Raw genomic sequence first — 115343 nt, 5'->3', positions numbered from 1 at the left:
GCGGATCGCGAACACCTGGGTGTAGGCGTCCATCACCGTGTGGTCGGCGGCGAACACGACGAGGAAACCCTCGTCGTCGCCGGGCGACTCGACCGTCACCGCGATGCAGTGCGGCCACGCCAGCGGCGTGACGGTGGTGTTGAAGTACTCGGTGACGAGTTCGGAGACCTCGGCCGGTTCCAGGTCGGATCCGAAGGCCCGCTCGCGCACCGAGACCGCGTCGGCGGCGACGGTGATGCGCGTCAGGTCGCCCTGTGGGTTGCCGGAGCCGTGGACGCGGACCGAGGTCCGGAACGCCTCGTGCCGGCGGTACCACGCGACGAGCGTGCGCGAGAACGCTTCCCGGTCGAGCGGACGCTGGATGCGGAAGGCCGTCCCGATCCACTGGCTGTACCAGTCGTCACTCTCGCGAACCGCACGACGGGCGTGCTCGAGGTGCATGTACGACAGCTGCCGCGAATCGGTCTGCCATTCCGATGCCTCGACCGTCGGCTCCCAAGCGGTGACCGTACCGCCGGGCATCGAATAGTCATCGAGTTCGGTGTATTCCATCGAAACCTCCCGTGTTGACACGTGTCGGCCCCCGATTGTTGGTCTTCTCCGGCCCCTCCCCGGGCCATAGCGCTGCCGCGCGCTAGCGATGTTGTCGATCGAGACCGACGGGGGCACACCTCCCCGAAGTCGAGAAGAGTTGTGCCCTGGTTCGTGTCGACTGGCAGCGCGATGACCGCGATGTATCGCCCCACTCTGACGTTGTTCCGGAGCGGTTCCGGGCAATCCGACCGGCCGCGATCAAGCCGCGACGATCGGCAATGCGGCGGGCGATACCCGTCATGTCGTCGCGTCCTCCGAGTTCTCACCACCGGTGTTCAAACAAAAAGTCCAGGACCGCCCATCAGGCGGTCCTGCACATTGGTCACGACAGTAACCCGAATTCGTCCGGTTGGATAGTTCGGCGTACGAAATAGGCGTTAACAAGGTAACCCTTAAAGATCCATGACATTGCCGGTTTCGAGACGTCACCCGCACGCCGTTCGCCCACCCGTTCGAGGCGGGCGCGACGGGCCCCTCGGGTAGGGTTTGCACGTCCCCGGCGCCGGCGAGGCGGGCCTGGTGTGGTCGAGGCCGATGACGGAGCACCGAATCCGCAGGTTCGCGCCACCATCCACCGGCCCCGCCGACGGCAGCGGGCCCACGCCGATCAGTCGGGCATGCTCACACCGGCCGACCACACCACCGGTCCGGTGATCGTAGGAAGACATTCGGGAGTCGCTCACATGGTAAATCTCTGTGACACAACGCACATGGCATCAGCGTGCGACCAAGGACCCCGCGGCCGACCGACTGTGGAAAGTATCACTCTCGACGAAAGGCAGGCTCGGTCATGAATTTCGCATCCCTGGTCGGCAACACTCCCGGCGTGAATCAGAGCCCGACCGTCGATCGGCTCACCGCCGACGACGACCTCTTCGTCCGCATGGATACGATCCTCGGCCTTCCCGTCGTGAACCAGACGCTGTGGCGGTTCCCCGGCACGGTCGACGTCGACGCCATCGCCTCGTTGGCAGAAAAGCTACGTCGAGGTCGTTTGAGCCGGCTCGTCGCCACCCACCGGGGTCCGGGGCGCGCCTACTGGCGGTACACCCCCGACGCCGGCCACTTCTCCGTGCAAGCCGAGCCGGTCGCGGTCGGTGAGGAAGAGCAGTGGGGCCGGGCACAGGCCGACGCCGACCTCGACATCGAGAACGGACCCGCGTGGCGGCTCGTCGTCGCACGGACCGCCGACGACGCCTCGGTGCTCGTGTCCCTGGTCATCTCCCATGTCATCGCCGACGGCGGGACGGGCGCGGTCGCGGTCCTCGAGGCCGTCCACGGCCTGGACTACACGCCCGGCACCGCTCCGGGCCTGGTGTCCAACGTCGTCGACGCCGGCGACCTGCTCTGGACCGCGGGGAAGACCGCGATCCGGATGGCGCGCGCGAGTAGGTCCGGACCGCCCGCCTCGCCGGCGCGCGTGACCGGCCGGCCGGCACCCGACACCGACGTCGCCACCGCCGAGATCGCACCGAACGTGACCGTCCTGATCCCGGCCGCCGACTTCACCGCCGCGGCCGAATCCCGGGGCGGCACCGACAACAGCCTTTTCGCGGCGCTCATGGTGGGTGTACTGGAGCGGTGCGGCCGGGTCTCCCCCGGCGACGTCGTCCCGGTGTCGCTGCCCGTCTCGTCACGCACCCTCGACGACCGCCGCGCCAACGCGACGTCGGGCGCCACCGCCTTCGTCGAGGTCTCCCCGGACCGCTACGAGGACCTGTCCGCGGTCCGGACGGCGTGCAAGGACGCCTACAACCGGTTGGCCGCCAACTCGGGCAGTGTCGCCCAGCGAGCAGTCGTACTGCAGGCGCTGAGCGCCGCCCTCACCCGACGCCTCGCCGCCAACGTCACCACACCGCTGTGCCTCGCCTCCAATGTCGGACCGGTTCCCGACGAGTTCGCGACGCTGGGCACCGGCGAACGCGCCGCACTCTCCATCCGAGCCGTCACCGCGACCGACGATCCCCGCAATCTGCGTGACCGCAAGGGCGGCATCAGCGGCTGGCTCGCGCTCGGCGCCGACGACGTCATGTTCAGCGTGAGTTCGCTCGACCCGGTGCGCATCCCGGACGTGGCCACCCTGCGCGAACTGGTGACCACCGAGCTCGCCGCGTGGGGTCTGCACGGAAACAGCTGGGGCGCATGAGGATCGCGTTCACCGTCCACGGCAGCCGGGGAGACGTCCAGCCCGCGGTGGCGATCGGCACCGAACTCGCGCGTCGCGGCCACGAGGTCCGCCTCGCCGTGCCCGAGGATCTCGTCGAACTGACCGCGGCGTCCGGGTTGCCGACGCGGATGCTGGCGCCGTCGACGGCCGAGCTGCTGGCCGGTCCACTGGTCAAGGAGCGCCTGAAGTCCAAGAACCCACGGGTCCGGCTGAAGGCGCTGAGCGAGGTCGCCGACCACGGTCGCGCGACCTCGGAACAGGTCATGGCCGAACTCGCCGACGTCTCCGATCTCCTGGTGACCGGGCCGCTGGCGCAGGACCGGGCCGACGCGATCGCCCAGAGCCGTGGCATCGGATTCGTTCCGCTGCACTACTGTCCGCTACGTCCGAGCGCCAGCCTCGCCGTCCGCTACCGCGAGTACCCGCGTCCGGTCTCGCGCGCGATGTGGCGTCTCGCCGACCAGACCTACTGGCTGACGCTGCGCGGTGCCGACCGGAGGCTGCGCACCGAACTCGGCCTCCCGCCCGCGAAAGACCCACTGGGGAGCCGACTTCGGCGGCGCGGGGTACCCGAGATCCAGGCCTACGATGCCGCCCTGTTCCCCGGACTCGCGAACGACTGGGGACCACAGCGGCCGCTGGTCGGATTCCTTCTGCCGGACAAGGAAACTCGCGCCGCACTCGCCAACGGCGACGATGCGACGTCACGCGCGGTCGAGTGGGCGTCGGGCGGTGAGGCACCCGTCTACGTCGGTTTCGGCAGCATGAAGATCACCGCCGAGCAGATCGGCGGGATCGTGAGCTCGCTCCTCGATCGCGGGCTTCGGGTCATCGGACACACCGATCACGAACTCCCCCAGCATGATCGGCTCCTGCACCTCCAACAGCCGGTCGACCACGAGACCCTGCTCCCGGAATGTCGAGGCGCGGTGCACCACGGCGGCGCCGGCACCACGGCAGCGGCAGCACGCGCGGGCATCCCGTCGGTGATCGCGTGGCTCAGCGCGGATCAGCCGATGTGGGCGGCAGCTCTTCGACGGAAAGGTGCGGGTTCCGGCAACAAGCTGGCCCGGTTCGAGCCATCCGATCTCGACCCGCTCACCGATCCGGCGGTGGCGGCTGCGGCCGCGCGTCTGGGGAGGGACCTCACCCCACCGGCCGACGCCGTCGACCGCGCCTGCGAGATCCTGCTGGACGCCGCCGCGCGCTGACCCGGGCGTCGTCGAGCCGCGGTCACGCGTCGTCGAGCAGGGCGGTGGCGACCGCCGCGATCCCCTCGCCGCGTCCGGTCATGCCCAGACCGTCGGTGGTCGTCGCCGACACCGACACCGGTCCGCCGACCGCCGCGGACAGCACTTCCTGAGCTTCGGCACGACGGGGTCCGATCTTGGGACGATTGCCGATGACCTGCACGGCGGCGTTGACGACGCGGAGTCCCTCGGCAGCGATCAGCTCGGCCACATGGGTGAGCATCGCGATGCCGGAGACGCCCTCCCACTCGGGTCGACCGGTGCCGAACACCGACCCGACGTCGCCGAGTCCGGCGGCCGAGAGCACCGCGTCGCACAGGGCGTGCGCACCGACGTCGCCGTCGGAGTGGCCCTCACAGCCGGGCTCGTCGGGAAAGTGCAGGCCGACCATCCAGCAGTCGGCGGATGCGTCGATACGGTGCGCATCGGTGCCGATCCCGACCCTCATGACCGGGCCTCGGCGTCGGCCGCGGTCTCACGGACGACGTCTCGGATGATGCGGAGGTCCCACGGGGTGGTGATCTTCATGGCGAGAGGGTCTCCCGGGACGATGTGGACGGGGATTCCGCAGCGTTCGGCGAGGCCGGCGTCGTCGGTCGCCAGACCGGAATCGTCGGCATGCGCTCGCAGCAGGGCCTCGCGGGTGAAGCCCTGTGGGGTCTGCACCGCGCGGAGTTCTTCGCGGTCGACGGTGCGGGTCACGAGTTCGTGTCCGCTCGCATCCGGTGCGACCTGCTTGAGAGTGTCGACAACCGGCACCCCGGGCACCACGGCCGGATGCCCGGCCGCGACGGCGTCGACCACTCTCGTGAAGACATGAGCGGGCGTCAGGGGACGTGCCGCGTCGTGCACGAGAAGGATCCGGGCATCGCCGGCCGCGGCTATTCCCGCGCGCACCGAATCGGACCGGTGAGCACCGCCGGGAACGACGGCGACCCCGGGGAGCAGCTCTCGAGCATGCTCCACGAGGTCGGCCGGCACCACGACGACAATCGACGCCCCGAGCGATTCGGGGATGTTGTCGACGCAGCGCTCGATGATCGTTGCGCCACCGAGGTCGACGAACGCCTTCGGTACCGGCTCGCCGAGTCGGGTTCCCGACCCGGCGGCCGGGATGATGACGCAGACTGCCGCGCCGGAATCCTCCGGCGTAGTGGTCAATGTTCTACCTGATCAGGTACGAACCGATGTCAGGAAGCCGCCGCGAGGACCTCGTCCAGGATGATGGTGGCCTTCTCGTCATCGGTGTTCTGCGCGAGCGACAGTTCGTCCACGAGGACTCGGCGGGCACGGGTCAGCATGCGCTTCTCACCGGCCGAGAGTCCACGGTCCTGCTCGCGGCGCCAGAGGTCGCGCACGATCTCGGCGACCTTGATGATGTCGCCGGAGATGAGCTTCTCCTGGTTCGCCTTGAATCGCCGCGCCCAGTTGGTCGGCTCTTCGGTGTGCGGGGCCCGCAGCACCTGGAAAACCTGGTCGAGACCCTCTTGCCCGACCACGTCGCGGACGCCCACGTATTCCAACTTCGTCGAGGGAATCTGAACGGTCATGTCACCGTCGGCAACCTTGAGAACAAGGTATTCGATCTGCTCACCCTTGATGGTCCGGGTAACGATGTCTTCGACCCGAGCAGCACCGTGATGGGGGTAAACGACGGTGTCGCCAACTTTGAAATTCAATGTTCCTTGCCCCTTTCGAGTGAACCCAGTCTAGCACGGGCGTTCCGAGGGCCCCACCCAACGGTGCAGGTCAACGCGGTGAACCGGTTCCAGTGCAGGCTCTTCCGAGGTGGCAGGGGGTGCCGTAGCAGCGTGTTCGACGTCACGCAACACCTCTCCGGCGAGCCCCGTGGAGACCCCCTCCCGAGCCCCGGAACATGCCCTCGCGGACACGAATCGGGCACCCGGGCGGACTTTTCCGGACGACGCCCACTACGCTGCGTAGTGCAGGGTTTCGCGCGCTGCAATTCGACTTCGTTTGACCTGGGAGGATCGGGTGTCAGTGCTTCCACTATCCGCACGGCGGTCGGCGGTTCGGCCGTCTCGTCTGGCCACCGCTGCAGCCACGATCGGCATCGCCGTTGCCCTGGGCACCACCGGTTGCGGTGCGGGACAGATCTCGCAGACCGCCAACCAGCTGCCCGCGGTGAACGGTGCGAACGTCAACATCGACACGCTGCAGCTGCGGGACGTGCAGATCCTCTACCCGGAGAAGGACGCACCGACCGTCTTCGGCAACGGCGGACCGTTCGAGCTCGCGTTCGTCGTCGCGAACTCCGACCAGACCGCGTACTACCGCCTTAAGGAGATCAAGCCCGAGAAGGGTTCGGTCGAGTTCGTCGAGGGCAGCGACTCCGCGGCTCGCGTCATCGCGCCGGGGCAGGCCCTCAGCAGCGGCACGCCCGTCGGCTCCGTCCGGGACAGCGAGAAGAAGGTCACCGCCGAGCTCACCAACGCGGGCGACACCGTCGCCGCCGGCCTGACCACCGACCTGACCTTCGTCTTCGAGAAGCGCGAGGGCAACGGCTCGTGGGTCCCCGCCGGTGAGACCACCGTGCAGACCCCGGTAGACGCCGGCGCGGAACTCGAGCGCCAGGACGTCGCGCGCAACGCGGAGCCGACGTTCTACAACCAGCATCACGGAGCGGTCGGCCCCGGGGACTCCGAGGGCGGCACACCCGAGACCGGACACGAAGAGGGCGGCGGGCACTGACCCCTCCCCTGAAGACGCACGACGAGGCCCGGCATCCGCCGGGCCTCGTCTGTTCTGTCGGTCCGCCCGCTTAGGCTGACCGGGTGGCAAAACCCAAATCCTCGTATCGCTGCACCGGCTGCGGTCATCAGGTCGCCAAGTGGGTCGGACGCTGCCCCGAATGCAGCGAGTGGGGATCGATCGACGAGGTCGCCGGCGCACCCACGTCCTCCCGGACGACCGCCGCGGTGGCGCCGTCGAGCCCGGCCCTGCGCATCACCGAGGTCGACGCCCAGTCCACCGCGGCGGTGCCGACCGGCATCGGGGAACTCGACCGCGTCCTCGGGCGCGGCGTCGTCCCGGGGTCGGTCATCCTGCTCGCCGGAGAACCCGGCGTCGGCAAGTCGACGCTGCTGCTGGAGACCGTCAAACACTGGGCGGCCCAGGATCGCGTCGCGCTCTACATCACCGGCGAGGAATCGGCCGGTCAGGTCCGTATGCGCGCCGAGCGCACCGGCGCGGTGCACGCCAACGTCTACCTCGCCGCCGAAACCGATCTCGCGACCATCCTCGGCCACGTCGACACCGTGCGGCCGTCGCTGATGATCATCGACTCGGTGCAGACCGTCGTCGCGTCCGGCGCCGACGGCGTGACCGGTGGCGTGACGCAGATCCGCGCCGTCACCACCGCACTGGTCTCGCTGGCCAAGAACCGGGGCATCGCGGTGATCCTGGTCGGCCACGTGACCAAGGAGGGCGCGGTCGCGGGTCCTCGTTCACTCGAGCACCTCGTCGACGTCGTACTCGCCTTCGAGGGCGACAAGCACTCGACGCTGCGGATGGTCCGCGGCGTGAAGAACCGTTTCGGCGCCGCCGACGAGGTCGGCTGTTTCGAACAGCGCGACGACGGCATCCACCAGGTGCCCGATCCGTCGGGAATCTTCCTGCACCAACGGGATTCGGACGTCAGTGGCAGCGTCACGATGGTGACGATGGACGGCAAGCGGGCGCTCGTCGGCGAGGTACAGGCGCTCGCCAACGGGACCGAGATGTCCAACCCCCGTCGTGCGGTGTCGGGCCTCGACTTCAACCGGGTGGCGATGGTCCTCGCCGTGCTGCAGGCGCGCGCCGGCCGCAAGGAACTGGGTAAGTCGGAGGTCTACCTGTCGACGGTCGGCGGCATGCGCGTGACCGAACCCGCCGCCGACCTCGCCATCGCGCTCTCGGTCTATTCGACCCTGACCCAACGCCCCGTCCCCCAGTCGACCGTCGTCATCGGCGAAGTCGGACTCGGCGGCGAGATCCGTCGGGTGTCGGCGGTGGCGCGACGCCTGGCGGAGGCCAAGCGGCTCGGCTTCCGCGAGGCCATCATCCCCGCGGCCACCGACGAGGAACTCCCGAAGGGCATCCGCATCCTCCGGGTCGCCAACCTCGGCGACGCCGTCCACCTCCGCGACTCCGACCCGGTGGACGCGCCGTTCTGAGCCGGCCTCAGAGCTGAGGCTTACCGCCCAGGTACTCCGCCGCCTTGGCGCTGTTCTCGACGTGATCGGCGAAGTGCGCCCGGACGTCGATCTGGACGAACAGGCCGTTCGCCCGCGCCACCGGCCGCTCCGGATCACCGAGGTGCGCAACACCTTCGACGTAGATCTTGCGTCGCTGCTTGCCCAGGATCTCGGCATGCAGGTGCAGGGTCTTGCCCACCGGGATGGGCTGCAGGAAGTCGACCTGGAGGTGCGCGGTCACCGCCGCCGGACCGATCAGCCGCGGCGTCATACCCATGACGTCGTCGAACGCACTGGAGAGGATGCCGCCGTGGATCACGCCGGGCCCGCCCTCCATCCACTGCTGGACGGGCATCTTCGCGTCGACGCTGAAGCCCTCGCCCGCATACATCTCGAGGTGTAGGCCGTGTGGGGACTCTGGGCCACAACCGAAGCACGTCATGTTGTGCGGACGCATGAGTTCGCCCGGTTCGGACGTCTTCGGGTGACGCTCGAGCACGTCGAGTTCGTCGGGCACCACAAAACTGCTGCTCTTCACATCCCGGTACCCTAGTCACCGTTGTGACGACCTGCTTCGACGGGCGTCGTCCGCCCGGGGTGTCCCGGTGCCGAAGGGGAGACATGGTTGCCGAAGTGGTGAAGTCCGAGCTCACGCGTGAGACGTTGGCGCGCGTCGCCCCGGGCACCCCGCTGCGCGACGGCCTGGAGCGAATCCTGCGCGGCGGTACCGGCGCCCTGATCGTGCTCGGTCACGACTCCGACGTGGAGAAGATCTGCGACGGTGGCTTCCACCTCGACGTCGAATTCGCCCCCACGCGGCTGCGCGAGCTCGCCAAGATGGACGGCGCGGTGGTCTTGTCGACCGACGGCAAGCGCATCGTGCGCGCCAACGTCCAGCTCGTGCCGGACCCGTCGATCCCCACCGAGGAATCGGGCACCCGGCATCGCAACGCCGAGCGCACCGCGATCCAGACCGGCCACCCGGTCATCTCGGTCAGCGCTTCGATGTCGATCGTCAGCATCTACGTCGACGGTGCTCGTCGTGTCGTGGAGAGCCCTGACCCCATCCTGTCGCGCGCGAACGTCGCCCTGGCGACCCTGGAGCGCTACAAGGCACGCCTCGACGAGGTCATCGCCGCGCTCTCGCGCGCCGAGATCGAGGACTACGTGCTGCTGCGCGACGCCATGTCGACCGCACAGCGCATGGAGATGGTGCGCCGGGTGTCGGTGGAAATCGAGGAGTACGTCCTCGAACTGGGCACCAACGGCCGGCAGGTGAGCCTGCAGCTCGAGGAGCTCATCAGCGACAACGACACCATGCGCGAACTCCTCGTCCGCGACTACTACGCCAGTCCCGAACCCGCCACCGCCGAGGACGTGCGGCAGGCGCTCGAGGTGATCGAGGGACTCAGCGATGCCGATCTCCTCGACCTCACGCAGCTCGCGGGCGCCTTCGGCTACCCGACGACGATCGATGCCCAGGACAACGCCATGAGTCCGCGCGGCTACCGGCTGCTCGCTCGCATCTCCCGTCTGCAGTTCGCGCACGTGGACCGGCTCGTCCGCAGCTTCGGCACCCTGCAGGCGCTGCTCGCCAGCACCTCGGCCGACCTCCAGGCCGTCGAGGGCATCGGCAGCATCTGGGCGCGGCACATCCGCGAAGGCCTTTCCCGGCTCGCGGAGACAAGCATCGAGCGATACGACTAGAGCCCCGACGAATCGGGGCTCCAGACGATCAGGGTTTTCTGACGATCAGGGTTCTTGCGCCGGGGCGACCACGTTGAAGGTGATCGGGAACGACTCGCGCTCCCCGATCTTGCCGATCGCCGAGTAGGAACCGGCGGGCACCTGCGTCCGCGGACGCTCACAGCCGGGGCTGCTGGTGGTACCCGACCAGGTGATCGTGTCCTTGACCTGCTGTGCGGGCTTGAGGACGACGTTGTTCACGGTTTCGATCGGCGAACAGTCACGCGCCGACCACAGGGTGCGCGACCCGTCGAGCGTCCGCACGATCACGTTCTGAGCGGCCTTGCCCACATCGCGTGTGCAGTCGGACAGACCGGCGTTCGTGGTGACGATCGTGAAGACCGGCTGCTGGCCGATCGTGTACGTCGGCTTGTCGGTGTAGAGGACCACCGAGATCGCCTGGTCCGGGCAGAGGTTGGGGCCGGCGGGGCCACCGGGGACTCCTGCGGGGCTCGCCGATTCCGGAGGTGAGGACGCCGACGCGGACGCACCACCCGGGGCTCCGGCACCGGCAGCATTGCCGCCCGGAGCGCCACCGGCGCCGGCGTCTCCGGCGGCGGGCGGTTCGGACGACGGCGGCGCCGACTCCGAGGACGGAGCCGCACTGCTGGGAACGGATGAGGTGGCCGCGGTGTTCTGCGGCGCGTCACCACCCGACGTCATCCACACGATGAGAGCCACGACCAACCCCACGACGACCAGTGCAGCACCCCCGGCGACAACGCGTCGTCGCCAGTAGATCTCGGGGGGCAGCGGGCCCTGGGGTTCGATCACGACCACAACGCTAACGGCCGGATCTTGACTTCCGGTTGATCACGTGCGGCGTGTCGCGGCCGAAAAACAGTCCCCAACAGGCAAAGTCTAGAGTTCGCCTTCAGGTTCCGGGTCGTCCGGAGCGATTCAGGCGGTCTCCGCCACCACGTGGGCCTGCGGCTGCTCGCCGATGTCGCCGTACACGCCCTGCAGGCTCACCCGGCCCTCGCTCAGCTTGTAGGTCAGGCCGACGATCGCGAGTCTCCCGGTGCTGATGCGGTCGGCGATGATCCGGCTGCGCTGCATGAGCAGGCGCCCGGTCTCGACGACGTGGCGGGCCTCGAACTCGTCGACCCGGGTGAGGCCCTCGCTGCGTCCGGCGAGAATGCTCGGGGTGACTCGTTCGACGACGTCGCGGATGTAGCCGCCGGGGATCTGCAGATCGTCGAGGGCGTCGAGGGTCGCCTTCACCGCGCCGCAGCTGTCATGGCCGAGAAGCACGATCAGCGGCACGTCGAGGACCTCGACCGCGTACTCGAGCGAACCCATGACCGCGGAGTCGATGACGTGGCCGGCCGTGCGGACCACGAACATGTCGCCGAGACCCTGATCGAAGATGATCTCGGCGGCCAGACGGGAATCGGCGCAGCCGAAGAGGACCACATGCGGGTGCTGCCCGTCGGCGAGCCGCGCCCGATCCTCGATACCCTGGCTCGGATGTTGAGATTCTCCGGCCACAAATCGGTCGTTTCCGTTGCGCAGGACGCGCCAGGCTTCGCGGGGTGTCTTTCCGATCATGACCAATAGTGTGCCACCGGAGCGATTGATCGGTTGGTTCGGCACCCATGAGCGCGACCTGCCGTGGCGGGACCCGGCATGTACCGGATGGCAGATCCTCGTCAGCGAGATCATGCTGCAACAGACCCCGGTCTCCCGGGTGCTGGAGCCGTGGCGGATGTGGGTCGAGCGCTGGCCGGTGCCGTCGGCGATGGCCGTCGAGCCTGCCGGTGAGGTCCTACGTGCCTGGGGCAAGCTCGGGTACCCCCGGCGCGCCCTGCGCCTCCACGAGTGCTCCAAGGTCCTCGCACGTGATCACGGCGACCGAGTGCCCGACGACGTCGAGACGATGCTCACGCTACCCGGCATCGGCGACTACACCGCGCGGGCGGTCGCGTGCTTCGCCTACGGCCAGGCGGTACCCGTCGTCGACACCAACGTCCGCCGCGTCATCGCGCGCGCGGTGCACGGTCGCGAGCAGCCCGGTAACCCGTCACGCCGCGACCTCGACGACGCCGAGGCGCTGCTCCCCCGGTCCGGCGCGCCGCGGTTCTCGGCGGCCCTGATGGAACTGGGCGCACTGGTGTGCACAGCACGAAACCCCAAGTGCGACAACTGCCCTCTCGTCGACTGCACCTGGGTCCGGCGCGGCCGTCCCGCGCACACCGGCCCACCGCGGAAGGCCCAGAAGTTCGCCGGCACCGACCGGCAGGTCCGCGGCCTGCTGCTCGACGTCCTGCGCGGCACCACCGGTTCGGTGGATCGGGCGAAGCTCGACGTGGTGTGGACGAGCGACACCGCCCAGCGCGACCGTGCCCTCGACTCCCTGCTCGTCGACGGGCTCGTGGAGATCACCACCGACGGGCGCTACTGCCTTGCGGGCGAGGGCTGAAGCCGTCCGACCGACGGGCGACACCGCAGGTCATAATTCGTGCCAAGGTCGATGACCAGTCATTTGATCGTTCGGACATAGTCTCCCGCCGGACCCGGATCGTTGCTAATGTCCCGATCCATGAGTCAGCCGCCGTATCCTCCTGTCCCGCCGTCGGACCCGAACCAGCCGGGTGGACAACCAGGGCAGCAGCCGCCCCAGTACGGGCAGCAGCCGCCGCCCCCGCCCCAGTACGGCCAACAGCCCGGGTTCGGGCAGCAGCCACCGCAGTACGGCCAGCAGCCCGAGTACGGGCAACCGCAATACGGCCAGGCACCGCCTCCGCCGCCCCCGGGTGCACCGCAGTACGGCGATGTCGGCGCATATCCCGGCGGGCAGGGCGCCCCCGGCACCAAGGTCGATGTGGGCGAGGCGTTCTCCTGGGCCTTCAACAAGTTCAAGAACAACGTCGGCGCCATGATCCTGCCGGGTCTCGTGGTGTTGCTGCTCGGCGCTGCGCTCATCGCCGTCGGATTCTCGGCCGTCGCACTCTTCGGTACCACCGAACGGGTCGACTACGGCAATGGCTACTACTACGAGGAGACGTCGCTGGGCTTCGGCGGCTCGGTCCTCTTCGGCCTCGTGTACCTCGTGTTCATCCTGGGACTGCTCTACATCCAGGCGAGCATCATCTCGGGCGCGGTCCGCGTCGCCAACGGCGAACCGGTGACGGCGAAGTCGTTCCTGACCCCGATCCGCTTCGGACCGGTCGTCGGCACCGCGATCCTGGTCGGCATCATCACCGGAATCGGCTACGCCCTGTGCATCATCCCCGGCATCATCGCGATGTTCTTCCTGATGTTCTCGGTGGTCGCCACCATCGACAAGAGCCTCTCGCCGATCAACGCGATGAAGAACTCCTTCGAGCTGACGAAGTCGAAGGTCGGTGACTCGATCATCACCCTGCTGGTCACCTACGCCATCAACCTGGTCGGCGTACTGGTCTGCTATGTCGGGCTGATCGTCGCCGCCCCGGTCGCCCAGTTGTTCCTGGTGCACTGCTGGCGTCGACTCAACGGCGCACCGATCGCACCCGCCGATCCCGCCTGATCCACAGTCCACCCATTCGGGGCGCGCACGAGACATCGTGTGCGCCCCGATCTATCCGGGTCAGGTGTCCAGCCCGGACAGAAAAGCCTCCACCGCACCGCGATACACGTGCGGCGCGTCGTCGTGGACGAGGTGCCCGGCCCCCTCGACCCGTAGATACTGCGCATGCTCGTTGACCTCGTACATGCGGCGCATCTGCCCGGGCGGGGTGACCGTGTACTCGGCTTCGATCACCAGCGACGGCACCGCGACCTCTTCCCACTCCGCCCAGAAGTCGCGAACGCCCCACTCGTCGGCGATCGCGCCCCACAACGGAATCCGGCCATGGAGCCGACCGTCGTCGAATGCCTCGTAGAAGTACCGGCCGGCCACCGGACCGAACATCGCGACCGCGTCGTCGACGGAATCGAAACGCTCGGGCCAGGACTCGAACCAGGGCGTCCAGTTGGTGGTGGTCCGACCGCGGAAGTCCGGTGCCATGTCCTCGACCACGAGCGCCGCCACGAGCTCCGGATAGGCGGCGGCGGTGCACCAGGCGTGCAGGGCCCCCATCGAGTGCCCGATGAGTACCGCCGGTCCGCGGTCGATCCAGGTGAGGATCTCGGCGAGGTCGGCGACGAACCGCTCGGTCGCGAGTTCTGTTGCGCTGTCCGGCTCCTCGACATCGGCGCCGGTGTGAAAGGCCGCGTCGTAGGTGAACACCCGGCCGTACCGGCGCAACCACGGCACCTGTCGCCGCCACGTGCGCCCACGCCCCATCAGCCCGTGCAGCAGGACGATCGGCCGCGTCGTCGTGCCGTCGTCGAGCGGACCGCGGGCGTCGTCGACGATCACCGGACCCCCGTGGTCACGGAACCCGATCTCGCCGATCGCGTGGCTGTCGAACATGGCCGAAACTGTAGCCGCCCGACCGGTGCCTCGAGCCCGGCAACACCGTCACGACCGCACTCGCAACGCCTATGGTGGACGCATGGCTGTTGTGAAGATCAATGCAATCACCGTTCCCGAGGGCGCCGGACCCGAACTGGAGAAGCGGTTCGCCAACCGCGCCCACTCGGTCGACGGTTCCAAGGGATTCCTCGGGTTCCAGCTCCTGCGTCCGGTGAAGGGCGACGACCGCTACTTCGTCGTGACGCAGTGGGAGTCCGAAGAGGACTTCCAGGCGTGGGCATCCGGCCCGGCACGCGAAGCGCACGCCGGAGAGCGGGCCAAGCCGGTCGCCTCGGGTGCCGATCTGCTCGAGTTCGAGGTCGTCCTCGACGCGCGCCCCAGGGCCTGACGGAGCAGCCCTGAGTTCGTCGATCCCCGCCGGCGAGCAGTTCGTCTCGCCGATGTTCCCGCTCGGCACCGCCCTGCTGCCGGGTGGCGAGTTGCCGCTGCGTGTCTTCGAACCGCGCTACCGGCAGATGGTCGGCGACCACATCGAGGAGTCCGACGGACGATCGACCGTGCGCTTCGGCGTCGTGTTGATCGCCCGCGGCTCCGAGGTCGGCGGCGGCGAGGTGCGATGCGAGGTCGGCACGATGACACTCGCCGACGTCACCGATCGATTCCCGGACGGTCGGGCGCTGTTGTCCGGCACCGGCACTCATCGCTTCCGGATCGTCGAATGGCTTCCCGACGATCCGTATCCCCTCGCCCGCATCGAGGTGCTCTCCGAACCGGCCCCTTCCGAGGTCGACCTCGAGCGGTTGCACTCGATCGACCAGCGCCTCCGCGTCATCATGCGGCAGACTCTCGAGGCCGCCGGCAAGGACGTCGACACGATCTTCGCCGCACTCGACATCATCGACGCCGATCCCGCGATGGCAGACATCTCGCCCATCTACCGCTGGGCCAACCGACTCCAGGTCGAGCCCCACGATCAGCAACGCCTCCTCGAGGCCGCCGACCCGTCCGGACAGCTCGATGTGCTCGACGACGTCATGGAAGGACTGGAGGCCCGAGCGGCGTTCGGCCGGGGCTGATTCGCGCCGCCCCTGGCGGCGAAGTTAGAACGTGTTCTAGTATTGCGTGTGCCGTAGTTCACACTTGCCCGCGTGCGGAGAGAAACCCGCCGCTGACCGGCAAGAACCCGTCCTCCTGAGGAGCACACGCGTAATGACCGAGACCGTGGAGTCCCACACCGCAACAGTCACCGGCGGCGGGGATCAACCCCAGTTGCTCATCGGCGGCCGATGGGTCGACCCCCATTCCAGTGAGACCCTCGAGGTCTTCTCCCCCGCCACCGGGGAGCGTGTCGGATCCGTGCCGCACGCCGACGCCACCGACGTCGACACCGCGGTCAAGGCCGCACGCGCGGCCTTCGACTCCGGCGTCTGGAGTTCGACGCCCCCGGCTCAGCGCGCCGACATCATCGCCAAGGTCGCCGACCTCATCGACGAGCGCGGCGACGAGATCACCGCGCTGGTCTCGGCCGAGATGGGCGCCCCGCCGAGTGCGATCGCCACCCTGCAGCAGCTGCCCGGCACCGGTGTCCTGCGCGCCTACGCCAACGCCGCCCGCGACTACCAGTGGGAGGAGTACCGGACCGGCCTGTTCGGCACCACCCGCATCACCCGCGAGCCGGTCGGCGTCGTCGGCGCGATCTGCGCCTGGAACGTTCCGCTGTTCATCACCTGCAACAAGATGGGCGCGGCCCTCGCCGCCGGCTGCTCGGTGGTCCTCAAGCCCGCCCCGGAGACCCCGCTCACCGGTAACTACGTGGCCCAGCTGTTCATCGAGGCCGGCGTGCCCGCCGAGGCGATCTCGGTGGTCACCGGCGGCACCGAGACCGGCCAGGCCCTCGTCGCCCATCCCGACGTCGACAAGATCACCTTCACCGGTTCGACCGCCGCGGGCAAGGCCATCGGCGCCGCCTGCGCCGAGACCCTGAAGCGCTGCTCGCTCGAGCTGGGCGGCAAGTCGGCGGCGATCGTCCTCGACGACGTCGACATCGCCGCGAACGCCTTCATGCTGACGTTCCTCGGCCTGTTCAACACCGGCCAGGCCTGCGTCGCGCAGACCCGAATCCTGGTGCCGCGCAGCCGCCAGGACGAGATCGTCGCGGCGATGGTCGAGGCGGCGAAGGCCATGAAGGTCGGCCTGCCGTCGGATCCGGAGGCCCAGCTCGGGCCGCTGATCACCGAAAAGCAGCGCCAGAAGGTCGAGGAGTACATCGAACTCGGCAAGAAGGCCGGTGCCACACCGGTTCTCGAGAGCGAACGTCCCGCCGGTCTCGACTCGGGCCACTTCCTCACCCCGACCATCTTCACCGGCGTCACCAACGACATGGCCATCGCCCAGGAGGAGATCTTCGGCCCCGTCCTGTCGGTCATCGCCTACGACGACGTCGACGAGGCCATCGCCATCGCCAACGACTCCGACTACGGACTCGCCGGCACGGTGTGGACCAACGACGTCGAGCGCGGCATCGAGATCTCCACCAAGATCCGCACGGGCACCTTCGGGATCAACTGGTACGCAATCGATCCCGAGTCCCCCTTCGGCGGCTACAAGAACTCCGGCATCGGCCGCGAGAACGGCCGCGAAGGCCTGGAGTCCTTCCTCGAGCACAAGTCGACGATGCTGCCGATGGGCTACGAGGTCTCCAGCAACTAGACCCTCACCTCTCACAGGGGGAAATACCGGGGCCGGACGCCGGGCGTCCGGCCCCGATTCCGTTGTCCCACTGCTGCCTGAGGTGCGAGGAGCGATGGGGTACCCCCGTCAGTGGGCGGCGACCGGCGCCAGTTCCACCACCCGCGCGTCGCCGACGTCCGCGGGGAGCTGGTGGGTCACGACCACGACGATGCGATCGGGTCCGAAGAGGTCGTCCTCGACGCCGAGGAGGCGTCTAAGCAGGCCGGCGGCATCGTCGGCGGAGAGGTGTTCGGTCGGTTCGTCGAGCAGGACCATCGGTGCCGGGTGGAGTAGTGCACGAGCGAGGAGCAGGCGTCGGCGCTCGCCGCCGCTGACGGCGTCGGCACCGCCGGTCAGGGTGGTGTCCAGACCGTCGGGAAGCCTTGCGGCCCAACCGTCGAGGCCGACGGTCGTCAGGGCCGCGAGGATCTCCTCGTCGGTGGCGTCACCGCGCGCGACGCGCATGTTCTCGCGGACCGATGTCGAGAAGAGATGTGCCTCCTCGGCGAAGTAGCAACCGGCCGAACGGAGTTCGACGGGCCCACGGCTCGACGTGTCGACACAGGTGATGTCCCCGTCGACGGGATCGAGCAGGCCGGCGAGGGTGAGCAGCAGCGTGGACTTGCCGACTCCGCTGGGTCCGACGACCGCCAGCCTCGATCCCGGCCGCAGGTCGAGGTCGAGGCCGTCCTCGGGTCCGAGGACGTTCCGTTCCGCGCGCCCCCATCGCAGTCCGTCGGTCGACACCTCGACCATCCCACGGTGGACCGCCACATCCGCACCGGACGGCCCGGTGCCGTCGGCGGCGTGCGCACCGTCGACGAGAGCCATGACCCGAACGGCACTCTGGCGACTGCGCTCGATCTGCAATCCGGCCTCGGTCAGCGGCGCGGTCGACTCGAAGGCCGACAGCGGCAGGAGGACCAGCACGCCGAGGATCATCGGGGTGAGCCCCTCGCCGGAGGCGATCCCGGCGAGGGAACCGGTTGTCTGCGATGCCAACTGGATGGCGATCACACATGCCGCGACGAGTGACGCACCCATCGCGAGTGGGGTGGCCGCAGCGGCTGCCGCCTCCAGCTGACGCCCCCGATCGGTGGCCGCGAGATGCCGGCGGTCGGCGTCTGCAGCGGTCTCGAGCAGCTCTCCACGCCGACGCGCGACGACGAGTTCGGAGGCGTGCCACAGTGTGGTCGTCGTCGCCTCGGCGGATTCGGTGGCCGCGCGCGACCCGTCCCGGAGGGTGGAGGCGCCACCGCGCGCCGCGAGCCACGGGGCGACGCCACCGCTGATGACGAGCGCGACGGCGAGCACTGCGGCGGCGGGCAGCGAGACCAGTGCCATCACGACGACCGCGGCCACGGCCGTCGTCACCCCGACGCCGATGGGGATGAGTCCGCGGATGAGCGCGTTGCCGATCTCGTCGATGTCATCGCCCGTGCGGGTCAACAGATCTCCGCGCCGGAGAGTGACCGAGTAGGCGGGCGAACCGGTTGCGAGGGCCGTGTACACCCGTTCGCGGGCGGTCGTCATCGCACGCAGGGCGAGATCATGGGTGGCGAGCCGTTCGAGGTAGCGGAACAGGCCGCGCGAGATGCCGAGTGCCCGAACGGCGGTGATCGCCACCGACAGGTACAGCACCGGCGGCATCTGCCACGCGCGGGTGATCAGCCACGCGGACAGCGCCGCGAGGCCGAGCGCCGACAGCGAACCGCCGACGCCGAGCAGCAGGGCCTTGGCGACCGCGCCACGGCGCAGGCCGAGGAATCCGAGCGCCCGGATCAGTGGGTCGTCGCGCATGGCACACCTCCGTCGAATTCGACGACCTGATCGGCGAATTCACGCGCGATCCCCCGATGGGCCACCACGATGACCGTGTCACCGGCGCGTGCGCGCTCGCGGAGCGCGGTGAGCACCGCACGTTCGGAGTCCTCGTCGAGGTGGGCGGTCGGCTCGTCGAGGAGCAGCAGCGGAGCCGGGGATGCAAGCACTCGTGTCAGCGCGAGTCGCTGGCGCTGGCCGGCGGACAGTCCGACGCCGCCCGCGCCGAGCCGGGTGTCGAGACGGTTCGGCAGCTCGAGCACCACGGAGTCGAATCCACTGGCCGTCGCGGCCCGGTCGGCGGCGTCGCGGTCGAGGGCGCCGAACAGTTCCACGTTCTCGCCGACCGTGCCCGGCACGACGACCGGTTGCTGCGGCAGCCAGGCGATCTGTTCGTACAGGGACTCGGGATCGGCATGGGTGACCGGGATGGACCCGATGAGCACCGACCCGTCGTCCGGTGTCACCAAACCCATGATGGCGGCCAGGGTCGTGGATTTCCCCGACCCGTTCGGGCCGGTGAAGAGCGTGAGCGAGCCGGGCGCGATGGTCGCGCGCAGGGACTCCGGCGCCCAGCCGTCACGACCGTGCACCCCGAGGTCGAGGATGGTGATCGGCGCGCCCGCAACGGTGATGCCCCGGCCACCGCTGACCGGCATCGGCGCCGCGTCCTCGGGAGAGTCGATCAGCTCGAAGACCTCCCCGGCGGCGGTGACGCCGTCGGCGGAGTTGTGGAACTGTGCGCCGACGCGTCGGAGAGGCAGATACGCCTCGGGCGCCAGGATCAACGCGAAAACACCTGCGTAGAGCGACATCTCGCCGAACACCAGGCGCAGACCGATGCCCACGGCGACCAGTGCGACGCACAGGGTGGCGAGCAGCTCGAGGACGGCCCCGGACAGGAACGCCACCCGTAGCGAACTCATCGTGGAACGCCGGTGTGCCTCACCGAGTTCGGCCACCTGGGCGGCCGGGGCCTCGGCCCGGTTCAGTGCCCGCAGCGTCGGCAGGCCGGCGATCAGATCCAGCAGCTGCGCGGTCAGCCTGCTCATCGTCGCCAGCTTGCGGCTGGTGCGATCCCGGGTCATGAGCCCGACCAGGACCATGAAGATCGGGATGAGCGGCAACGTGATCAGGATGATCAGCGCCGACGGCCAGTCGGCGAAGGCGATCACCACGGTCACCGTAGGCGTGAGGATCACCGCGGCCACGAGCGCCGGCAGGTATCCGGACAGATACGGCCCGAGCGCGTCGAGTCCCCGCAACAGCACGGTCGCCGCATGCTCACGCAGCGTCAGCAGCGTTCGCGGTGCGGTCCGACGCGGATCGGTGAGCACATCGAGTGCCTCGGACCGCAATTCCGCGATCGCCTGTTCGGCCGCGCGGTGCGCATATCGGTCGTGCCCATAAGCCATCGCGGCACGGGCCGCCATCGCGACCGCGAGGACGACCAGGTGCGCCCACTGCGCGTCGAAGGACCGCTTCTCCGGGAAGACGATCAGCTCCGACAGGATCGAGGCGGCCGTACCCGCGGCCACGATGATCGCGATCACCTGCGCGACGGCGAACGCCGCGGTGACCGCGACGTAGCGCCGGGTCGTCGGTGAATACCGCAGCAGGCGCGGATCGACCGGCGGCCGGGCCGCACCCCGCCGCGTGGCCGCCGACCGTTCCAGCGGCGTCACTCGCCGAAGGCGCGCAGGGATCGCAGCCCCGCCGGCTTGGGCATGATCTCCACGGACAGGCGCTTGCGGAACACCCAATAGGTCCAGGCCTGGTAGGCGATCACGACGGGTGTGACCAGAACGGCGGCCCAGGTCATGACGACGAGGGTGTAGTGACTCGACGAGGTGTTGTCGATGGTGAGGTCATACGCCGGATTGATCGTCGACGGCAGCACGTCGGGGTACAGCGACCCGAACAGGGCCGCCACGGTGCCCACGATGGCGATCGAGGTCGCGGCGAACGCCAGGCCCTCCTTGCGCACCTGGGTGGCACCCACCATCACCAGGGCGGCGACCGCGGCGGTCAGCACCGGAATCCAGGTCCACGCACTGCCGTAGGCGAACTGCGTCCACAACAGGAACGCCCCCGCGACGACCAGCGTCGGGATCGACAGCCGCGATGCGTAGCGCATCGAGTCCTCGCGAAGCGCGCCGTCGGTCTTCAACGACAGGAAGACGGCGCCGTGGGTCAGGAAGGCCAGCAACGTGGTCAGGCCGCCCAACAGCGCATACGGGTTGAACAGGTCGAAGAATCCGCCCGTGTACTGCGCGTCGGCGTCGATCGGCAGACCGCGTACGACATTGGCAAAGGCGATGCCCCACACGATGGCCGGAATCCAGGAGCCGAGTCCGATCCCGACGTCGCACCACATCCGCCATCGCGGGTTGTCGATCTTGCCGCGCCACTCGATGGCGCAGACCCGCGTGATGAGGCCGATCAGGATCAGGAACAGCGCGAAGTAGAAGGCGGAGAACATGGTTGCATACCAGCCGCCGAAGGCGGCGAACAACGCTCCACCCGCGGTGATCAACCACACCTCGTTGCCGTCCCAGACCGGTCCGATCGTGTTGAGCAGCACCCGCCGACGGGTATCGGGGTCGGCGGCCGGCTCATCGGACGCCACCCGTGCATCGCCGCCGGTGTGGCTGCGGCCGAGGAAGGGCATCAGCATCCCGACGCCGTAGTCGAACCCCTCGAGGACGAAGTAGCCGACGAACAGCACCGCGATGATCAGGAACCAGACTTCCGGAAGTCCCACTGGTCTCTCCTATGGTTGGGTCGGCCGTCAGTACGCGAACGAGAGCTGTTTGGGCTCACCGCTGTCCGCGTCGGGGTCGGAATGTCCCGGCGGTCTGGAGTCATAGGTCGCCGGCCCCTCGATGACATATCGCCGCTGGAGCATGAACCACACGACACCCAGCGCGCCGTAGAGCAGGGTGAAGCCGATCAGCGTCACCCACACCGTCGCCGCCGAGTGGTTCGAAACCCCGTTCTGGACGAGCATGTTGATCCGCATCGGGTCGAGGTCGTTCTCCCAGTTGGGCGCAACGACCCACGGCTGACGTCCCATCTCGGTGAAGATCCAGCCAGAGCTGTTGGCCAGGAACGGTGTCGGGATCATCCACAGCGCGAGAGTGCCGAACTTGCGGGATTCGACGACTCGCTTGCGACGCGTGAGCCAGAGTCCCCCGAGCGCCACCACGACCGACCCGAGAGCCCAGGTGATCATCGCCCGGAAACTCCAGTAGGTGACGAACAGGTTCGGGGCGAAGTTCTGCCCTGCGGGCACACCTGGTTGTCCCGCGAGCGCCTCGGTGTACTGCTGCTGCAGTTCCTCGACGCCCTGCAGGGTGCTGTCGAAACTGTGGTCGGCCAGGAACGAGAGGATCTTCGGGATCTCGATGACGTGCTCGATGTTGTCGCAGTTGTTCTGCCGCCCGATGGCCAGCACGGAGAAGCCGGCGCCGGTCTGGGTCTCGCACAGAGATTCCGCCGCAGCCATTTTCATCGGTTGCTGGTTGAACATGATCTGCGACTGGATGTCGCCGGTGATGAACAACCCCACACCGGAGGCGATCACGATCCAGAGAGCCAACCGGGTGACCGGCCGCCAGAAGCGTCGGGCGTCGAGCTCGAGATCCTCGGGGGTGGCGTCGATGTGGCTCGGCGAGGTCGTCTTGGGCATTTCCGAGGTGTCACCGGTGTCGATGGCCACACGGAGTTTCTTGGCGCGCCACATGTTCCGGGCCATCCACCAACAACCGATGGCGGCGACGAAGGTGCCTGCGGTGAGGAAGGCACCGGCGATCACGTGCGGGAACGCCGCCAGTGTCGTGCTGTTCGTGATCACCGCCCAGAAGTCGTTCATCCTCGGCCGGTCTCGCGTGTCGTCCCACACCACGCCCACCGGGTGTTGCATCCACGAGTTCGCCGCGATGATGAAGTACGCCGAGGCGATGACGCCTATCGAGGCGAGCCAGATGCACGCCAGGTGCACCCTGCGCGGCAGCCGATCCCAGCCGAAGATCCAGAGTCCGATGAAGGTGGACTCGAGGAAGAACGCAACGAGCCCTTCCATCGCGAGCGGGGCGCCGAACACGTCCGCGACGAATCGGCTGTACTCGCTCCAGTTCATGCCGAACTGGAACTCCTGGACGATGCCGGTCGCGACACCCAACGCGAAGTTGATCAGGAAGAGTTTGCCGAAGAACTTCGTCGCGCGCAGCCACTGCTCGTTGCCGGTGACGTGCCACACCGTCTGCATCACCGCGATCATCGGTGCGAGACCGATGGTCAGCGGCACCAGGATGAAGTGATAGACGGTCGTGATACCGAATTGCCATCTGGAGACGTCCAGAGCGTCCATGTATGCCTCGAATCAGGTCACCGGCTGAGCCGGCGGGTGCCGACGTCGCCTACTACTTTTAGTAGTAGGCCCTGGGCGCGACGTTACGCCTGGCCACCGACCCTGTTCAAGCGCCAAAAGTCCCATCACTGCACTGTCGCTGGTGCATTCGCTCTCACCCGCGAACAGGTGTGACGCGGGCCCGGGATCATGTGTGAGTGACCGGGATCAATTGTCTTCCGCGGCGATGGCTCGGTCCACCAAATCGGAAAACCGGTCGGCGTCGGCCGGCACCGGCATCACGTACCGGTTGAGATGGGTGACCCGGGCCGCGAGCGTCACGCTGCTGACGAGCCAGACCGAGTCGGCCGCCACGAGATCCTCCGGGCGCAGGATCTCGGCCTTGGTCTTCCAGCCCTCCGCATCGGCGAGATCGAAGACGGCCTGGGCAGTCGTCGAGGCGAGGATGCCGATCTCCGTCGGCGGGGTGACCAGCGTGTTCCCGTACACCGCGACCACCGTCGATCGCGGCCCCTCGAGCACCGCCCCCTCGCTGCTGACGAAGATGACGTCGTCGTAGCCCTCGGATGCGGCGTGACGGAGCGCGGCCATGTTGGTGGCATAGCTCAGCGTCTTCGCACCGAGCAGCTGCCATGGCGCCCTGGCGGCCAGGTCGATGGAGAAGCCGCGATCGAGGGTGACCACCGAGACGCCGTCGGCACGCGCGGAGGCGACGCGTTCGGGCACCCGCTCCACGGTCAGGTAGGCCGTCGGGGCGTACCCGTGTTCGCGCCCACGGGTGTAGACCAGACGCAGCAACGCCTCGTCCGACGTGCCGTGCTCGGCAGTCCACAGCTTGACCGCGTTCTCGACGGCCGCGCGCCACTCGTCGGGATCCGGTGCCGGCAGCTCCATCGCGGTCGCGCTACGGGCGAGGCGCTCGAGGTGCAGGCGCACCCCACGCGCCCGGCCGGCGCGGACGAGCAGGGTCTCGAAGACGCCGTCGCCGCGCACCGCCGCGAGGTCGTCGGCGTGCAGGAACGGTGCATCGGCATCGTGTTGGGTGCCGTCGAGGGTGAGCAGGATCGAATCCGACATGGATAAGAGGCTCCCACGACCGGCCGGCCCCGGCTCAACACCCCTGGTGCGCGAGCGACCCGTAGAATCGACCCGTGAGCCGTTCACCCATCCTGACCAGGCATTCCGAGGGCGGGGCGGTCCCCGGCCCCGGTGAGTTCCACTCATCGGAGACCCCGTGGCACTTCGGTGATCCACTCGGGGAACAGAGAGCCGCCTCCACCGGGGTCATCGTCGTCGACCGCTCCGACCGCGCCGTCGTCGAGATCCCCGGCGATGAACGCCTGAGCTGGCTGCACACCATCTCGAGCCAGCACATCGCCGCGCTCCCCGACCGCCGGAGCGCGGAGAATCTGTCTCTCGACGCCAACGGTCGCGTCGAGGAACACTTCGTCCTGACCGACATCGACGGCGTCACCTGGGTCGACACCGAGGGCGTACGCGGCGAGGCCCTCGCCGGGTTCCTCGCCAAGATGGTGTTCTGGGCCAAGGCGCAGCCGGCCCCGCGAACAGATATGAAGGTACTCACCCTCGTCGGCCCCGGTGCGGTGACCGGACCGGTCGCCGAGCTGCTCGAGATCCCCGCCGACGCGGACGTCTACCAGGCGGGCAACCTGCCGGAGACGCATCACGAGGACGAGCCGCTGGGATTCTGGCGACGGATGCCACCCCTCGGCGAGAACCGCGACCTGCCGGTCGTCGACGTCGTCCTGCCCGAGTTCGTCCTGCTGCGCTGGTGGGACGCACTCGTCGAGGCCGGCGCCCGGATGGCGGGCAGCTGGGCATACGACGCGCTGCGCGTCGCCGCCCGCCGCCCCCGGCTGGGTGCCGACACCGACGAACGGACGATCCCGCACGAGGTCGACTGGATCGGTGGTCCGGCCGAGCAGGGCGCCGTCCATCTCGACAAGGGCTGCTACCGCGGCCAGGAGACGGTCGCCCGTGTTCACAACCTCGGTAAGTCGCCGCGACGCCTGGTACTTCTGCATCTCGACGGCAGCTCGGATCAGCGTCCGACGACCGGCGACCCCGTCACCGCGGGCGGCCGCACCGTCGGCCGTCTCGGCACCGTCATCGACCACTACGAGTGGGGCCCCATCGCGCTCGCGCTCGTCAAACGCAACGTCGGTGCGGACGTCGAACTGACGATCGGTGCCGAGGAACCGGTGAGCGCACGCATCGATCCGGACTCCATCCGCGAGGACGATCACGTCCAGGCCGGTCGCGCCGCCGTCGAGCGGCTGCGCAGCGGCTCGGCCACCCCGGGTACCTGACGCGTGGACACCGGAACCGTGCTGGCCGTCTGCGCGGCCGGCCGTGACGTCGTCCTCGACAAGATCGGCCCGTCCGCGATCGACAAGCGCCCTCTGGCCGGCCGCGCCGACGTGCACGAGCTCGGACTGGCGGCCGATCACCAGCGCAACCGCAGGCATCACGGCGGCGTCGATCAGGCGGTGTACGCCTACGCCGAACCCGACGCACGACGCTGGTCCGAGGAACTCGGACGTGAGCTTCCTTACGGCTGGTTCGGCGAGAACCTCCGGATAGACGGGGTCGACGTCACCGACGCCTTCGTGGGTGAGCGGTGGCAGGTCGGTGACGACGGACTCCTCCTGGAGACCACCATCCCTCGTGTACCGTGCCGGACCTTCGCGGTGTGGGCGGATGAGCCCAGGTGGGTGAAGAGATTCATGGACCAGGCCGATTTCGGCGCCTACCTGCGCGTTCTGCAGCCCGGTACGGTGGCCGCGGGCGATTCGGTGACAGTGATCCACCGTCCCGATCACGGTGTGCGGGTCCGGCAACTGCTCGTCGACGCCGACCCCGAGTCGATCGCCACGCTGCTCGCCGCCGACGATCTGCCGGTCAAGGTCCGACGCGAGGCGCAGCGAATCATGAGCAAGGTGAAGAGATCGGGCGGCGCGGCGAGGCAGGGCGCGGCACACAAGTCCTGAAGGCGCGCTAGACTGGTCAGCACGACAGAATTACTTCAAGAGAACGGGGCCGCCAAATCGTTGGCCGCCCCGTCATTTTGCGAGGGGGTCCCGTATGGGCCGCGGCCGGGCAAAGGCAAAGCAGACGAAGGTTGCTCGTCAGCTGAAGTACTCCACTCCGAACACCGATCTCGAAAGCCTGCAGCGTGAGCTGTCCGGGCAGACCAGCTCGGTAGATCGTCCGGATCCGGTGGATGAGTGGTTGGACGAGGACGAGTGGCGACGCGCCTGAGGCGCACCGCTCGTGGGTGCCGACCTCATCGGCGACACCAGATCTCACCCCGCCACGACCTCTCCGCTCAGCGGACCCGCGGTAACGCGGGTTGATGTTTTCGTAGGTATCAGACGGCCGCAGGTGACTGCGGCCGTCTGATGCGTGCGTGGTCGTTTCTCGACATCGGGCGATGCTCGCCGCGGCGACAACCGGCGATGAGCATCGCTGCTCTGTGGTGTCCAGCGGTAGGGTGCGATCGACGCGTCTGACAACGAGAAAGCGGCGGGAACCGGAAGGTCCCCGCCGCTTTGGCGTCGGTGTGAGAGGCGCTGTGCGCCCGTGACTTTCAGAAGCGCGGGTGCTCGCCGACCAGGGAGACGCGCGAGCCTGCTTCGGTGTTCTTGGGGTCGGTGGACCGCTTGATCGTGCCGAGCACCCAGTTGTCGACGTGCCGGGCCGTCAGGACCGCCTGTGCGCGGTCGGTGTCCTCGGGCGCGACGACCGCGACCATGCCGACACCCATGTTGAAGGTGCGCTCCATCTCGAGCTGCTCGACGCGTCCGCGCTGCCCGATGAGGGCGAAGATCGGGGCCGGGGTCCAGGTGTTGCGTTCCAGCTCGGCCACGAGGCCCTGCGGGATGACGCGGGCCAGGTTCTCCGCGAGTCCGCCGCCGGTGATGTGCGCGAACGTCCGCACGTCCGCCTCGGCGATGAGCGCCAGGCAGTCGCGGGCGTAGATGCGGGTCGGCTCGAGCAGTTCCTCGCCGAGCGAGCGGCCGAACTCCTCGACGTGGCCGAAGAGATCCATGTGGCCCCACTCGAGCAGCACCTTGCGGGCGAGCGAGTAGCCGTTGGAGTGCAGGCCCGACGATCCCATGGCGATGACGACGTCACCGGCACGGACACGGTCGGGGGTGAGGACCTTGTCGGCCTCCACGACACCGACGGCGGTGGCCGACAGGTCGTAGTGGTTGTCCTGCATGAGTCCGGGGTGTTCGGCGGTCTCGCCGCCGAGCAGCGCACATCCGGCCTCGACGCAGCCGTCGGCGATGCCGGCGACGATCTGCGCGACGGTCTCGGGGACGACCTTCCCCACGGCGATGTAGTCCTGGAGAAAGAGCGGCTCGGCGCCGCAGACGACGAGGTCGTCGACGCACATGGCGACGAGGTCGCGCCCGACGGTGTCGTGCTTGTCGATGGCCTGCGCGACCGCGAGCTTGGTACCGACGCCGTCGCTGGCCGCAGCGAGGACCGGCTCGCGGTAATTGCCCTTCAGTGCGAAGAGACCCGAGAAACCGCCGAGGCCACCGAGGACCTCGGGACGCGAGGCACGTTTCGCGTGCGGGGTGATCAGCTCTACGGCTCGTTCACCGGCGTCGATGTCGACCCCGGCCGCCGCGTACGAAGCCGGCGGCGTAACGCCCGTCGTCTCGTCGGCCGCCGCATCCCGCTCCGTCATCTCCGCAAGCACCCCTTGTCAAAAGTTGTTCTCGGCGTGTTCGCCGACGATCACACGGTACCGGAGTGCCCTGCGCCCTGATTCAGGGACGCATCACTGCGCTGACGTTGTCGTTGGGCTTGGTCAGCGGGTCGACGGTCCCGTCGTGGGCAGCGGAGGCCAGCATCTGTTCCAGAACCGCCTTGCCCATGGAGGTCTCCTTGGGCAGTTCGATCGGGTACTTGCCGTCGAAGCACGCCGCGCACAGGTTCGATGCGGACTGCTCGGTGGCACCGATCATCTCGTCGATGCTGATGTAACCGAGCGAGTCGGCGCCGATGGCCTGGCGCACGCCCTCGACCATGCCCTCCTCGGACTCCATGCCGTTGGCGATGAGTTCCGCCGGGGAGGCGAAGTCGATGCCGTAGAAGCAGGGCCAGCGGACGGGGCTGGAGGCGATCCGCACGTGTACCTCGGCGGCGCCGGCCTCGCGCAGCATGCGGATGAGGGCGCGCTGGGTGTTGCCGCGCACGATCGAGTCGTCGACGACGACGAGACGTTTGCCGCGGATGACCTCGCGCAGCGGGTTCAGCTTGAGTCGGATGCCGAGCTGACGGATCGTCTGCGACGGCTGGATGAAGGTGCGGCCCACGTAGGCGTTCTTCATCAGACCCTGCCCGTACGGGATGCCCGAGCCCTGGGCGAAGCCGACGGCCGCGGGCACACCCGACTCCGGCACGGGGATCACCAGGTCGCCCTCGGCGGGGTGTTCCTTGGCCAGGCGCCGACCGATCTCGACGCGGGTGGAGTGCACCGACCGGCCGTGGATGTTGGAGTCCGGGCGGGCCAGGTAGACGTACTCGAAAACACAGCCCTTCGGCGTCGGCTCGGCGAAGCGCTTGGTCCGCACGCCGTCGGCATCGATGGCCAGCAGCTCGCCGGGCTCGATGTCGCGGACGAAGGACGCGCCGACGATGTCGAGGGCGGCGGTCTCCGAGGCGACGACCCAGCCGCGGTCGAGGCGTCCGAGCGAGAGCGGACGCACACCGTGCGGGTCACGTGCCGCGTAGAGGGTGTGCTCGTCCATGAAGGTCAGGCAGAAGGCGCCCTTGAGAGTCGGCAGCAGTTCCATCGCGGCCTGCTCGATCGAGCTGTCGGCGGCGCCGTGCGCCAGGAGCGCACCCACGACATCCGAGTCCGACGTCGCCGCGGAGCTCTTGATGCCCTTCTCCCGAGCGCGGGCGGCGAGATCGGCGGTGTTGACGAGATTGCCGTTGTGACCGAGCGCGACGCCGGTGCCGGCATCGGTGGTGCGGAAGATCGGCTGCGAGTTCTCCCAGGTGGTCGAACCGGTGGTGGAATAGCGGCAGTGCCCGATGGCGACGTGGCCGCTCATCGCGCCCAGTGTCTGCTCGTCGAACACCTGGCTGACGAGGCCCAGATCCTTGAAGACGACGACCTGGCTGCCGTCGCCGACGGCGATGCCCGCCGCCTCCTGTCCGCGATGCTGCAGCGCGTAGAGGCCGTAGTAGGTGAGTTTGGCGACGTCCTCGCCGGGTGCCCAGACCCCGAATACCCCGCACTCCTCGCGCGGTTCGTTCTCGGGCTGGTCCAGCGGAGCGGGTTCGGGCGCGCACCCACCGGCTGCGGAGCATCCACCGGCCGGCGTGGGAGCGAGCAGGTTCACGTTGGCGATCGAGCGATCAGTCATCGACTAGCTCCCCTGGGCTGCGAATCGGTTAACACGTCAATGTGCTGGGAGACAGTTTCGGAGTTTACGTGCCCGTTGCCTCACAGAGCGAATCTTCCAGCGGTGTCCGAAGCGCCGTAATTCCACGTGAACACCGGGAGTGACGGATCACACTCGTCGGATCACTCGGTTCTCGACGCGCCCGGGCCCAGCGGAACCAGCGGCAGCAGCCCCGCCACCAGGTCCGCGCGGTGGCCCGATGCGTCGAGTTCACCGGCGCCGAGCGCGGCGTCGTAGGTCAGCAGACCGGTCACCATCAGCAACCACGTGCGCGGCGAGGTCTCGACGACGTTGGGCGGCGTCCCGCGCGTGTGGCGCGGGCCCTCGATGCACTGCACCGCGACGAACGGTGGGACGCGAACCTCGACCGAGTTGCCCGGGGCGAGGTGTTCGAGCGTGCGGGCGGTGAGGCGGACGGCGGCGGCGAGAGCCGGCCGCGACGGCGCGGGGGCCGATTCGTCGCCGAGCCAGTCCGCGACCGCGAGGACTGCGGCGCGGACCTCTGCCGGGTCGGGTCTCTTACGCGGGGGCACGTCAGTCATCTTGCAACGGCGGTTGACGCCGCCCGAATTGGGGCAGTATGTGACGCATGGGCGCGGAAGTGACCAAACAGGAGTTCACCGGCGAGGATCGCGTGAGGTTCCGCCGGCAGGTCAGTCGTGGTACCGACGCGATCGCGCGGATGCTCGCCGACGGGCTGTTCACCGATCAGGGGCGGCCACCCAAACCCCTCCTCGGCATGGAGGTGGAACTCAACCTCGTCGACGAGCAGATGCGTCCGGCCATGGCCAACGCCGCCGTCCTCGAGGCGATCGCCGACCCCGACTATCAGACCGAACTCGGGCAGTTCAACATCGAGATCAACGTCTCGCCGCGGCCCTTCACCACCGACGACACGATCTCGCTGGAACAGGCGCTGCGGACGTCGTTGAACCGCGCGGAGGAACGCGCCGCCCGCACGGACAACCACCTGGTCATGATCGGGATGCTCCCGACCCTGAAGGCCGAACACTTTGCCCATCAGTGGATCTCGGCCAACCCCCGCTACGACCTGCTGAACGAGCAGATCTTCAACGCCCGCGGCGAGGACCTCGAGATCGACATCAGCGGTGTGCCGCTGGGCGACGGCCATGACACCGAACGCCTCCACACGTCCACCGACTCGATCCTCCCCGAAGCCGCCTGTACCTCGCTGCAGCTGCACCTGAGGGTGGCCCCGGAAGACTTTGCCGCGCATTGGAATGCCGCCCAGGTGATCTCCGGGATACAGGTGGCGCTGGCCGGCAACTCCCCGTTCCTCGCCGAGACCGCCCTGTGGCACGAGAGTCGCATCCCGGTCTTCGAGCAGGCCACCGACACCCGGCCGCTGGAGCTGAAGAACCAGGGCGTCCGGCCACGCGTCTGGTTCGGCGAACGCTGGATCAACACCATCTTCGACCTGTTCGAGGAGAACACCCGCTACTTCCCTGCTCTCCTACCCGTCTCGACCGACGTCGATCCGCTGGCCGAACTCGATGCCGGACGTATCCCGACGCTCGACGAGCTGCGGCTGCACAACGGCACGGTCTACCGCTGGAACCGGCCCGTGTACGACATCCACGAGGGGCAGGCACATCTGCGCGTCGAGAACCGGGTGCTGCCCGCCGGACCGACGGTCGTGGACACGATGGCCAACGCCGCCTTCTACTACGGGGTGGTCCGCGGGCTCGTCGAGGCCGACCGGCCGCTGTGGTCGCAGATGTCGTTCAACGCGGCCGCGGAGAACCTACAGTCCGGTGCGCATTTCGGCATGGAGTCGCAGCTCTACTGGCCCGACGTCGGCTGGGTCCGACCGGACGAACTCGTACTCCGGCGCCTGCTGACCCTCGCCGAGAAAGGCCTTCGCGCATACGGCGTCTCGGACAAGGCCCGCAAGCGGTATCTGTCGGTGATCGAGGGACGCTGCGTCACCCGCCGGACCGGGTCGGTGTGGCAGCGCGAGGCCGTCGCCGCCCGCGAGAAGGCCGGCGAGAGCCGGTCGGCGGCGCTGAGCGGCATGCTCGCCGATTACGTGACTCTCATGCACGAGGGCGAACCCGTGCACACGTGGGACATGTGAGGGGTCAGCCCCGCGTCACCAGACCCCGCCCGGTGATGAGCGGTAGATCCAGGGCGGTCACCAGGCCCGGCTTCGCATCGACCACGGCGGCAACCGAATTCACCAGCCGCATCGCCGTGACGATCATCCCGGAGACGTTGTGGTCGCCGTTCTCCCCGTGATGACCGAACTCGACGGTCATCTCCGGCTCGCCGGAGATCGCGATCCGGTAGCAACCGTCACCCTCGTGCGGGGTCGGCCACTCCGGGCACTGGTCGGCGTGCGTGCGCGTGTAGTGCTCCAGCACAACACGATCCACTCCGTCGACCTGACCGGCGACCTCGAATCGCAACGCCGCCATGGTTCCCTTCGGGATCTCCACCGACACCGTCGAATAGTCACGGTCGGCCTCGACGCGTTCCACCCGTTCGACGAGCGGCTCGTCGAGGGTGAGGTCGAGTCCGGCGGCGATCTGCCGCACCACGCTGCCCCAGCCCATCGACAGGATGCCCGGCGACAGCAGCAACGGCGTCGTGTCCATCGGCTGCCCGAAGCCGAACAGGTCCCGCATGACAACCGGCTGGTAGTAGGTCGAGTAGTCCGCGATCTCCTGGCACCGCACCTCGTCGATCCGCTGGGAGAGACTCGTCAACGACAGCGGCAGAACGTCATTGGCGAAACCGGGGTCGATGCCGTTGACGTGCAGACTGGCACCGCTGGACTCGCCGGCCGCGGCGATCCGGTCCAGCAGTCTGTCCGGCAGGATTCCCTTCGGGAACTGCAACACGACCGGACCACTGGAGACCACGTTGATCCCGTTCTCCACGAAGAAGATCAGATCCTCGATCGACTCCATCACCCGGTCGTCGGTCATCGCGGTGTGCACGATGCAGTCGGGCTTCAGGGCGATCAGTGCGTCGCGGTCGTCGGTCGCGGCGACGCCGAGGTCACGATCGAGGCCCGCCAGTGCGCCGGCGTCTTTCCCGACCTTGTCCGGACTCGACACCCAGACCCCGACGAGTTCGAGGTCGGGATGGGCGTCGATCCCGGCGATCGCATGTCTTCCGACGGTTCCGGTCGACCACTCGACCACACGCAGAGTCATGCCCCTCAAACTAGAACACGTTTCAACTCTGCAGGGCCGGTTCGGCGAGAACAGGTCGCGACCGCAACCAGAGTCCGGTGACCACCGCGACGGTCGCGGCCATACAGATGCCGGCCAGGACGAAGGCGACCGCCATCGTGATACCGGGGGTGGACTCGTCGATGAACGGACCGGGCAGGAAGGTGAAGACCAGTCCCACCGTCCAGGCGGCCGCGTTCACCGGTATCCACTGCCATGCGTGGGGGATTCGGTTCCGCAGAACGACGTACTGCGCCGAGGGAATGCTGATCAGCAGCGCCACCGCACCCGCGCCGGCCACGATCCAGGTGAGGGGATTCCCGAAGTCGATGTCCGCCCCCAGGTCGACAAGACTCGACGGCGCCATCCCCAACGACCAGGCGATCATCGCGCCGACCGCGGTCGCCGGAACCCATCGCGCGGTCGGGACCTGCCACGACGTCCCGCGGAGGGCGACTGCCTGACCGAGACCGAGCAGCGCGCGCTCGCCGGCCCCACACACAACCATGAGCAGCCAGGCCCATCCGACCGGTAACCCGGTGATGGCGGAGATCGCGAACCCGGCGACCGGGATGAGGAATCCGGCCGACTCGGCCATCGTCACCGCACCGACCCACCTGGGCATCGAGAACGCCGCCATCTGCCAGACCCTACCGGGACTAGTCTCGGAAGACGATGTCCCAGACGAGCACACCATCAGCGCCCGATCCGGCACGTCCGCCGCTGTACGTCGACTTCGACGGGCACCGGACCATGCTCAAGTGGCACCGGGGTCGTCGGCGCGCCGACGACCCGGCCTTCACCGCTTCTCGCATCATCGAGGGGATGCGGCTGGGCGCGAGCATCGAGGTGGACCTGGTCATCCACGCCGACCGCGGTTTCGCGGTCCTGCACGACCGCGTCGTCGATCACGCCACCACCGGCACCGGGGCGATCTCGGCGCTACCCGCGGCCTACCTCCGCGGACTGTCCCTGCGCGACAACCACGGCAAGGCGCTCGACGAGCCGGTCCTGTTACTCGAGGACCTCACCGAGCTGTTCTCGACGGTCGACATCGCACCGTCGTCGATCCTCCAGCTCGACTTCAAGGAGGACGACGCCGCCCTCGATCCACGTGCGGTGCACACCTTCGCGCGCAGCGTCGAGCCGCTGGCGTCGCACTACATCCTGTCCTGCGGCGATGCGGCGGCCGTGGCGCGCCTGACGTCGGCGGCCCCCGGGATTCGCGTCGGTTACGACCCCTGCCATCACGGTGCCGCCGACGCCGCGATCCGGTCCGGGGACTTCGAGGGTTTCGTCGCGCGTGCGCTGGCCGCGTCGCCGAACGCGGAGATGGTCTATCTGGAGAACCGCTTGATCCTCGCCGCGGACCGGCGCGGTGTCGATCTCGTCGACGCCTTCCATCGCCACGATCGACTCGTCGACGGCTACACGGTGACCCGTGTCGGACCTCGTTCGGTCCCGGATATCAGGCGGCTCTTGGAGTTACGGGTCGACCAGATCACCACCGACGACCCGGATGGACTTGCCGCGCTCGATCTCGACGCGGCTGCCGACGCCGGCGGGTCACGACTGGTCCGATGGGTCCGGCGCACCGGACGCCGCGGCCCGTCAGACGTGTAGGGACCAGAGCGGTTCCACCGGGATGTTCCGGACCACGAACCAGCCGAGCACGGCGACGAGCAACACGACGGCGGAATAGCGCATGTTCTGCCAGCCGCGAATCCGCCGCCCGGTCCACAGCCGCAGGCAGTAGGCGCCGAATGCGAAGAGCAGCAACCCGAGCGCGAGGACAAAGGCCGCGTTGTAGTGCAGGGACGCGAACAGATCACCGTGCAGGAGTGAGTAGAGCGCACGCTGCGACCCGCAGCCCGGACAGGTCACACCGAGGATCAACTTGGTGGGACACATCGGGAGTACCCCGCCGGGCGTGGTGGGATCTCCCAGCAACACTGCGGCACAACAGATCCCGGCCCCGACGACCACGGTCGCCGGGCCGAGGACCCGATGGTTCGAGAGGACCGACACCCGCTCCAGGACGGCCCGTTCGAACCGTTCAGTACGTGGACGTGGTGGCGCTTGCACCGATGATCAACGCCGCGAAGATGAAATAGACGACCACGATGAGGATCGAGCCGACGATCCCGATGATCGCGCCCCACATCGCCCACTTCTTGGCGTCGTCGGCCGCCTTCTGAGCACCGGCGAAATCACCGGCGGCCCACAGCTTGCTGACCGAGGTGGACTTGACGATCGCCACGATCCCCAGGGGCAGGCAGCACAGCACCGTCGTCAGGATCGCCCACACGAGGTTGTTGTCCGGTTCGGGACCGGGCGCGTATGCGCCGTACGGCTGCTGTCCGTAGCCGGGCGCCGCGCCGTAGTTCGGCGGCTGGTTCGGATCGTGGGGATAGCTCATCTGCGCCCTTTCGACTCTCGCTGAGAACCCACGGAGCGTATCCGACCCTGACCGGATTCGTCGGGTCGGTGAATCAGATTGCTTTCAACGGTATACGCGCACCGTTCCCGCAGGAGGGAACGGTGCGCGCTACAACGATTCGGCTCGCTACGCGGTGTCGCCGAAGAGACGCGGCAGCGTCGCCTCGTGCACCTCGCGCAGCTCGGCGAGCGGCACCGAGAAGTAGTCCTGGACCTCGACCTCGTCGCTGCCCTGGTCGACCACGCCGATGCGCGTCCACGGCATGCCGCGGGCGTCGAGCATGGCGGAGAAGCGGGACTCCTCGGTGCGCGGCACGGCGACCAGCACGCGTCCGGCGGATTCGGAGAACAGCCAGACGAAGGGGTCGGCATCCTCGGGCAGCAGCAGCCGGCAACCGGTCTCGCCGGCCAGCGCCGCCTCGACGACGGTCTGGATGAGCCCGCCCTCGCTGAGATCGTGTGCGGCCGAGATCAATCCGTCGCGCGACGCCGCGGTCAGGATCTCCGACAGCAGACGCTCACGCTCGAGGTCGACCTCCGGCGGCACGCCACCGAGGTGGTCGTAGGCGACCTGCGCCCAGATCGAGCCGTCGAACTCGTCGCGGGTCTCGCCGAGGAGGATCAGCGTCTCGCCCGGTTCGGTGCCGAAGCCCGTCGGGATACGACGATGGACGTCGTCGATCACACCGAGGACACCGATGACCGGCGTCGGGAGGATCGCGGTCGCACCGGTCTGGTTGTAGAAGCTCACGTTGCCGCCGGTGACCGGGATGCCCAGCTGCGCACAGCCGTCGGCGAGTCCGCGGACCGCCTGCTGGAACTGCCACATCACCGCCGGGTCCTCGGGCGAGCCGAAGTTGAGGCAGTTGGTGACGGCCTTGGGCGTCGCACCCGAGACGGCGACGTTGCGGTAGGCCTCGGCCAGCGCCAGCTGCGCACCGCGGTACGGGTCGAGGAAGGTGTAGCGGCCCGACGCGTCGGTCGCCAGCGCGATTCCGCGGCCGGTCTTCTCGTCGATACGGATCATGCCGGAGTCGGCGTGCTCGGCCAGGACGGTGTTGCCGCGGACGTAGCGGTCGTACTGGTCGGTGATGAACTGGCGGCTGCACAGCGCCGGGCTGGCCAGCATCGCCAGCAGGGTCTCGCGCAGCTGATCCGGCGTGCTCGGACGCTTCAGCGGCTCGGTTGTCGACGCGACCACGGTGTCCTGCCAGTCCGGACGCGCCACCGGGCGCTCGTAGACCGGGCCGTCGTGGGCGACGGTGCGCGGCGGCACGTCGACGACGGTCTCGCCGTGCCACGTGATGACCAGATGATCACCGTCGGTGACCTCGCCGATCACGGTGGCGAGCACATCCCACTTGCGGCACACCTCGAGGAAGGCGTCGACGTTCTCGGGAGCGACGACCGCGCACATGCGTTCCTGCGACTCGCTGGACAGCACCTCGGCCGGGGTCATGCCCTCGGCGCGCATGGGCACCTTCTCCAGGTCGATGTGCATGCCACCGTCGCCGGCGGCCGCGAGTTCGCTGGTGGCGCAAGACAATCCGGCACCGCCGAGGTCCTGAATGCCCACCACGAGCCCGGCGTGGTAGAGCTCGAGGCAGCACTCGATGAGCACCTTCTCGGTGAACGGGTCGCCCACCTGGACACTCGGCAGCTTCTTGCGGCTCGGGCCCGAGGTCTCGTCATCGTCGAAGGTCTCCGACGCCAGGACCGACACGCCGCCGATGCCGTCGAGTCCGGTGCGCGCACCGAACAGGATGATCTTGTTGCCGGTTCCCGACGCGAAGGCCAGGTGAAGGTCCTCGACGCGGAGCACACCCGCACAGAGTGCGTTCACCAGCGGGTTGCCCGCATAGCTGGCGTCGAAGACGGTCTCGCCGCCGATGTTGGGCAGGCCGAGGGAGTTGCCGTAGCCGCCCACGCCGCGCACCACACCGTCGACGACGCGTCGGGTGTCGGGGGCGTCGGCCGGGCCGAAACGCAGCTGGTCCATGACCGCGATCGGGCGCGCGCCCATCGCCATGATGTCGCGGACGATGCCGCCGACACCGGTCGCCGCACCCTGGTAGGGCTCGACGTAGCTGGGGTGGTTGTGCGACTCGACCTTGAAGGTCACCGCCCATCCGTCGCCCACGTCGACGACGCCGGCGTTCTCACCGATACCGGCGAGCATGTTGGCCCGCATCTCCTCGGTGGTGGTCTCCCCGAAATACCGGAGGTGGACCTTCGACGACTTGTAGCTGCAGTGCTCGGACCACATGACCGAGTACATGGCGAGCTCGGCGTCGGTGGGTCGACGGCCCAGGATCTCGCGGATCCGCGCGTACTCGTCGTCCTTGAGTCCGAGTTCGCGGAACGGTTGCGGATGATCCGGGGTCGAGGAAGCGGCTGAGACGGTATCCACCTGGGCACTCACGGTGACAAGTCTAGGCGGGCCCGGGCGGTCGGAGGCGACGGGGCGGACCATCCGATGTTCGACGGGTCCTCCCCTGGGAGATCTGTTCCGGGGACCGGGCCTGTCTCGGGATAGTCTGTTCACTCGAGCCGCGCCGTGTGCGCGACGTGCGCGGGGGTGCGCCGCACGCCGCCGCCGCGCGGGGGGACGACGTTGACACAGGGGGACGAGATGGCCGATGTCCGCAAGGCGAGGGCACTCTTCGAGCTGGGTGTCCTGTCCTTGAACATCCCGGTCGACGGTCAGGAACCCATCAACAATCCGGCCCAGGCCGCGAAAGCATTCACTCGCGCGACCGAGTGGGACCCGTCGCTCGGCGACGCCTGGATCGGCCGGCTCGCCTGCGGGGACACGAGCGACGAGGTGCTCCTGGGGCTGTACCGCGCACGCGCCACGATCGGCGCCGAACAGCGGCGCCTCGGCCTCCCCCCGGGCACCATCGCAGGCCGCTGGGACACCGGGCTGTACATCGAGTACCCGGCGATCAACGCCGTCGACGCCACCGCCGCATATGCGTCCAGCCTGATCCGCGGCGCCGACCACACCGGCGCAGAGGAGGCGCTGGACGAGGTCCCGCCCGCCCATCGACTGCCGATCGTCGAGTTCGTCCGCGCTCACCTCCACTTCAAGACCCAGCGGTGGCCCGACGTCCTGACCGCCCTCACCCGCTCGGACCGGTGGGGCGACACCGTCATGCAGTCGGTGGCCGACTACATGGCCGGCTCGGCGTGTGTGAGCCTCGGCATGCTCGGTGAGGGCATGCGGCGCCTGCAGAACGCCATCGACGGTCCGATCGCCGCCTGCTCGACGAGCGCTATGTACGCCTATGCCCTCGCACTCCGCCAGCAGGGGCATGAGGAGAAGGCGAAGGCGATGCTCGAACAGGTCTACGCCCGCAACCCGGCGCACACCGCCGCGGTACAGGCTCTGCAGTCTCCGTCGATCCGCCTGGCTGTCACGACCCCCGAGCAGATCGCCGCCCGCACCGACCCGTGGGACCCCGCCTCCGTGCCGGACCGGACCGAGACCCTGGTGTCGCGGGACGTCTCGGACGGCGTCGCCGAGAACGAGCTGGTGACCGATGCCCGGCGCGAGCTCGACGAACAGATCGGACTCGAGTCGGTCAAGCAGCAGGTCGCAAAACTGCAGTCGGCCGCCACCCTCGCCCGGGTCCGCGCCGACCGCGGACTCTCGACGTCGGCGCGCAGCCTGCACCTGGCCTTCACCGGTCCTCCCGGAACCGGCAAGACGACGGTCGCCCGGATCGTCGCCAAGATCTACTGCGGGCTGGGCTTCATCAAGTCCGACAAGGTCGTCGAGGCGACGCGGCGCGACCTCGTCGGCGAGCACCTCGGCTCCACCGCCATCAAGACGTCGGCGCTCATCGACTCGGCCATGGACGGTGTGCTGTTCATCGACGAGGCGTACACCCTGATCCAGAAGGGCCTGTCCGGCGGCGACGCGTTCGGCCGTGAGGCGGTGGACACCCTACTGGCGCGGATGGAGGACGACCGCGACCGTCTGGTCGTGATCATCGCCGGCTACGACTCGGAGATCGACCGTTTCCTCGCCGCCAACGACGGTCTCTCGTCGCGTTTCGCCCGTCGCGTCCGATTCGACTCCTACACCCCGCAGGAGCTCGCGCAGATCGGCGAGTTCATCGCCCGCAAACGCGATTCGGTCCTCACCCCGGAGGCGGTCGCCGAACTGGAGCAGGCGTGTGCGCCGCTGTACCACGATGTCCGCGGAGACGACGGCGGCACGCGCCGGGCCACCGACCTGGCCGGTAACGGCCGATTCATCCGCAACATCGTCGAAGCCGCCGAGGAGGAACGCGAGTTCCGGCTCAGCTCCGCCGGCGACCTCGCCTCCCTGTCCGCCGACGACCTGATGCGCATCGAACTCGACGACATCCGGTCCGCGATCTCCGGAGTGCTGTCCGGACTCCGCCGCTAGCAGTCCTCCTTTGCCCCGGCCGTACCGTCCTCGATAACCGAGACTCGAATCCCCAGAGAGGTTTCCTCATGTCCCGCGCTCGTCTGTTCCGTCCCGCCCTGCTCGCCGGGGCTGCCGCGCTGTCGTTGTCGCTGGCCGGCTGCTCGTCCGACGACGCCGAACCCGCGCCGACGACGACGGTCTCGGAACAGACCTCGGTCGAGCAGACCAGCACCGAGCAGGCCACTCCGGCAGCACCGGGCACCGCCGAGAGCTCGGCGGCCCGGCCGTCGACGGGCACACCCCGGCCGACGGGCTCCGCCGACGCCGGCGACGCCAAGGCCCTGAGCTGCCGCGAATTCCGCGCACTCGAGGACGAGGGGCGTGCGGCCGCCGTGGCAGCACTCGGGGTGAAGTCGAACGCCGACCAGGTCGCCACCGTCGCGGCGACGGTCTGCCTCACCCGCCTCGAGGACAAGGTCGCCGACGTTGTCGGTGAACTCGTGCCCACTCGCTGATACTTTCGTTGTCCATGACCGCTCGCCCGTGGACAGTGCTGCACGGCCCGTTGTTCTCGCGCAGCAATCCGCTGGACCGTGAACACGCCGCCCCCCGCATCAGCGCCTACATCTACGGCAACATCCTGATCTTGGCGGCGCTGATCCCGCTGCACCTCACCGACGATTTCGTCGGCATCCTGATCCTGCTCGGCACGGCGGCGTCGACCTTCGTCGCGCATGTCTTCGCCGAGGCCGTGGGACGCCGCGTGCACGAGGGCGCCATCCATCCGAACAAGTCGATGGTTCTTCACAATCTGCGGGACTCGGTGCCGATCCTGTCCTCCGCGTCGGTCCCGTGTCTCATCCTGGCGATGGCCTGGGTCGGCTGGATCGATCCGCGCACCGCCCAGCTCGCCGCGGAGATCGTGATCCTCTTACGAATCGGCGGAACGGTTTTCGTCATCGACCGACTGAACAACGAACGGCCCAATCGCGCGACGCTGATCGGCGCCGGCGCGGTCACCGTGGTGGCCACCGCGATCGTCGTCATCAAGGTCGTGCTGACGCACTGAGCCGGGGTTCCCGGAACACGCGGCCGTGCGTCAGCCGCCCGCACCCTCGGTCGTGACGGTGAGGATCGCCTCGACGTATTCGGGTCGGCAGATCACCAGGTCGGGCAGATACGTGTCGTCGTTGTTGTAGACCAGGGGCGAGCCGTCGATGCGTCCGCACCAGAGACCCTTCGCCTGCGCGACGGCCACCGGTGCGGCCGAATCCCATTCGTACTGACCACCGGCGTGCACATACGCGTCCGCCTCACCGCGGACCACCGCCATCGCCTTCGCGCCGGCCGAACCCATCGGCAGGAGTTCACCGCCGACCGCGGCGGCGACCTCGTCGGCGAAAGCCGGTGGGCGCGACGAGCTGACGACGACGCGGGGCACACCGGTACGCGGCCGCGAGGCCAGTCCCTCGGTGGGTTCGACGACCGTCTCGTCGTCGACGTAGGTCACGCCGAGCGCCGGGAGTGCCACCGCACCGGCGATCAGACCGTCGGTCGCCGACCACAGCGCCACATGAACGGCCCAGTCGGCGCGGCCGGCTCCCGGCTCGTAGGTGCCGTACTCACGGGTGCCGTCGACCGGGTCCACGATCCAGACCCGCTCCGCCTGGAGTCGGGACTTGTCGTCCGCCGATTCCTCCGACAGCACCGCGTCGTCGGGTCGCTCCCCCGCGAGCCGTCGAAGCAGGAAATCGTTGGACTGCGCATCGCCGGCGTTTCCCAGCTCCTTGCCGGTCAGCCCGCTGGTCTTGCGAATGTCCAGGAGGAGTTCTCCTGCCGCGGTGGCCAGTTCGCCTGCGAGTGCTCGATCGTCGGTCACGGGATTCCCTCTCTGGCGTTGTGCTGATCAGTCGCTGCATACCCAGGGGTGTCCCCGGCCAACCGGCGTTTCTTACAGTCCCAGGTTACGGAGGACCATGTCGGCGACCTCGGCGGGCGCGCCGTCGTCGGGGGTGATGACGAGCTCTGCGTCGGCCGGCCGTTCATACGGCGAGTCGATACCGGTGAACTGACTGATCTCGCCCCGGCGAGCCTTGCCGTACAGCCCCTTCGGGTCCCGCCGCTCGCACTCCTCGATCGGGGTGTCGACGAAGATCTCGTAGAACGGCAGACCCCGCTGGGCGTGGATCTCGCGGGCGCGCTGCCGTTCCTCGGCGAACGGGCTGATCAGCGACACGATCGCGACCGCACCCGAATCGGCGAAGAGCGCCGCGACCTCGCTGGTCCGGCGGATGTTCTCGCGCCGGTCGTCGTCGGAGAAGCCCAGGTCGGAGTTCAGCCCGTGCCGGAGGTTGTCACCATCCATCAGGTAGGCGGGCCGGCCCTCGGCGACGAATCGCCGCTCGAGTTCGACGGCGAGCGACGACTTCCCCGAACCGGAGAGTCCGGTGAGCCAGATGGTGGCACCGCGGTGCGCCCGGTGTTCGCGGTCGACCTTGCTGGCCTGCCAGACGATGTGGCTGTCGTGGCTGACCGGAGCGTTGATCATGCCCGCGCCCACGGTGCGGTTGGTGGCCTCGTCGATGAGGATGAAGCTGCCGGTGTCCCGGTTGCGCCGGTACGAGTCGAACATGACCGGTTCCTGCGTACGCAGGGTCACCCGGCCGATCTCGTTGAGCGACAGCGCCTCGGCGTTCTCGTCGCGGTGCAGCGAGTTGACGTCGAGCCGGTAGTTGAGGCCGGTGATCTGCGCGCGGGTCAGTCGCGTTCCGCACAGGAGCTGATAGCGGTTGTGCGAGCGGAGATCCGCGTCTTCGGCGAACCAGCACACCATCGCGTCGATGTCGCGCCCGACGTACGGCCGGTTGTTCGGCCGCGCGAGCATGTCGCCGCGCACGATGTCGATCTCGTCGGCGAGCTCCACCGACACGGCCATCGATGCGAACGCCTCGTCGACGCGGGCCCCGCCCGGTTCCCAGATCTCGGTGATGGTGGTACTGAATCCGCTTGGCAGAACCACGATCTCGTCGCCCTTGGCGAACACGCCGCCGGCGACCGTACCCGCATACGCGCGGTGGTCGGCGCCATCGCTGCGCTGCGGACGGATGACGTACTGCACCGGCAGGCGGGCGTCGATGAGGTTGCGGTCGGATGCGATGTAGACGTGCTCGAGGTGGTTGAGGAGCGGCCTGCCCTCGTACCACGGCATCGCGGTCGACTGTTCGACGACGTTGTCGCCGCGTAGCGCCGACATCGGGATGAAGGTGAGGTCGACGACGTTCAGCTTGGCCGCGAAATCGATGAAGTCGGCGCAGATCTCGTCGAAGCGTTCCTGCGACCAGTCGACGAGGTCCATCTTGTTGACGCAGACCGTCAGGTGCGGAATCCCGAGCAGCGTCGAGAGGAACGCGTGTCGCCGGGTCTGTTCCAGCACCCCCTTGCGGGCGTCGATGAGGATCATGGCCAGATCCGCGGTCGACGCCCCGGTCACCATGTTGCGGGTGTACTGCACGTGGCCAGGGGTGTCGGCGATGATGAATTTCCGCCTGGGAGTGGCGAAATAGCGGTACGCCACGTCTATCGTGATGCCCTGTTCGCGCTCGGCCCGCAGACCGTCGGTCAGGAGCGCGAGGTTGGCGTACTCGTCGCCCCGCTCCGCGCTGGTCCGCTCGATCGACTCCAGCTGATCGGTGAAGATCGCCTTGGAGTCGTACAGCAACCGGCCGATCAGTGTCGACTTGCCGTCGTCGACGGAACCAGCGGTGGCGAGCCGCAACATCTCGGTGGCACCCCCGGCAGCATTGACCCCGCTCATCAGAAGTACCCCTCCTTCTTGCGATCCTCCATGCCCGACTCGGAGATCCGGTCGTCGGCGCGCGTGGCCCCGCGTTCGGTCACCCGGGTCACCTCGATCTCCTCGATCACCTTGCGGACGTCGTCGGCCGCCGACAGGACGCACCCGGTGCAGGTGGCGTCGCCCACGGTCCGGAAGCGCACCGTCTCCGTTCGGATCTCCTCCCCCGGGAGTTCCTGGAGGAAACGGGTTTTCGCGAGCAGCATGCCGTCGCGGGGGATCACCTCCCGCTGGTGCGCGTAGTAGATCGACGGCAGGTCGATGCTCTCCTCGGCGATGTATTGCCAGATGTCGAGTTCGGTCCAGTTCGACAGGGGGAAGACCCGGATGTGCTCCCCTTTCGCATGGCGCCCGTTGTAGAGCCGCCACAGTTCGGGCCGCTGGTCCCGCGGGTTCCACGCGCCGAACTCGTCCCGGAAGCTGAAGACGCGTTCCTTCGCGCGCGCCTTCTCCTCGTCGCGACGCGCACCGCCGAACACGGCGTCGAAGCGGTTCTCGGTGATACCCCGCAGCAGAGCCGTGGTCTGGAGGCGGTTGCGGCTCGCTCCGGGACCCGTCTGCTCGACGACGCGTCCGGCGTCGATGTCGTCCTGGACCGAGCTCACGATCAGTCGGACGCCGGTCTCGGCGACCACCCGGTCGCGGTAGGCGATCACCTCGTCGAAGTTGTGTCCGGTGTCGACGTGCATCAGCGGGAACGGGATCGGCGCGGGCCAGAACGCCTTGCGCGCCAGGTGGAACATGACGACCGAGTCCTTGCCGCCCGAGAACAGCAGCACCGGACGTTCGAAGGTCGCCGCGACCTCGCGGAAGATGTGCACGGACTCCGCTTCGAGAGCCGCGAGATGCGACAACTCGTACCCGTGCCGGCCCGGTCGGTGTGCCTGCCGGTCGCCGGCGCTGCCGCCGTTCGCTTCGGTCATGCTCGTCACCGTGCGCAACCCCCCTTGACATGTCGAATATTCGACACTAAGTGTTGACAATGTGACACCGACCGTAGGCGACCTCTCCGATGCGCGTCAACCGTCGCGCGCGGCGTCGCCACCCACCTCGCGGGTCGTCCACATCGTCCAACTGCTGGCCGGTGCCGATCAACCGGCACTGACCCTCGCCGAGATTGTCCGGCAGACCTCGCTCTCGCGTGCGACGGCACACGCTATCGTCGCCGAACTGACCGAACACGGCTGGTTGAGCCGCGATCCCGCCACCGGGAAATACGGGATCGGCCCGGAATTCCGAGCCCTCGCACGGGCAGCCGCGGACGCCGATCACCTCGACCGATGGGCGGCGGTAGCCGCGCACGACCTCTGTGGACGCTTCTCGATCCCCTTCTTCGTGGCCCGCCGATCCTCGACCGACGTCGTCACGCTCGCGGCGCACGCCTTCCCACCGCATCTCGCGGCCGACTCCGAACCGCATCCGTGGCTTCGCAACGGAAGCCGCATCCGGATCCGCCCGCCGATCTGCCGCGAATTCGTCGCCTGGGACCCGGCGGAGGCACGTGATGCCTGGATCGCTCAGGCCGCCGAGCCCACCCGCACCCGGTTGCGCATGATCCTCGACGTGATCGCCGAACGCGGCTACTCGATCGAGCGGATGACCGACGACCACGTAGCGATCATCGACGCCCTGAACTCCCTGGACACCATGTCGGAGAACCTGCGCAGCCGGGTCGGAGACCTGCTGACCGAACTGTCGGTGATCGACTACCTGCCGGACGAGCTCGACGCCGGCGCCCGCGAGGGCGTTCCGGTGGTGACCATCGGTGCGCCGATCTTCGACCACACGGGGCGGGTCGTCGCCGCGATGGTCGCGTGCCCGAACTCCACACTGGACGTCGCGGATCTGCACTCGATCGCCGACGCCACCCGCGCAGCGGCCGAAGAGATCTCCTCGCATCTGCGATAGATTCCGGTACTCCGCAACGAAACCCCGCTGGATTCGCGACAATCGCCGGAAGTCGGCCGCGGGCCGATCGTTCCCACGACACGAGGAGTTCGAGCATGGCCCGGACGAAGACGTTCACCAGGTTGGCCGCGGCGACCCTGTCGGTCGCAGCCGCAGCAGGACTCGGCCTCGCCGGCACGGGACAAGCCGAGGCGGCGCGCGAGTTCCCGGTCTCGAACTGCATCGGCCCGAGCCCGAACATCGTCGACCTCCCGTTCATGGTGAGACGCGCCATCGTCAGCACCTACGGTGGCGATGCCTACATCGCCGCGGACTTCCCCAGCTACTTCCCCGGCGGCTACCAGTCGTCGTTGCGGATGGACTGGCACAACCTGTCCACCGGCAAACGTGGCTTCAAGGTCAGCAACACCAAGGTGAACCCGCCTTACCAGGGTGTCCACTACTTCGTCATCCCGGTGAAGACGATCGGCAAGGGCCGGGTGGCTGTGACCTTCGGCGCGACGAACCGCAACGCGCTGTGGAGCGTGCCGTCGACGAGCTGCAGCGGGACGATCGTCGTTCCCTGACGCCGGGCTACCAACCAAGCACTTGCTAGGTTAGGCTCGTGGGCATGAGTGATGCCGCCATCCCGCCCGCACTCGGCCCCGACGATCTCGGCCCGGACACCTCTCCGGTCGCCTACGAGGTCGGCGGGCCCGAAGGTGCCGTCGCGTACGTGACACTGAACCGTCCCGAGTACCGCAATGCACAGAACTCGGTCATGACGTATTCGCTCGACGCCGCCTTCCGCAAGGCCGTCGAGGACACGACCGTGAAGGTCATCGTCCTGCGCGCGAACGGCAAGCACTTCTCGGCCGGACACGACATCGGCACCCCGGAGCGCGACTTCGACACCTACTACGAGAACGCCGCCGTCCTGCACTGGGATCACACCGACAAGACCGGTGCCGATCAGCGCCTCGCCCGCGAGATGGAGGTGTACATGGGGATGTGCCGCCGTTGGCGCGACATCCCCAAGCCGCTCATCGCCCAGGTCCACGGCGCCTGCATCGCCGGCGGCCTGATGCTGGCCTGGATCTGCGACTTCATCGTCGCCTCCGACGATGCGTTCTTCTCCGACCCGGTGGCACGCATGGGCATCCCGGGCGTCGAGTACTTCGCGCACGCATATGCCCTCGGCACCCGCCGCGCGAAGGAGATCCTGTTCACCGGCGAGCGTTTCACCGCCACGCAGGCAGCCGACTGGGGCATGGTCAACCACGTCGTGCCGCGCGACGGGCTCGAGACCAAGGTGAACGAGATCGTTGAGAAGGCGGTCTCGATGCCGATGCAGGGGTTGTTCCTCAGCAAGAAGGCCGTCAACATCTGCGAGGACCAGATGGGACTCCGCAACTCGATGGACTCGGTCTTCGGCTGGCACCACTTCGCCCACTCGGCCAATGCCGAGGCGTCGGGCGGCGATTCGCTCGGCGGCATGGACGCCAAGTCGATGAAGGCCTCGGCAGGATCGGGTAGCTGACATGGACCTGCTCTTCGACGACGCGGCCGAGCAGTTCCGGGCCGAGGTCCGCTCCTGGCTGGCCGAACACGTTCCGCGCGAACCCCTCCCGTCCATGGACACCGCGGAGGGCTTCGAGGCCCACCGCGAGTGGGAGCGCACGATGGCCGCCGACCGCATGTCGGTCGTCAGCTGGCCCGAGGAGTACGGCGGCCGCGACGCTCCCCTCCTCCACTGGGTGATCTTCGAGGAGGAGTACTACCGCTCGGGCGCACCGGGCCGGGTGAGCCAGAACGGCATCTTCCTGCTCGCCCCGACCCTCTTCGAGCACGCGAATCCCGCTCAGCTGGAACGCATCATGCCGCGGATGGCCCGGGCCGACGACATCTGGGGCCAGGCGTGGAGCGAGCCGGAGGCGGGCAGCGACCTCGCCTCGCTCCGTTCGACCGCGGTCCGCACCGACGGCGGCTGGCTGCTGAACGGGCAGAAGACGTGGAGTTCGCGGTCGAGTTTCGCCGACCGGGCCTTCGGCCTCTTCCGCACCGACAAGGAGGCCCAGCGACACAGGGGCCTCACCTACTTCATGTTCGACCTACGTGCCGAGGGCGTCACCGTCCGTCCCATCGCGCAGCTCGACGGCGAGGCGGGTTTCGCAGAGCTGTTCCTGGAGAACGTCTTCGTGCCCGACGACCCCGCGAACCCCGGCGAGTCCGGGGTCATCGGCGAGGTGGACAACGGCTGGCGGGTGGCGATGAGCACGGCCGCCAACGAGCGCGGACTCTCGCTGCGAGCACCGGGCCGCTTCCTCGCCACCACCGACCGCCTCGTCGACCTGTGGCGGTCGAAGCGCGACGAGGTGCCCTCGACGGCCAACGCCGATGCGCGGGTCGCCGACGCCTGGATCGGGGCGCGCGCCTACGAGTTGTCGACCTGGCACACCGTGAGCCGGCTCTCCGCAGGCGGACAGCTCGGCATGGAGTCCTCGATCAACAAGGTCTTCTGGTCGCAGTGGGACATCGCCGCCCACGAGACCGCCCTCGATCTACAGGGACCGGACGCCGAACTCGACGACGCCTGGATGGACGGCTACCTGTTCTCCCTGTCCGGCCCGATCTACGCCGGCACCAACGAGATCCAACGCAATGTCATCGCCGAGCGACTCCTCGGCCTTCCTCGCGGAGATCGCTGATACCACATGGACTTCCAACTCTCCGACATCCACACGGACCTCGCCGCCACCGTCGACGCCATGCTCGGCAAGGCCGACATGCCCGCCGCGGCGAGAGCATGGGCGGCCGGTGACCGGACCGCGGTCACCAAGGTCTACTCCCAGCTCGCCGACGCCGGGATCAGCGGCCTCCTCATCGACGAATCCCACGGCGGCAGCAGCGCCGGCGCCGTCGAGATGATCGTCGCCGTCGAACAGCTCGGACGCCACTGCGCTCCCGGACCGATCGTGGAAAGCGTTGCCGTCCTGCCGATCCTGTTGCGAGACGCGGACGTGAACGGCCCCCTCCAGGATCTCGCCGAGGGGCGGCTGGCGACCTGTGCCATCGCCCCGCTGCAGCCGCTCGCGCCCGATGTCGATTCCGCCGACGTGTACGTCGTGGAGGACGGCGTCCTGTCGACGGCCACCGTGCTCAGCACCGAACCCTCGGTGGACACCACCCGCACACTGTCACGGGTGGCTCCGGACAAGACGCTGGCCACCGGCATCGACCCGTCCGACGCCGTCGACGCCGGGGCACTCGCCACCGCAGCCGAGCTCCTCGGACTCGGTCAGGCGATGCTCGCCCTCGCCAGCGAATATGCACAGACCCGCAAGCAGTTCGGCCGGCCCATCGGGTCCTTCCAGGCCGTGAAGCACCACCTCGCCGATGTGGCCATCGCACTCGAGATGGCCCGTCCCCTGGTCCATGCCGCAGCACTCGGCATCGACGGCCAGGTGCCCGAGGACACCAACGTGTCGCGCGACGTGTCGGCGGCCAAGGTCGCGGCGGCCGACGCCGCGCACCTTTCGGCCCGCCGCTCGCTGCAGGTGCTCGGGGCGATCGGTTACACCGCCGAACACGACATCTCGCTGTACATCACCAAGACCCGCGCGCTCCTGTCCGCCTGGGGCTCGCCCGCAGTCCATCGTCGACGCATCCTGGAGACACTGTGACCACCGAGACGCTCGCGATCTCCGCCGAGGAACGTGAGGCACTGGCCGAGGCGGTGCGTGATCTGCTGCGACGCCGGGGAGACACCGCCTCGGTGCGCACGGCCATGGCGTCGACCGGACGCGTCGACCGCGGCCTGTGGGAGACCCTGTGCACCGAGATCGGGGTGGCGGCACTTCCCATCCCGGAGGACGCCGGCGGTGCGGGGGCGTCGTGGGCCGAGTTGGCCGCTGTCCTCGAAGAACTCGGTGCGACCCTGAGTCCGGTGCCCGCCTTCGGGTCTTCGGTGCTGGCGACCGGCGCGATCCTGCTGGCGCAGGACGACGACACCGCGTCGCAGCTGCTTCCCGCGCTGGCCGCCGGTGAGCAGACGGCCGCCCTGTGCTGGGCCGGCGAACGCGGCTGGGACACCCCCGGCGTGCACGCCGACGCCGGATTGCTCTCCGGCACCGCACACTTCGTCGTCGATGCCGAGTCCGCGGACACCTTCCTGGTATTGGCATCGGGGCCCGGTGAGCACGTGACGATGCACTCGGTCGCCGCTGATGCGGCCGGTGTGACGGTGTCGCCGTTGCCTCTTCTCGATCCGACGCGTGCGTTGTCCTCGGTGCGGTTCGACGAGGTCGTGTCCACCGCGATCCCCGCACCGGCCGACCTCGCCGCACGCCTGCGGACGCTCGGGTGGGCGATGCTCTCCGCCGAGCAGGTCGGCGGCGCCCAGCGCGCCCTCGACCTCACCGTCGAGTACACCAAGTCGCGCAAGCAGTTCGGCCGCACCATCGGCTCGTTCCAGGCGCTGAAGCACCGCATGGCCGACATGTACGTTCTCGTCGAGACCGCTCGTTCGATCTCGCGTGCGGCGGTCGCCGCGGTCGCCGGCGACGACCCCGAAGCGTCCGAACTGGCCCTCGCCGCCCACGTGTACTGCTCGGATGCCTTCCGGCGAATCACCGGCGAGGCCATCCAGTTGCACGGCGGCATCGGCATCACCTGGGAACACGACATCCAGCTGTACTTCAAGCGCGCACAGGCGTCGTCGCAGTTGCTGGGCGCCCCGCATCTCGCGGTCGCCGAAGCTGCTGCGCGCCTGCGATAGTCGGCTCTCAGTCGCGGTTGCGGAGGCGGTCCAGCGTCCGCTCGATCGGATCGGTGAAGAGCAGCAGCAGAAGCGGCCAGTTCCCGCTTTTCGGGTAGACCAGCGCGATGACCAGCGCCACCGCCAGGGCCAGGAGGGTGCCCCACCCACCCGACGACCTGGCCCAGCGGTCGGTGGCCTCGTCGTCGACGAGCAGCTCCCGGTGCCGATGCCCCCACTGAGCGATCCCGACGAGCGACGCCACCGAGATGGCGAGCAAGCCGATGTAGAGCACGTTCGCCCACTCAACCCGGCTGTCGTCGACCATCGCGGTCGCGAACGGCAGCACCACGATGGTCAGCAGCCACACGAAGGTGAGATTGATCAGAACCGAGTCGTAGGAACGGAAGTACTCCATCGCCCGATGGTGTTGCCGCCAGAGCACCCAGATCACCACGAAGCTGACGAAGAAGCTGGTCAGCTCGAGCGCATGGTCGGACACCACCTCGGCGACCGAGGTCTCCTCGCGCAGGTCGTTGGCGATGTCGACCAGCGGGAGCACCAGCAGCGTGAGCGCGATCGCCACCACCGCGTCCGCGAACGCGATCAGCCGACTCAGACCCTCTTCCGACTTCCGATTCTCCGGTGCGGCCATTGGTTGAATGTAGAACCGTGGCGGTCGGCGCGCGCGACAATCGACCCGATGGTCCCGGATCGCGCGCCCGTTCCCGGCTACTCCCCGAACGCCGCCTCGACCACTGCCTCGTCGAGTCCGTAGTCGGCGAGCTGGTAGCGGTGCTGCGGCTTCCGCGCACCGGACCTGCTCTCCTCGTCGAGCGTGGTCACCGCCGCGCGGGCCGCCTCGGACATGGGGGTGTCGAGCGCCGCGTAGACGCGTTCGACGGTGCCCATCGGGTCCGAGCGGAGGTCGGCGAAGTCGATGTCGAGGAACTGGGCGGGGTCGTACTTCTCGCGGGCGCGGGAGAACTCACGCAATCCACGCGACCACAGTTCCAGCTGGTCCTGTCCGATCTGATCACCGGTGAAGGTCGTCGACCAGCCGGGAGTGGCGTGCTCGGCGAGGCTGCACATCGACGCGATGATGGTCGACGGCGCGCGATGGGTCTGGATGACCAGCGCGTCCGGGTAGGCGGCCATCAGCGCGTCGAGTGCGAACAGATGGCTCGGGTTCTTGAGCACCCACCGCTTGCCCGGATCGTTGAGGCCTATCAGCTGCAGGTTCTTGCGATGCCGCAGGTATGCCGGCGTCCAGTCCTGCTCGGCGAGCCAGCGCGAGTAGGTCGGGATATGGGCGAGCGACTCGTAGGAGATCGAGGTGACGCTCTGCCGCAACAACTGCCAGCATTCCTCGACCTCGCCCGCATCCATGTAGTGCAGCCCCATGAACTCCGGGTTCTCGACGTGGTGCTGCTCGAAGCCGGCCTGGATCTGCTGGTACACCGGGTTGTCGGCCCAGGTGTCGCGGGGCGGCCGCGGCTGCGGGAACTCGGCGAGCCACATCTCCAACCCCTGGTGCGCCGGGTCGGCGGCCAGGAGCCGGTGCAGCGCAGTGGTTCCCGTGCGCGGCAGACCGGTCACGAAGATGGGCCGGGTGATCTCGACCTCGGCGTGTTCCGGGTTCGCCTTCCACGACGCCTCACTCAGCAGTCGGGCGACGAGTGCTCCCTTGAGGAAGAACCGGAACATCTTGCTGCCGAGTTCGGTGAGTCCGGCCTCGGAGCGGTAGGAGTCGAGCAGGATGCCCAACGGCTCCAGGTAGTCGGCGTCACCGAAGTCCTCGAGGCCCGTCGCCCGGGTGGCCGAGGCGTGCAGGTCCGCGATGGTCCCGACGTCGGTCCGCGCCGTACTAGTCATGGTATTCACCGCAATTCACGTCCAGGGTGTGCCCGGAGATCGCCCGCGCCATCGGCGAGGCGAGGAACATCACGGCGTCGGCGATCTCGTCCGGCTCGGGCAGGCGTTTGAGATCGGACTTCGACGCGGTCTGTTCGTACACCTGCTCGGGAGTGATGCCGTACTTCTCGGCGACCTCGCCGAAGTACCACTTCAGCTGATCGTCCCAGATGTAACCCGGCGCCACCGAGTTGATGCGGATACCGCGATCCCCCAGCTCCGACGCCAGCGTCTGCGACATCGCGAGCAGCGCCGACTTGGCGATCTTGTAACTGCCGTATCGCGGTTCGGAGTGCCGGATGACCATCGAGTTGATGTTGACGATCGACCCGTTCGCCTCGGCGAGCGCATCGGTGAACGACTTGATCACCCGCAGGGTCCCGACGACGGTGACCTCGATGCTGCTGGTGATCTGCTCGAAGTCGGTGCGGCCCAGCGGTTTCATCGACGGCAGGGCAAAGGCGTTGTTGACCAGGACATCTGCCCGGCCGAACTCGGCGAGCGTGGTGGCGACCAGATTGTCGACGGCGGCGTCGTCGGTGATGTCGGTCGGCACGACGAGACTCGTCCCTCCGGCCGAATCGACCTCCGCGGCCACCTCTTTGAGACGCGACTCGGTGCGCGCAGCGAGGACGACACGAGCTCCCTCGGCGGCGGCGCGCAGGCAGATCGAGCGACCCAGCCCGGGTCCCACGCCGGATACGACGACCACCTTGTCGTCGAGGAGACCCGCTCCAGAACTCATCCCAGCATCCTCTCGGCGAACGCGCGTTGCCGTGCCGCGATCCGGTCGGACCAGCCGGCGGCGTCGATCTTGTTGTGTTCGAAGTGCGGCAGGTGCGCGGCCACGTCGTCGAGGCCCACGACCGTCGCCGTCGGCCCGAGCTCGGGACCGATCGGCGAATCGCTGCGCTGCCAGCGAAACTGCAGGATGCCCTTCTCCCGGCCGGTCGTCTCGATCCAGTTGGCGACGCCGGGGTCGCGGTGCGAGACGACCATGCGGATCATGCCGTCCGGGTCGACCTGCGCCTGAGCCGAATTGAGGCTGGTCTGGTGGTTCACGTAGTCGAGCGAGATGTACCACATGCTCCCGAGCTGGAATCCCTGATAAGGCGCATCGGACTTCGGGATCGTGATGACCATCGCCTCGTCGGGACCCAGACGGTAGTGGCCCACCGAGGAGAACTGGGTGCTCAGCCCGCCTGGTGTCTGCCGGGGCGGGGTGAAGGTGTTGACCGGTTCGTCGAGGTAGAACCACTTGGGGAAATTGAACCAGGTGTTGATGCGTGCCGTGAGCATCTTGCCCGCCGTCGCGTACCGACGTGCGACGCGGGCGAGATCGGCTTCCTCCGGCGCGGTTCCGACGGTGTCGACGCGTTCGACGGTGATCGAACCCTTGCGCTCGGTCCAGTCGGAGTACACCTCGCGGACCGCGAGCATCGACGCCCCCTCGCCGAGGGCGAAGTAGTTGTCGGGCGGGTCGGCGATCCCCGGTCCGAAGGTCAGCTCGAACGTGCCGTCGTCGGCGATGGTCAGGCGACGGTCGTCGAAGGCGTCCTCGCCGCCGGGCACCGCGGACGGCGTGTAGTCGCCGCGCAGCACCTGGAAGCTGAGATCGGTTGTGGTGCCACGGCGTCCGCGGACCACGTAGGTCCCGGTCGGTTCGACGTCGGCGTGGTAGTACAGCGTGTCCGGGTTGTCGAGGCCCATCTTGGTCGACGGCCCGGTCGAGGTGACGAAGTTCGGGTGCGACAACGACCGGCCGCGGACCAGCTGGATGATCGCGGCGATGCTGCCCGCGAGATAGTCGTACCCCTCGGCGAGATCCTGCTCGGTCTCGGCGAACTCCGCCGACGCGACCAGCTTCTCCGCCTCGGCGATCGCATCGGTCAGGGGCTTGGTCAGGTCCTGCGGTACAGCGATCTCGCGCGAGCTCATAGCCAGGTGTCTCCGCCCGTCCAGGTCAGGAAGTTCTCGAGTTCGGCCTGTGCCGGCGTCACCCGCGGATGTTCTGTCGACAGATAGCCGCCACGGTAGAAGAGCAGCGGCTTGTCCTGCAGCACTTCGCCCAGCGTGAGCGCCCGGCCGATGACGATGTGGTGATCGCCCCCGTCGGTGACCCGTTCGACGTCGCACTCGACCCAGGTCAGCGCGTGCCTGATCACCGGCAGGCCCGCCGGCGACGGGTCCCAGGTGATGTTGGCGAACTTGTCGTCACCCGGGGCGCCGAAAGCCGCACTCACGTCCTGCTGCCGGTTGGAGAGGACGTTGACGCAGAACTTCCCGGCCTTCTCGATGACCTTCCAGCTCCGGGACGTCTTCATCGGGCAGAACAGCACCAGCGGCGGATCGAGGGACAGCGCCGCGAAGGACTGGCAGGCGAAGCCGACGGGTTTGCCGTCGTCGTCGACGGTCGTGATGACCGTGACGCCGGTGCAGAACTGACCCATCGCGGTACGGAACTGCCGGGAGTCGAACTCCGCGGACCCGTAAGGCGTCTGGGCCATGTCAGTTCTTGAACCCGACGCTGAAGTCATGCCCCCACAGACTGACCGCGGTGCTCTCCCGGGCGATCCACTCCTCGTCCTTGACCGTCCGTCCCTCGCAACCGAACTCGACGTCGAAGCCGCCCGGTGTCTTCATGTAGAACGAGAGCATCAGGTCGTTGACGTGCCGACCCAGGGTCGCCGACATGGGGACCTTCTTGCGCAGGGCGCGGTCGAGGCACAGTCCGACGTCGTCGGAGTTCTCGACCTCCACCATCAGGTGGACGATGCCGGTGCTGTTGGGGATCGGCAGGAACGCCAGCGAGTGGTGTCGCGGGTTGCAGCCGAGGAATCGCAGCCACGGGACCTCGTCGCCCTCCTCGCGTCCGACGACCTGCGGGGGCAGGCGCATCGAGTCACGGAGCTTGAATCCCAGTACGTCCCGGTAGAACTCGAGCGCGGCCTTGTCGTCCTCACAGGTGAGCACGACGTGGCCGAGACCCTGTTCCTCGGTGACGAAGCGGTGACCGTACGGGCTGACGATGCGACGATGCTCGAGCGCGGCCCCGTGGAACACCTCTAGGGTGTTGCCGGCGGGATCGTCGAACACGATCATCTCGGCGACGCGACGGTCGGCGATCTCCTCGTCCTTGCCCTCACGGAAGACGACGTGCGCGCCCGCCAGGCGGTCGCGGACCTCCTGCAGCGCAGCGGCATTGGCGACCTCCCAGCCCGCGCAGGCCAGGCGGTCGTGCTCGGAGGGCACGATGACCAGGCGGGCGGGGAAGTCGTCCATCCGCAGATAGAGCGCGCCCTCGGTGAGTCCAGAGCCCTCGATCATGCCGAGAACCTTGAGGCCGTAGGTGCGCCACGCCTCGATGTCGGTCGCCTCGATCCTCATGTATCCCAATGAACGGATCGGACAGTCACTCATCTCCACGATCTCCTGTTTCCTGCTCCCTGAGGAGCGTGTGAAAGTGTCCCCGGCCCCCTGAGGAGCTAGCCTGCGAGCGTCTCGAAGGGTCAGACCATCGTGTCGCCGATGGGAATCCCGAACTCGCCGTTGCCGAATGCGACGTAGGCTCGTTCCGGATCGTTGGCGGCATGCACGCGTCCGGCGTGGGCGTCGCGCCAGAACCGCTGGATCGGGGTGCCGTTCTCGAGCGCGTGGGCACCCGAGTTCTCGAAGAGACGGTCGATGGCGGAGATCGCGCGGCCGGTGGCGCGCACCTGGTCGCGACGGGCCGCCAGACGCAGCTCCATGGGGACCTCTTCACCGGCGAGGATCAGGTCGTACTCGGCCTGCAGGTTGCCTGACAGCTGACGCCATGCGGCGTCGATGTCGCTGGCGGCCTCGGCGATACGAACCTTGGCGAAGGGGTCGTCCTTGGCCTTCTCCCCGGCGTAAGCGGCGCGGACGCGCTTGCCCTGGTGCTCGACGTGAGCGTGGTAGGCACCGAAGGCCATGCCGACGATCGGGGTCGCAATGGTGCTGGGATGAATTGTGCCCCAGGGCATCTTGTAGACCGGTGCGGTGTTCTGCTCGAGTCCCGGGCTCTGGCCCATCGACATGGTGCGCATGCTCAGCATGCGGTGGCGGGGGACGAAGACGTCCTTGACCTCGATGGTGTTGGACCCGGTGCCGCGAAGACCGACGACGTTCCACACGTCCTTGATCGTGTAGTCCTCACGCGGGATCAGGAAGCTGACGAAGTCGACCGGCTTGCCGTTCTTGATGACCGGTCCACCGACGAACACCCAGTCGGCGGTGTCGCAGCCCGACGACCAGGCCCACGAACCGTTGACCTTGTAGCCGCCGTCGACGACCTCACCCATACCCATCGGCGCGTACGACGACGAGATGCGGACGTTGGGGTCCTTGCCCCAGACGTCCTCCTGCGCCTGCTGGTCGAAGAGCGCGAGGTGCCAGTTGTGGATGCCGATGATGCCCGACACCCAACCCGTCGACCCGCAGGCCGAGGCGATCCGCCGCACGGCCTCGTAGAAGGTCACCGGGTCGACCTGGTATCCGCCCCACTGCTCGGGCTGCATCAGCTTGAAGAAGCCGGCCGTCTCGAGGCTGGACACGGTCTCTTCGGGGATTCGACGCAGATCCTCGGTGGACTGCGCCCGCTGCTCGATCTCCGGGAGCAGTGCGTTGATCTTCTCCAGGACCTGCTCGGCGGCTTCGCTCCGTTGTGCTGGCATCTCGCCTGCTCCTACCTGTCTCTCCCTCGGCCGGACGGCGCCGGCCGCTTACTCATCGAGTTCGAGATTAGAACACGTTCTCATTTCTGTCGAGCACTGGGACTTTATGCCCATGTACAGCACTGATCGGCGATCTGGGCGGCGATCCACCCAAAGGATTTGAAACGTGTTCTAGTATTGGCGGCAGAGGTTCGACGCGACACCAGCCACAGACAGGAGAGGGCACATGTCACCAGCACCCGACACGATGACCCCGAACACCCCCGGTTCGTCCAACGACGCCGAGGTGGGTATCCGGGAGATCGACACCGGCGCGCCGCCCACCCGGTTCGCCCGCGGGTGGCACTGCCTGGGCCTGTTCGGCGAGTTCGACGACGGCCAACCGCACTCCGTGCAGATCTTCGGCACCAAGCTCGTCGTCTGGGTCGACACCAAGGGCGAGCTGAACATCCTCGACGCCTACTGCCGCCACATGGGCGGTGACCTGTCGCAGGGCAAGCTGTCCGGCGACAACGTCGCCTGCCCGTTCCACGGCTGGCTGTGGAAGGGCAGCGGTCGCTGCGCCGGCGTCCCGTACGCCAAGCGCAACCCCAAGCTCGCCAAGACCCGCTCGTGGCCGTCGATGGTCCGCAACGGCCAGGTCTTCGTCTACAACGACCCCGAGGGCAACCCGCCGCCGGAAGAGGTCATCATCCCGGAGCTGGCCGAGGTCGGGTCCGAGGAGTGGACCGACTGGACCTGGAACCGCATCGTGATCGAGGGCTCGAACTGCCGCGAGATCATCGACAACGTCGTCGACATGGCGCATTTCTTCTATGTGCATTTCGCGCTGCCGGATTACTTCAAGAATGTCTTCGAGGGCGAGATCGCCGCGCAGTACATGAATTCGCATGGGCGCCCCGACGTCACGCTGGGCACCAACTACGGCGACAGCCGGCTCGAATCGATCGCCGCTTACTACGGTCCGTCTTACATGCTGAACCCGATGGTCCAGTACTACGGCGGCTTCGCGGTCGAGACCATCCTGACCAACTGCCACTACCCGATCGACGAGAATTCGTTCGTCCTGATGTACGGCGTCATGGCGAAGGTTCCCGAGGGCCTCACCGCCGAGCAGGCCTCGAAGATGGCCACCAAGATCAGCGCGGGTGTCGAGGTCGGCTTCCTGCAGGACGTCGAGATCTGGAAGAACAAGACCCGCATCGACAATCCGCTCCTCGTCGAGGAGGACGGCCCGGTGTACCAGCTCCGTCGCTGGTACGAGCAGTTCTATGTCGACAAGGCCGACGTCACCGACGAGATGACCGGCCGGTTCGAGTACGAGATCGACACCTCCAAGGCAGTCGAGAGCTGGAACGCCGAGATCCAGGAGAACCTCCGACGCCAAGAGGCCGAGAAGGCAGCGGCCGAGCAGTCGCCGGACGGCGCGGCGGATTCCTCGGAGAAGGCGCAGGTCTGACGATGACCCGGGCCGCGTCACGAGCACACTGGGCCAAGGCGCCCGACTTCGGCGACGATCCCGACCGGGCGGCCCGGGTCCACGCGGCGACCCAGCGCGACCGCGAGCACTACCTGCAGGGCGGCATGCGAGAGATCGAATGCCGCGCCTGCCACGCGTGCGTGCTGGTGAAGAAGACCAGCACGCACCACACGAGCGTGCAGTGGAACGCCGACGCCCGGAGCCGATGCCACGGCCTCGAGCAGATGCGCGCCGGCGGCGACGACGGGAACGGGCCACTGCTCCCGGGTGCGATGATGCCGACCTGTGTCCGCTTGTCGGCGAGTATCGACCACGGTGTGGCCGAGGGAATCATTCCTCCGGAATCACCCGCCACCGATCCCGACGGCTATTGGTGAGTGTCGAATTTGAGCACTGTCTGCAACATTAATCAACACTAGCCTCACGCATCACAACGGTCACACCTTCATCACACGTCTAGGAATAGCGGCGACAAGCGGGTATGCGGTCGGCCAATCTGGTCGTCATGTCCGTTTTGCGAACCCGCTGTACGCGGGTCACCTGTGCTGTCGCCCTGTCCGCCGCACTCACCGTCGCGGCGCCGTTCCTGGGCTCACCTTTTGCCGATGCCGGACGCGCCGCCGCGGCCGGTTCGAGCTCCGGCTCCAGCGATTCGACAGGTTCGGTGCCGATCTACCTCCCCATCCCACCCCCACCGGCCTGGCCGCGCTCGGGGCGTCGATGACCCAGATCGGCAAGCCGTACCGGTGGGGCGGCACCGGTCCGCACTCGTGGGACTGTTCTGGTCTCGTCCAGTGGGCGTTCCACACCGCCGGCGTGAAGCTGCCCCGGACCAGCCAGCAACAGGCGAGGGTCGGCAATGCGATCCCGTTCAGCGCCCTCGCCCCCGGCGACATCATCATCTTCGGCCGCGACGCCGGGCACGTCGGCATCTACGCCGGTGGCGGCCGCCTGTTCAACGCCTACACCACGGGCAAGCCAATCGGCTTCACCAAGGTCAAGGACATGGGCACCATCAAGACCATTCGTCGTTTCGGCTGACCGGGTCGACCGACCGTCCGGGCCACACCGAGGTCACCGTCGCGAACCCCACGACGACGAGCAGCAGCACCGCGACCACCACGGTGCCGAGCAGCCCGTAACCCGGTTGCATCGTCGGGAGTTCGAGGTCGAGGGCCTCGGTGACCCGGTCGGAGAACAGGTGCGCGGCCGGATCACTCAGCGTTCGGATCCCGACGACCGACGCGACCACCGCGGCCAGGCCGATTACCCCGATCGCCGCCGGACGGAGACGCTCGCGCCACCACGCCAACGCGGCGACCACCGCGATGACCGCACCGAGGATCACCACACTCAGACCGGGCCGGTCGGTGTTGTCCTCGAAGAAGAAGGCCACGTCCTCATCGCTCGCCCCCGGGACGGTCACCCGTCCGAGACCGGTGATGGACGGTTGTACGCCCTCGTCGGTGCTTCCCCACTCCACCTGTGCGAACAGCACCAGGAGGAGTCCACCGACGAGGGCGGCAGGCCACACGAAGGTGCGCAGTCTGTCGACGATGCCCGGTTCTGCGGTCATGCCGACAAGACTGCCATTCACCCGGTGCCGAAATCACGCGCCGGTATCGATCCCACCCAAGCGCCCCAACACGCTGTCGGACCGATGAGTTTGCGCGACGCTGAGAGTCTCCACCTCAGTCGTTCAGCAATATTCCGCATGGCAACGAAGGGATCCGAGCATGGCCGAGTACGCAGCCCCGTCCGGGGCGCCGATCTGGTTCGACCTGATGAGCAGCGACACCGGGAGGGCCGAGCAGTTCTACGGCGAGATCTTCGGGTGGGAGACCGAGGAACCCAGTGAAGAGTTCGGCGGATACCGGAACTTCACCAAGAACGGCAAACCGGTCGCGGGGCTCAGCCCGGCCATGGAAGAGGCCGGGCCACCGAACATCTGGTCGGTGTACCTGCACTCCGAGGACGCGAACGCCACCGTCAACGCGGTCGAATCCGCCGGCGGCAGCATCATGGTCCCGCCGATGCCGGTCGGTGACGAGGGCACGATGATGGTCGCCACCGATCCCGCCGGGGCGGTCATCGGTTTCTGGCAGCCCAAGCAGCACAAGGGTTATTCCGAGTTCGGCGAACACGGCACCCCGTACTGGTTCGAATGCCAGTCCAAGGACTACGCCAAGTCAGTCGACTTCTATCGCACCGTGCTCGGCGCGCGGATCGAGGAGGTCGGCACCGGCGGTGACCCCGACGCCGTGGGTCCCGACCATTACGGTCAGATCTTCTACGGCGACGAGTCCTACGCCGGGATCATGGACGCCTCCACGCTGTTTCCCGAGGAGGTGCCGTCGTTCTGGCAGATCTACATCACCGTCGACGACGTGGCGGCGACGGTCAAGCAGGTCGAGTCCCTCGGCGGCGAGATCCTGATGCCCGGTGAGGACACCCCGTACGGGACGCTCGCGGCGATCAAGGACCCGATGGGCGCGCTGATCTGTCTCGGACATCCGCCGGCCGGGATGTGACACCGCGCGATCGGTAGAAGCAATGCGCGCTATGGGCGTGTGTTCTCTACCGATCGCCGGGCGGGTATTCGTCGGGGTCGTCGGACCCGACGTCGGTGGCCTGTTCGACGACGTCCGCGTCGTTGGCTTCCAGAGCGATGACCGGCCCCTCGGACTCGGCGGGAGCCTCGTCGTCGACGGGATCCGCCGGCATCGTCTGCTCGACGACGTCGGCGTCGTCCGCTTCCCCTCCGCTCCACGCTTGGGCGTCTGCCATGGCGACTCCTTCCGGTAGCTGGGCGCTCGGCACGGGCGTGCCTGGGCTCGATCTTCCGGTGGTGCGCTTCCGATCATCCTGACGTACCCCGCGAGCGTCAACATCCTCAGACCGGCAGTCGGAGGAGATCGCCGGAGACGATGCCGCGGGCGGTGCGGGCGGCGACCACGGCCCAGGCGGCCACCAGTACAGCAAAGCCGGTCACCGCCGCGACCTCGAAGACCGGCCGGCCCAGGGTGAGCGCCAACGCGGAGGAGCCGGTCACGTAGGTACCGACCGGGAACGTGAACGACCACCAGGTCATCGCGAACGGCATCCCGGCCCGCGCGGTGCGGAGGGTGAGCAGTGCGGCGACACCGATCCAGGCCGTGGCGATCACCCACACGACCAGCCCATAGGCGATTGCGAACTCGTGGATGGCACCCGCGACCGGTGCGGGCACCACGTGGAGTGCCGCATGGGCGAGCATGCACATCGCCGTGACCGACTGCCCGAGTGGGCCGAGCACGATCCACCAGGTCGGCACCATGTTCGTGGCACCGTGATCGCCGGTCCGGAAGCGCCGGACGAGAGCGACCAGGATGGGCGTCGCGGCGACCACCGCCAGACCGAACATCGCGCACCCGACCCCGAGAACCAGGTCCCGCGCCCACCCGGCACCGAGTTGCCCCGACAGGATCGCCGCGGCCGACGCCGACACCATCGGTGGCACTACCGGCATCAACCAGCCGCCGAACGCATCCTCGACGCGAGCGCGCCCGACGATCAGGTGCCGGTACGGGATGACCAGCGCGGTGACCACGCCGCCGAGTGTGCCGACGATCCAGCACACGACGTCGACGCCGAGGGCAACGTCTCGGCCGACGAGCCCGCCGCCGACCAGGAGAGTGCTGGTCCCCACGGTCATGATCGCCATCGGCACCGCACCGTAGAAGTGCGCGACGACGCGATGACCGTGGTGGCTGCGAGCGACGGCGGGGTCCGCCACCCAGTGGCCGATCGTGGTGACGGCCACGGCCACGAACACGAGGCAGGCCAGCAACCAGAACCCGACGGCGACGACGCTCAGGCCGGCCGGCTGCCAGGGCAGGCCGTGCGCGGCGATCGCGATGATCCCCGTGCCCATCACCGCCGCGAACCAGTTCGGCGGAAAGTAGGTGACACGGACGCGCACTCCGGGCCCGGTCCCGGGCAGGGAACCGGTCCGGGACGGGGTCGGGCGAACGGTCATCGTGGTCATGTCCACCACGATCGCGTGGATGCCGCGCCCCCGGTAGAGCCCGAATCGTTGGCAGGTCACAAACTGCGCTTGTAGCCGGGGTACCAACGCTGGTTGTACCCTCGGGCGATGGTCCTCAGTCCGCGGATGCCCGACCTCGCATCGTTGGAAACCCTGCAGTCGGTCGTCAGCACGGGCAGTCTCAATGCTGCGGCCGCCGAACTCGGTGTCACCCAGCAGGCGGTGTCGGCGCGTATCCGCGCGATGGAGACGCAGCTCGGCGTCGGACTGCTGACGCGAACGCCGCGCGGATCGGTACCGACCCAGTCCGGCCGGCTCGTCGCCGAGTGGGCCGACCGATTACTTACGCTGGCAGGCGAATTCGACGCCGGACTCTCCGCCCTACGGCTGGAACGACGAGATCGGCTGCGGCTGGCCGCGAGCCTCACCGTCGCGGAGCATCTCCTCCCCCGCTGGCTCGTCTCCTTCGCGGCCCAGCACGACCCCGCGCCGAAGGTGTCGTTCACCGCCGCCAACTCCGACCACGTCTGCACGCTGGTGCGCGACGGCGAGGTCGAACTCGGGTTCGTCGAGGGGCCTCGGGTGGCACCCGGGCTCCGGAGCCGGACGATCGCGCGTGACGAGCTGGTCGTCGTCGTGCCACCCGATCATCCGTGGACGCGCAGCCGCCGTCGGATCGGGGCCGCCGACCTCGCCGGTACCGCACTCGTGACCCGCGAAGAGGGCTCGGGCACTCGCGAGTTCTTCGAACGCGCCCTGACCCGGGCGCTCGGACCGTCCCGCGAGGTCACCGCACCGGTGCTGGAACTGTCGACCACGGCATCGGTGCGCGCCGCGGTCATCGCGGGGGCCGGACCCGCGGTGCTCAGCAACCTGTCGGTCGCCGACGATCTCGACCGACGGCTGGTCCGCATCCCGATCGACGACCTCGACCTCGGACGTCAGTTGCGGGCGGTGTGGTCGTCCGGTCCCCAGCCCAGTGCCGGTGCAGCGCGGGACTTTCTGGCCCACATCGGCCGCTCCTGAGCTCTGCTCAGACGCCGGCGTTCGCGTCCTGCTTCTTCTTCAACTCCAGCGCGATGTCGATGAGCTGGTCCTCCTGACCGCCGACCAGTTTGCGCGCGCCGGCCTCGAGCAGGATCTCGGCGGCCGACACGCCGTAGCGCTCGGCGTGGCCCTCTGCGTGCTTGAGGAACGAGCTGTAACAACCGGCGTAACCCATCATCATCGCCGGGCGGTCCACCAGGCACTCCGTCGGCATGGCCGGTCGGACGACGTCCTGTGCGACGTCGGCGATCTTCATGAAGTCGACCCCGGTGGTGATCCCGAGCTTGTCGCACACACCGACGAAGGCCTCGGTGGGCGTGTTGCCCGCGCCGGCGCCGAAGCGTCGGATGGAGCCGTCGATCTGCTGGGCGCCCGCACGGATGGCGTTGACCGAGTTGGCGATCGCGATGTCGAGGTTCTCGTGTCCGTGGAACCCGACCTGGGCGTCGTTGCCGAGTTCGGCGACGAGCGCCTCGACGCGGACGGTGACGTCCTCGAGGACGAGCGCACCCGCGGAGTCGACGACGTAGACGCACTGACATCCGGCGTCGGCCATGATGCGAGCCTGCTTGGCGATGACCTCCGGCGGCTGGCTGTGGCTCATCATCAGGAAGCCGACGGTTTCGAGTCCGAGATCCCGTGCGAGACCGAAGTGCTGGATGGAGACGTCGGCCTCGGTGCAGTGGGTGGCGATGCGGCAGATCTGGCCGCCGTTGTCCTGCGCGGCGCGGATGTCGTCCTTGGTGCCCAGACCCGGCAGCATGAGGAAGGCGATCTTGGCCCGCTTCGCGGTCTCGGCCGCAGCTTTGATCAGCTGCTGCTCAGGGGTTTTGGAGAACCCGTAGTTGAACGACGAGCCGCCGAGGCCGTCGCCGTGGGTCACCTCGATGACCGGCACACCGGCCTCGTCGAGGCCACCGACGATCGCGCGCACCTCCTCTTCGGTGAACTGGTGCCGCTTGTGATGGCTGCCGTCCCGCAGAGACGAATCGGTGATGCGGATGTCGAGGGTGTCGGAGTACTTGCGCGCGTTCGCCATCAGCTTCGGGTCGCGCGGGGTGGTGACCACGTTGGTGCTCATGCGGGGACTCCCAGCTTCTTCTTTGCGAGTTCTTCGCCGACCTTGGTCGCGGCGGCGGTCATGATGTCCAGGTTGCCGGCGTAGGGCGGCAGGAAGTCGCCCGCACCCTCGACCTCCACGAAGATCGACACCCGCGCATAGCCGCCGTTCAGGACGCTCGGCGGGTCGAACTGCGGGTCCTGCAGCAGACGGTAGCCCGGCACGTACTGCTGGATCTCCTTCTCTCGCCGGTGGATCGATTCCGCGATGGCGTCGGTGTCGGCGTCTTCGGGGATGGCGCAGAAGATGGTGTCGCGCATGATCATCGGCGGGTCCGCCGGGTTGAGGATGATGATCGCCTTACCGCGCTGCGCGCCACCGATCGACTCGACGCCGGCGGAGGTGGTGCGGGTGAACTCGTCGATGTTGGCGCGCGTGCCCGGACCGGCCGAGACCGAGGCGACCGACGCGACGATCTCCGCGTACGGGACCGGCACGACCGACGAGACCGCGTGCACCATCGGGATGGTCGCCTGCCCGCCGCAGGTGATCATGTTGGTGTTCGGGGCGTCGAGGTGTTCACGCAGGTTGGCGGGCGGGACCACGGCGGGCCCGACCGCCGCCGGGGTGAGGTCCACCGCGGTGATACCGGCGGCCTCGTACTTCGGGGCGTACTCACGGTGCACGTAGGCCGAGGTGGCCTCGAAGATGAGATCGGGCTTGTCCTGCGACCCGAGGAGTTCGTCCGCACCACCGCTCATCGTGATGAGTCCGCGGTCGGCGGCGCGCTTCATGCCCTCCGAGTCCGGGTCGATGCCGACCATCCATCGGGGTTCGATGACCTCCGAACGCTCCAGCTTGTACATCAGATCGGTGCCGATGTTGCCCGATCCGATGATCGCCGCGGTCAGTTTTGCCGCCACGTGGACCCTCCTCTTGCTAGTGAAGTCTGTTGCATGTCAGGTGAAGTCGTGTCAGGTGAAATCCAGGGTGACCGAACCGAGGCCGGCGAATTCGGCCACGAAGTGGTCACCCGAGGAGATGTCGATCGCCCGCGTCGCCGTGCCGGGCAGGATCACGTCCCCCTTGCGGAGACGGACCCCGAAGCTGTCGACCTTGCGTGCCAGCCACGACACCGCATTGAGCGGATGGCCCAGCACCGCAGACGAATTGCCCTTCGCCACGATCTCCCCGTTACGATGCAGGACCGCGTCGATGTCCCCGGTGTCGATCTCGCCGATCGGGACACGTTGCTGTCCGAGAATCCAGCCGCACGACGACGCGTTGTCGGCGATGGTGTCGCACAGCGTGATCTTCCAGTCCTTGATGCGGGAGTCGATGAGCTCGATCGAGGGCACCACCCATTCGACCGCGGCGATGACGTCTTCGTTGGTGCACCCCTCGCCGGGCAGGTCCTCGCCGAGGATGAAGCCGACCTCCACCTCGACCCGGGGGAAGCACAGCTTCTTCGCGTCGATGGGGGTCTCCTCGAAGTACTGCATCTCGTCGAGGAGGTGTCCGTAGTCGGGCTCGTCGACGCCCATCATCTTCTGCATCGCCTCGGAAGCGAGGCCGACCTTGTGCCCGGCGACCCTGGCCCCGGCCTCGAGTCGCTTGCGGATGTTGATCAGCTGGATCTCGTAGGCATCGACGACGTCGAGGTCCGGATGGGAGTCCGTGGGACGGTCGATGGCCGTCGCCGAGACCTCCGCCTGCCAGAGCTCGGCCGCGATCTGTTCGCGTACCTGCTGGTCAACCGCCATTGTGCCCTCACCTTCCCAATGTGAACGTGTTCTAGTTTAGAACATGTTCCACTCTGGCAGGAGCCCCGTGCGCAATTTGCGTGGCACCGCCGAGAGCGCTCCGCAGACGACTACCGTTCTCTCCATGAGCTCCGACTCCCCAACCTCCACCCCTTCAGACGCCGAGGCAACCGGCGATCCCATTCTCACGTCCTTCGAGAACGGCGTCGGGAGGCTGACACTCAACAACCCGCGCCGCAAGAACGCGATCACCCTGGAGATGGCCGCGTCGATCGAGCGGTTCTGCGACCAGGTGGCCGCCAGCGAGACCATCGGCGCGGTGGTCGTCGACGCCGCCGGCTCCTACTTCTGCAGCGGTGCCGACACCCGCATCCTCGCCGGCGCGTCGGCCGATCCGGCGGCGCCGGAGTCGGTGAGGCAGCTGTCGGCGGTGTACGCGGCGTTCGTCCGTGTCGGTTCCCTTCCGGTTCCCACCATCGGCGTCGTAGTGGGCGGTGCGGTCGGTGCCGGCCTCAACCTCGCCCTGGCCGTCGACCTGCTCGTCACCACTCCCGACGCGGTTCTGGACAGCGGCTTCCTCGCCCGCGGTATTCATCCCGGCGGCGGTCACCTGACCCTGCTGAACCGCGCGGTCGGACGCGCCAACACGATCGCACTCGCGGCCTGCGGCCAGTCACTCACCGGCGACGAGGCGGTCGCGCAGGGGCTCGCGTACGCCGCAGCCCCGGTTGACGAGCTCCCTGCGATCGTCGACGGCCTCACCGGTCCCGCCGCCCGCGACCCCGAGCTGACCCGCAAGGTCATGTCGAGCGTGCGCCTGGAGCTCGGTCCGCCGACGGTGACGTGGGATTCGGCGATCGAGATCGAACGCGGCACCCAGATGTGGTCGATGGCCCGTAAGGGCCAGAACTGGTCGTCACGGGGACCTGCCCGGTCGTGACCGACGATCAGCTCGCGACGCTGCGCGTCGAATCCCTGGCGGCGCTGCGCGCCGAGATCCGCGAGTTCCTGCGGACCGAAATCGATTCGGGTGCCTTCACTCCCGACGTCGACAGCTGGATGAGGGGTTTCGACCTCGACTTCAGCCGTCGGCTCGGCGAGCGCGGGTGGCTCGGCATGACGATGCCCACCGAGTACGGCGGACGGGGACGCACACCGGTCGAACGATTCGTCATCACCGAGGAGATGCTGGCGCACGGCGCGCCCGTCGCCGCGCACTGGATCGCCGACCGGCAGATGGCACCGGGCATCCTGGCCAACGGGACCGAGGAACAGCGACGCCGCTACATCCCCGGGATCTCCGCCGGCACCGTCTACTTCGCGATCGGCATGAGTGAGCCCGACGCGGGTTCCGACCTCGCCGGCGTGCGGACGCGCGCGACGGACAACGGCGATTCGTGGACGATCAGCGGAACGAAGGTGTGGACCACCGGCGCCCACATCGCCCACGCGATGGTTCTGCTTGCACGTACCGACGGTACGGCCGACGATCGGCAGCAGGGACTCTCGCAGTTCGTCATCGACCTCCCGCACCCGGACATCGAGATCCGGCCGATCCGGAGCATCGACGGCCAGTCGCACTTCAACGAGGTCATCTTCCACGACGCGGTGGTGGACTCGTCGGCGCTACTCGGCCGCCGCGGACACGGCTGGCAACAGGTGATGAGCGAGTTGGCATTCGAGCGTTCCGGACCAGAGCGCTACCTCAGCACGCTGCCACTCCTACGCGCATGGACCGATCATCTCCGCGAGCAGGGAGCCACCCCGCAACAGCGGGCGGCGCTGGGAAAGCTCACCGCACAGGCGTGGGCGCTGCGTCAGATGTCGCTGCAGGTTGCCCGCGAACTGGCGGCCGGCGGCAAACCCGATGTGCTCGCCGCGATGGTCAAGGATCTCGGTTCGACGTTCGAGGGCGATCTGGTGACGGCCGTCCGCGATGCCTCCGGCATCGTGCCGCGCCGTTTGGGCGGCACGCATCTCGAACGGCTCCTGGCCCAATCCGTTCTGCACACACCTGCTTTCACGCTTCGCGGCGGAACCAACGAGATCCTGCGCGGAATCGTCGCGCGCGGAATGGGGATACGATGAGCGACCTCGCAACCGAACTCCGGGCGGCCCTCACCGCGATGCTCGCCCGCATCCCGGTCGACATGCAGACCCCGATCACCGCACCCGACGCGGCCGTGTGGGGCGCCGTCGTCGAAGCCGGGTTCACCGGCGTCGATGTCCCCGAGGAGGCCGGTGGACACGGTGGCGAACTCGGTGATGCACTCGCCGTTCTGGATTCGCTCGCCGAAGCCGGGGCCGTGACCCCGTACCTCGAACACGCACTCCTCGCGTCGTGGCTGGCGGGCAGCGTCGGACTTCCACTCGAAGGCACCACTGCGACGGTTGCCGTGATCGACGACGGGACCATCCGCACCGACGGAGATCGAATCCTGCTGTCGGGCAGCGTGACCGGCGTGGCGCATGTCGACGATGTGGATACCGTGGTGGTCCTGATGACCGGGCCCGACGGCCCGGTCATCACCGTCGTCGGACGCGAAGCTCCCGGCGTCGAGATCACGAACGGGGCCGACCTTCGGGGAGTCTCGTACGGCGACATCGTCTTCCGCGATGCCGAGGCGACGTTCTCGGCGCACTCCCCCGTCGACATCGAGGACCTGCGTCGACGCGGAGCTCTCGCGTACGCCGTCGCCCTGGCCGCGGCCGCGCGCGCGGTACGCGAACGCACGGTCCGTTACGCGTCCGAACGCACCCAGTTCGGGCGGCCCCTGGCGAAGTTCCAGGCCATCCAGCAGCGACTGGCCGAGATGGCCGCCCAGACAACGCTCATGGAGACGGCCGCACGAGCCGCCACCGAAGCCGCTTCTAATGACCCGGTCGCGGCCCACGCCGCCATCGCGGCGGCAAAGGTCGTGACCTCGCACTACGCCACCGAGGTCGCCTCCGCCGGACACCAGATCCACGGCGCGATTGGCTTCACCTCGGAGCACAGCCTGGGCCGATTCACCTCCGCCTTGTGGACCTGGACGGATCGGTATGGCACCGAGCAGGATTGGGCCACATCGCTGGCCGGAGAGATCCTCGAAGCCGGTACTGATCCGTGGGACCTGATCGTCGGCCTGGGCTCACCGGACCCGTCCTAGAGCTTGTCTCGCCCGACCGGGTGGACGAACTGAAGGGCGATCCCGACGCCGACCGCCCAGACGGCCGTCGGCAGAAGATCCAACAGCGGTGATTCCGAGAAGAAGGTCTCGAGCGCCCACTGGGTGATTCCCGCGATCACGGCAAGTCCCACGGCGCATCCGGCGATGTCGCCCCATCGGGCCCACCCCCACAGCGACAGCAAGGTCAGCAGAAGCACCGTCGCCGCGGCGATTCCAGCCGCTTCGCCTGCGGTCGGCTGGGTGAACAGCTGGGCAAGATCTGACGACTTCTTTCCGGATGCCATGTCCTCGATGGACATCCAGGTGACGCCGAAGATCAGCAGGTAGATGACCACCACGGCAGTGATCAGACCGATGCGGACCTCTTTCCGCCGTCTCGGCCTGGCGCGCACCGTCTGAGCGCCCAGGTTGCACCAGCCGACGAGGCCCGCGAACAGCAGGACCGTCATGACCAGAGATTCAGCACCGAGGGCGGGCACTGCGTTGCTGCGCCACCAGATCCACAGGGCGGCAACGACCAATGCGAAAGCTCCGGCGACAAAGGCTCCGATGGCGAACCTCTTCGCGTACTTCTCACTTCCGTTCAGCGTCGTCGTCCACAACTCGTCGGTTTCCGGTTTCCGTTCCGGGGCCCGTGCGGTGAAGAACTCACGGACCATCCCCCACCGACGGCGCGCCTCGATCGCACGCCAGATCAACAGGCCACCAAGCACTGCGGTGATGCCCACGAAAGTCGCCTGGACTCCCGGCGCCGTGGTCCCCGTGCCGAGGAGCGCAGCGGCTGCGACGGCCACCACGACGGCGGAGACCAGCCGCACACGGTCGAGGGCGAGAGAGATGATCGGCAGCAGCGGACGGGCGGCGACGAGCCCCACGCGGACGGCGACGCCCTTCGCGGTGCCGCCGGATCTCTCCGCCGGCCACAGGGCCCGCAACACCAGCGGCAGGATCCGGGAGACCAGTCCGAACACGTAGCGCACGTCCAGATGCGACAGGGTCTGCCCGCCCGTCGCAGCGATGTGTGCTCCCGCGGACACGCCGCTCGGCGTGGTCTCCCTCGTCACCTCTTCCTGCAGCTCGGTGATGAGTTGTTCGTCGTCCTCCCGGGAGACGACGGTCGTCGACTCCGACGTCGTGGACAGCAGATCCACCACTCCTGCGGCAGCATCCAGTCGTCCCCAGTACCAATCGTTCTCGCGCCACTCAGGACTGAGGAAGCCGGCGAACCGCGCCAGCCCGGTGCCGGCCAGGCGGGTGTCCGCCCGCGCGAGATTCGCCGTGGCATCGATCTGCGTCGCGACGGCGTCGGCGTTCAGCGATCCGGGATCGACGTCGCCGCGAATCCACTTCTGCAGTTGTGCGGCGATGGCTGCTTTCCGAACCTCCGCGAGCGATACGTCGCCCGCCGGCGGAGTCCCGTCCTCATGGCCGTCGAACTTCAGTCTGGGTTTCGTGTCCCCGGTGATCCGATGAAAGCCGATCGTGGCCGCGGTACCGGGGATCGCCGCCTCGCCAACCAGGCGGACGATGTCGAAGACGACGTTCTCCGGGGCGGCGTCCCCCTCGTCTTCACCGAGCCCGTCGTGCAGCAGGTGGAAGATCGAGTTGTTCCAGCGTTCGAGCGCCGGCCCCGGTGATTCGGCGGGGTTCACCGTCCACTCGAGGATGCGGGTTCGGTACTGCGACAGCGTCGCCCACACCGAGTGCAGCGCGTCGCCCTTCGCCTCGCCGAGCTGCACTCCCGGCGCACCCTCAACCGGAGCAAGCACCTGGTAGAACGTTGCCTCCGCGATCTCCGTGACCCCGGCGGGTGTCATCGCGACGTCCACGATCGAATTGATCTCCAGGCGTCCTTGCGACTCGATCCCCCCGATGATCCGGGACACGACCTCGTCGCAGTCGACACGGGTCGAATCCTTCAGGAGGAGAGCCATATCGACGGTGAGACGCCGCGCCTCGATCATCACCGTGAGGCACCGGTACAACCCCTTCTTCAGTCGACGGAGCGGAACCGGTTCGGCGACAGTCGATCCGGTACTCATCGCCTGCAGCTGCTGCACCCACGCGATGAACAGGCGGATACCGGCGACGGCGGCTCCCACGTCACCGGCGTCGAACACCGCCGAGGCGTCCGGATGCGCTCCCCCGGCGATCTCCCCGTACGCTTCACGCACCGCTCGCTCGACGCACAGGGCGTCGAGGCGGTTCACCGTCGGGAAGATCCGCGACCGGTGGGGCGGCCGGCACAGGTATGCGGTCGGATCGACGACGAGATTGCTGAGCCGTTGGACGTCGATTCCGGACCGGGAGCGGATGTACGTCGCGACATCCACCCTCTCGACCTTGCGGCCGTTCCCGAGCGCCGCCGACAGGGTCGCAGCGAGTTCCCGCTGCCGGGAAGCGGCCTCGAGCGCGGCGTCGTTGTGCTCCCGGATCTGATCGATCTCGTCGTCGGCGCTCTCGACACGTTTCTGAAGTCCCTTGGCGCCCATGATCACCGACAGCCAGCCCGCGCCGGAATCGCGGTTCCCGGCGACCACCGCCTTCCTCGGGACCGGCGGCTGCGGAGGCTGAGGATCGAGGTAGACCAGCACGCGCCGCGAGGGACTCGACGCCGAGGCCCGCTGCACTGCGCGGAGCGCGCGATCGATCGGGATGTTGTCGACGACACCCCCGTCGACGACCCGGAATTCGTCGCCGGGTCGCACCGCGGGCGAACTCGCCGCTCCCGCCCGGGCAAAGGGGAAGACCGCGACCATATTCGGAACACAGTCGCGCGGTGACTCTTTGCCTTTCCGCGACAACTGCTTCCAGCCACAGGTGGACCCGTCGGTCGCCGAATAGATGTCGGCGGGCTCGAAGGCGCCGGGAAAGGACGACGTGGCGCGGGCGGCCAGAGCCATCCGACGCAGTTCCATCCTGACCTCGACCGTCTCCGGTCCCGGAACGGTCGAGTACCTCGAGGTGAGACCACCGGGGCGTCGTGTGAACGAGAACGACGCACGGTTCCCCAGCTCCGGTTGCTTTCCATCGGTCAGCAGCGTCGCGGCCAGTTCGACGGTCACCGAATCGATGGCGGCGATCTCGGAGTCGGCATACTTCGGCGTACCCGAATTCCGCCCGAGGCCGGCGATCCTGAGCACCGCCTGCTCGGCGACGTCGAGCAGGCGTTCGTTCCCCTTCAGCACCGACGGCACCGGCCCCCAGCCCGGCTCGCGGACGAGTTCCCAGAGGTCTCCTTGCTCGCTCCACAGCCTGCTGACGAGATCGTCCGTGGGCACACCATAGGTCTGCGTCAGCGCGAACAGCATCGCATTGAGGCCGCCCGCGCTCGCGCCGGCGAGGATATCGAACTCGACGTCGGTATAGCCCGCCTCGGCGAGCCTGCGCCGATACAGGTGCGCACGACGCTGCCGGGGCGTCGCTGAGTCGACGCACTGTGGAGACCGCGGAGGCCACTGGGCACACGCGCACCGCTCCGCGCCCCGGCTGACGCGGCGCAACAGGTCCAGTTCGGCGACCGCACCCCCGATCCACACCGCCATACTGACCCCACCGCGCATCGCCAGGGCCACACGCAGGGTTTTTCGGGTCGGGGTCGGGATTCTCCTCGGCTCTTCGACCGCGGGAACCGGCGCGGGCGATTCGTCGAACGTTGTCCTGTCGTCGATGGTCACGGCAGCCTCGCCTCTCCTGGAGGAAGTGGTCTGTGAACCTCAGGATCCGCCGGACCGACCCGGTCGACACGAGTACCGGACTACTCGTTTCCGCACCGTTTGCGCGCGGTGACCATCGGTTGCCCCCGCCCACCCCTGGCGTCGCATTTCTGTAACGTGTTCTAATTCAGGTAGAACACGTTCCAGCTGCGCGCACGAAGGGGACCCCATGGCCGGCTCGTCCGATCCACAACAGACCAGCCCAGATCGGTACAACACCGAACCCGAGACCTACGACGTGATCGTCGTCGGCGCAGGTGGTGCGGGTCTGGCCGCCGCGATCACCGCGGCCCGCAAGGGCCTCAAGACCGTCCTGATCGAGAAGTCGCCCTACTGGGGAGGTTCGACCTCCCGGTCCGGCGGCGGCGTGTGGATCCCCAACAACTCGGTGCTGAAGCGCGACGGCGTCAGCGATACGCCGGAGAAGGCCCGCGAGTACGTGCACGCGATCATCGGCGAGCACGCCCCGGCCGACCGCATCGACGCCTACATCGATCGCGGACCCGAGGCCCTCGACTTCCTGCTGGAGCACGCACCCCTCGACCTCGAGTGGGTGAAGAACTACTCGGACTACTACCCCGAGGCGCCGGGCGGTCGTCTCGGCGGCCGGTCGATCGAGCCGCGGCCGTTCGACGCGCGCCGCCTCGGGGACGACCTCAAGACGCTGCACCCGCAGTACACCAAGGCCCCGCTCAACATGGTCGTGCTGCAGTCCGACTACCGCTGGCTCAACACCGGTCTCCGCCACTGGCGTGGGCCGCTGCGCATGGCGAAGGTCGGCAGCCGGTTCTTCTGGGCCCGCAGCCGCGGCAAGAAGCTGATCGCGATGGGCGCGGCACTGGCCGCCGAGCTGCTCATCGGCGTGCGCGAGGCCGGGGTCCCGGTCCGCCTCAACACCGGCCTCGTCGACCTCGTCACCGCCGACGACCGGGTCGTCGGCGTGATCGCGGAGTCCGAGGGCAAGCAGTTCGAGATCCACGCGCGCCAGGGCGTGATCCTCGCCTGCGGCGGCTTCGAGCACAACGAGGAGATGCGCAAGAAGTACCAGCGCGAACCGATCGGTTCCGACTGGACCACCGGTGCACCCAGCAACACCGGCGACGGCATCAACGCCGGGCTCAAGATCGGCGCCGCGGTCTCCCTCATGGACGACGCCTGGTGGGGTCCGACGATCCCGCTGCCGCGCGGACCGTGGTTCGCGCTGTCCGAGCGGTCGGTCCCCGGCACCTTCATCGTGAACTTGCGCGGCAAGCGCTACATGAACGAGTCACTCCCGTATGTCGAAGCGGTGCACCAGATGTACGGCGGCGAGTTCGGTCACGGCGAGGGTCCGGGCGAGAACGTGCCGTCGTGGCTGATCTTCGATCAGCGCTGCCGTAACCGCTACCTCTTCGCCGGAATCAATGCGCGACAGCCGCTCCCGAAGAAGTGGTATGAGTCGGGCGTGGTCGTGAAGGCGGACAGCATCTCTGCACTCGCGGAGAAGATCGGCGTTCCCGCCGAGTCGCTCGTCGCCACCACCGAGCGATTCAACGGCTTCGCCCGCGCCGGCGTCGACGAGGATTTCGGCCGTGGCGCAAGCGGTTACGACCACTACTACGGTGACATCACCAACAAGCCCAACCCGAGCCTCGGCGAGGTCAGCAAGGGCCCGTTCTACGCGGTCAAGATGGTCCCCGGCGACCTCGGCACCAAGGGCGGCATCAACGCCGACGCCGCGGGTCGCGCGCTTCGCGCCGACGGATCGGTCATCGAGGGCCTGTACGCCGCGGGCAACACCAGCGCACCGGTGATGGGCCACACCTACGCCGGTCCCGGCGCCACCATCGGCCCGGCGATCGTCTTCGGCTACCTCGCTGCCACCGACATCGCCGCCAAGGCGTCGGCCACCACCCCGACGTCCCAGACAGGAGCCTGAACCATGCCGATCGATCCCACCGTCGCCGTCGGAGCGGAACTGCCCGAGGTCTCGTTCGAGTGGTCGGCATCGGATGTCGCGCTCTATCACCTCGCGGTGGGTGCCGCGGCCGACCCGATGGACACCGAGTCGCTGAGCTACGTTCATGATTCGGCGCCCAAGGTCCTGCCGACCTTCGCGACCGTCGCCGCGGGTTTCCACACCACCGAGCCGCCGAAGGTCTCCTTCCCCGGCGTCGACATCGACCTCGCCAAGGTCGTTCACGGAAGCCAGAAGATCACCGCTCATCGTCCGCTGCCGGCGGCCGGCAAGGCGACCACCCGGACCCGCATCGCCGAGGTCCAGGACAAGGGATCGGCCGCCGTCATCGTCCAGGAGTCGGTGACCACCGACGACGCCGGTCAGACGCTGTGGACCGCACGGTCGTCGATCTTCGCCAAGGGCGAGGGCGGCTTCGGCGGTGAGCGCGGCACGTCGGAGAAGGTCGAGTACCCCGACCGCGAACCCGATCACCGGCTCCGCATCCCGACGCTGCCCAACCAGGCGCTGCTGTACCGGCTGTGCGGCGACCGCAACCCGCTGCACTCCGATCCCGACTTCGCTTCGCGCGCAGGCTTTCCGCGGCCGATCCTGCACGGCCTGTGCACATACGGCACGGTCGCGCGCGCCATCACCGACGAATTGCTCGACGGCGACGTCGCCGCCGTCGCGGAGTTCTCGGCCTCGTTCGCCGGCGTGGTCTTCCCCGGCGAGACCCTCGAGGTCTCGGTCTGGGACGACGGCACCCGTTTCCTGGCCACCGCGAGTGTCATCGAACGGGAGGGCGCGAAGGCCCTCGCCAATGTGGTGTGCGCGCGTAACTGAGTCGCCGGCCGGTCACCGGCGGCCAGTACGCTCTACACGCGGACCGGGAATCGGTCCGCGTGTACCACGTCGCATATCCACGAGGAGACCGCATGAGCGATTCGCTGACGCCCCTACTTGCCGACAACCGCAGCGCACTGGTGACCGACCTGGTCGGTGTCATCGATGCCGAGGTGGCCGACCAGTCGGGTCTGAGCGGCGCCGCTGTGAAGACCGCCTACTCGGCGGTCCAGAAGGTGAAGCCCGGCGTGGTGCGCAGCGCCACGGATCAGCTGGCCGAGGACTTCCTGACGGCTCTCGCGCCGTTCTGGGATACGAAGCCGGCCGGGGTCGCCTTCGGCGATCATCTCTCGGCCAACGGCGACGCCGCGGCGGAGGCCCTGCTTGCCGTCACCGACGCCCAGGCCGACTCGGCCAAGCCCGGACTGGCCAAGGCCTACAACTCGTTGCGCGGGAAGGCCAAGAACTATGTGGTCGCGGCACTGCCGCGCCTCGGCGCTGCCATCGAGAAGCACGCCGGGTAGTCACCCGGTCACGCGTCGTCGGCGGTCACACCGCCGACGACGCGATGACCACCAGCGTCACGATGACGCCGATGAGTGCCGCCAGCATCGACAGCACGCGCCAGACATGGAGACGCGCAGGCGAGACATCGGTACTGTCCGAGGGAGCGATGGGGGTCGCGCCGGTAGAGGGTACTGCAGCGGCGGACGCGACTGTGTTCGACGCAATGTGGGGTGAGGCCATGACCTGTCACCACTTTCGATTGTCCGGGGCCAACTTCGACCGTTACGGCCTCTGGTACTGCAGTGATAAATGTGTCATAAGTTACCCACGTTGCGGTGGTTCCCCTCACGCGTGTCGCGATAACGAAACCGCAACGCGGCGGACGGCAACCCTGCGATCCTACGAGTCACACACCGAAATCGGGGACGGAAGATGAAATTGCCGAACGGCTTCCGGATGGATGCGCGCTCCGCGTGGCTCGTCCTCGTCGCCTGCTTGTCCGTGAGCATGGTCGTCGCCGCCATGGCGGCACTCAACACGGCACTGCCCGACATCGCCGTCGACACCGGCGCCGACGCCGGCCAGATGACGTGGATCGTCGACGGTTACACGCTCGCTCTCGCCGCGCTCTTGCTGCCGGCCGGCGCGATCGGTGACCGGTTCGGACGACGCGAGGTCCTCATCGTCGGGCTGGTGTTCTTCGGTATCGCATCGCTCGCCGCGATCTGGGTGAACGGCCCGGAGCAGCTGATCCTCACGCGCTGCCTCGCCGGCGCCGCCGCCGCGCTGATCATGCCGACGACGTTGTCGCTCATCACCTCCGGGATGCCCGACGGCCAGCGGGCGGTCGGGATCAGCATCTGGTCGGCCATCGCCGGAGGCGGTGCGATCGCCGGTTTCCTCGTCACCGGCCTCCTGCTCGAGTTCTTCTCCTGGCATTCGATCTTCATCACCTTCGCCGCGTCGTCGGCCGTGTCGGCGCTGCTCTGCTTCACCATCGGGACGTCGAAGGACACCGACCCGGGCCGCTTCGACATCCCGGGCACGCTGTGCTCGGTGCTGGCGATCGCGGGTGTGGTCTTCGGGCTCCTGGAGGCGCCGCACCGCGGGTGGGACGATCTGCTCGTCCTGGGCTGTCTGATCGGCGGCATCCTGCTCGCCGTGTTGTTCGTGGTCGTCGAACTGCGTTCGGCCTCACCGCTCTTCGACGTACGACTGCTCCGCAACCGGGCGTTCGGATCGGGTTCGCTGTCGGTGGCGGTGCAGTTCCTCGCCTCGTTCGGCATGTTCTACCTCGTCCTGCAGCTGTTGCAGCTGGTCTTCGGCTACTCGCCACTGCAGTCCGCCGTCGCGCTGATGCCGTTCGTCGCCGGCGTGGGCGTCTTCTCGCTGCTGTCGAATTGGCTCGCGGTGCGGTTGGATTCACTCAAATTCGTGATCGCCGGCGGTGCGCTGCTGTCGGGGATCGGCCTGACACTGCTGGGCCTGATCCGGGTGGACGACTACTGGACCCTGGCCTGGATTCTGGCGGTCATCGCCATCGGCATCGGCCTCGCCTCCGCCCCGGCCACCACCGCGATCATGTCCAACACCCCGCTCGACAACCAGGGCGTCGGTTCGGCGATCAACGACACCGCCCGCGAGATCGGGGCGGCCATCGGCATCGCGATCGCCGGCTCCATGGTGGCCGCCGGCTACAAGGCACGGATCGGAGAGACCGCAGACCTCGCCAGGGAGCAGCTCACCGCGGCCGGACAACAGCAGATGGCCGCGGGTGACCCGACCGGCGGTCAGGCCACCATCGCCCAGGCCGAACAGGCCGGCACGCTCATCGAGCGGTCCCTCGCCGAGGCGAGGGTCGTGGTCGACAATCTGTCCGCGCAGTCCGGCGAGCTCGCCGACAAGATCGCCCAGGGCAGCCAGGCCGCCTTCGACGTGCCGTTCGAGCAGGCGTCGCTGATCCTGGGCGGCATCATGCTCGCCAGCACCGTCGTCTTGTTGTGGATCACTCCCCGCCGCGTCGTCGAAGGTCCGGTCATCACGAGCCGAACCGGTGACTTCGAGGCCGATCCCGACCTCGACGACACCTACGCGCACGACTGACGCGTAACCTGTCTGCGGTGCTCACCGTGGACAGCATCGCCGGCTGCATCGTCAGCATCGCCGGCCTCGTCGTGGTGATCATCGCAACCCTTGCCGCGCAGCGTGTTCCGGTGGTCGTGGTGGCAGCACCGGTGGCCGGACTGCCCATCGCGTTCGGTCTGACGGACCTCGAGGCCGCGGCCGACGAGGTCATGACCATGGCCCCGACCATCGGCTTCCTCGCCGCGCTGCTGGTGGTCGCGGACGTGTGCGCCCGCGAAGGCGTCTTCACCTGGGTCGGGACAGTGCTCGCCGGTTGGAGCCGGTCCTCGCCGCATCGCCTGCTGCGTATCGTGTTCGTCGCTGCTGCGGTGACCACGGCCATCCTGAGCCTCGACACGACGATCGTGCTGCTGACTCCGGTCGCCGTCGCCACCGCGCGGCACATCGGCGCGCGCGTGACCCCGATCGCCTTCTCCAGCGCCCATCTGGCGAACACCGCGTCGACGCTGCTGCCGGTCTCCAACCTCACCAACCTGCTGGCGTTCTCGGCCACCGGCTTCGGCTTCCTCGGTTTCACCGGCGTGATGCTGGCGCCGTGGATCGCGGCGATCCTCGTCGAATACCTGATCTTCCGGTGGTACTTCGCCGGCGAGTTGCGCAGTCCCACACCCGAAGCAGCTGACCGTGAACCTCAACCGCACGCTCGGCGCCCGACCCTGCTGCTGGTCGGGCTGGCGTTGCTGCTGGTGGCCTTCGTGATCGCCGAACCGTTGGGCGTGCCGCTCGCCGCGGTCGCCGGGATGGGCGCCGTGGGATTCACCATGCCGGAGCTACTCCGCTCTCCGATCGCCACCCTGCGCTCCACGATCACCGCGCTGAACCTGCCGTTCCTGGCCTTCGTCGCCACGCTCGGCGTCGTCATCCTGCCGGTGCGCGACGGCCCCTTCGGCGACTGGATCGGCGGGCTCATCCCGTCGTCGTCGACGCTGCTGGGCATCCTGGCGGTCGCCGTGCTCGCCGCGGTTCTGGCGAACCTCGTCAACAACCTCCCGGCGACGCTTCTACTGATCCCGCTGGTGGCCCACGACCCGGGACTGGTCATGGCGATGCTGCTCGGCGTCAACATCGGCCCCAACCTGGCCTACTTCGGGTCGCTGGCCAACCTGCTGTGGCGGGAGATCATGCACCGCGATGTCGCAGCGCCGACCTCACGCGAGTACCTGCGGCTCGGCGCGCTCACCGTCCCCGCGACGCTCGGCGTCGCCGCGCTCGCGCTGTGGGCGAGCCTGCAGCTCACCTGAGCGCCGGGTCAGACCGGTGCGCTCTCCTTGGCCGCGGCCGCCTTGGCCCAGCGGTAGTCGGCCTTGCCGGCCGGCGTGCGCTTGACCTCGTCGACGAACACGACGGTGCGCGGGACCTTGTAGCGGGCCAGGGTCTCGCGGCAGTGCTCCTGGATCTCCTCGAGCGACGGCTCCTCGGCACCCTCGGCGAGTGAGATCACCGCCGCGACCCGCTGGCCGTACTTCTCGTCGGGGACCGGGACGACCAGCGCGTCGGCGACCGCCGGATGGGCGTGCAGGGTGGCCTCGACCTCTTCGGCGTAGACCTTCTCGCCGCCGGTGTTGATGCATTGCGAGCCGCGGCCGAGGAACACGATCGAACCGTCGGCCTCGACGGTGCCCATGTCACCCAGGATCGAGATGCGGGTGCCGTCCGGCAGCGTCGGGAAGGTCTTGGCGGTCTTCTCCTCGTCCTTGTAGTAGCCGAGGGGAACGTTGCCGATGCGCGCGATGTACCCGACGTCGCCCGAGCCCGGCTCGATCTTGTTGAGACTCTCGTCGACGACCATCATGCGGTCGGTCGGCGGCACCTTCAGGTTGCCGTTGTCGTCCATCATGATCTCGCCGTCGTTGCCCGACTCGGACGCGCCGAAGTTGTCGCGCAGCACCAGATCCGGCTTCACCGCGAGCATCCGGTCACGCACATGCTGCGACCAGATCGCACCACCGGAGGTGATGGAGAACATCGACGACAGGTCGACGGAATCCTTCCGCTTCTCCAGCTCCTCGACCAGCGGCATGCCCATGGCGTCGCCGACGATGAGGACGATGTTGACCTTCTCCTTCTCGACCTCGGTGACGATGGCCTCCGGGTCGAAGTCGCGCTGGATCACCAGGCGGCCGCCGAGGGTGAAGAAGGTGAACAGCGAGTACGACGCCGCGCCGTGCATGAGCGGGGCCGCCAGCAGGAACGCGATCGACGGGAAATCCTTGACCGCCGTACCGATCTCCTCGAGATCTTTGCGGGGATCACCGTAGGGGTTGCCACCCGAGAGCGGCTTGCGGAAGAAGTCGTCGTGCTGCCACATGACGCCTTTGGGGTAACCCGTGGTGCCACCGGTGTAGAGCAGGTAGAGCTCTTCGCCGTTGCGTGGCTCGAAGTCGCGGTTGTCCGGCTTGGAGTCGGCCTCGGCGAAGGACACGATCTCGACGGTGCGTCCATCGGGCAGGTCTGCGACGGCCGCGGTGAGTTCCTCGACGACGTCACCGATGACGAACACCGTTCGGACGGTAGGCGTCTCGGCGAGCAGCGCGGCGACGCTGCGCTGGTGCTCGGGGAGTTCGACGATGATCGCGCGCGAATCGGAGTTGTCGAAGATGTACTGCAGCTCGGCGTTGGTGTACCGGTAATTGATGTTGACCGGCACCGCGCGGACCTTCAGCAGGCCGAGGAGGCTGGTGACGTGTTCGACGCTGTTCTTGAGGAACAGTGCGACGTTGTCGAAGGCGCCGATACCCGAACCCGAGAGCAGGTGTGCCACCTGGTTGGACAGCTTGTCGAGTTCGGCGTAGCTGATCTGGCGGCCCTGATAGCTGAGCGCGATCCGCTCGGGCACCGAATCGGCGACCGTCTCGAAGACATCGGCGAGGTTGAACTTCATTCTGCGCGCTCCTCGTTCTCAAGAGAGTTGTTGCACTGGACTGGCTGGTCGGGACTGATGTGGGTGGTGGCTGCGGTTCCGGTCATGCGGTGAGCACCAACCCGCTTGTGGGGACGCCCGTTCCGGCGGTGACGACGACCTTCTCGGCGTCGTCGACCTGGTTGACGGAGGTACCCCGGATCTGACGGACGGCTTCGGCGATGCCGTTCATGCCGTGGATGTAGGCCTCACCGAGCTGGCCACCGTGGGTGTTGAGCGGCAGGCGGCCGCCCACCTCCAGGGCACCGGGTTCACGGACGAAGTCCTTGGCCTCACCGCGTCCGCAGAAACCCAGCTCCTCGAGCTGGAGGAGCGTGTACGGGGTGAAGTGGTCGTACAGGACGGCCATGTCCATGTCCGCGGGACCGAGGCCGGACTGCGACCACAGCTGCCGTCCGACGAGACCCATCTCGGGCAGCGATGCCAGCTCGTCGCGGTAGTAGCTGGTCATGATGAACTGGTCGGCCGCGGAACCGGCTGCGGCCGCAGCGATCACGGCCGGTGTGTTCGGCAGGTCCTTGGCACGCTCGGCCGACACGATGACCAGCGCGACACCGCCGTCGGACTCCTGACAGCAGTCGAGCAGGTGCAACGGCTCGGCGATGTACCGGGAGTTCTGGTGGTCCTCCAGGGTGATCGGCTTCTCGTAGAAGAAGGCGTCTGGATTGACCGCGGCATGCTTGCGGTCGACGACCGCGATTCGGCCGAAATCCTCACTGGTGGCGCCGTAGTCGTGCATGTACCGCTGGGCGATCATCGCGACGAACGCCGCCGGCGTCGACAACCCGTGCGGGTAGCTGAAGGCGTTCTCCGTGCCCGAGGAGTTCTCCTGGTTGGCGACCGCCGAATTCACCTGTCCGAACCGCAGTCCCGACCGTTCGTTGAACGCACGGTAGGCGACGACGACGTCGGCGACCCCGGTCGCCACCGCCATCGCGGCCTGCTGCACGGTCGCGCACGCTGCGCCGCCGCCGTAGTGAATCCGCGAGAAGTAGGTCAGCTCGGGGATTCCGACGGCCCGGGCGACCGAGATCTCGCTGTTGGTGTCCATGGTGAACGTGACGAGTCCGTCGACGTCGGCCGGGGTCAGACCCGCATCGGCGATCGCCGCCGACACCGCCTCCGCCGCGAGCCGCAGCTCGCTCCGCCCGGAGTCCTTGGAGAACTCGGTGGCCCCGATGCCGGCGATAGCCGCCTGTCCGGACAACCCGCCCATCAGTGCCCCTCCCCTTGCGACGAACTCGAGGCACCCTCGCCGATGGTGAGGGTCACCGTCGAGATGACGTGCTTGCCCAGCGAATTGGTTCCGGTGACGGCGACCGTCAGCAGGCCGTCGTCGGCGACCTCGGTGACCTCACCGGTGAAGGTGACCGAGTCGTAGGCGTACCACGGCACGCCCAGTTTCAGTGAGATCGAACGGATTCGGGCGGTGGGTCCCGCCCAGTCGGTGACGAAGCGCTCGACCAGACCGGTGTCGGTCAGGATGTTGACGAAGATGTCCTTGGACCCCTTGGCCTGCGCGAGGTCGCGGTCGTGATGCACATCCTGGAAGTCGCGGGTGGCGAGTGCCGTCGCGACGACGAAGGTCGGGGTCGCTTCGATGACCAAAGGCGGCAGGGCGGTTCCGACGTTCACCGCCGGAGTGGCGACACTGGTCATGCTTCTCCCCCTTCGCTTGCCGGCTCCCAGGCGTACAGCGTCCACGCCGGCGTCCCCGCGTCGTCGCGGGCCGGGAAGTCCAGGAAGGTCACCCGCACCGGCATGCCGATCTCCACGTCCTCCGGTTCGACGCCACGCAGTTCTCCCAGCATCCGCACACCTTCGTCGAGCTCTACGAGGGCGACGACGAACGGCAGCTGCCGGCCGGGGACCTTGGGGGCACGATGGACCACATAGCTGTAGACGGTGCCGGTTCCCGACGCGACCACGTAGTCGGTCTCCGGCACCGAACCGTCGGCCTCGCGGGGCTTCCATGTCGCCGGGACCGGCGGGTGTCGCAGCGCGCCCTCGCCGTCGCGCTGGATGCGCAGCTCGTGTGCCGCCACGCCCTCCCAGAAGAAGGCGGTGTCGCGTGAGACGCTCGGCTTGAGCAACCGGGCCGGGTCGAGATCGTCGGGTATAGACGAAACCGGCTCGGGTGCAGCGTCCTTCGCGGCCGGGCGGAACTTGAGGATGCGGAACCGCATCTCCGCGACGACCTCGTCTACACCGTTCTCGTCAGGCACCGACCACACGTTGCGCGTGGTGAAGAACCAGCCCTCACCGAGCGCGGTGTTCTTGGGGCCGACGATCTCGATGAGTTCGGCCGACAACGACACCTGTTCGCCCGGCCGGATGTAGCGGTGGTACACGGTGTCGCAGTTGGTCGCGACCACCGAGGTGAAGCCCGCGTCGTCGAAGAGCTGTGTCGCGCGTCCGAGCGGATCGTCGGCCGTGCGTACGCCGTTGAGGCCGCGCATGGTCCACACCTGGGCCATCGCCGGCGGCGCCACCACGCCGGGGTGTCCGGCAGCGCGTGCCGCGGCATCGTCGACGTAGATGGGGTTCTCGTCGCCCATCGCCTCGACCCAGTTGTTGATCATCGGCTGGTTGATCGGATCGCGCCCACGCACCGGTGCACTCGCACCGTCGTCCATGATTGTCTGCGCGGCAGCGCGGATCGCCTCGTCTTCGGTCAATTCGGTACCGGTCAGCTCGGGGGTGCTCAACGCTTGGCCCTCGGGAGTCCGAGTCCGGCGGTGGCGATCATGTCGCGCATGACCTCGTTGACCCCGCCGCCGAAGGTGATGACGACGTGGCGCTTCTGCTGGACGTCGAGCCAGTCCACCAGGGCGGCGGTCTCCGGATCGGTGAAATCGCCGTAGCGGCCGATGATTTCGTTCGCCATCCGGCACACCGACTGGATGCGTTCGGTGGAGAACACCTTCGTCGCGGCGGCATCGGCCATGGAGATCGCCTCACCGGTGGAGGCGACCTGCCAGTTGAGCAGTTCGTTGATCCGGCCGTAGGCGTCGATGGTGGCCAGCGCCCGGCGCACGTCGGGATGCTTCGCGATCACGGTGCCGTCGGGACCCGGACGCTGCGTCCAGGCACGCAGTCGGGCCGCCAGACCGTCGATGCGTCCGGCCGGTCCGAGCATGACGCGCTCGTGGTTGAGCTGCGTGGTGATCAGCTTCCAACCGTCGCCTTCCTCGCCCACGCGCATCGTCACCGGGACCTTCACGTCCTGGTAGTAGGTGGCGTTCACGTGGTGGGCACCGTCGGCGGTGATGATCGGCGTCCAGCTGAACCCGGGATCCCTCGTGTCCACGATGAGGATCGAGATGCCCTTGTGCTTGGGCGCGTCCTTGTCGGTGCGCACGGCCAGCCAGATGTAATCGGCGTCATGCCCACCGGTGGTGAAGATCTTCTGGCCGTTGACCACGTAGTGGTCGCCGTCGAGCACTGCGGTGGTACTCAGCGACGCCAGGTCGGTACCGGCCTCGGGTTCGGTGTAACCGATGGCGAAGTGCACATCGCCGGCGAGGATCGCGGGCAGGAAGATGCGCTTCTGCTCCTCGGTCCCGTGGACCTGGAGGGTCGGACCGACGGTCTGCAGGGTGACCGACGGCAGCGGGACATCGGCCCGGACGGCCTCGTTGGTGAAGATCTGCTGTTCGATCTCCCCGAATCCCTTGCCGCCGAACTCCTTCGGCCAGCCCACGCCGAGCCAGCCGTCGTCGCCCATGCGCTTGATGACCTTGCGGTAGGTGGGCCCGTGCCGCTCGGTCAGCATGACCTTCGCTTCTTCCGGGGTCACCAGGTCGGCGAAGTACTCCCGGAGTTCCTCACGCAGCGCGCGCTGCTCGGGCGTCAGATCGATGAACATGCTCACCCCTGTACTCGGTCGGCCGGGGCAGTGCCCTCGGTGATGTCGGCGAGTTCGTCGAGCCGCACGGCGGCCCCACCCACCAGGCGGGCGAGGTCCTTGGCGACGGAGAAGTACCGGTGCAGCGGGTAGGTGATGTCTACGCCGATTCCGCCGTGCAGGTGGGTCATCGCCCGCAGGGTCGGCGGGATCTCCTCGGCGAGCCAGTACGCGGCGACGCCGAGATCGGTTGCAGCGTCGAGGCCTTCGGACAGTCGCCACGCGGCAGCGGTGGTGGACAGGTCCATCGAGCGACCGACGACGTAGATGTCGGCGAGCTGCTGACCGACGGCCTGGAACAGTGCGATCGGCTTGCCGAACTGTTCGCGCGTCGAGACGTGGTCGGCGGTGAGCCGGGTGGCCCCGGCGACGAGACCGTCGGCGTAGGCACACAGCGCGAGCCGGTACCGGTCGCGCAGGACCGACAGCTCACGACTGACGACATCGGCATCGTCGACGGCGACGTCGTCGAAGGTGACCGTGTACTCGCCCCAACCGCTCGACGACGGGGTGCGCGTGAGCGTGACACCGTCGGCCGTCGGGGAGATGGCCACGACGCCGGCGTCGGACGTGACGAGCAGGACCGAGGCACCCTCGGCGTGCAGGACCCCGACCTTCGTGCCGTTGAGGCGACCGCCACGGACACTGGTCTGCGGAGTCGGCGTCAGCGGGTCGCCGTGTTCACCGATCGCGATGGCGGCCCAGCGCCCGGCGGTCAGGGACTCGCCCCAGCGCGACCATACGTCCGCACCGTTCCCGGCGGCCTCGGCGAAGACGAGCGCGGCGGTCAGGGTGCCGAGCGCGGGGGTCACCGCGGCGGCTCGCCCCATCCGTCGGAACAGCGGCAGCAGCCCCGCCTCGTCGACGTCGTCACCGTCGCGGTCGGCCGGCAACGGCAACGCGAGCAGCCCGGCGTCGACGAGCGCCTGCCAGGTCTCGGTGTCGAAGCCACCGATCTGATCACCTGCTCCCGACCCACCGGAATCCCGCCTGCCGAAGGTCGACTCCCAGTCGGGTTGTCGTCGTGCGAACACGTCCTCCGCGACGTCGCGAACCGCGATCGCCGTGCCGTCCAGGGCAAAGTCCACCCTGCGTCTCCTCACCGTGCGCGAACTACAGAACTAGAACTTGTTCTAGTTGTATCAGAGTCGGCGCATCAGAGGGTAGAGATCCGGCTTTATCTGCGGTTTCGCGCAGCCGCGACCGGTCAGCCGCGCGGCAAACCGAGAATGCGTTCCGCCGCCGCGGTCTTGAGAATCTGGGTCGTTCCACCGGCGATCGACAGACAGCGGTTCTGCAGCACCGCGTCGGACGCATCGGTGGCCGCCAGGCCCTGCACGCCGAGGAGCCGCAGGGCGAGATCGGGCACCGACTGGCGGTGCTGCACACCGATCAATTTGCGGACGCTGGACAGCGCACCCGGGTCGAGTCCGGCGAGCTGCTGGGTGGCGGCACGGGCGTCGAGGACCCGACCGACATGTGCGTCGGCGAACTGGCTGCCGAGTGCCACCCGTTCGGCGTCGGAGAGGTCGCGCGTCATGCCCTGCACCTGACGCAGCAGCGACTCCATCTCCTTGCCGAGCCCGGACCCGCCCATCGCCACGCGTTCGTTCGCGAGGGTCGTGCGGGCCAACCGCCAGCCGTTGTTCACCTCGCCGACCATGCAGTCGTCGGGCACGACGACGTCGTCGAGGAAGACCTCGTTGAAGTTGGCGCGACCGGTCAGCTCGCGGAGCGGCCGGATGTCGATGCCCGGCGAGGACATGTCGACGAGGAAGTAGGTGATCCCCTTGTTCTTGGGGGCCTCGGCGTCGGTGCGCGCCAGACAGATGGCCCACTGCGCGTTGTGCGCCTGCGAGGTCCAGATCTTCTGACCGGACAGGCTCCAGCCGCCGTCGACGCGCTCCGCCTTGGTACGCAGCGCGGCGAGGTCGGAACCGGCCTCCGGTTCGCTGAACAGCTGGCACCAGACGATCTCGCCGGCGAGGGTCGGGGCGACGAAGCGTTCGCGCTGCGCGTCGGTGCCGTGGGACAGGATCGTCGGAATCGCCCAGGCGCCGATGACGAGGTCGGGCCGGACGACGCCGGCCGCGTCGAGTTCGGTGTCGATGAGCAACTGCAGGGCCGCATCGGCACCGAGTCCGTACGGCGCCGGCCAGTGCGGGGTGAGGTAACCGGTCTCGGCGAGGACGCGCCGCTGGTCGTCGGCGTCGGCCGCCGCGATGCGTGCGACCGTCTCGCGGACCTCGTTCCGCTTGTCCTCGACCTGCGACAGGTCGAGGGCGAAGCGCCGGCGTGCACCGGCGAGCCCGCGGTCGGCGAGCGCGGTGGCGGCATCGTGCGCATGGTCCAGAGCCGCCTGCGCGGCGAGTGCGGACCGCAGGTAGAGATGCGCGTCGTGTTCGAAGGTGAACCCGATCCCGCCGAGCACCTGGATGCAGTCCTTGGCCGTGGCAGCGGGCGCCTGGGCCACCACGACGTCGGCGGCGAGCCGGCTGATCTCGAGTTGTTCTCGCGCAGAGGCGAGTTCGTCGGAGGAGGCGTTGAGCACCTCGTCGACCGCACCGGCCACGTCCCATGCGACGGCCGTGACCTCTTCGCTGCGGCAGAGCATCTCGGCACAGATGTGCTTGATCGCCTGGAACGATCCGATCGGCGCACCGAACTGTGTGCGGACCTTGGCGTAGTCGACCGCGGTGTCGAGGGTCCAGCGGGTGACGCCGCTCTGATACGCAGCAAGCGTCGCCGACAGCAGCCCCTCGACGAGCGGCGCATCGGGTAGTTCGACGAGGTCGTCGGCGGTGACACCGGTCAGGCGCACGCGGGCCACTGAGGTGGTGCCGTCGAGCGGGGTCTCCGGCGCGATGTCGGCGCTGCCGACGTTCGGCGGGAGGATCCACCAGCGACCCTCGCGACCGGGGACGTCGAGCGCCGCGAGGACCGCGACACCCTCGGAGTAGCCGCCGACGAGCCCGAGGTCGATGGCGTCGGACAGCGGTGCGGCCGCCCCGCCGGCGTGGCTCGCGACCGGCGTCACGATGGGTAGCGCACCTTCGAGAACCTGGTCGAGGAGCGCCTGCGCCCGGGCATCGGCGCTGGTGGACAGCGCGATAGCAGCGGTCACCGTCGGGACGACGGGCCCCGGGACCAATTCGATGCCGCACTGCTCGACCATCGCCGCCACGTCGACGAATCCCGCCCCGAGACCACCGGACGCCTCCGGCACCGCGGCCGCGAACACACCGAAGTCCGCGAGCTGACCGAACAGCTGTGTCCACTGGTCGCGCGGCTTGTCGAGGTCGGAACGGACGAGTTCGGTCACCTTCGCGGCGCGCGCCCAGGACTCGATACTGTGGCATACGGCTTGTTGTTCGGGAGACGTGGCGATTGTCACGAGTGATCCTCTGTATGTCGAGTTGTGAGGAATAATTAGAACCTGTTCTAATATGCCATGGGTGGAGGTGATCGGGTAGCCACCCGTGAATCCCCCGCCTCCCCGGTCGCCGATCACGTGAGGATGTCCGTACACACATGGCCCGCTCTGCACCAGGCAACGCCGCGGTCGACGCCCCAGCGGGGGCCGCAACCCCTGCCGCGTCGCCCGAAGCCGGTTCCACCGCGCAGCGCGAACGCCGCCGCCGCATCCTCGACGCGACGCTCGCTCTGGCCTCCAAGGGCGGTTACGACGCCGTCCAGATGCGCACCGTCGCCGACAAGGCCGACGTCGCGGTCGGCACGCTCTACCGCTACTTCCCGTCCAAGGTCCACCTGCTGGTGACCGCACTGGCGCGCGAGTTCGAACGCGTCGAGTCGAAGGTCGACCGCTCACAACTGCGGGGCGACACCGCGATCGACCGCCTGCGCCACGTACTGGACATGATCACCTTCGCGATGCAGCGCGACCCGCTGCTCACCGAGGCGATGACCCGCGCCTTCATGTTCGCCGACGCGTCGGCGACCGCCGAGGTCGATCAGGTCGCCGGCATCATCGACCGGCTCCTCGCCGGTGCCATCGTGGGCGTGGGCGAACCCACCGAAGAGGATCTCGCGATCGCGCGCGTGCTCTCCGACGTGTGGATGTCGAACCTCGTGCAGTGGCTGACCCGACGCGCGTCGGCCACCGACGTCACCAATCGCCTCGAGCTCACGGTCCGGCTGCTGCTGAAGGACCGCGCCAACTGAGCTGAATTCAGTCGTCCCGGTCGGCCGGCAGAGGGGTGCCGGCCGGCCGAGCGTGTACGTACGCCTCTACGACGGTCCGCATCACCGGCTTCCCGGCGTCGTTCACCACTTCCGACGTCGACCTGACGAGCGCGCGATTGCGGTCGTCGAAGTCGACGGCGTCGATGGTCAGCGAACCGGTCAACGTGTCACCGGGACGCACCGGCCGGAGGAACACGACATCGGCAAGTCGCTTGCCCGCGATGACCTTCCAGCGATACAGGACCCCGGTCACCGCGAGCTTCTGATAGATCGACATCGTGTGCAGACCACTGGCGATCAGCCCGCCGTAGACGCCGGCCTCGGCCGCGGCCTTGTCGGTGTGGAAGTCCTGCGGGTCCCAGGTGCGGGCGAAGTCGAGCAGTTCGTCCTCGGTCACGTGGTGAGTGCCGAAACGGAACACCTGTCCGGCCTCGAGATCGTCAGCCCACAATCGGTCGGCTTCGCTCACTTCAGATCTTTGGCGATCATCGGCCAGGTGGTCTTGAGATCGCGTTCCCAGTAACCCCAGGAGTGGGTGCCGTCAGGCCGGAACAGCACCGTGTGCGGAACCTTCAGCGCGCGCATACGCTGCGCCATCTGCTTGGTGCACTCGTTGACGGCGGCTTCGATGACTCCGCCGAGGATCACCTGGTTGGCCAGCGTCGCCGGGTCTCCGGCGACCAGCGGGGCCTCGAGGCGGTCGTACCAGCCGGGGAGGCCGGTGCCGCTGGTCATGTAGACCTTGGTGCCCCGCAGCTTCGCGGCGTTGACGTACGGGTCGTTCTTGCGCCATCCCGACGAGTTGATCGGACCCCACATGTTGTCGACGTTGCCCATGCCGCGGTCGGCGACGACCATCCGGATGTAGGTCTGCCCCAACGGATCACTGGTTCGGGCGCAACCGCTGTAGGCTGCCACCGACTTGTAGAGCCGCGGTGCGGAGATGGCGAGGTTCAGCACGGAGGTGCCGGCCATCGAGATGCCCGCGATCGCGTTCTTGCGAGTGGTGTTGAACTCCCTGTCCACCAACGGCGGGAGTTCCTTGGTCAGGAACGTCGTCCACTTGTTGCGGCCGAGCACCGGGTCGTCACGCTGCCAGTCGGTGTAGTACGAGAACGCACCGCCGATGGGCGTCACGACGTTGACCTGCTTGTCGCGGAAGAACTTCGAGTACTGCGTCTTCGCCGCCCAGGTCGCCGAGTCCTCGCCGCCGCCGGCACCGTTGAGGAGGTATAGGGTCGGGCGTGGCTTGGTGAGGTCCTTGGGGCGCAGGACGTTGACCGGGACCAGCCGGCGCATCGCGGCCGAGTAGACGATCAGCGTCGTCTGCTGGGCCGAGTCGTGGATGACGGTGTCGATTCGTGCGCGATTGGGGTCGGGTGCCGGCGCAGCAAGAGCCGCCGGCGCCCATCCGGTCGCCGCAACCGCGACGGCACACGCGACGACAGCCAGTCGCCTCTTCCACGAGGAACGCACCAATAGCCCCTTTGGTTAACAATGTTCTCAGACTTAACAAAGGTAACCGGGATCGACGGAGCACCCCAAGCCGAGACGGTCGTCGTTGTGCTTTTGTGATGTGCGGCAGGCCCGGTCAGCGTGGCTGGAACCGCTGAGCACCGTCGAGGCGCACGATCTCTCCGTTGATGTAGTTGTTCTCGAGCAGGTGTTGCGCCAGCGCGGCGAATTCGTCGGGAAGACCGAGGCGCTTGGGGTAGGGCACGCCGGCGGCGAACTTGGTGAGCGCCTCCTCCCCCATCGACTCCATGATCGGCGTCCGCATCGTGCCGGGGGCGATGGTGTTCAGGCGCACGGCAACCGAGCCGAGGTCGCGCGCGCCGGACAGGGTGAGACCCAAGACCCCGGCCTTGGCGGCGGCGTAGGCGGTCTGGCCGACCTGCCCCTCGTAGCCGGCGATCGAGCTGGTCATCACGATCGCGCCGCGCTCCCCGGAATCCTTGGGTTCACCGGCCGCCAACTTGGCCGCGGTCAGCCGCAGGACGTTGTAGGTGCCGGTGAGATACAGGTTGAGGGTCTTGACGAACCCCTTCATCTCGGCGGGCGAGCCGTCGCGGCCGACGATCTTCTGTGCCACACCGAATCCGCCGTGCGCGATGACCGCGTAGCGCAGCTCGCCGAGTTCCCCCGCCTGCTCGAGCGCGGCGTTCACGGAGTCGTCGTCGAGCACGTCGGTGCGCGCATAGATCGCCCGCTCCCCCAGCTCTTCCGCGAGTTCCTTCGCCGGCTGGTCGGCCAGATCGGCGATCACGACCGACGCACCGGCGGCGTGCAGCCGACGCACCGTCGCCGCACCGAGTCCACCTGCACCGCCGGTGACGACCGCGACTTCACCCTCGAACGACATCTGTTCTCCTCACATCGATTTCACGTGCTGATCGGTTGGGCACATGCAGTTGACTCAGGCGCCGGTCCACTCGGGCTTGCGCTTCTCGGCGAACGCGCGGGCGCCCTCGATCGCATCTTTCGAGGTGAAGACCGGCGCGAGCAGGCGACCCTGGCGGTCCCACTTCTCGTCGTCGCTCCACGATTCCGACTCGGCGATGATCCGCTTGGTGACCGCGACGGCCAGTGGACCGTTCTCGGTGATGCGTTCCGCCAGCGCCAATTCGAGGGCCTTCTGGTACGGGATCTTCTTGGGCAGCCGGAGAAGTCCACCGGCGCCCGCGACGAGGCCGCGCTTGACCTCGGGGATGCCGAACTTCGCCGACTTCGACGCGACGACGAGGTCGGTCGCGAGAACCAGCTCGGTTCCGCCCGCGAGTGCGTAGCCCTCGACGGCGGCGATGACGGGCTTGGCCGGCGGCTTCTGTGTGAAGCCCAGACCGCGACCCTCGATGGCAACCGACTCGCCGGCCGCGAAGGCCTTCAGATCCATTCCCGCGCAGAAGTTCCCGCCCGCGCCGGTCAGGATGGCGACCGACAGCTCCGGACTGTCGTCGAGCTCGTCCATCGCGTCGGCGAGCGACTGGCTCACTTCGTGGTTGATCGCGTTGCGCGCCTGTGGCCGGTTGATCGTGATGACGAGGATGCGCCCCCGGCGCTCCACGAGAACTGCGTCGGACATGTGTCGCTGACCCCTCACCGATTTTCGACGATCGCTGCGGACGCGCTCACGCGAAATCGGGCGGCGTCGGCCGCAGCTCGGGGGTCATCGTAAGCAGAGACCGGTCGCCGAATGGGGAAAATGAACCAACTGAGTTAGACAAGTTCCACGACCCCGTCCGCAAACCCACCCCTTTTCCGTAAACCCACTACCCGGCTAGGGGGTGGAAATACGGAAAAGGGGTGGGTCTGCGGGAACGGGTCTACTCCCGGATCTCGTCGACCAGTCCCCAGTCCAGTGCCTGCTGGGCGTCGATCTCGGCACCTGTGACGAACAGGTACAGCGCACGCCACCGTCCGATGCGCCGGGGAACGCTCACGGTTCCGCCCGCTCCAGGGATGAGGCCCATCGCCACCTCTGGGAGGCGGATGCGGGTGTCCGGCGCGGCGACGATGTGCCCGGCGAAGGCGGGGATCTCGATACCCGCGCCGACGCAGTGCCCGTGCAGCCGGACTTCGACTTTGTCAGCCAGCGTGGACACCAACCGGCCGGCCCCACCGCGCGTGCGGATCAGATGGGCGGTCGACGAGTCGGGCATGTGGCCGAACTCGTCGAGGTCGCCGCCGGCACAGAAGGAGCTGCCCGCGCCGTCGATGATGATGCGGTCGATCGAGTCGTCGAGGACCGCGAGGCGCAACGCCTCCACGAGCGCGTCTCTCCGGGCCGTCCCGTACGCGTTACGGCGTCCGGGCCGGTTGAGGGTGATCCGCAGGGTTCCGGCCTGTCGGTCCAGCAGCACCGGGTCGACGGCGGGCGGTGGAAGAGGTCGTCCTTTCGCTCGACGCGCCTCCAGCCACCGACCGAACTCGTCGCCGCCCTGGAGTGTCGAGTAGCCCAGCGATTCGATGTCGATGGCCGGCACGGGGTCGAGCGGTTCGGCGGCACGCACGATCTGCGCGCCGACGAGGGATGCCTGCGGGCAGCGCGAGACGGCATCGGTGAACACTGCGACAGCCGCGTCGACGTCGTCGGCGGCCACCACACTCCGGTGGCCGGTTCCGGTCGGGGCACAGGTGAGATCGAGTGCCTCCAGCAGCGGGTTCAGCGCGTCGTCGAGCGGGCCCGTCGCAGTTCCCATCAGGATCACGTCCGACGCCGAGGCACGGTCGACGGCCCGGGTCAGGTCACCGTCGGTCACGCCATCCGCGGTGTCGAGGTCCACCAGCACCAGCGGGAGTGAGACAGCGGCACCATCCCCGAACAGGCCTCCGCCGCCGACGACCGGTTCGGCGGCGAGATCGGCGATCGAGATACGGCGGGCGTGCACGGCAGTGAACCTCCTGAGCTTTACCTGCGGACGGTAGCATTTCGCCCGTGTCCAGCCCTGCGTCCCATGATCCGGTGCGCGCCTGGGCGGAGAGCGGGATCCCGCATCTCACCGGTAGGCCCGACGGCCCGCCGCTCATTCCGCCCGGCCATGCCGCGGCACGGGCGCGCGAACTCACCGACTGGATCCGCACGGCAAGCGCCGGAGCGGTCGACGTCGACGGTGCCGCACTACTGGGAGAGCGCGCGGCACTGACGGGTCACCGCCGCCAGGGAGACCTCACCCCGGGCGGATCGGGGCGTCTGCTTCCCGCATCGGACGGCTGGGTCGCGGTGAGTTGCGCACGCCCAGACGACCCCCTCCTGCTGGGCGCGCTGATCGAAAGCGAGGTCACCGAGGACGATCACTGGCCGAAGGTCGCCGCCTGGCTCGCCGGACACTCCCGAGCAGACTTCGACGAACGTGCTGCACTGTTGGGCATCGCGGGCGGCGGTGTCGCACATGGCGCCGCGATCGCTGACGCAGCGCGTGACGCATTGCGGCCGAACGGTGTTCCCCGTCCGGTCGACGGTCTGCTCGTCGTCGATTTCAGCGCCCTCTGGGCCGGGCCACTGTGCGCACACCTGCTGGGTCTCGCGGGAGCGCGGGTGGTGAAAGTCGAGACACCGCAACGTCCGGACGGCGCGCGACGCGGAAACCAGGACTTCTACCGATTGCTCCACGACGGCCACGAATCCGCCGTGCTCGACCCGTCCATCGCCGCTGAACGCGAAGCGCTTCACCGACTCGTGGCCGCGGCCGACATCGTGATCGAGGCATCCCGACCACGAGCGCTACGCGGATTCGGTCTGCGCGCCGAGGATTTCGTCGCCAACGGGATCACCTGGCTGTCCATCACCGCGGCCGGACGCGACTCCCACCGGATCGGCTTCGGCGACGACATCGCAGCCTCGGCGGGTCTGGTCGCCGCCGACGACGCGGGCCCGATGTTCGTGGGCGATGCGATCGCCGATCCGTTGGCCGGTCTGACCGCCGCCGCGCTGGCAATGTGCGAGCCCGGCAACGGGACACTGTGGGATATCTCCATGCGCGCCACGGTCGCCTCGACCCTCGACGGTCCACCGTCCCCGCCCACGCGTCGCGACGGCGATCAATGGGTGGTCGACACCAGTTCCGGCACAGTGCCCCTCGATCCACCCCGAGCACGCGCCGGCGGTGGAGGAACCCGATGAACGGCAACCTGTTCCGTGGGGTGTCACTCCCCGAGGGCATCCGCGACGTGGCCGTGGACGACGGCATGATCACCACGGTCGGCGTGGACCTCACGGGCGACGCGATAACGGGATTCGACGTCATCGACGCCGACGGCGGTGCACTCATCCCGGGTCTCCACGACCATCACATCCACCTCCACGCGCTGGCTGCGGCCTCGGCGTCGGTACAGTGTGGTCCACCCCAGGTAACCAGCGTCGGCGATCTCGGCGCCGCCCTGGACCGCGCCCCCGACACCTCCGGCTGGGTCCGCGGCATCGGCTATGTGGAGACCGTTGCCGGACTTCTCGATTCCGCCGCCCTCGATCAGCTCCACGCCCGCCGGCCGGTCCGCATCCAGCACCGCAGCGGAGCGGTGTGGTTCCTCAACACCGCAGCCGCCGTGGGCGTCGGGTTGCGGACCGCCGATCATCCCGGCGTCGAGCGAGACGACTCCGGAGCACCGACCGGGCGGGTGTGGCGCGCCGACGACTGGCTTCGGGAGCGGATGGGGCACGCCCGGCCGCCGGATCTGAAACACGTCGGTTCCGAACTGGCCCGATACGGCATCACCGGGGTCACCGACGCCACGCCGAACCTGTCCGACGAGTCCCTCATCGCGCTCGTCTCCTCGCACACGAACGGAGCAGTGCCACAACGACTTCACCTGCTGGGCGTCCCACTCGACGCGACACCCGACCTCCCACCGACCGTGACCGTCGGCCCGTTCAAGATCGTCCTCGCCGACTCCGACCTCCCCGACTTCCCAACCCTGTGCGACCAGATCCACACCGCGCATTCATGGGGCCGCGGCGTCGCCGCGCACTGCGTCACCCGGGAAGCGCTGCTCCTCCTGCTCGCGGCCCTCGACGAGGTCGGCAGCCACCCGGACGACCGGATCGAACACGGCGCGATCATCGCCGCAGACACCGTCGAGGAGCTGCACCACAGGCAGATCCCCATAGTCACCCAACCCGGCTTCATCACCGCGCGGGGCGACGACTACCTGGATCGCCTCGACACCTCCGATGTCGCCGACCTGTACCGCTGCGCATCACTCGTCGAACGCGATGCACCCGTCGCGATGTCGAGCGACGCCCCCTACGGACCGGTCGATCCATGGACGGTGATCGCCGCTGCCGCAACCCGTCTCGCACCAGACGGCCGCACCATCGGCGCCGACGAACGGGTCAGCCGCGGAACAGCATTGGGTCGCTATCTGACGCCGCTGAGCACCCCGGGCGCAGCGCCACGGACGGTCCGTCCCGGTGAACCCGCCGACCTCGTCCTACTCGACGACACCCTCGAATCCGCGCTACGGACAGGCGCGGATTCCGTGCGCTGCACAATGATCCGCGGGCGCATGGCGTACCGGCGTGGGGAGTGAGCCGATTGTCAGCCGACGCCGGGCACCGGGACCTGCGCACCCGTCACCGCGGCGGAGGCGTCGGACACCAGGAAGGCGACGGTCTCGGCGATCGCCTCCGGCGACACCCAGCCCTTGCGGGACGAATCCGGCTGGCTCTCACGGTTGCCCGGGGTGTCGATCACCGACGGCAAGATCGCGTTGGCCCGGACGGCGTCGTCCTTGTACTCCGCGGCGAGGGCGCTGATGAACGCCCAAACGGCGGCCTTGGACGTGATGTATCCGGCGGCACCGGAGAACGGTGCGAACGCGGCCTTCGCCGACACTCCGACGATCGATCCGCCGCCGGCGTCGATCAGCTTCGGGATCGCCGCCGCGGACAGCAGATACAGCGGACGCAGGTTGAGGCGGAGCAGTCGCTCGAACTCGTCGACCGGGGTCGCGTCCACACGCTCCCCCATCGCGAACCCGCCGACCAGATTGACCACGGCCTTCACCGGAGCCGACGGATCACCTGCCGCAGCGGCGACGACCTCGGCCACCGACGACTCGTCGAACAGATCGGCCTGGAGAGCGACCAGTCGATCGGAGTCGGGAAGGCGCGACAGCTCGGCCTCGACGACCCACGGCACCACCACACGCCAACCGTCGTCGAGCAGTTTCCTCGTGACCGCGGAACCCAATCCGCCCGTACCGCCCGACACGATCACCGTTTGCACCATCACCCGATCCGTCCAGTCTGATTGTGTGTATTCATCTCACCCTATGCGTGAAAGGCTATGCCGATGAGCACGAACGTCACCGCGGACGCTCCGGAGTGGTTCCGCACAGCAGTCGAAACGGAACCCGAGCACTCGTCGATCATCGTCCACGGTGCGCGGATCACCTATCGCTGCTGGGGTGAACCCGGCGCCCCCGGCCTGATCCTGGTCCACGGTGGTGCGGCCCACGCCGGATGGTGGGACCACATCGCCCCGCGGTACGCGCAGGACCGTCGCGTCGTCGCCCTCGATCTGTCCGGACACGGCGACAGCGACTGGCGCGACGCCTACAGCCTGGGCATCTGGGCCGACGAGGTCGCCGCGGTCGCCACGGCTGCCGAAGCGACCACCGACGCAGTCCTCGTGGGGCACAGCCTGGGCGGGCTCGTGGGCATCCGGACGTCGGCCGCCCACCCCGATCTCACCGAGCACCTCGTGCTCGTCGACTCCCGCATCCTCGACGCCGAGATGCTCGACGAGATCCAGCGAAACCAGCCCGAGGAAGGCATTCCCCGAGGCAGCAAGCACTACCCGTCACCCGAGGCGGCCCTCGAACGGTTCCGGCTCGTGCCCGACCACCCGAGCCTCGACTACGCCAGGACCCACGTGGCGCGGCAGTCGGTCGTCCGCGACGACGACGGCTGGCGGTGGAAGTTCGACCGCGGATTCGCCGACGAACTGACCGATCTCCCCTCGCACCCGCCGAGTAGCTGCCGGCTCAGCGTCGTCTACGGCGAACACGGGGTCGTGACCCCGGCGATGATCGACATCGTCACCGCCGGCCTCGACGAACCGGCACGCGTCGTCGAACTCGCCGGCGCCGGTCATCACATCCCGCTCGAACAGCCCCTCGCATTGATGGACGTGATCGACCACGTCCTCTGATTCGCGTGACAGCGTCTTCGCGTCGCTGCACATCCCCAACTACCGGATCTTCTTCGCCGGTATGACGGTGTCGATGACCGGTTCCTGGATGCAGGCAACCGCCCAGGCCTGGCTGGTGTTGACGTTGAGCGGGTCGGCATCGATTCTCGGCCTGATCGTCGCGCTGCAGGCACTGCCCGTTCTCCTGATCGGCCCGTATGCCGGTGTCATCGCCGACCGCGTCGACCGTCGGCGACTGCTCACGATCCTTCAGGCGATGATGGGCTTGCTTGCGGCGGTGCTGGCCGCGCTCGCCCTCGCCGGAGTCGTGGCGGTGTGGCATGTGGCGATCCTGGCGGTACTGCTCGGCCTCGGACACGCCTTCGAGCAACCCGCGCGACAGGCGTTCATCCACCAGATCGTCGGGAAATCGCTGATCCGCAATGCTGTCACGCTGAACTCGGTGATGGTCAACGCCGCTCGCGCCGTCGGTCCAGCCGTCGCCGGTGTCATCCTCACACTCGTCGGCGCGGGTTGGTGTTTCGCGATCAACGCGGTCAGTTTCGTCGCGGTGGTCGCCTCGCTGATCGCGCTCGACAGCACGAAGATCACCCAGGAGACCCCGGTTCCCCGTGCGAAAGGCCAGCTGCGCGAGGGTATCCGCTACGTCCGCGGCATCCCCTCGCTGTGGATTCCGCTCGCCACGATGGCGCTGGTCGGCACTCTGGCCTACAACTTCCCGGTCACCCTGACGGCCGCCGCGGACTTCGTCTTCGACGGCGGCCCACAGGCTCTCGGTTTCATGACCTCGGCCATGGGTGTCGGCGCGGTGGTCGGCGGTCTGGTCGTCGCGGCGCGCGGCACCATCGGCCTGCGGCCGCTCACGCTGGCCGCCTTCGGATTCGGCATCACGATCGCCGCGGCCGCGCTGGCACCTGATCTGATCACCGCCATCTGCGCGCTGTTCCTGGTGGGCTGGCTGAGTGTGACGTTCATGTCGACCGGCAACGCCACCCTGCAGCTCAACGCCGAACCGCAGATGCGGGGACGCGTCATGGCCCTGTGGTCGGTGGCGTTCATGGGATCGACGCCGATCGGCGGTCCACTGATCGGCGCGGTCATCGAGGCCACCAATCCGCGTGTCGGCCTGGGCGTCGGCGCGGCCGCGTGTCTGGCCGCCGCGTTGCTGGCCTTCGTCGCCGACCGCAGAAGCCGACCGCGCCCGGGGCCCGAACCTGTCACCGACTGACCGGTGAAACGCCTTGCAGCCGGTCAGCTGTGCTGACCGGCTGCGTGCGGGGGCTCGGGACTCAGAGGCGGGTCAGACGGCGTCGCTTCCGTCGATGCTCCCGAAGTCGCCGACCGAGACGTTGCCCTGATCGTCGACGGCGGTGTCGAAGGTGCCGTCGCAGTCGGTGTCGGCGACCGCGATGTCGGTGTAGCCGTCGCCGTCGCTGTCCGCCTCGATCAGGTCGATCTGGCCGTCGGCATTGGTGTCGTAGGCGATCGAATCGGCCGAGCCGTCACCGTCGGTGTCGAGGACGGCGTCGGTGGTGCCGTCACCGTCGATGTCGGCGAGGGCGGCGTCGACGAGGCCGTCGCCATTGGTGTCGACCAGGACTGCGTCTGCGGGGATCTGGGTGCTCATGGGTTGTTCCTTTCGTGGTGTCCGACAGTGCGGGCTGTTCGCTGCGTTCGAATACTTGGAGCGGGTGCGGGCCGGGAATGTTCCCGGCGATCCAGGAGTCGTTCGGATGGCCGATGCCCCGCCGCGTGTGCCGACGACATGCCTCTTTCGACGAATCACCCCCACCGTCTCAGTCCGGCCGTTAGCGTGACTCAGGTCACGATCGGAGGGGCGATGACGCCAGATCGATGGAATGTGTCCACAGCACGACGGCGACTACACGCGATCACCTGCCTTGCCGCGGGGGCAGTGCTCGCGTCGACGATGCTGGTGTCGGCGCCGGCGACCGCCGCGAACCACTGGTTCCCAGACATCTCCGACGCTTCTGTTCCCAAGGCCGACTGCGGTCCGGGCTCCAAGCCGGAACCGGGCCTGCAGGGTGACGTCAGCGCCGAGGACCGACAGTCGGGCCGGAGCAAGCAGGGCTACAACTGCAACCTGACCGAACTCGGCAATGTGACGGGTGCGGGCGGCGGCATCGTGTCCGCATCCTTCGAGCACTGCAGCTACACCGGAAGTCTCTTCCCCGGCAACAACTTCTTGCCTCAGCCGGGCGTCCAGGTCATCGACGCCTCGAATCCCCGGAACCCGAAGGTCGTCGGGTCGCTGACCGACACCGCGATGCGCGGCGGCACGTGGGAGACCCTGAAGGTCAACAAGAAACGCAAACTCCTCGCCGCGACCGGGGTCCCGCTCCTCTGGGGTGCAGGCTTTTTCGCGGTCTACGACATCTCCGACTGCACCCGACCCAAGCTGCTCAACGCCCGTGGCGGCGGCATCGCCTACCCCATCCCGTTCACCTCGCACGAGGGCGGCTGGTCACCGGATGGCCGAACCTACTGGGCGTCGGGTGTCGCACCCGGTCACCTGAGCGCGATCGACGTCGCCGATCCGCGAAACCCGCGGGTGATCTGGCAGGGACTGCACAGCTTCCTCGGTCACGGTTTCGGCATCACCCCCGACGGCAATCGCATGTACCTGTCGAACATGGCGGGCGTCACGGTCCTCGACATCAGCGCGGTACAGCGTCGTGCGCCGTATCCGCAGGTCCCCCACGTGGCCGCGTACCTGTGGCCGGACGGCCAGCTCAATCAGCACTCGATCCCGATCACCTACCGCGGCACGCCCCACGTCATCACGGCCGACGAGGGCGGCTCGGGCGGCGTCAAGATCTTCGACGTCGCCCGGGTCAACAAACCCCGCTACGCCGCACAGCTCAAACTCGAGATCAACCTGCCCGAACACCTGGACACCCAGTTCCGTTCGTCCATGGGCGGTTCGTTGTTCGGCAGCAACCCGCACTACTGCGCGGTCGACCGTCCGAACGATCCGACGGCGCTGGCCTGCGCCTGGGAATCGTCCGGCATCCGCGTGTTCGACATCCGGGACTTCTCCGCCATCAAGGAGATCGCGTACTACAACCCGCCGGCACAGAAGGGCGCGACCGCACTGACCCGGCCCAACTCACCGCATGTGCTCGGGTCGGTCATCGGCGCACCGGGTATCGAATTCCTCAGCCTCGGAATGTCTCTCGTGAACGGACGAGCCAAGCTGAACGAGATGATCGGTCCGCGCATGGGCATGGTCGTGGGTGGTGACATGGCCACCGACTGGTGCTTCTCCCCGCCGGAGTTCCACGGCAACAAGATCCTCACCACCTGCGCCGACGGGGGCTTCTACGCCCTCGAGTTGAGCAACCGGGTCTACACCCCGCCGCCGGATCAGGATTCCTTCCTCGGATGACCGACCGGCACACCAGTACGCAGATCGCCGGACTGACCTCGCTCGCCGTCCTGCTCGTGGCGGTCGGCGTGGTCATCGGTTCGGTGTGGTCACCCGGCTCGCGGGACGACCTGAAGACGATGAGCCCCTCCGACATCGGTTTCGCACAGGACATGTCGACGCATCACGATCAGGCCCTCCTGATGGCCCGCACAGTTCTCGCCGCCCCCGATGTGGATCCGACGATCCGCGGATTGGCCGACCAGCTCGTCGTCGCCCAATCCGCGGAGAGCGCGACCATGCGCGGCTGGCTGCAGTTCTTCGAGCTGCCGCTGACCTCCGACGAACCGATGTCGTGGATGTCCCACGGTGATTCACATTCCCACGGTGCTGGCTCGGGGACCACGCCCGACGCACCGCTCATGCCGGGCATGGCGAGCACCGAGGAACTCGGCCGACTCGCCACCCTTCGCGGCGACGAGGCCGAGAAACTGTTCCTGCAGCTGATGATCCGGCACCATCGCGGCGGACTCGAGATGGCGCAGGCGGCGTACAACGACGACCGTTCCGGGTCGGCGACCAAGCAGCTCGCCCTGAACATGCTCAGCGATCAGGGAAACGAGATCGGCCAGATGTCGATGCTGCTCAAGGAACGCGGCGCCGAACCCCTGCCCACCTGAACGGTTCTCACGCTCTGACGGTCCGACCTCTCAGTCGGTCTTGGGATGCAGCATGAACATCTCCCAGACCTCCTTCTGGTCCACGGCCCACGGGTCGTAGACGAAGGGTGCGTGCCGCAAGGCCATTCCCGCTTTCCGCGGGGTGCGGTTGGCCTTGAAACCGTTGCAGGACTTGCATGCCGCGACCTGATTGCCGAACGTGCTGGGGCCGCCCTGCGACACCGGCACGATGTGGTCCACGGTGTCGGCCGGACCGTCGCAGTAGGCGCAGATCCATTGGTCGCGACGCAGGATCGTCGCATTGGAGGCGTAGGAATCCATCGTCTTGCCCGCGTACGGACGGTAGGCGTCCCGCTTGATGGCCACCACCTTGTGGATGGGCAGCGACACGGTCGGCGAATGGACGACGCGCACCAAGGGGGTGCCCTCGACGTTGCGTGCGACCTCGGTGGTCAGCAGGACGGCAGCGCGACGCCAGGTGACGCGCGCGAGGATCTGTAATCCCGCATTCGTGACGAAGATGGTCATGGATACTCCTCGATGCGTGGGCGAGTGAGCGCGCCGACCATCGAGGTTCACGACCTCAGGAACTGGTGGCGCTGGATGTGATTGGTCCGGACCGGGTTCGGGCTGGTAGCCCGTACCGGCAGCCGGGGTCGGTCATCCGCCACTCGCGAACGAACACCGCCATACCGATCGACATCTGCGCCACCTCCTTTCCGCTCTCTTCTGGCCTGCTGTTCGCCACGATAACCGCGGTCAGCGCAGCCTGCCACCGTTCATGCCGCGTGTTCGCCGAAGTTCACGTGCTGAACACAGGGTGTTTGCAGCAGGAACGCGACCACGCTCAGAAGATGTCGGGCAGATCCTCCGACACCTTGTTCGGGTACGTCGCCGGGCGCTTCTCCAGGAACGACATGACACCCTCGTAGACGTCGCCGGACTGGCCGCGGTAGAAGATCGCCTTCGAATCGGCGTGGTGGGCGTCGAGCGGGCTGGTCGCCCCGGCCATCCGCCACAACAGCTGGCGGGTCAGTGCCGCTGAGACGGGGGCGCTGTTCGCGGTCATCTCGCGGGCGACGGCGATCGCGGTCTCGAGGACCTTGTCCTTGGGCACGACCTGCTGGATCAGTCCGCGCTCGTGCGCCTCGTCGACCTGCACCATCTTGGCGCCGACCGTCCACTGGAGAGCCGTCGGCAGACCGACGAGCCGCGGGAGGAACCAGCTCGACGCCGCTTCCGGCACGAGGCCTCGGGCCGCGAAGACGAAGCCGAATTTCGCGTCCTCGGAGGCGATCCGCACGTCGGCGGGCAGGGTCATGGTGACGCCGACGCCGGCCGAGGGGCCGTTGATCGCGGCGATGACCGGCTTGAGCGAGGCGAACATGCGCAGTGTCAGCTTGCCGCCCTCGTCGGCCGGGACCTCGTCGCCCTCGACCACCGAGGAGGCGTCGAAGGTCGAGCCGCCGGCCTCGAGGTCGGCGCCGGCGCAGAATGCCCGGCCGGTACCGGTGAGCACCACAGCACGCACCGAGTCGTCGGCGTCGGTCTCGTCGAACGCCGCCCGCAACTCCTCGCCCATCTGCACGGTGAAGGCGTTGAGACGGTCGGGGCGGTTCAGCCGGAAGACGGCGATCTCGCCGTCCCGCTCGACGGTGATGGTGGGCTCGGCCTGGGTGGCCCTACGGCCGACCTCTGATGTATCGCTCGTCACAGTGATCGATGGTATCCACCCCCGTCACAGATGACTCGGGCAGGCAACACAAAACGGCGGCGCCACCCTTTCGGGTGACGCCGCCGATTGTGTCAGATCAGCTCAGGTCAGCTCGCGTCCGAGCCGCCGTCGCCTGCCTTGGACAGCTCGACCGGTGCGTCCGGAACCGCACGCGGCTTCTCCGAGCCGGTGAAGGTGAACTTGGCGTCTTCGCCGTCGCCTTCGCCGTCCCAGCCTTCGACGTCGACCAGCACGATCTGCCCGGGAGCGATGTCGCCGAACAGGATCTTCTCCGAGAGCTGATCCTCGATCTCGCGCTGGATGGTGCGACGCAGCGGGCGTGCGCCCAGCACCGGATCGAAGCCGCGCTTGGCCAGCAGCGACTTGGCGCGGTCGGTGACCTCGAGCGCCATGTCCTTGTTCTTCAGCGCGCTCTCCACTCGGGTCAGCATGAGGTCGACCATCTGGATGATCTCGTCACGCGTCAGCTGGTGGAAGACGACGATGTCGTCGATTCGGTTGAGGAACTCGGGCCGGAAGTGCTTCTTGAGCTCGTCGTTGACCTTCTGCTTCATCCGCTCGTAGCCGGACTTGGTGTCGTCCTTCGATGAGAAGCCCATGCCCACGGCCTTGGAGATGTCGCTCGTACCGAGGTTCGAGGTGAAGATCAGGACGGTGTTCTTGAAGTCGACCGTACGACCCTGACCGTCGGTGAGACGGCCGTCCTCGAGGACCTGCAGCAGGGTGTTGTAGATCTCGGAGTGAGCCTTTTCGATCTCGTCGAACAGCACCACCGAGAACGGCTTGCGGCGCACCTTCTCGGTGAGCTGGCCGCCCTCTTCGTAACCGACGTAGCCGGGAGGTGCACCGAACAGACGCGACGCGGTGAAGCGGTCGTGGAACTCGCCCATGTCGATCTGGATGAGTGCGTCGTCCTCGCCGAACAGGAAGTTCGCCAGCGCCTTGGAGAGCTCGGTCTTACCGACACCGGACGGGCCGGCGAAGATGAACGAGCCCGACGGACGCTTCGGATCCTTCAGGCCGGCACGGGTGCGGCGGATCGCCTTGGAGACGGCCTTGACGGCGTCCTCCTGGCCGATGATCCGCTTGTGCAGCTCCTCCTCCATGCGGAGCAGACGGGTGGTCTCCTCCTCGGTGAGCTTGAACACCGGGATACCGGTCCAGTTGCCCAGGACCTCGGCGATCTGTTCGTCGTCGACCTCGGCCACGATGTCCATGTCGCCACTGCGCCATTGCTTTTCGCGCTCGGCGCGCTCGGCGACCAGCTGCTTCTCCTTGTCACGGAGGCTGGCGGCCTTCTCGAAGTCCTGCGCGTCGATGGCGCTTTCCTTCTCCTTGCGCGCGTCGGCGATGCGGTCGTCGAACTCGCGCAGGTCTGGCGGCGCGGTCATCCGGCGGATGCGCATGCGTGCACCGGCCTCGTCGATGAGGTCGATCGCCTTGTCCGGCAGGAACCGGTCGTTGATGTAGCGATCGGCCAGCGTCGCGGCGGCGACGAGTGCACCGTCGGTGATCGAGACGCGGTGGTGTGACTCGTAGCGGTCACGCAGACCCTTGAGGATCTCGATGGTGTGCTCGACCGACGGCTCGCCGACCTGGACCGGCTGAAAGCGGCGTTCGAGGGCGGCGTCCTTCTCGATGTACTTGCGGTACTCGTCGAGGGTCGTCGCACCGATGGTCTGCAGCTCGCCGCGGGCCAGCTTGGGCTTGAGGATGCTGGCGGCGTCGATCGCGCCCTCGGCGGCACCTGCGCCGACGAGCGTGTGCAGCTCGTCGATGAACAGGATGATGTCGCCGCGGGTGTTGATCTCCTTGAGGACCTTCTTCAGGCGTTCCTCGAAGTCACCGCGGTAGCGGCTGCCGGCGACCAGCGAACCGAGGTCGAGGGTGTAGAGCTGCTTGTCCTTGAGCGTCTCGGGAACCTGACCGTTGACGATGGCCTGCGCAAGACCCTCGACGACGGCGGTCTTGCCGACGCCCGGCTCACCGATCAGAACAGGGTTGTTCTTGGTGCGGCGGCTCAGGACCTGCATGACCCGCTCGATTTCCTTCTCCCGGCCGATGACCGGGTCGAGTTTGCCCTCGGCGGCGGCAGCGGTCAGGTTGCGACCGAACTGGTCGAGGACCAGCGAGGTGGACGGAGTGCCGGACTCGCTGCTGCGACCGCCGGTGCCCGCCTCCTGCGGCTCCTTGCCCTGGTAGCCGCTCAGGAGCTGGATGACCTGCTGGCGGACCCGGTTGAGGTCGGCGCCGAGCTTGACCAGGACCTGCGCGGCGACACCCTCACCCTCGCGGATGAGGCCGAGCAGGATGTGCTCGGTGCCGATGTAGTTGTGGCCGAGCTGCAGGGCCTCGCGCAGCGAGAGCTCCAGCACCTTCTTGGCACGCGGGGTGAACGGGATGTGTCCCGACGGTGCCTGCTGGCCCTGGCCGATGATCTCCTCGACCTGACTGCGGACACCTTCCAGGGAGATCCCGAGAGACTCGAGCGCCTTGGCAGCCACACCCTCGCCCTCGTGGATGAGGCCGAGGAGGATGTGCTCGGTACCGATGTAGTTGTGGTTGAGCATCCGCGCTTCTTCTTGGGCCAGAACCACAACCCGTCGCGCGCGGTCGGTGAACCGTTCGAACATTGTTCTCCCTCACATTGCTAGCGCCCCGGCCGCCGCGAAAACCACCTCGTGTGTCCGGTCGGGACAACGCGGTGCGGGTAGGCGACGACCAGCCTGCTTCCACTCTAGAGGTCGTCGTGGATGTACCTGCAGTTAACGCCCGTGCAGAGTGCACGGATCAACCGCGATGGCGGGGATGTGCACAGTACAACTGCGCAGGCCGGGGCGGTGTTCCCGCTTCGCTACGCCCAGAGCGAACGGGGCGTCGGGTCACCGCCGAAGGGCGACGAGGCGGGTCCGGCCGACAGTACCGACAGCGGTGTTGCCCGAGGGGTCGGTGAACCATCCGAGTTCATCGCCGCGATCGGTGAGTCGGGCAATTCACCCGACCACACGAGTTCGGAGAGGCTAGCGTCATAAGCCATGAGTGTCGGCGAAAGACCTGCAATCCCGTCCACTCCTGACACCCCGGACACCGGGGAACCGACACGACGCCCGAGTTCGGTCAATCTGACCGTCTTCGTCGCTTCGGCCGCCATCGTGCTCGCCTTCGCGATCTGGGCGCTCGCCGCGCCGGAGACCGCGGAGACCGTCATCAACGAGGTGCGGAACTTCATCACCCGCTGGTTCGGCTGGTGGTACTTCATCCTCGCCACCGCGATCGTCGGTCTCGTCGTCTTCCTCGGCGTCAGCAAATACGGGCGGTACCGCCTCGGACCGGAGGAATCCCGTCCCGAGTACAGCCTCTTCACGTGGACGTCGATGCTGTTCGCCGCGGGCATCGGCATCGACCTGATGTTCTTCTCGGTCGCCGAGCCCGTCACGCACTTCCTGAACCCGCCGACGGGCGCGGCGGAGACCAACTTCGCGGCACGTGAGGCCGTGACGTGGACCGTCTTCCACTACGGCATAACCGGCTGGGCGATGTATGCCCTCATGGGCGGCGCCCTGGCCTATTTCGCGTTCCGGCACAACCTGCCGCTGACGATCCGTGCGGCGCTCTACCCGATCTTCGGCAAGCGGGTCGAGGGACGGTGGGGCGACGCGATCGACGTCGCGGCCGTACTCGGCACGATCTTCGGCATCGCGACTTCGCTGGGAATCGGTGTGGTGCAACTGAACTTCGGTCTCAACGAGATCTTCGGCATCGAGCAGGGCAAGGCGGCGCAGATCGGTCTGATCGCCCTGTCGGTGGTGATCGCCACCGCGTCGGCGACCTCCGGGGTGGACAAGGGCATCCGGCGGTTGTCGGAGATCAACGTGATCCTGGCCATCGGCATGCTGATCTACATCACGGTCGCGAAGGACGCGGACTTCCTCCTCAACGGTCTGGTCCAGAACGCGGGCGACTACGTGTCGACCTTCGCCGACCGCACCCTCGACACGTTCGCCTGGGATCAGGTGAATCCACAGCCCGGCAACGACGCCCGCGCCTTCGTCGACGGCTGGACGCTGTTCTTCTGGGCGTGGTGGGTGGCCTGGGCGCCGTTCGTCGGGCTTTTCCTGGCACGAATCTCCCGCGGACGGACGCTGCGGCAGTTCGTCTTCGGCGTTCTGGTGGTCCCGTTCAGCTTCATCCTGGTGTGGATCTCGATCTTCGGGAACAGCGCCCTGCAAGCAGCCCGCGGCGACAAGGAGTTCGCCGAGACGACGGCATCGGCCCCCGAGGCCGGTTTCTACTCGCTGCTCGAGCAGTACCCGGGCGCGACACTGCTGATCGGCATCGCGACCATCACCGGCCTGCTGTTCTACGTGACGAGCGCCGATTCGGGGTCGCTGGTCATGGGCAACTTCACCAGCCGCCTCGACGATCCGATGGCGGATTGCTCACGGTCGCTCCGCATCTTCTGGTCGGTCGCCATCGGCCTGCTGACGCTGTCGATGCTCTTCGCCGGCGGCGGCGACGGATCGATCCTCACCCTGCAGGCCGCGACGGTCATCATGGGCCTGCCGTTCTCGTTCGTCCTGGGGCTGATCGGTATCTCGCTGTTGCGGGCTGTCCGCACCGAGTCGTACAAGCTCGACAGTTACCGCACCACGCTGCCGAAGGTGATCGCCGTCGGACGCGGGCCGACCGAGCAGAGCAGTTGGCGACACCGCCTGATCGGAACGCTCCGCTTCCCCGGCCGGATCGCAACCCGCAGATACATCACGGCGACGGTGGTCCCGGCGATGCACGAGGTCGCCGAACAGTTCGGTCGCGAAGGCGTTTCGGCGACGGTGGACGAGTCGGCCGCCAACGAGGGCCTGCCGTCTCCTCGTCTGATCGTGAAGCTGGCCGATGTCCCGGCCTTCGAGTACTGCGTGTGGCCGGTGTCCGCGCCGACGCCCACCTACGCGGTCCGTTCCCAGCGTTCCGACGACCGGTACTTCCGGTGCGAGGTGTATCTGACCGAGGGCTCGCAGGGGTATTCGCTGTCGGGATACACCCGGGAACAGATCATCGGCGACATCCTCGACCAGTATGAACGGCATCTCGGTTACCTCCATCTGCGTGACTCGGCGTCCGATCATCACGACCACACCGCTGTCGACCACGACCCCGACACCAGCGGCCCCGCCGCCGGCTCCGCGAGCGCCGGTACCGTCGCGGAGACGGACATACCCGACAGCGACCCGGAAGGAGCACCCGCTCCATGAGTGACACTCTCTACATCGACGGCCGGTGGTGCGCCGCCGAGTCCGGCAAGACTCGTGAGATTCGTTGCCCAGCGGACAATTCGGTGGTGGGCGTGGTGGCCGAGGCGTCCGCGGAGGACACCGAGGCGGCGATCGCCGCCGCCCGGCGCGCCTTCGATGCCGGGGAGTGGAGCGCCACCCCGGCTGCCGAACGCGGCGATCTCCTGCTCCGTGTCGCCGATCAGATCGACGCCCGCCGAGACGATTTCGTTCGTGCCGAGACGCTAGACACCGGCAAGCGGCCGTACGAATCGGACATCGACATGACCGACATCGCGAACTGTTTCCGCTATTTCGGGAAGCTGGCCGCCCAGGACGCCGGCCGTGTCGTCGACACCGGGTCACCCGATGCGGACTCACGCATCGTCTACGAGCCGGTCGGTGTCTGCGGTCTCATCACGCCGTGGAACTATCCGCTGCTGCAGGCGGCGTGGAAGGTCGCACCGGCGCTGGCCGCGGGTAACACCTTCGTCCTCAAACCCGCCGAGCTGACGCCGCACACCTCGATCCTGCTCCTGGAAGTGCTTGACGGCCTGGGCCTTCCGGCCGGGGTCGCGAACCTCGTGTTGGGTGCCGGCGCGGATGCGGGCGCCCCGCTGTCGTCGCATCCCGACGTCGATCTGGTGTCGTTCACCGGTGGACTCGTCACCGGGCGAGTCATCGCCCGCGAGGCCGCGGCGACGGTGAAGAAGGTGGCACTCGAACTAGGCGGCAAGAACCCCAACGTGGTGTTCGCCGACGCCTGCGCCACCGACGAGCTGCTCGCGGCCGCGGTGGACAACGCGCTCAACGCCGCGTTCCTGCACTCCGGCCAGGTCTGTTCGGCGGGCGCGCGACTCATCATCGAGGAGTCGGCCCACGACCGGTTCGTCGACGAGCTGGTTCGTCGAGCCGAGGAGATCCGTCTCGGACTCCCCTACAGCGAGGGCACCGAGACCGGGCCGCTGATCTCCGAAGCCCACCGCGACAAGGTGCACGCCTACGTCGAGAAGGCACGTGCCGACGGTGCGGTGATCCGCACGGGTGGCGCCTTCGCGACCGGCGACCAGGGCTCGGGGAAGCTCGACGACGGATGGTTCTACCTGCCCACCGTCATCGACTGCGCCGACCGTTCGATGGCCTGCGTGCACGACGAGGCCTTCGGGCCGACCGTGACCGTCGAGACCTTCACCACCGAGGACGAGGCAGTGACGCTGGCCAACGACACCGTCTACGGCCTCGCCGGCGCGGTGTGGTCGGCCGACGCCGCCCGCGCACGCCGCATCGCCGGCCGTATCCGGGCAGGAACGGTGTGGGTCAACGACTTCGGACCGTACCTCCCCGAGGCGGAGTGGGGCGGTTACGGCCAGTCCGGCTTCGGCCGTGAGCTCGGGCCGTCGGGCCTGGCCGAGTACCGCGAGGCAAAGCACGTCTACGAGAATCTTCGGCCGGGCGTGACCGGTTGGTTTGCAGACCGGAAGGGGCAGCAGCAGTGAGCGAGTCGTACGACTACGTGGTCGTCGGAGGCGGTTCGGCGGGTGCGGCGGTGGCGTCCCGGCTGTCCGAGGACCCGTCGGTCACGGTGTGTCTCCTGGAAGCCGGTCCGTCCGACGTCGGGGACGACGCGATCCTGCGCCTCGATCGCTGGATGGAACTGCTCGAATCCGGTTACGACTGGGACTATCCCATCGAACCGCAGGAGAACGGTAACGACTTCATGCGGCATGCTCGCGCAAAAGTCCTGGGAGGCTGCAGTTCCCACAACAGCTGCATCGCCTTCTGGGCGCCGCGTGAAGACCTCGACTCGTGGGAGCGCGATTTCGGGTGCGCGGGCTGGGGTTCGGAGGAGTTGTACCGACTGTTCCCCCAGATCGAGACCAACGACGCCCCCGGCGATCATCATGGCCGCAGCGGGCCGGTCCACATCATGACGGTCCCGCCGAACGACCCGTGCGGTGTCACCGTGCTGGACGCTTGTGAGGCGGTCGGCATCCCGAGGGCGGAGTTCAACAGCGGAAAGACGGTCGTCAACGGCGCCAACTTCTTCCAGATCAACCGCCGGCCCGACGGAGTCCGCGCGTCGTCGTCGGTGAGTTACCTGCACCCCCACCTCGACCGCCAGAACCTGACCATCCGCACCGGCTCCTGGGCCAAGCGCATCGTCATCGAGAAGGTCGACGGCGAGCTTCGTGCCGTCGGGGTCGAGATCACCGACAACGCGTTCGGACGCACGTCCAGGATCGATGCCGAACGCGAGGTGATCGTCTCGGCCGGCGCCATCGACACCCCGAAACTCCTGATGCTCTCGGGGATCGGGCCCGCCGACGATCTCCGTCAGCACGAGATCGACGTCTTCGTCGACTCCCCCGGCGTCGGCGAACACCTGCAGGATCACCCCGAGGGCGTCATCGGCTTCGAGACGAAGAAGCCCATGACGCAGGAGTCGACGCAGTGGTGGGAGGCCGGAATCTTCACCACCGTCGACGACGGACTCGACCGGCCGGACCTGATGATGCATTACGGCAGCGTGCCTTTCGACATGCACACGCTGCGTCAGGGCTACCCCACCAGTGAGAACACCTTCTGCCTGACGCCGAACGTCACCCACGCACGGTCGCGGGGCACGGTGAAGCTGCGATCTCGCGACTTCCGCGACAAGCCGCGCGTCGACCCCCGGTACTTCACCGACCCCGAGGGTTACGACATGCGGATCATGACCGCCGGTCTGCGCAAGGCGCGGGAGATCGCCGCAGCCGCACCATTGCAGGAATGGGTTGCGCGCGAACTCTATCCCGGACCCGACACCAGCAGCGACGAGGAGCTCGCCGACTACATCCGGCGCACCCACAACACCGTCTACCACCCGGTGGGCACGGTCCGGATGGGACCGCCGGACGACGAGATGTCGCCGCTCGACCCCGACCTGCGCGTCAAGGGAGTCGCCGGCCTGCGCGTCGCCGATGCGTCGGTCTTCCCCGAACACACCACCGTGAACCCGAACATAACCGTGATGCTGGTCGGGGAACGGTGTGCGGAGTTGGTGGCTGCGGAGCGGTAGGTCGCTCAGCTCCGGAACGAGTCGACGATGCGGTCGAGAACCGCGGCGACCTCCGCGGTCGCCGCGTCTCGATCCTCGGCCGCGGCGACGTAGAGCGCCGCCTCGTCGAGCGCACCGATCGCCACGTGGGCAAGAGGCCGGGTCGGCTGGTCGATGGCCTGGCCTGCGGCGATCGCCGCCTTGATCAGCCCTTCGACAAGGGCGAAGCCGAACTCCTCGCCGCGTGCTCGCCACTGGGCCCAGCCGAGGACGGACGGCGCCTCGACGAGGGTGATCCGGTGGACCGAGGGTTCGGTACACAACTCGAGGAACAGTCGCATACCCGACTTCAGCGCCGCGATCGGGTCATCGGCCGCGAGGGCACCGACCGCCTCGGCGATCTGGGTGACGACGTCCTGCTCGACGGCGTCGTAGACGGCGGTGAACAGCCCCTTCTTGTCGTCGAACTGGTGGTAGAGCGCGCCACGGGTCACGCCGGCCTCGTCGACGATCTCCTGGGTACCGACGTCGGCGAAACCGCGCTCGCCGAACAGCTTGCGACCTGCAGCGATGAGCGCCGCGCGGGTCGCCGCGGTGCGTTCGGCCTGGGTCCGACGGTTGACTTTCATACAGTCTGCACGTAACTTTCATACTCAGTGTTCGTAAGTTATCCGAGTCTACGAGAAGCGGACCTCGCCATGGCAAATACGCTGCCGACAGTCGAACTCCCCTCCGGTGTCATCGAGTGCGCCACCTACGGTCCCGCGGACTCCACCCTGCCGCCGATCGTCTTCATGCACGGGGCCGTCGTCGACCACCGCCTGTGGGAACCGGTGGCGGAGCTCCTCGCCGAACGCGGTCACCGGTGCCACGTACCGCTGATGCCGCTCGGTTCACACCGAATCCCTTGGGGGCCGGACGCGGATCGTTCGCCGCGCGGTGCGAGCCGGTTGTTGCGCGAGTTCGTCGGACACCTCGACCTGTCGTCGGCGGTCCTCGTGGCCAACGACACCGGCGGCGCAGTCACTCAGTTCGCACTCGACGAGGATCCCCATTTTGTGCGTCGTCTCGTGTTCACCAACTGTGATGCCTTCGATCTGTTTCCGCCGCAACCCTTTCGGTTGTACTTCGCGCTGATGCGCCAGCGGCTGCTGTTGAAGCCGCTCGTCGACGCGATGCGGCTCAAGGCCCTGCGGCACTCGCCGCTCGGCGTCGGCCTGCTCCTCCACGACCCCGACCCGGACCTCACCGCTTCGGTGTTCGCTCCCCTGCAGAGCGACGCTCGCATCCGCGACGACTTCATCGCATTCCTGCGCGAGATCAACCCGGCGGAGCTCGCCACGGTGACCGCCCGCATGTCGCGGGTCGACCTGCCCGTGCGGTTCGTGTGGGGTCGTGACGACCGGTGTTTCACCCCCGAACACGGCCGGCGGTTCGCCTCGGTCTTCCCCGGACCCGACGGCGAGGGCGCCCGGTTCGTCGAGATCCCCGGCGCCCGGACGTTCGTCTCGCTGGACCAGCCGCACGCGGTTGCCTCGGCGATCGCGGCGTTCGCGACGGAAGCGTCGAACCGTTAGGAGAAATTCTTCGCCGAAGGGCGTCGGATTCCGGTGCCCGCACACGACGATGTAGACGTGAGCAGCGACCAAGCGGCGTCTTCTGGACCAGAGGGATTGCTGGCGGTGTACGACCAGGCACTGCCGGCCGTCTACGGGTTCGTCGTCCGTCGCTGCGCGGATCGCCGGACCGCGGAGGACGTGACCTCGGAAACCTTCCTGGCGGCGATGGACTCCGTCCGTCGGCACCGGGACACCGAACCGACGACTCCGTGGCTGATCGGGATCGCGCGGCACAAGCTCGCCGATCACTGGCGGCGCGCCCAACGTACGCCGGAACCGGTCGAGGACGTCCCCGACCGCGGGGACGACCCGTGGGATGCCGAACTCGACCGCATGGTCGCCCACCACACGCTGGGGCAGCTGTCGCCGATCCACCGTGCAGTGCTCACGTTGCGCTATGTCGATGACCTGCCGGTCGGTGAATGCGCCGAGACCCTCGGCCGCACGGTCGGTGCGACCGAGGCGCTTCTCACCCGCGCGAAGCGCGCCTTCCGCGCGGCCTACCCCGAACCACAACGCCAGAGCAGCGGGAGAGGAGGTCACGCATGAGCCCCCGGAACAGCACACGCTTCGGCGAGGCACGGGATCCGTTGCACGTCCTGCGCGCAGCCGATACGCCCGGCTTCGACGATCCCGTCGAACCCGACCGCGGTTTCGCCGCGTCCTTGCGCGACCGACTCGAACGCGGGGCGACACTACCGCAAGGAGTCATCATGTCCACCGCAACACAATTCGACGAGGCCGCCACCGTAGAGGCGACGAGCAGCACGGTGCCCGTGGTCGAGCGACCGGGAGCGCTCCCCTACCTCACCGTGGCAGAGTCGCAGGCCGCCATCGACTGGTACACCGCGAACCTCGGCGCACGACTCCGCGGTGAACCGATCGTCATGGACGACGGCGCGATCGGCCATGCGGAGCTCGAGATCGGCGGCGGCGTAATCTATCTCGCCGCCGAGTTCCCCGACCTCGGATTGCGGGCGCCCGATCCCGGCCACGTCTCGGTGAGCCTGATGCTCGCCGTCGACGACACCGACGCCGCGGTCGCCACCGCCGCGCGCGCGGGCGCCGCCGTGACCCGTGAACCCTACGAGGCGTATGGCTCACGCACCGGCGTCATCGTCGACCCGTTCGGTCACCGCTGGATGCTGACCGGGCCGTCGAAGGCGCAGCTCTCCGATCGGATTCGTCAGGGCGACATCGGCTACATGTCTCTGAACATCCCCGACGCCGCGCGGGCCCGACGCTTCTACGCCGCCGCCCTCGGCTGGGAGTTCGATCCCGAGGGGCGTCGCGTGATCAACGTCGGGCATCGGCTCGGGATCTTCGAGACCGACGGCGAACCAACCGTGTTCTGCGCGTATGCC

Annotated in this window: 105 protein-coding genes and 2 pseudogenes (2 of these 107 only partly in view); 50 read left to right on the top strand and 57 right to left on the bottom strand. The window is 68.0% G+C overall.

Translation table 11 applies throughout. The features are described from left to right. On the bottom strand, window positions 1-552 hold the beginning of the coding sequence (locus GOALK_RS09050) for a condensation domain-containing protein (RefSeq protein WP_006358502.1). Its footprint begins 939 nt before the window's first position; only the first 552 of its 1491 coding nucleotides appear in the window; its start codon is at window positions 550-552; its stop codon lies off the left edge, out of view. An 832-nt stretch (window positions 553-1384) separates the two neighbouring features. Here GOALK_RS09050 and GOALK_RS09045 point away from each other — a divergent pair. Further along, on the top strand, window positions 1385-2740 hold the full coding sequence (locus GOALK_RS09045; protein ID WP_006358501.1) for a condensation domain-containing protein: 1356 nt from the start codon (window positions 1385-1387) through the stop codon (window positions 2738-2740). Further along, window positions 2737-3972, top strand: a complete 1236-nt coding sequence (locus GOALK_RS09040; protein WP_006358500.1) for a nucleotide disphospho-sugar-binding domain-containing protein — start codon at window positions 2737-2739, stop codon at window positions 3970-3972. Before GOALK_RS09045 ends, GOALK_RS09040 begins: the two co-directional genes overlap by 4 nt. A gap of 22 nt (window positions 3973-3994) precedes the next feature. Here the strand turns inward: GOALK_RS09040 and ispF are convergent, their stop codons facing one another. The 3 genes from ispF to GOALK_RS09025 are packed head-to-tail and all read right to left on the bottom strand — an operon-like array spanning window position 3995 to window position 5690. Further along, on the bottom strand, window positions 3995-4459 hold the full coding sequence (gene ispF, locus GOALK_RS09035; RefSeq protein WP_006358499.1) for a 2-C-methyl-D-erythritol 2,4-cyclodiphosphate synthase: 465 nt from the start codon (window positions 4457-4459) through the stop codon (window positions 3995-3997). Continuing rightward, window positions 4456-5172: a 2-C-methyl-D-erythritol 4-phosphate cytidylyltransferase gene (ispD, locus tag GOALK_RS09030; protein WP_006358498.1), complete on the bottom strand. Its 717-nt coding sequence runs from the start codon at window positions 5170-5172 to the stop codon at window positions 4456-4458. Before ispD ends, ispF begins: the two co-directional genes overlap by 4 nt. 29 nt (window positions 5173-5201) lie before the next feature. Continuing rightward, complete coding sequence (locus GOALK_RS09025; protein WP_006358497.1) at window positions 5202-5690, bottom strand: CarD family transcriptional regulator; 489 nt, start codon at window positions 5688-5690, stop codon at window positions 5202-5204. A gap of 322 nt (window positions 5691-6012) precedes the next feature. Between GOALK_RS09025 and GOALK_RS09020 the strand changes: the two genes are divergently transcribed. After that, complete coding sequence (locus GOALK_RS09020) at window positions 6013-6723, top strand: copper chaperone PCu(A)C domain-containing protein (protein WP_006358496.1); 711 nt, start codon at window positions 6013-6015, stop codon at window positions 6721-6723. An 83-nt stretch (window positions 6724-6806) separates the two neighbouring features. Then, complete coding sequence (gene radA, locus GOALK_RS09015; RefSeq protein ID WP_006358495.1) at window positions 6807-8186, top strand: DNA repair protein RadA; 1380 nt, start codon at window positions 6807-6809, stop codon at window positions 8184-8186. Between the two features lie 7 nt (window positions 8187-8193). On the opposite strand, the gene GOALK_RS09010 is transcribed toward radA, so the two are convergent. Beyond that, window positions 8194-8724 (bottom strand): PaaI family thioesterase, encoded by a 531-nt coding sequence (locus tag GOALK_RS09010; protein WP_050918670.1) that lies wholly within the window; start codon window positions 8722-8724, stop codon window positions 8194-8196. A 104-nt stretch (window positions 8725-8828) separates the two neighbouring features. On the opposite strand from GOALK_RS09010, the gene disA reads away from it, so the two are divergent. Continuing rightward, entirely contained in the window at window positions 8829-9914 is a 1086-nt protein-coding gene (gene disA / locus GOALK_RS09005; RefSeq protein ID WP_006358493.1) for a DNA integrity scanning diadenylate cyclase DisA, read from the top strand. Between the two features lie 45 nt (window positions 9915-9959). Here the strand turns inward: disA and GOALK_RS09000 are convergent, their stop codons facing one another. Together GOALK_RS09000 and GOALK_RS08995 are read right to left on the bottom strand one after the other, a co-directional pair. Further along, complete coding sequence (locus tag GOALK_RS09000; protein WP_006358492.1) at window positions 9960-10727, bottom strand: hypothetical protein; 768 nt, start codon at window positions 10725-10727, stop codon at window positions 9960-9962. A 126-nt stretch (window positions 10728-10853) separates the two neighbouring features. Continuing rightward, a complete protein-coding gene (locus tag GOALK_RS08995; RefSeq protein ID WP_035751798.1) occupies window positions 10854-11504 on the bottom strand; it encodes a carbonic anhydrase in 651 nt (216 codons plus the stop codon). Here GOALK_RS08995 and GOALK_RS08990 point away from each other — a divergent pair. After that, window positions 11503-12375 (top strand): iron-sulfur binding domain-containing protein, encoded by an 873-nt coding sequence (locus GOALK_RS08990; protein WP_006358490.1) that lies wholly within the window; start codon window positions 11503-11505, stop codon window positions 12373-12375. The genes GOALK_RS08995 and GOALK_RS08990 overlap by 2 nt on opposite strands. Window positions 12376-12495: 120 nt before the next feature. Continuing rightward, window positions 12496-13464: a hypothetical protein gene (locus GOALK_RS08985; protein ID WP_006358489.1), complete on the top strand. Its 969-nt coding sequence runs from the start codon at window positions 12496-12498 to the stop codon at window positions 13462-13464. Window positions 13465-13524: 60 nt separating this feature from the next. Here GOALK_RS08985 and GOALK_RS08980 read toward each other — a convergent pair whose 3' ends face one another. Beyond that, window positions 13525-14352: an alpha/beta fold hydrolase gene (locus GOALK_RS08980; RefSeq protein ID WP_006358488.1), complete on the bottom strand. Its 828-nt coding sequence runs from the start codon at window positions 14350-14352 to the stop codon at window positions 13525-13527. Between the two features lie 82 nt (window positions 14353-14434). Here GOALK_RS08980 and GOALK_RS08975 point away from each other — a divergent pair, with 82 nt between their 5' ends. The 3 genes from GOALK_RS08975 to GOALK_RS08965 all read left to right on the top strand — a co-directional run bounded on the left by GOALK_RS08975 (window position 14435) and on the right by GOALK_RS08965 (window position 17064). Continuing rightward, window positions 14435-14743 carry an antibiotic biosynthesis monooxygenase family protein gene (locus tag GOALK_RS08975; RefSeq protein WP_006358487.1) on the top strand — a complete coding sequence of 103 codons (309 nt, stop codon included), beginning with the start codon at window positions 14435-14437 and terminating at the stop codon, window positions 14741-14743. Window positions 14744-14795: 52 nt separating this feature from the next. Beyond that, window positions 14796-15431, top strand: a complete 636-nt coding sequence (locus tag GOALK_RS08970) for an LON peptidase substrate-binding domain-containing protein (RefSeq protein ID WP_006358486.1) — start codon at window positions 14796-14798, stop codon at window positions 15429-15431. Between the two features lie 133 nt (window positions 15432-15564). Then, window positions 15565-17064: an aldehyde dehydrogenase gene (locus GOALK_RS08965; protein ID WP_006358485.1), complete on the top strand. Its 1500-nt coding sequence runs from the start codon at window positions 15565-15567 to the stop codon at window positions 17062-17064. 108 nt (window positions 17065-17172) lie between these two features. On the opposite strand, the gene cydC is transcribed toward GOALK_RS08965, so the two are convergent. The 5 genes from cydC to GOALK_RS08940 all read right to left on the bottom strand — a co-directional run bounded on the left by cydC (window position 17173) and on the right by GOALK_RS08940 (window position 24355). Further along, entirely contained in the window at window positions 17173-18885 is a 1713-nt protein-coding gene (gene cydC / locus GOALK_RS08960) for a thiol reductant ABC exporter subunit CydC (protein WP_006358484.1), read from the bottom strand. After that, the gene (gene cydD / locus GOALK_RS08955) at window positions 18867-20591 is read right to left on the bottom strand and encodes a thiol reductant ABC exporter subunit CydD (protein ID WP_006358483.1); all 1725 of its coding nucleotides are present in this window, start codon (window positions 20589-20591) and stop codon (window positions 18867-18869) included. Before cydD ends, cydC begins: the two co-directional genes overlap by 19 nt. After that, complete coding sequence (gene cydB, locus GOALK_RS08950; RefSeq protein WP_006358482.1) at window positions 20588-21670, bottom strand: cytochrome d ubiquinol oxidase subunit II; 1083 nt, start codon at window positions 21668-21670, stop codon at window positions 20588-20590. Before cydB ends, cydD begins: the two co-directional genes overlap by 4 nt. A gap of 27 nt (window positions 21671-21697) precedes the next feature. After that, complete coding sequence (locus GOALK_RS08945; protein WP_006358481.1) at window positions 21698-23278, bottom strand: cytochrome ubiquinol oxidase subunit I; 1581 nt, start codon at window positions 23276-23278, stop codon at window positions 21698-21700. A 207-nt stretch (window positions 23279-23485) separates the two neighbouring features. Beyond that, a complete protein-coding gene (locus tag GOALK_RS08940; RefSeq protein WP_006358480.1) occupies window positions 23486-24355 on the bottom strand; it encodes an aminodeoxychorismate lyase in 870 nt (289 codons plus the stop codon). Between the two features lie 74 nt (window positions 24356-24429). Here GOALK_RS08940 and ygfZ point away from each other — a divergent pair, with 74 nt between their 5' ends. The 3 genes from ygfZ (at window position 24430) to GOALK_RS23410 (ending at window position 26560) form a co-directional block, all read left to right on the top strand. Beyond that, a complete protein-coding gene (gene ygfZ, locus GOALK_RS08935) occupies window positions 24430-25608 on the top strand; it encodes a CAF17-like 4Fe-4S cluster assembly/insertion protein YgfZ (RefSeq protein WP_006358479.1) in 1179 nt (392 codons plus the stop codon). A gap of 3 nt (window positions 25609-25611) precedes the next feature. Beyond that, entirely contained in the window at window positions 25612-26289 is a 678-nt protein-coding gene (locus GOALK_RS08930) for an MOSC domain-containing protein (protein WP_006358478.1), read from the top strand. A gap of 94 nt (window positions 26290-26383) precedes the next feature. Beyond that, the gene (locus GOALK_RS23410; RefSeq protein WP_005194294.1) at window positions 26384-26560 is read left to right on the top strand and encodes a DUF3073 domain-containing protein; all 177 of its coding nucleotides are present in this window, start codon (window positions 26384-26386) and stop codon (window positions 26558-26560) included. 328 nt (window positions 26561-26888) lie between these two features. Here GOALK_RS23410 and purM read toward each other — a convergent pair whose 3' ends face one another. From purM to GOALK_RS08915, 3 genes are all read right to left on the bottom strand, one after another. Then, window positions 26889-28001 carry a phosphoribosylformylglycinamidine cyclo-ligase gene (gene purM / locus GOALK_RS08925; protein ID WP_006358477.1) on the bottom strand — a complete coding sequence of 371 codons (1113 nt, stop codon included), beginning with the start codon at window positions 27999-28001 and terminating at the stop codon, window positions 26889-26891. Window positions 28002-28083: 82 nt separating this feature from the next. Next, the gene (gene purF, locus GOALK_RS08920; RefSeq protein WP_006358476.1) at window positions 28084-29691 is read right to left on the bottom strand and encodes an amidophosphoribosyltransferase; all 1608 of its coding nucleotides are present in this window, start codon (window positions 29689-29691) and stop codon (window positions 28084-28086) included. Between the two features lie 161 nt (window positions 29692-29852). Beyond that, window positions 29853-30272: a sterol carrier family protein gene (locus GOALK_RS08915; RefSeq protein ID WP_006358475.1), complete on the bottom strand. Its 420-nt coding sequence runs from the start codon at window positions 30270-30272 to the stop codon at window positions 29853-29855. Between the two features lie 47 nt (window positions 30273-30319). Between GOALK_RS08915 and GOALK_RS08910 the strand changes: the two genes are divergently transcribed. Then, window positions 30320-31828 (top strand): glutamate-cysteine ligase family protein, encoded by a 1509-nt coding sequence (locus tag GOALK_RS08910; protein WP_006358474.1) that lies wholly within the window; start codon window positions 30320-30322, stop codon window positions 31826-31828. A gap of 4 nt (window positions 31829-31832) precedes the next feature. Here the strand turns inward: GOALK_RS08910 and GOALK_RS08905 are convergent, their stop codons facing one another. Beyond that, window positions 31833-32912, bottom strand: a complete 1080-nt coding sequence (locus GOALK_RS08905; RefSeq protein WP_006358473.1) for an NAD(P)H-dependent amine dehydrogenase family protein — start codon at window positions 32910-32912, stop codon at window positions 31833-31835. Window positions 32913-32934: 22 nt separating this feature from the next. Beyond that, window positions 32935-33570 carry a hypothetical protein gene (locus tag GOALK_RS08900; RefSeq protein WP_040004080.1) on the bottom strand — a complete coding sequence of 212 codons (636 nt, stop codon included), beginning with the start codon at window positions 33568-33570 and terminating at the stop codon, window positions 32935-32937. Window positions 33571-33605: 35 nt separating this feature from the next. Between GOALK_RS08900 and GOALK_RS08895 the strand changes: the two genes are divergently transcribed. Beyond that, window positions 33606-34553, top strand: a complete 948-nt coding sequence (locus GOALK_RS08895; protein ID WP_006358471.1) for a glycerophosphodiester phosphodiesterase — start codon at window positions 33606-33608, stop codon at window positions 34551-34553. Here the strand turns inward: GOALK_RS08895 and GOALK_RS08890 are convergent. The 3 genes from GOALK_RS08890 to purL all read right to left on the bottom strand — a co-directional run bounded on the left by GOALK_RS08890 (window position 34542) and on the right by purL (window position 37791). Further along, on the bottom strand, window positions 34542-34958 hold the full coding sequence (locus tag GOALK_RS08890) for a DUF2752 domain-containing protein (protein ID WP_006358470.1): 417 nt from the start codon (window positions 34956-34958) through the stop codon (window positions 34542-34544). The genes GOALK_RS08895 and GOALK_RS08890 overlap by 12 nt on opposite strands. Window positions 34959-34986: 28 nt before the next feature. Next, a complete protein-coding gene (locus GOALK_RS08885; protein WP_006358469.1) occupies window positions 34987-35349 on the bottom strand; it encodes a CD225/dispanin family protein in 363 nt (120 codons plus the stop codon). Window positions 35350-35496: 147 nt separating this feature from the next. After that, window positions 35497-37791, bottom strand: a complete 2295-nt coding sequence (gene purL / locus GOALK_RS08880; RefSeq protein ID WP_198136072.1) for a phosphoribosylformylglycinamidine synthase subunit PurL — start codon at window positions 37789-37791, stop codon at window positions 35497-35499. A gap of 210 nt (window positions 37792-38001) precedes the next feature. Between purL and eccA the strand changes: the two genes are divergently transcribed. The 3 genes from eccA to GOALK_RS08865 all read left to right on the top strand — a co-directional run bounded on the left by eccA (window position 38002) and on the right by GOALK_RS08865 (window position 40837). Continuing rightward, window positions 38002-39786 carry a type VII secretion AAA-ATPase EccA gene (gene eccA / locus GOALK_RS08875; RefSeq protein WP_040004079.1) on the top strand — a complete coding sequence of 595 codons (1785 nt, stop codon included), beginning with the start codon at window positions 38002-38004 and terminating at the stop codon, window positions 39784-39786. 68 nt (window positions 39787-39854) lie between these two features. Continuing rightward, the gene (locus tag GOALK_RS08870) at window positions 39855-40283 is read left to right on the top strand and encodes a hypothetical protein (protein ID WP_006358466.1); all 429 of its coding nucleotides are present in this window, start codon (window positions 39855-39857) and stop codon (window positions 40281-40283) included. A 14-nt stretch (window positions 40284-40297) separates the two neighbouring features. After that, window positions 40298-40837 carry a hypothetical protein gene (locus GOALK_RS08865; RefSeq protein ID WP_006358465.1) on the top strand — a complete coding sequence of 180 codons (540 nt, stop codon included), beginning with the start codon at window positions 40298-40300 and terminating at the stop codon, window positions 40835-40837. 30 nt (window positions 40838-40867) lie between these two features. Here GOALK_RS08865 and GOALK_RS08860 read toward each other — a convergent pair whose 3' ends face one another. From GOALK_RS08860 to cysD, 3 genes are all read right to left on the bottom strand, one after another. Then, window positions 40868-41647: a 3'(2'),5'-bisphosphate nucleotidase CysQ gene (locus GOALK_RS08860; protein ID WP_006358464.1), complete on the bottom strand. Its 780-nt coding sequence runs from the start codon at window positions 41645-41647 to the stop codon at window positions 40868-40870. 72 nt (window positions 41648-41719) lie between these two features. Further along, a complete protein-coding gene (gene cysC / locus GOALK_RS08855; protein WP_006358463.1) occupies window positions 41720-43582 on the bottom strand; it encodes an adenylyl-sulfate kinase in 1863 nt (620 codons plus the stop codon). Then, on the bottom strand, window positions 43582-44544 hold the full coding sequence (cysD, locus tag GOALK_RS08850; protein ID WP_006358462.1) for a sulfate adenylyltransferase subunit CysD: 963 nt from the start codon (window positions 44542-44544) through the stop codon (window positions 43582-43584). The genes cysC and cysD overlap by 1 nt, the downstream gene beginning before the upstream one ends. A 61-nt stretch (window positions 44545-44605) precedes the next feature. Here cysD and GOALK_RS08845 point away from each other — a divergent pair, with 61 nt between their 5' ends. The 6 genes from GOALK_RS08845 (at window position 44606) to GOALK_RS08820 (ending at window position 50285) form a co-directional block, all read left to right on the top strand. After that, entirely contained in the window at window positions 44606-45529 is a 924-nt protein-coding gene (locus tag GOALK_RS08845) for an IclR family transcriptional regulator (protein WP_006358461.1), read from the top strand. A 95-nt stretch (window positions 45530-45624) separates the two neighbouring features. Then, window positions 45625-46095, top strand: a complete 471-nt coding sequence (locus tag GOALK_RS08840; RefSeq protein WP_006358460.1) for a hypothetical protein — start codon at window positions 45625-45627, stop codon at window positions 46093-46095. Window positions 46096-46139: 44 nt separating this feature from the next. Beyond that, window positions 46140-47048, top strand: a complete 909-nt coding sequence (locus GOALK_RS08835) for an enoyl-CoA hydratase (protein ID WP_040004078.1) — start codon at window positions 46140-46142, stop codon at window positions 47046-47048. A gap of 1 nt (window position 47049) precedes the next feature. Continuing rightward, window positions 47050-48216, top strand: coding sequence for an acyl-CoA dehydrogenase family protein (locus tag GOALK_RS08830; RefSeq protein ID WP_006358458.1), 1167 nt, complete (start codon window positions 47050-47052; stop codon window positions 48214-48216). 6 nt (window positions 48217-48222) lie between these two features. Then, complete coding sequence (locus tag GOALK_RS08825) at window positions 48223-49191, top strand: acyl-CoA dehydrogenase family protein (RefSeq protein ID WP_006358457.1); 969 nt, start codon at window positions 48223-48225, stop codon at window positions 49189-49191. Further along, window positions 49188-50285, top strand: a complete 1098-nt coding sequence (locus tag GOALK_RS08820; RefSeq protein ID WP_006358456.1) for an acyl-CoA dehydrogenase family protein — start codon at window positions 49188-49190, stop codon at window positions 50283-50285. Before GOALK_RS08825 ends, GOALK_RS08820 begins: the two co-directional genes overlap by 4 nt. A 7-nt stretch (window positions 50286-50292) precedes the next feature. Here GOALK_RS08820 and GOALK_RS08815 read toward each other — a convergent pair whose 3' ends face one another. The 7 genes from GOALK_RS08815 to hsaA form a co-directional block, all read right to left on the bottom strand. Next, a complete protein-coding gene (locus tag GOALK_RS08815) occupies window positions 50293-50919 on the bottom strand; it encodes a TMEM175 family protein (protein ID WP_006358455.1) in 627 nt (208 codons plus the stop codon). Between the two features lie 77 nt (window positions 50920-50996). Beyond that, on the bottom strand, window positions 50997-52139 hold the full coding sequence (locus GOALK_RS08810; RefSeq protein WP_006358454.1) for a sulfotransferase family protein: 1143 nt from the start codon (window positions 52137-52139) through the stop codon (window positions 50997-50999). Further along, window positions 52132-52923: an SDR family oxidoreductase gene (locus tag GOALK_RS08805; protein WP_006358453.1), complete on the bottom strand. Its 792-nt coding sequence runs from the start codon at window positions 52921-52923 to the stop codon at window positions 52132-52134. The genes GOALK_RS08810 and GOALK_RS08805 overlap by 8 nt, the downstream gene beginning before the upstream one ends. Beyond that, window positions 52920-54116 (bottom strand): hypothetical protein, encoded by a 1197-nt coding sequence (locus tag GOALK_RS08800; protein ID WP_006358452.1) that lies wholly within the window; start codon window positions 54114-54116, stop codon window positions 52920-52922. Before GOALK_RS08800 ends, GOALK_RS08805 begins: the two co-directional genes overlap by 4 nt. Beyond that, on the bottom strand, window positions 54113-54685 hold the full coding sequence (gene hsaB / locus GOALK_RS08795; protein ID WP_006358451.1) for a 3-hydroxy-9,10-secoandrosta-1,3,5(10)-triene-9,17-dione monooxygenase reductase subunit: 573 nt from the start codon (window positions 54683-54685) through the stop codon (window positions 54113-54115). Before hsaB ends, GOALK_RS08800 begins: the two co-directional genes overlap by 4 nt. A gap of 1 nt (window position 54686) precedes the next feature. Then, window positions 54687-55598: an iron-dependent extradiol dioxygenase HsaC gene (gene hsaC / locus GOALK_RS08790; protein ID WP_035751856.1), complete on the bottom strand. Its 912-nt coding sequence runs from the start codon at window positions 55596-55598 to the stop codon at window positions 54687-54689. 89 nt (window positions 55599-55687) lie between these two features. Beyond that, on the bottom strand, window positions 55688-56872 hold the full coding sequence (gene hsaA / locus GOALK_RS08785) for a 3-hydroxy-9,10-secoandrosta-1,3,5(10)-triene-9,17-dione monooxygenase oxygenase subunit (RefSeq protein ID WP_006358449.1): 1185 nt from the start codon (window positions 56870-56872) through the stop codon (window positions 55688-55690). A 226-nt stretch (window positions 56873-57098) separates the two neighbouring features. Between hsaA and GOALK_RS08780 the strand changes: the two genes are divergently transcribed. The 3 genes and pseudogenes from GOALK_RS08780 (at window position 57099) to GOALK_RS08770 (ending at window position 59393) form a co-directional block, all read left to right on the top strand. Further along, window positions 57099-58331 (top strand): 3-ketosteroid-9-alpha-monooxygenase, oxygenase component, encoded by a 1233-nt coding sequence (locus tag GOALK_RS08780; RefSeq protein WP_006358448.1) that lies wholly within the window; start codon window positions 57099-57101, stop codon window positions 58329-58331. A 2-nt stretch (window positions 58332-58333) separates the two neighbouring features. Next, window positions 58334-58729 carry a hypothetical protein gene (locus GOALK_RS08775; protein WP_006358447.1) on the top strand — a complete coding sequence of 132 codons (396 nt, stop codon included), beginning with the start codon at window positions 58334-58336 and terminating at the stop codon, window positions 58727-58729. A gap of 128 nt (window positions 58730-58857) precedes the next feature. Then, window positions 58858-59393 (top strand): annotated as a pseudogene (locus GOALK_RS08770) (C40 family peptidase). Here GOALK_RS08770 and GOALK_RS08765 read toward each other — a convergent pair. After that, window positions 59368-59928: a hypothetical protein gene (locus GOALK_RS08765; protein WP_006358444.1), complete on the bottom strand. Its 561-nt coding sequence runs from the start codon at window positions 59926-59928 to the stop codon at window positions 59368-59370. The pseudogene GOALK_RS08770 and the gene GOALK_RS08765 overlap by 26 nt on opposite strands. Before the next feature lie 160 nt (window positions 59929-60088). On the opposite strand from GOALK_RS08765, the gene GOALK_RS08760 reads away from it, so the two are divergent. Continuing rightward, window positions 60089-60883 (top strand): VOC family protein, encoded by a 795-nt coding sequence (locus GOALK_RS08760; RefSeq protein ID WP_006358443.1) that lies wholly within the window; start codon window positions 60089-60091, stop codon window positions 60881-60883. 46 nt (window positions 60884-60929) lie between these two features. On the opposite strand, the gene GOALK_RS08755 is transcribed toward GOALK_RS08760, so the two are convergent. Together GOALK_RS08755 and GOALK_RS08750 are read right to left on the bottom strand one after the other, a co-directional pair. Next, window positions 60930-61139, bottom strand: a complete 210-nt coding sequence (locus GOALK_RS08755) for an Rv3202a family protein (protein ID WP_006358442.1) — start codon at window positions 61137-61139, stop codon at window positions 60930-60932. Window positions 61140-61245: 106 nt separating this feature from the next. Beyond that, window positions 61246-62439: a TDT family transporter gene (locus tag GOALK_RS08750; protein ID WP_006358441.1), complete on the bottom strand. Its 1194-nt coding sequence runs from the start codon at window positions 62437-62439 to the stop codon at window positions 61246-61248. 48 nt (window positions 62440-62487) lie between these two features. On the opposite strand from GOALK_RS08750, the gene GOALK_RS08745 reads away from it, so the two are divergent. Then, entirely contained in the window at window positions 62488-63405 is a 918-nt protein-coding gene (locus GOALK_RS08745) for a LysR family transcriptional regulator (RefSeq protein ID WP_006358440.1), read from the top strand. 7 nt (window positions 63406-63412) lie between these two features. On the opposite strand, the gene dmpG is transcribed toward GOALK_RS08745, so the two are convergent. From dmpG to GOALK_RS08730, 3 genes are read right to left on the bottom strand one after another with little or no spacing between them, the layout of a single operon-like run. Then, the gene (gene dmpG / locus GOALK_RS08740; RefSeq protein WP_006358439.1) at window positions 63413-64507 is read right to left on the bottom strand and encodes a 4-hydroxy-2-oxovalerate aldolase; all 1095 of its coding nucleotides are present in this window, start codon (window positions 64505-64507) and stop codon (window positions 63413-63415) included. Next, window positions 64504-65409 (bottom strand): acetaldehyde dehydrogenase (acetylating), encoded by a 906-nt coding sequence (locus GOALK_RS08735; RefSeq protein WP_006358438.1) that lies wholly within the window; start codon window positions 65407-65409, stop codon window positions 64504-64506. The genes dmpG and GOALK_RS08735 overlap by 4 nt, the downstream gene beginning before the upstream one ends. A 51-nt stretch (window positions 65410-65460) precedes the next feature. Continuing rightward, entirely contained in the window at window positions 65461-66249 is a 789-nt protein-coding gene (locus GOALK_RS08730; protein WP_006358437.1) for a 2-keto-4-pentenoate hydratase, read from the bottom strand. A gap of 124 nt (window positions 66250-66373) precedes the next feature. Here GOALK_RS08730 and GOALK_RS08725 point away from each other — a divergent pair, with 124 nt between their 5' ends. The 3 genes from GOALK_RS08725 to GOALK_RS08715 are packed head-to-tail and all read left to right on the top strand — an operon-like array spanning window position 66374 to window position 69398. Further along, on the top strand, window positions 66374-67189 hold the full coding sequence (locus GOALK_RS08725) for an enoyl-CoA hydratase-related protein (protein ID WP_040004077.1): 816 nt from the start codon (window positions 66374-66376) through the stop codon (window positions 67187-67189). Next, window positions 67186-68337 carry an acyl-CoA dehydrogenase family protein gene (locus GOALK_RS08720; protein ID WP_006358435.1) on the top strand — a complete coding sequence of 384 codons (1152 nt, stop codon included), beginning with the start codon at window positions 67186-67188 and terminating at the stop codon, window positions 68335-68337. Before GOALK_RS08725 ends, GOALK_RS08720 begins: the two co-directional genes overlap by 4 nt. Further along, window positions 68334-69398: an acyl-CoA dehydrogenase family protein gene (locus tag GOALK_RS08715; RefSeq protein WP_006358434.1), complete on the top strand. Its 1065-nt coding sequence runs from the start codon at window positions 68334-68336 to the stop codon at window positions 69396-69398. The genes GOALK_RS08720 and GOALK_RS08715 overlap by 4 nt, the downstream gene beginning before the upstream one ends. Here the strand turns inward: GOALK_RS08715 and GOALK_RS08710 are convergent. Beyond that, entirely contained in the window at window positions 69395-73096 is a 3702-nt protein-coding gene (locus GOALK_RS08710; RefSeq protein WP_006358433.1) for a DUF3376 domain-containing protein, read from the bottom strand. The two genes, GOALK_RS08715 and GOALK_RS08710, sit on opposite strands and share 4 nt — an antisense overlap. Window positions 73097-73304: 208 nt before the next feature. On the opposite strand from GOALK_RS08710, the gene kstD reads away from it, so the two are divergent. From kstD to GOALK_RS08695, 3 genes are all read left to right on the top strand, one after another. Continuing rightward, on the top strand, window positions 73305-75053 hold the full coding sequence (gene kstD / locus GOALK_RS08705; RefSeq protein ID WP_006358432.1) for a 3-oxosteroid 1-dehydrogenase: 1749 nt from the start codon (window positions 73305-73307) through the stop codon (window positions 75051-75053). A 3-nt stretch (window positions 75054-75056) separates the two neighbouring features. Further along, window positions 75057-75917 (top strand): enoyl-CoA hydratase ChsH3, encoded by an 861-nt coding sequence (gene chsH3, locus GOALK_RS08700; protein WP_006358431.1) that lies wholly within the window; start codon window positions 75057-75059, stop codon window positions 75915-75917. Between the two features lie 92 nt (window positions 75918-76009). Beyond that, window positions 76010-76441, top strand: a complete 432-nt coding sequence (locus GOALK_RS08695) for a DUF6918 family protein (protein WP_005194399.1) — start codon at window positions 76010-76012, stop codon at window positions 76439-76441. Between the two features lie 25 nt (window positions 76442-76466). Here the strand turns inward: GOALK_RS08695 and GOALK_RS08690 are convergent, their stop codons facing one another. Continuing rightward, window positions 76467-76664: a hypothetical protein gene (locus GOALK_RS08690; RefSeq protein WP_006358430.1), complete on the bottom strand. Its 198-nt coding sequence runs from the start codon at window positions 76662-76664 to the stop codon at window positions 76467-76469. 192 nt (window positions 76665-76856) lie between these two features. On the opposite strand from GOALK_RS08690, the gene GOALK_RS08685 reads away from it, so the two are divergent. Together GOALK_RS08685 and GOALK_RS08680 are read left to right on the top strand one after the other, a co-directional pair. Then, the gene (locus GOALK_RS08685) at window positions 76857-78527 is read left to right on the top strand and encodes an MFS transporter (protein WP_006358429.1); all 1671 of its coding nucleotides are present in this window, start codon (window positions 76857-76859) and stop codon (window positions 78525-78527) included. 17 nt (window positions 78528-78544) lie between these two features. Beyond that, entirely contained in the window at window positions 78545-79810 is a 1266-nt protein-coding gene (locus tag GOALK_RS08680) for an ArsB/NhaD family transporter (protein ID WP_006358428.1), read from the top strand. Window positions 79811-79818: 8 nt separating this feature from the next. Here the strand turns inward: GOALK_RS08680 and GOALK_RS08675 are convergent, their stop codons facing one another. The 7 genes from GOALK_RS08675 to GOALK_RS08645 all read right to left on the bottom strand — a co-directional run bounded on the left by GOALK_RS08675 (window position 79819) and on the right by GOALK_RS08645 (window position 88790). Further along, entirely contained in the window at window positions 79819-81450 is a 1632-nt protein-coding gene (locus GOALK_RS08675) for an acyl-CoA synthetase (protein ID WP_006358427.1), read from the bottom strand. 82 nt (window positions 81451-81532) lie between these two features. After that, a complete protein-coding gene (locus GOALK_RS08670; RefSeq protein WP_006358426.1) occupies window positions 81533-82705 on the bottom strand; it encodes a lipid-transfer protein in 1173 nt (390 codons plus the stop codon). Next, window positions 82705-83148: a MaoC family dehydratase gene (locus GOALK_RS08665; protein ID WP_006358425.1), complete on the bottom strand. Its 444-nt coding sequence runs from the start codon at window positions 83146-83148 to the stop codon at window positions 82705-82707. The genes GOALK_RS08670 and GOALK_RS08665 overlap by 1 nt, the downstream gene beginning before the upstream one ends. After that, entirely contained in the window at window positions 83145-84197 is a 1053-nt protein-coding gene (locus GOALK_RS08660) for a bifunctional MaoC family dehydratase N-terminal/OB-fold nucleic acid binding domain-containing protein (protein WP_006358424.1), read from the bottom strand. Before GOALK_RS08660 ends, GOALK_RS08665 begins: the two co-directional genes overlap by 4 nt. Beyond that, a complete protein-coding gene (locus GOALK_RS08655) occupies window positions 84194-85357 on the bottom strand; it encodes an acyl-CoA dehydrogenase family protein (RefSeq protein ID WP_006358423.1) in 1164 nt (387 codons plus the stop codon). Before GOALK_RS08655 ends, GOALK_RS08660 begins: the two co-directional genes overlap by 4 nt. Window positions 85358-85359: 2 nt before the next feature. Beyond that, on the bottom strand, window positions 85360-86484 hold the full coding sequence (locus GOALK_RS08650; RefSeq protein ID WP_006358422.1) for an acyl-CoA dehydrogenase family protein: 1125 nt from the start codon (window positions 86482-86484) through the stop codon (window positions 85360-85362). 119 nt (window positions 86485-86603) lie between these two features. Continuing rightward, a complete protein-coding gene (locus GOALK_RS08645) occupies window positions 86604-88790 on the bottom strand; it encodes an acyl-CoA dehydrogenase family protein (protein WP_040004075.1) in 2187 nt (728 codons plus the stop codon). A 137-nt stretch (window positions 88791-88927) separates the two neighbouring features. On the opposite strand from GOALK_RS08645, the gene kstR reads away from it, so the two are divergent. Then, window positions 88928-89578 carry a cholesterol catabolism transcriptional regulator KstR gene (kstR, locus tag GOALK_RS08640; RefSeq protein WP_005194416.1) on the top strand — a complete coding sequence of 217 codons (651 nt, stop codon included), beginning with the start codon at window positions 88928-88930 and terminating at the stop codon, window positions 89576-89578. A 7-nt stretch (window positions 89579-89585) separates the two neighbouring features. Here kstR and GOALK_RS08635 read toward each other — a convergent pair whose 3' ends face one another. From GOALK_RS08635 to GOALK_RS08615, 5 genes are all read right to left on the bottom strand, one after another. Further along, window positions 89586-90068, bottom strand: coding sequence for a MaoC/PaaZ C-terminal domain-containing protein (locus tag GOALK_RS08635; protein ID WP_006358420.1), 483 nt, complete (start codon window positions 90066-90068; stop codon window positions 89586-89588). After that, the gene (locus tag GOALK_RS08630; RefSeq protein ID WP_006358419.1) at window positions 90065-91075 is read right to left on the bottom strand and encodes an alpha/beta hydrolase; all 1011 of its coding nucleotides are present in this window, start codon (window positions 91073-91075) and stop codon (window positions 90065-90067) included. Before GOALK_RS08630 ends, GOALK_RS08635 begins: the two co-directional genes overlap by 4 nt. Before the next feature lie 115 nt (window positions 91076-91190). Next, window positions 91191-91961 carry an SDR family NAD(P)-dependent oxidoreductase gene (locus GOALK_RS08625; RefSeq protein WP_006358418.1) on the bottom strand — a complete coding sequence of 257 codons (771 nt, stop codon included), beginning with the start codon at window positions 91959-91961 and terminating at the stop codon, window positions 91191-91193. A 54-nt stretch (window positions 91962-92015) separates the two neighbouring features. After that, window positions 92016-92681, bottom strand: coding sequence for a crotonase/enoyl-CoA hydratase family protein (locus tag GOALK_RS08620; protein ID WP_006358417.1), 666 nt, complete (start codon window positions 92679-92681; stop codon window positions 92016-92018). A gap of 241 nt (window positions 92682-92922) precedes the next feature. Beyond that, a complete protein-coding gene (locus GOALK_RS08615; RefSeq protein WP_006358416.1) occupies window positions 92923-93987 on the bottom strand; it encodes an enoyl-CoA hydratase/isomerase family protein in 1065 nt (354 codons plus the stop codon). Window positions 93988-94034: 47 nt separating this feature from the next. Between GOALK_RS08615 and GOALK_RS08610 the strand changes: the two genes are divergently transcribed. Then, window positions 94035-95219, top strand: coding sequence for a CoA transferase (locus tag GOALK_RS08610; RefSeq protein WP_040004074.1), 1185 nt, complete (start codon window positions 94035-94037; stop codon window positions 95217-95219). Then, window positions 95216-96625 (top strand): amidohydrolase family protein, encoded by a 1410-nt coding sequence (locus tag GOALK_RS08605; RefSeq protein ID WP_006358414.1) that lies wholly within the window; start codon window positions 95216-95218, stop codon window positions 96623-96625. Before GOALK_RS08610 ends, GOALK_RS08605 begins: the two co-directional genes overlap by 4 nt. Window positions 96626-96633: 8 nt before the next feature. Here the strand turns inward: GOALK_RS08605 and GOALK_RS08600 are convergent, their stop codons facing one another. Further along, window positions 96634-97326 (bottom strand): SDR family NAD(P)-dependent oxidoreductase, encoded by a 693-nt coding sequence (locus tag GOALK_RS08600; RefSeq protein ID WP_006358413.1) that lies wholly within the window; start codon window positions 97324-97326, stop codon window positions 96634-96636. Between the two features lie 63 nt (window positions 97327-97389). Between GOALK_RS08600 and GOALK_RS08595 the strand changes: the two genes are divergently transcribed. Next, the gene (locus tag GOALK_RS08595) at window positions 97390-98250 is read left to right on the top strand and encodes an alpha/beta fold hydrolase (RefSeq protein WP_006358412.1); all 861 of its coding nucleotides are present in this window, start codon (window positions 97390-97392) and stop codon (window positions 98248-98250) included. A 4-nt stretch (window positions 98251-98254) separates the two neighbouring features. Then, window positions 98255-99478: pseudogene (locus GOALK_RS08590) on the top strand (MFS transporter); the annotation flags it as partial. A gap of 72 nt (window positions 99479-99550) precedes the next feature. Here the strand turns inward: GOALK_RS08590 and GOALK_RS08585 are convergent. Continuing rightward, window positions 99551-99877: a hypothetical protein gene (locus GOALK_RS08585; protein ID WP_006358410.1), complete on the bottom strand. Its 327-nt coding sequence runs from the start codon at window positions 99875-99877 to the stop codon at window positions 99551-99553. A 303-nt stretch (window positions 99878-100180) separates the two neighbouring features. On the opposite strand from GOALK_RS08585, the gene GOALK_RS08580 reads away from it, so the two are divergent. After that, window positions 100181-101659: an LVIVD repeat-containing protein gene (locus GOALK_RS08580; protein ID WP_006358409.1), complete on the top strand. Its 1479-nt coding sequence runs from the start codon at window positions 100181-100183 to the stop codon at window positions 101657-101659. After that, window positions 101656-102318, top strand: a complete 663-nt coding sequence (locus tag GOALK_RS08575) for a DUF305 domain-containing protein (RefSeq protein ID WP_006358408.1) — start codon at window positions 101656-101658, stop codon at window positions 102316-102318. The genes GOALK_RS08580 and GOALK_RS08575 overlap by 4 nt, the downstream gene beginning before the upstream one ends. Before the next feature lie 30 nt (window positions 102319-102348). On the opposite strand, the gene GOALK_RS08570 is transcribed toward GOALK_RS08575, so the two are convergent. The 3 genes from GOALK_RS08570 to GOALK_RS08560 all read right to left on the bottom strand — a co-directional run bounded on the left by GOALK_RS08570 (window position 102349) and on the right by GOALK_RS08560 (window position 106686). After that, window positions 102349-102846 carry an HNH endonuclease gene (locus GOALK_RS08570; protein ID WP_005194436.1) on the bottom strand — a complete coding sequence of 166 codons (498 nt, stop codon included), beginning with the start codon at window positions 102844-102846 and terminating at the stop codon, window positions 102349-102351. A 319-nt stretch (window positions 102847-103165) separates the two neighbouring features. Further along, window positions 103166-104032 (bottom strand): enoyl-CoA hydratase-related protein, encoded by an 867-nt coding sequence (locus tag GOALK_RS08565; RefSeq protein ID WP_006358407.1) that lies wholly within the window; start codon window positions 104030-104032, stop codon window positions 103166-103168. 107 nt (window positions 104033-104139) lie between these two features. Further along, the gene (locus GOALK_RS08560; RefSeq protein ID WP_006358406.1) at window positions 104140-106686 is read right to left on the bottom strand and encodes an ATP-dependent Clp protease ATP-binding subunit; all 2547 of its coding nucleotides are present in this window, start codon (window positions 106684-106686) and stop codon (window positions 104140-104142) included. A gap of 402 nt (window positions 106687-107088) precedes the next feature. Between GOALK_RS08560 and betT the strand changes: the two genes are divergently transcribed. From betT to GOALK_RS08540, 3 genes are read left to right on the top strand one after another with little or no spacing between them, the layout of a single operon-like run. Further along, the gene (betT, locus tag GOALK_RS08550) at window positions 107089-109305 is read left to right on the top strand and encodes a choline BCCT transporter BetT (protein ID WP_006358404.1); all 2217 of its coding nucleotides are present in this window, start codon (window positions 107089-107091) and stop codon (window positions 109303-109305) included. Beyond that, window positions 109302-110819 carry an aldehyde dehydrogenase family protein gene (locus tag GOALK_RS08545; RefSeq protein WP_006358403.1) on the top strand — a complete coding sequence of 506 codons (1518 nt, stop codon included), beginning with the start codon at window positions 109302-109304 and terminating at the stop codon, window positions 110817-110819. Before betT ends, GOALK_RS08545 begins: the two co-directional genes overlap by 4 nt. Beyond that, window positions 110816-112381 carry a GMC family oxidoreductase gene (locus GOALK_RS08540; protein ID WP_006358402.1) on the top strand — a complete coding sequence of 522 codons (1566 nt, stop codon included), beginning with the start codon at window positions 110816-110818 and terminating at the stop codon, window positions 112379-112381. The genes GOALK_RS08545 and GOALK_RS08540 overlap by 4 nt, the downstream gene beginning before the upstream one ends. Window positions 112382-112386: 5 nt before the next feature. Here the strand turns inward: GOALK_RS08540 and GOALK_RS08535 are convergent, their stop codons facing one another. After that, window positions 112387-112989, bottom strand: coding sequence for a TetR/AcrR family transcriptional regulator (locus tag GOALK_RS08535; protein WP_006358401.1), 603 nt, complete (start codon window positions 112987-112989; stop codon window positions 112387-112389). Between the two features lie 69 nt (window positions 112990-113058). Here GOALK_RS08535 and GOALK_RS08530 point away from each other — a divergent pair, with 69 nt between their 5' ends. The 3 genes in view from GOALK_RS08530 to GOALK_RS08520 are tightly spaced (at most 57 nt apart) and all read left to right on the top strand, a layout consistent with a single transcriptional unit that may run on beyond the window. Further along, window positions 113059-113937, top strand: coding sequence for an alpha/beta fold hydrolase (locus GOALK_RS08530; protein ID WP_006358400.1), 879 nt, complete (start codon window positions 113059-113061; stop codon window positions 113935-113937). Between the two features lie 57 nt (window positions 113938-113994). Continuing rightward, a complete protein-coding gene (locus GOALK_RS08525) occupies window positions 113995-114528 on the top strand; it encodes an RNA polymerase sigma factor (protein WP_372512905.1) in 534 nt (177 codons plus the stop codon). Further along, a protein-coding gene (locus tag GOALK_RS08520; RefSeq protein WP_006358398.1) for a VOC family protein crosses the window boundary here: on the top strand, window positions 114525-115343 show its 5' portion. Its footprint extends 507 nt past the window's final position; 819 of the gene's 1326 nt are visible here — the first part of the coding sequence; it begins with the start codon at window positions 114525-114527; the stop codon falls past the right edge of the window. The genes GOALK_RS08525 and GOALK_RS08520 overlap by 4 nt, the downstream gene beginning before the upstream one ends.

It is taken from the genome of Gordonia alkanivorans NBRC 16433, from assembly GCF_000225505.1.
In the GTDB taxonomy this organism is placed as follows: domain Bacteria; phylum Actinomycetota; class Actinomycetes; order Mycobacteriales; family Mycobacteriaceae; genus Gordonia; species Gordonia alkanivorans.
This window is presented reverse-complemented; position numbering and strand designations above follow the sequence as displayed.

Bases quoted from the DNA above. Each gene is read 5' to 3' on its own strand.
- GOALK_RS09045 (WP_006358501.1), top strand. From the start codon at position 1,385: ATGAATTTCGCATCCCTGGTCGGCAACACTCCCGGCGTGAATCAGAGC.
- GOALK_RS09040 (WP_006358500.1), top strand. From the start codon at position 2,737: ATGAGGATCGCGTTCACCGTCCACGGCAGCCGGGGAGACGTCCAGCCC.
- ispF (WP_006358499.1), bottom strand. From the start codon at position 4,459: ATGAGGGTCGGGATCGGCACCGATGCGCACCGTATCGACGCATCCGCC.
- disA (WP_006358493.1), top strand. From the start codon at position 8,829: ATGGTTGCCGAAGTGGTGAAGTCCGAGCTCACGCGTGAGACGTTGGCG.
- GOALK_RS08990 (WP_006358490.1), top strand. From the start codon at position 11,503: ATGACCAATAGTGTGCCACCGGAGCGATTGATCGGTTGGTTCGGCACC.
- GOALK_RS08995 (WP_035751798.1), bottom strand. From the start codon at position 11,504: ATGATCGGAAAGACACCCCGCGAAGCCTGGCGCGTCCTGCGCAACGGA.
- GOALK_RS08985 (WP_006358489.1), top strand. From the start codon at position 12,496: ATGAGTCAGCCGCCGTATCCTCCTGTCCCGCCGTCGGACCCGAACCAG.
- GOALK_RS08980 (WP_006358488.1), bottom strand. From the start codon at position 14,352: ATGTTCGACAGCCACGCGATCGGCGAGATCGGGTTCCGTGACCACGGG.
- GOALK_RS08975 (WP_006358487.1), top strand. From the start codon at position 14,435: ATGGCTGTTGTGAAGATCAATGCAATCACCGTTCCCGAGGGCGCCGGA.
- GOALK_RS08970 (WP_006358486.1), top strand. From the start codon at position 14,796: ATGTTCCCGCTCGGCACCGCCCTGCTGCCGGGTGGCGAGTTGCCGCTG.
- GOALK_RS08965 (WP_006358485.1), top strand. From the start codon at position 15,565: ATGACCGAGACCGTGGAGTCCCACACCGCAACAGTCACCGGCGGCGGG.
- cydC (WP_006358484.1), bottom strand. From the start codon at position 18,885: ATGCGCGACGACCCACTGATCCGGGCGCTCGGATTCCTCGGCCTGCGC.
- GOALK_RS08945 (WP_006358481.1), bottom strand. From the start codon at position 23,278: ATGGACGCTCTGGACGTCTCCAGATGGCAATTCGGTATCACGACCGTC.
- GOALK_RS08940 (WP_006358480.1), bottom strand. From the start codon at position 24,355: ATGTCGGATTCGATCCTGCTCACCCTCGACGGCACCCAACACGATGCC.
- GOALK_RS23410 (WP_005194294.1), top strand. From the start codon at position 26,384: ATGGGCCGCGGCCGGGCAAAGGCAAAGCAGACGAAGGTTGCTCGTCAG.
- purM (WP_006358477.1), bottom strand. From the start codon at position 28,001: ATGACGGAGCGGGATGCGGCGGCCGACGAGACGACGGGCGTTACGCCG.
- purF (WP_006358476.1), bottom strand. From the start codon at position 29,691: ATGACTGATCGCTCGATCGCCAACGTGAACCTGCTCGCTCCCACGCCG.
- GOALK_RS08915 (WP_006358475.1), bottom strand. From the start codon at position 30,272: ATGACTGACGTGCCCCCGCGTAAGAGACCCGACCCGGCAGAGGTCCGC.
- GOALK_RS08910 (WP_006358474.1), top strand. From the start codon at position 30,320: ATGGGCGCGGAAGTGACCAAACAGGAGTTCACCGGCGAGGATCGCGTG.
- GOALK_RS08905 (WP_006358473.1), bottom strand. From the start codon at position 32,912: ATGACTCTGCGTGTGGTCGAGTGGTCGACCGGAACCGTCGGAAGACAT.
- GOALK_RS08900 (WP_040004080.1), bottom strand. From the start codon at position 33,570: ATGGCGGCGTTCTCGATGCCCAGGTGGGTCGGTGCGGTGACGATGGCC.
- GOALK_RS08895 (WP_006358471.1), top strand. From the start codon at position 33,606: ATGTCCCAGACGAGCACACCATCAGCGCCCGATCCGGCACGTCCGCCG.
- GOALK_RS08885 (WP_006358469.1), bottom strand. From the start codon at position 35,349: ATGAGCTATCCCCACGATCCGAACCAGCCGCCGAACTACGGCGCGGCG.
- eccA (WP_040004079.1), top strand. From the start codon at position 38,002: ATGGCCGATGTCCGCAAGGCGAGGGCACTCTTCGAGCTGGGTGTCCTG.
- GOALK_RS08870 (WP_006358466.1), top strand. From the start codon at position 39,855: ATGTCCCGCGCTCGTCTGTTCCGTCCCGCCCTGCTCGCCGGGGCTGCC.
- GOALK_RS08865 (WP_006358465.1), top strand. From the start codon at position 40,298: ATGACCGCTCGCCCGTGGACAGTGCTGCACGGCCCGTTGTTCTCGCGC.
- cysC (WP_006358463.1), bottom strand. From the start codon at position 43,582: ATGAGCGGGGTCAATGCTGCCGGGGGTGCCACCGAGATGTTGCGGCTC.
- cysD (WP_006358462.1), bottom strand. From the start codon at position 44,544: ATGACCGAAGCGAACGGCGGCAGCGCCGGCGACCGGCAGGCACACCGA.
- GOALK_RS08840 (WP_006358460.1), top strand. From the start codon at position 45,625: ATGGCCCGGACGAAGACGTTCACCAGGTTGGCCGCGGCGACCCTGTCG.
- GOALK_RS08835 (WP_040004078.1), top strand. From the start codon at position 46,140: ATGAGTGATGCCGCCATCCCGCCCGCACTCGGCCCCGACGATCTCGGC.
- GOALK_RS08830 (WP_006358458.1), top strand. From the start codon at position 47,050: ATGGACCTGCTCTTCGACGACGCGGCCGAGCAGTTCCGGGCCGAGGTC.
- GOALK_RS08825 (WP_006358457.1), top strand. From the start codon at position 48,223: ATGGACTTCCAACTCTCCGACATCCACACGGACCTCGCCGCCACCGTC.
- GOALK_RS08815 (WP_006358455.1), bottom strand. From the start codon at position 50,919: ATGGCCGCACCGGAGAATCGGAAGTCGGAAGAGGGTCTGAGTCGGCTG.
- GOALK_RS08810 (WP_006358454.1), bottom strand. From the start codon at position 52,139: ATGACTAGTACGGCGCGGACCGACGTCGGGACCATCGCGGACCTGCAC.
- GOALK_RS08805 (WP_006358453.1), bottom strand. From the start codon at position 52,923: ATGAGTTCTGGAGCGGGTCTCCTCGACGACAAGGTGGTCGTCGTATCC.
- GOALK_RS08800 (WP_006358452.1), bottom strand. From the start codon at position 54,116: ATGAGCTCGCGCGAGATCGCTGTACCGCAGGACCTGACCAAGCCCCTG.
- hsaB (WP_006358451.1), bottom strand. From the start codon at position 54,685: ATGGCCCAGACGCCTTACGGGTCCGCGGAGTTCGACTCCCGGCAGTTC.
- hsaC (WP_035751856.1), bottom strand. From the start codon at position 55,598: ATGAGTGACTGTCCGATCCGTTCATTGGGATACATGAGGATCGAGGCG.
- hsaA (WP_006358449.1), bottom strand. From the start codon at position 56,872: ATGCCAGCACAACGGAGCGAAGCCGCCGAGCAGGTCCTGGAGAAGATC.
- GOALK_RS08780 (WP_006358448.1), top strand. From the start codon at position 57,099: ATGTCACCAGCACCCGACACGATGACCCCGAACACCCCCGGTTCGTCC.
- GOALK_RS08775 (WP_006358447.1), top strand. From the start codon at position 58,334: ATGACCCGGGCCGCGTCACGAGCACACTGGGCCAAGGCGCCCGACTTC.
- GOALK_RS08765 (WP_006358444.1), bottom strand. From the start codon at position 59,928: ATGACCGCAGAACCGGGCATCGTCGACAGACTGCGCACCTTCGTGTGG.
- GOALK_RS08760 (WP_006358443.1), top strand. From the start codon at position 60,089: ATGGCCGAGTACGCAGCCCCGTCCGGGGCGCCGATCTGGTTCGACCTG.
- GOALK_RS08755 (WP_006358442.1), bottom strand. From the start codon at position 61,139: ATGGCAGACGCCCAAGCGTGGAGCGGAGGGGAAGCGGACGACGCCGAC.
- GOALK_RS08745 (WP_006358440.1), top strand. From the start codon at position 62,488: ATGGTCCTCAGTCCGCGGATGCCCGACCTCGCATCGTTGGAAACCCTG.
- dmpG (WP_006358439.1), bottom strand. From the start codon at position 64,507: ATGAGCACCAACGTGGTCACCACCCCGCGCGACCCGAAGCTGATGGCG.
- GOALK_RS08730 (WP_006358437.1), bottom strand. From the start codon at position 66,249: ATGGCGGTTGACCAGCAGGTACGCGAACAGATCGCGGCCGAGCTCTGG.
- GOALK_RS08725 (WP_040004077.1), top strand. From the start codon at position 66,374: ATGAGCTCCGACTCCCCAACCTCCACCCCTTCAGACGCCGAGGCAACC.
- GOALK_RS08715 (WP_006358434.1), top strand. From the start codon at position 68,334: ATGAGCGACCTCGCAACCGAACTCCGGGCGGCCCTCACCGCGATGCTC.
- kstD (WP_006358432.1), top strand. From the start codon at position 73,305: ATGGCCGGCTCGTCCGATCCACAACAGACCAGCCCAGATCGGTACAAC.
- chsH3 (WP_006358431.1), top strand. From the start codon at position 75,057: ATGCCGATCGATCCCACCGTCGCCGTCGGAGCGGAACTGCCCGAGGTC.
- GOALK_RS08695 (WP_005194399.1), top strand. From the start codon at position 76,010: ATGAGCGATTCGCTGACGCCCCTACTTGCCGACAACCGCAGCGCACTG.
- GOALK_RS08690 (WP_006358430.1), bottom strand. From the start codon at position 76,664: ATGGCCTCACCCCACATTGCGTCGAACACAGTCGCGTCCGCCGCTGCA.
- GOALK_RS08685 (WP_006358429.1), top strand. From the start codon at position 76,857: ATGAAATTGCCGAACGGCTTCCGGATGGATGCGCGCTCCGCGTGGCTC.
- GOALK_RS08675 (WP_006358427.1), bottom strand. From the start codon at position 81,450: ATGAAGTTCAACCTCGCCGATGTCTTCGAGACGGTCGCCGATTCGGTG.
- GOALK_RS08670 (WP_006358426.1), bottom strand. From the start codon at position 82,705: ATGGGCGGGTTGTCCGGACAGGCGGCTATCGCCGGCATCGGGGCCACC.
- GOALK_RS08665 (WP_006358425.1), bottom strand. From the start codon at position 83,148: ATGACCAGTGTCGCCACTCCGGCGGTGAACGTCGGAACCGCCCTGCCG.
- GOALK_RS08655 (WP_006358423.1), bottom strand. From the start codon at position 85,357: ATGTTCATCGATCTGACGCCCGAGCAGCGCGCGCTGCGTGAGGAACTC.
- kstR (WP_005194416.1), top strand. From the start codon at position 88,928: ATGGCCCGCTCTGCACCAGGCAACGCCGCGGTCGACGCCCCAGCGGGG.
- GOALK_RS08625 (WP_006358418.1), bottom strand. From the start codon at position 91,961: ATGTCGTTCGAGGGTGAAGTCGCGGTCGTCACCGGCGGTGCAGGTGGA.
- GOALK_RS08620 (WP_006358417.1), bottom strand. From the start codon at position 92,681: ATGTCCGACGCAGTTCTCGTGGAGCGCCGGGGGCGCATCCTCGTCATC.
- GOALK_RS08605 (WP_006358414.1), top strand. From the start codon at position 95,216: ATGAACGGCAACCTGTTCCGTGGGGTGTCACTCCCCGAGGGCATCCGC.
- GOALK_RS08600 (WP_006358413.1), bottom strand. From the start codon at position 97,326: ATGGTGCAAACGGTGATCGTGTCGGGCGGTACGGGCGGATTGGGTTCC.
- GOALK_RS08595 (WP_006358412.1), top strand. From the start codon at position 97,390: ATGAGCACGAACGTCACCGCGGACGCTCCGGAGTGGTTCCGCACAGCA.
- GOALK_RS08585 (WP_006358410.1), bottom strand. From the start codon at position 99,877: ATGAGCACCCAGATCCCCGCAGACGCAGTCCTGGTCGACACCAATGGC.
- GOALK_RS08580 (WP_006358409.1), top strand. From the start codon at position 100,181: ATGCTGGTGTCGGCGCCGGCGACCGCCGCGAACCACTGGTTCCCAGAC.
- GOALK_RS08575 (WP_006358408.1), top strand. From the start codon at position 101,656: ATGACCGACCGGCACACCAGTACGCAGATCGCCGGACTGACCTCGCTC.
- GOALK_RS08570 (WP_005194436.1), bottom strand. From the start codon at position 102,846: ATGACCATCTTCGTCACGAATGCGGGATTACAGATCCTCGCGCGCGTC.
- GOALK_RS08560 (WP_006358406.1), bottom strand. From the start codon at position 106,686: ATGTTCGAACGGTTCACCGACCGCGCGCGACGGGTTGTGGTTCTGGCC.
- betT (WP_006358404.1), top strand. From the start codon at position 107,089: ATGAGTGTCGGCGAAAGACCTGCAATCCCGTCCACTCCTGACACCCCG.
- GOALK_RS08545 (WP_006358403.1), top strand. From the start codon at position 109,302: ATGAGTGACACTCTCTACATCGACGGCCGGTGGTGCGCCGCCGAGTCC.
- GOALK_RS08535 (WP_006358401.1), bottom strand. From the start codon at position 112,989: ATGAAAGTCAACCGTCGGACCCAGGCCGAACGCACCGCGGCGACCCGC.
- GOALK_RS08530 (WP_006358400.1), top strand. From the start codon at position 113,059: ATGGCAAATACGCTGCCGACAGTCGAACTCCCCTCCGGTGTCATCGAG.